The 113517-nt window shown below is 67.5% G+C and carries 111 protein-coding genes, 2 tRNA genes and 5 pseudogenes (2 of these 118 only partly in view); 86 read left to right on the forward strand and 32 right to left on the reverse strand.

Going from position 1 to position 113517, the window contains the following annotated elements; all coding sequences use genetic code 11:
* From RHA1_RS31755 to RHA1_RS31770, 4 genes are all read left to right on the forward strand, one after another.
* Positions 1 to 272: the 3' end of a fumarylacetoacetate hydrolase family protein gene (locus RHA1_RS31755; RefSeq protein WP_009479681.1), read on the forward strand. The gene continues 502 nt to the left of window position 1, outside the view; only the last 272 of its 774 coding nucleotides appear in the window; its start codon lies off the left edge, out of view; it ends in the stop codon at positions 270 to 272.
* 73 nt (positions 273 to 345) lie between these two features.
* Positions 346 to 1821, forward strand: coding sequence for a glutamate--tRNA ligase (gene gltX, locus RHA1_RS31760; protein WP_011598377.1), 1476 nt, complete (start codon positions 346 to 348; stop codon positions 1819 to 1821).
* Positions 1822 to 1963: 142 nt separating this feature from the next.
* Positions 1964 to 2035: transfer RNA gene (locus tag RHA1_RS31765), tRNA-Gln, on the forward strand.
* Between the two features lie 76 nt (positions 2036 to 2111).
* A tRNA-Glu gene (locus RHA1_RS31770) sits at positions 2112 to 2184 on the forward strand.
* Positions 2185 to 2245: 61 nt separating this feature from the next.
* Here RHA1_RS31770 and RHA1_RS50675 read toward each other — a convergent pair.
* From RHA1_RS50675 to RHA1_RS31780, 3 genes are all read right to left on the reverse strand, one after another.
* Complete coding sequence (locus RHA1_RS50675) at positions 2246 to 2413, reverse strand: DUF5302 domain-containing protein (protein WP_005240394.1); 168 nt, start codon at positions 2411 to 2413, stop codon at positions 2246 to 2248.
* A gap of 82 nt (positions 2414 to 2495) precedes the next feature.
* A complete protein-coding gene (locus RHA1_RS31775; protein WP_011598378.1) occupies positions 2496 to 3014 on the reverse strand; it encodes a pyridoxamine 5'-phosphate oxidase family protein in 519 nt (172 codons plus the stop codon).
* Between the two features lie 38 nt (positions 3015 to 3052).
* A complete protein-coding gene (locus RHA1_RS31780) occupies positions 3053 to 3754 on the reverse strand; it encodes an IclR family transcriptional regulator (RefSeq protein ID WP_005240398.1) in 702 nt (233 codons plus the stop codon).
* Between the two features lie 138 nt (positions 3755 to 3892).
* Here RHA1_RS31780 and leuC point away from each other — a divergent pair, with 138 nt between their 5' ends.
* From leuC to RHA1_RS31795, 3 genes are all read left to right on the forward strand, one after another.
* Positions 3893 to 5314 carry a 3-isopropylmalate dehydratase large subunit gene (gene leuC / locus RHA1_RS31785; protein WP_009479685.1) on the forward strand — a complete coding sequence of 474 codons (1422 nt, stop codon included), beginning with the start codon at positions 3893 to 3895 and terminating at the stop codon, positions 5312 to 5314.
* Between the two features lie 27 nt (positions 5315 to 5341).
* Positions 5342 to 5950: a 3-isopropylmalate dehydratase small subunit gene (leuD, locus tag RHA1_RS31790; RefSeq protein ID WP_005240402.1), complete on the forward strand. Its 609-nt coding sequence runs from the start codon at positions 5342 to 5344 to the stop codon at positions 5948 to 5950.
* 158 nt (positions 5951 to 6108) lie between these two features.
* A complete protein-coding gene (locus tag RHA1_RS31795; protein WP_011598380.1) occupies positions 6109 to 6801 on the forward strand; it encodes an HU family DNA-binding protein in 693 nt (230 codons plus the stop codon).
* Positions 6802 to 6904: 103 nt separating this feature from the next.
* Here the strand turns inward: RHA1_RS31795 and RHA1_RS31800 are convergent, their stop codons facing one another.
* The 3 genes from RHA1_RS31800 to cofC form a co-directional block, all read right to left on the reverse strand.
* Positions 6905 to 7840, reverse strand: a complete 936-nt coding sequence (locus RHA1_RS31800) for an NUDIX hydrolase (protein WP_009479688.1) — start codon at positions 7838 to 7840, stop codon at positions 6905 to 6907.
* A gap of 34 nt (positions 7841 to 7874) precedes the next feature.
* Positions 7875 to 10079: an RNA degradosome polyphosphate kinase gene (locus tag RHA1_RS31805; RefSeq protein ID WP_009479689.1), complete on the reverse strand. Its 2205-nt coding sequence runs from the start codon at positions 10077 to 10079 to the stop codon at positions 7875 to 7877.
* A gap of 68 nt (positions 10080 to 10147) precedes the next feature.
* Complete coding sequence (gene cofC / locus RHA1_RS31810; RefSeq protein ID WP_011598381.1) at positions 10148 to 10849, reverse strand: 2-phospho-L-lactate guanylyltransferase; 702 nt, start codon at positions 10847 to 10849, stop codon at positions 10148 to 10150.
* Between the two features lie 170 nt (positions 10850 to 11019).
* Here cofC and RHA1_RS31815 point away from each other — a divergent pair, with 170 nt between their 5' ends.
* From RHA1_RS31815 to RHA1_RS31825, 3 genes are all read left to right on the forward strand, one after another.
* The gene (locus RHA1_RS31815; RefSeq protein WP_009479691.1) at positions 11020 to 12018 is read left to right on the forward strand and encodes an NAD(P)H-dependent glycerol-3-phosphate dehydrogenase; all 999 of its coding nucleotides are present in this window, start codon (positions 11020 to 11022) and stop codon (positions 12016 to 12018) included.
* Positions 12019 to 12022: 4 nt separating this feature from the next.
* Positions 12023 to 13147: a cystathionine gamma-lyase gene (locus RHA1_RS31820; protein ID WP_011598382.1), complete on the forward strand. Its 1125-nt coding sequence runs from the start codon at positions 12023 to 12025 to the stop codon at positions 13145 to 13147.
* Between the two features lie 92 nt (positions 13148 to 13239).
* Positions 13240 to 14346 carry a D-alanine--D-alanine ligase family protein gene (locus tag RHA1_RS31825; RefSeq protein ID WP_009479693.1) on the forward strand — a complete coding sequence of 369 codons (1107 nt, stop codon included), beginning with the start codon at positions 13240 to 13242 and terminating at the stop codon, positions 14344 to 14346.
* Positions 14347 to 14365: 19 nt separating this feature from the next.
* Here the strand turns inward: RHA1_RS31825 and RHA1_RS31830 are convergent, their stop codons facing one another.
* Positions 14366 to 14962, reverse strand: a complete 597-nt coding sequence (locus tag RHA1_RS31830; RefSeq protein ID WP_009479694.1) for a DUF3515 domain-containing protein — start codon at positions 14960 to 14962, stop codon at positions 14366 to 14368.
* A 2-nt stretch (positions 14963 to 14964) separates the two neighbouring features.
* Positions 14965 to 15198, reverse strand: coding sequence for an Lrp/AsnC ligand binding domain-containing protein (locus RHA1_RS31835; protein WP_009479695.1), 234 nt, complete (start codon positions 15196 to 15198; stop codon positions 14965 to 14967).
* Positions 15199 to 15445: 247 nt separating this feature from the next.
* Between RHA1_RS31835 and RHA1_RS31840 the strand changes: the two genes are divergently transcribed.
* The 3 genes from RHA1_RS31840 to RHA1_RS31850 are packed head-to-tail and all read left to right on the forward strand — an operon-like array spanning position 15446 to position 17562.
* The gene (locus tag RHA1_RS31840; protein WP_016883098.1) at positions 15446 to 16357 is read left to right on the forward strand and encodes a thiamine-phosphate kinase; all 912 of its coding nucleotides are present in this window, start codon (positions 15446 to 15448) and stop codon (positions 16355 to 16357) included.
* Between the two features lie 9 nt (positions 16358 to 16366).
* On the forward strand, positions 16367 to 16888 hold the full coding sequence (locus tag RHA1_RS31845) for a gamma carbonic anhydrase family protein (RefSeq protein WP_011598384.1): 522 nt from the start codon (positions 16367 to 16369) through the stop codon (positions 16886 to 16888).
* Positions 16888 to 17562 (forward strand): uracil-DNA glycosylase, encoded by a 675-nt coding sequence (locus RHA1_RS31850; protein WP_011598385.1) that lies wholly within the window; start codon positions 16888 to 16890, stop codon positions 17560 to 17562. Before RHA1_RS31845 ends, RHA1_RS31850 begins: the two co-directional genes overlap by 1 nt.
* A gap of 45 nt (positions 17563 to 17607) precedes the next feature.
* On the opposite strand, the gene RHA1_RS31855 is transcribed toward RHA1_RS31850, so the two are convergent.
* Together RHA1_RS31855 and rpmB are read right to left on the reverse strand one after the other, a co-directional pair.
* Positions 17608 to 18396 carry an enoyl-CoA hydratase/isomerase family protein gene (locus RHA1_RS31855; RefSeq protein ID WP_009479699.1) on the reverse strand — a complete coding sequence of 263 codons (789 nt, stop codon included), beginning with the start codon at positions 18394 to 18396 and terminating at the stop codon, positions 17608 to 17610.
* Between the two features lie 148 nt (positions 18397 to 18544).
* The gene (gene rpmB, locus RHA1_RS46505) at positions 18545 to 18736 is read right to left on the reverse strand and encodes a 50S ribosomal protein L28 (protein ID WP_005240429.1); all 192 of its coding nucleotides are present in this window, start codon (positions 18734 to 18736) and stop codon (positions 18545 to 18547) included.
* 235 nt (positions 18737 to 18971) lie between these two features.
* On the opposite strand from rpmB, the gene fakA reads away from it, so the two are divergent.
* From fakA to mutM, 10 genes are all read left to right on the forward strand, one after another.
* The gene (gene fakA, locus RHA1_RS31860) at positions 18972 to 20660 is read left to right on the forward strand and encodes a fatty acid kinase ATP-binding subunit FakA (RefSeq protein ID WP_081437492.1); all 1689 of its coding nucleotides are present in this window, start codon (positions 18972 to 18974) and stop codon (positions 20658 to 20660) included.
* An 8-nt stretch (positions 20661 to 20668) separates the two neighbouring features.
* Positions 20669 to 22927 (forward strand): ATP-dependent DNA helicase RecG, encoded by a 2259-nt coding sequence (recG, locus tag RHA1_RS31865; protein ID WP_011598386.1) that lies wholly within the window; start codon positions 20669 to 20671, stop codon positions 22925 to 22927.
* A 155-nt stretch (positions 22928 to 23082) separates the two neighbouring features.
* The gene (locus tag RHA1_RS31870; RefSeq protein ID WP_009479702.1) at positions 23083 to 26487 is read left to right on the forward strand and encodes a pyruvate carboxylase; all 3405 of its coding nucleotides are present in this window, start codon (positions 23083 to 23085) and stop codon (positions 26485 to 26487) included.
* Complete coding sequence (gene rsmD / locus RHA1_RS31875) at positions 26484 to 27050, forward strand: 16S rRNA (guanine(966)-N(2))-methyltransferase RsmD (protein ID WP_009479703.1); 567 nt, start codon at positions 26484 to 26486, stop codon at positions 27048 to 27050. Before RHA1_RS31870 ends, rsmD begins: the two co-directional genes overlap by 4 nt.
* Positions 27047 to 27541, forward strand: a complete 495-nt coding sequence (gene coaD / locus RHA1_RS31880) for a pantetheine-phosphate adenylyltransferase (RefSeq protein ID WP_005240440.1) — start codon at positions 27047 to 27049, stop codon at positions 27539 to 27541. The genes rsmD and coaD overlap by 4 nt, the downstream gene beginning before the upstream one ends.
* 108 nt (positions 27542 to 27649) lie before the next feature.
* Entirely contained in the window at positions 27650 to 28423 is a 774-nt protein-coding gene (locus tag RHA1_RS31885; protein ID WP_009479705.1) for a DivIVA domain-containing protein, read from the forward strand.
* A 158-nt stretch (positions 28424 to 28581) separates the two neighbouring features.
* Positions 28582 to 29142, forward strand: a complete 561-nt coding sequence (locus RHA1_RS31890; protein ID WP_009479706.1) for a YceD family protein — start codon at positions 28582 to 28584, stop codon at positions 29140 to 29142.
* 2 nt (positions 29143 to 29144) lie between these two features.
* On the forward strand, positions 29145 to 29327 hold the full coding sequence (gene rpmF / locus RHA1_RS46510; protein ID WP_005240446.1) for a 50S ribosomal protein L32: 183 nt from the start codon (positions 29145 to 29147) through the stop codon (positions 29325 to 29327).
* Positions 29328 to 29346: 19 nt separating this feature from the next.
* On the forward strand, positions 29347 to 30105 hold the full coding sequence (rnc, locus tag RHA1_RS31895; RefSeq protein ID WP_009479707.1) for a ribonuclease III: 759 nt from the start codon (positions 29347 to 29349) through the stop codon (positions 30103 to 30105).
* Positions 30098 to 30976 carry a bifunctional DNA-formamidopyrimidine glycosylase/DNA-(apurinic or apyrimidinic site) lyase gene (gene mutM / locus RHA1_RS31900; RefSeq protein ID WP_011598388.1) on the forward strand — a complete coding sequence of 293 codons (879 nt, stop codon included), beginning with the start codon at positions 30098 to 30100 and terminating at the stop codon, positions 30974 to 30976. Before rnc ends, mutM begins: the two co-directional genes overlap by 8 nt.
* Here the strand turns inward: mutM and RHA1_RS31905 are convergent.
* Entirely contained in the window at positions 30918 to 31622 is a 705-nt protein-coding gene (locus tag RHA1_RS31905) for a pyridoxamine 5'-phosphate oxidase family protein (RefSeq protein WP_043782273.1), read from the reverse strand. The two genes, mutM and RHA1_RS31905, sit on opposite strands and share 59 nt — an antisense overlap.
* A 147-nt stretch (positions 31623 to 31769) precedes the next feature.
* Here RHA1_RS31905 and RHA1_RS31910 point away from each other — a divergent pair, with 147 nt between their 5' ends.
* From RHA1_RS31910 to trmD, 14 genes are all read left to right on the forward strand, one after another.
* A complete protein-coding gene (locus RHA1_RS31910; protein WP_009479711.1) occupies positions 31770 to 32210 on the forward strand; it encodes an OsmC family protein in 441 nt (146 codons plus the stop codon).
* Positions 32210 to 33139, forward strand: a complete 930-nt coding sequence (locus tag RHA1_RS31915) for an NHL repeat-containing protein (RefSeq protein WP_011598390.1) — start codon at positions 32210 to 32212, stop codon at positions 33137 to 33139. Before RHA1_RS31910 ends, RHA1_RS31915 begins: the two co-directional genes overlap by 1 nt.
* A 5-nt stretch (positions 33140 to 33144) precedes the next feature.
* Positions 33145 to 33414: an acylphosphatase gene (locus RHA1_RS31920; RefSeq protein ID WP_011598391.1), complete on the forward strand. Its 270-nt coding sequence runs from the start codon at positions 33145 to 33147 to the stop codon at positions 33412 to 33414.
* Positions 33415 to 33436: 22 nt separating this feature from the next.
* On the forward strand, positions 33437 to 37042 hold the full coding sequence (smc, locus tag RHA1_RS31925) for a chromosome segregation protein SMC (protein WP_011598392.1): 3606 nt from the start codon (positions 33437 to 33439) through the stop codon (positions 37040 to 37042).
* Between the two features lie 66 nt (positions 37043 to 37108).
* Positions 37109 to 38512 (forward strand): signal recognition particle-docking protein FtsY, encoded by a 1404-nt coding sequence (ftsY, locus tag RHA1_RS31930; protein WP_011598393.1) that lies wholly within the window; start codon positions 37109 to 37111, stop codon positions 38510 to 38512.
* 259 nt (positions 38513 to 38771) lie between these two features.
* Complete coding sequence (locus tag RHA1_RS31935) at positions 38772 to 40091, forward strand: ammonium transporter (RefSeq protein ID WP_371113085.1); 1320 nt, start codon at positions 38772 to 38774, stop codon at positions 40089 to 40091.
* Between the two features lie 4 nt (positions 40092 to 40095).
* Positions 40096 to 40434, forward strand: coding sequence for a P-II family nitrogen regulator (locus tag RHA1_RS31940; protein WP_005240467.1), 339 nt, complete (start codon positions 40096 to 40098; stop codon positions 40432 to 40434).
* Positions 40424 to 42976 (forward strand): [protein-PII] uridylyltransferase, encoded by a 2553-nt coding sequence (locus RHA1_RS31945; RefSeq protein ID WP_009479716.1) that lies wholly within the window; start codon positions 40424 to 40426, stop codon positions 42974 to 42976. The genes RHA1_RS31940 and RHA1_RS31945 overlap by 11 nt, the downstream gene beginning before the upstream one ends.
* 76 nt (positions 42977 to 43052) lie before the next feature.
* Positions 43053 to 44639, forward strand: coding sequence for a signal recognition particle protein (ffh, locus tag RHA1_RS31950; RefSeq protein WP_009479717.1), 1587 nt, complete (start codon positions 43053 to 43055; stop codon positions 44637 to 44639).
* A gap of 3 nt (positions 44640 to 44642) precedes the next feature.
* Positions 44643 to 45728 (forward strand): amidohydrolase family protein, encoded by a 1086-nt coding sequence (locus RHA1_RS31955; protein WP_011598394.1) that lies wholly within the window; start codon positions 44643 to 44645, stop codon positions 45726 to 45728.
* 179 nt (positions 45729 to 45907) lie between these two features.
* Positions 45908 to 46369, forward strand: a complete 462-nt coding sequence (gene rpsP, locus RHA1_RS31960) for a 30S ribosomal protein S16 (protein WP_005240477.1) — start codon at positions 45908 to 45910, stop codon at positions 46367 to 46369.
* Positions 46366 to 46608, forward strand: a complete 243-nt coding sequence (locus RHA1_RS31965) for an RNA-binding protein (RefSeq protein WP_005240479.1) — start codon at positions 46366 to 46368, stop codon at positions 46606 to 46608. The genes rpsP and RHA1_RS31965 overlap by 4 nt, the downstream gene beginning before the upstream one ends.
* Before the next feature lie 13 nt (positions 46609 to 46621).
* Complete coding sequence (gene rimM, locus RHA1_RS31970; protein ID WP_011598395.1) at positions 46622 to 47173, forward strand: ribosome maturation factor RimM; 552 nt, start codon at positions 46622 to 46624, stop codon at positions 47171 to 47173.
* 10 nt (positions 47174 to 47183) lie between these two features.
* Complete coding sequence (gene trmD / locus RHA1_RS31975; protein ID WP_009479720.1) at positions 47184 to 47876, forward strand: tRNA (guanosine(37)-N1)-methyltransferase TrmD; 693 nt, start codon at positions 47184 to 47186, stop codon at positions 47874 to 47876.
* A gap of 25 nt (positions 47877 to 47901) precedes the next feature.
* Here trmD and RHA1_RS31980 read toward each other — a convergent pair whose 3' ends face one another.
* Entirely contained in the window at positions 47902 to 48936 is a 1035-nt protein-coding gene (locus tag RHA1_RS31980; RefSeq protein ID WP_237726977.1) for a serine hydrolase, read from the reverse strand.
* Positions 48937 to 49011: 75 nt separating this feature from the next.
* Here RHA1_RS31980 and RHA1_RS31985 point away from each other — a divergent pair, with 75 nt between their 5' ends.
* From RHA1_RS31985 to RHA1_RS32015, 7 genes are all read left to right on the forward strand, one after another.
* Positions 49012 to 51348 (forward strand): Tex family protein, encoded by a 2337-nt coding sequence (locus RHA1_RS31985; RefSeq protein ID WP_011598397.1) that lies wholly within the window; start codon positions 49012 to 49014, stop codon positions 51346 to 51348.
* A gap of 74 nt (positions 51349 to 51422) precedes the next feature.
* Positions 51423 to 52328, forward strand: a complete 906-nt coding sequence (locus RHA1_RS31990) for a hypothetical protein (protein WP_009479723.1) — start codon at positions 51423 to 51425, stop codon at positions 52326 to 52328.
* Between the two features lie 94 nt (positions 52329 to 52422).
* Entirely contained in the window at positions 52423 to 52764 is a 342-nt protein-coding gene (gene rplS, locus RHA1_RS31995; RefSeq protein WP_005240490.1) for a 50S ribosomal protein L19, read from the forward strand.
* Positions 52765 to 52845: 81 nt separating this feature from the next.
* Complete coding sequence (lepB, locus tag RHA1_RS32000) at positions 52846 to 53628, forward strand: signal peptidase I (RefSeq protein WP_009479724.1); 783 nt, start codon at positions 52846 to 52848, stop codon at positions 53626 to 53628.
* Positions 53625 to 54305 (forward strand): ribonuclease HII, encoded by a 681-nt coding sequence (locus RHA1_RS32005; RefSeq protein ID WP_005240494.1) that lies wholly within the window; start codon positions 53625 to 53627, stop codon positions 54303 to 54305. The genes lepB and RHA1_RS32005 overlap by 4 nt, the downstream gene beginning before the upstream one ends.
* A 37-nt stretch (positions 54306 to 54342) precedes the next feature.
* On the forward strand, positions 54343 to 54660 hold the full coding sequence (locus RHA1_RS32010) for a DUF2469 domain-containing protein (RefSeq protein ID WP_005240496.1): 318 nt from the start codon (positions 54343 to 54345) through the stop codon (positions 54658 to 54660).
* A 34-nt stretch (positions 54661 to 54694) separates the two neighbouring features.
* Positions 54695 to 55738, forward strand: coding sequence for a patatin-like phospholipase family protein (locus RHA1_RS32015; RefSeq protein WP_011598399.1), 1044 nt, complete (start codon positions 54695 to 54697; stop codon positions 55736 to 55738).
* A gap of 56 nt (positions 55739 to 55794) precedes the next feature.
* On the opposite strand, the gene RHA1_RS32020 is transcribed toward RHA1_RS32015, so the two are convergent.
* Together RHA1_RS32020 and RHA1_RS32025 are read right to left on the reverse strand one after the other, a co-directional pair.
* Positions 55795 to 57138: an MFS transporter gene (locus RHA1_RS32020; protein ID WP_011598400.1), complete on the reverse strand. Its 1344-nt coding sequence runs from the start codon at positions 57136 to 57138 to the stop codon at positions 55795 to 55797.
* A complete protein-coding gene (locus tag RHA1_RS32025; RefSeq protein ID WP_011598401.1) occupies positions 57135 to 58853 on the reverse strand; it encodes an amidohydrolase in 1719 nt (572 codons plus the stop codon). Before RHA1_RS32025 ends, RHA1_RS32020 begins: the two co-directional genes overlap by 4 nt.
* Positions 58854 to 59075: 222 nt before the next feature.
* Here RHA1_RS32025 and RHA1_RS32030 point away from each other — a divergent pair, with 222 nt between their 5' ends.
* The 18 genes and pseudogenes from RHA1_RS32030 to RHA1_RS32100 all read left to right on the forward strand — a co-directional run bounded on the left by RHA1_RS32030 (position 59076) and on the right by RHA1_RS32100 (position 72533).
* Entirely contained in the window at positions 59076 to 59978 is a 903-nt protein-coding gene (locus RHA1_RS32030) for an Lrp/AsnC family transcriptional regulator (RefSeq protein WP_029539446.1), read from the forward strand.
* A gap of 53 nt (positions 59979 to 60031) precedes the next feature.
* Positions 60032 to 60904 carry an LLM class F420-dependent oxidoreductase gene (locus RHA1_RS32035; RefSeq protein WP_011598403.1) on the forward strand — a complete coding sequence of 291 codons (873 nt, stop codon included), beginning with the start codon at positions 60032 to 60034 and terminating at the stop codon, positions 60902 to 60904.
* Positions 60905 to 61114: 210 nt separating this feature from the next.
* A complete protein-coding gene (locus RHA1_RS32040; RefSeq protein WP_005259362.1) occupies positions 61115 to 61471 on the forward strand; it encodes a YraN family protein in 357 nt (118 codons plus the stop codon).
* Positions 61471 to 62979: a YifB family Mg chelatase-like AAA ATPase gene (locus RHA1_RS32045; RefSeq protein WP_041812219.1), complete on the forward strand. Its 1509-nt coding sequence runs from the start codon at positions 61471 to 61473 to the stop codon at positions 62977 to 62979. Before RHA1_RS32040 ends, RHA1_RS32045 begins: the two co-directional genes overlap by 1 nt.
* Positions 62980 to 63035: 56 nt before the next feature.
* Positions 63036 to 63675 (forward strand): annotated as a pseudogene (locus tag RHA1_RS44725) (DNA-processing protein DprA); the annotation flags it as partial.
* A gap of 19 nt (positions 63676 to 63694) precedes the next feature.
* Complete coding sequence (locus RHA1_RS32055) at positions 63695 to 65437, forward strand: recombinase family protein (protein ID WP_011598406.1); 1743 nt, start codon at positions 63695 to 63697, stop codon at positions 65435 to 65437.
* Between the two features lie 1396 nt (positions 65438 to 66833).
* Entirely contained in the window at positions 66834 to 66974 is a 141-nt protein-coding gene (locus tag RHA1_RS50680) for a hypothetical protein (protein ID WP_167540958.1), read from the forward strand.
* A 70-nt stretch (positions 66975 to 67044) separates the two neighbouring features.
* The gene (locus RHA1_RS46515; protein ID WP_167540959.1) at positions 67045 to 67824 is read left to right on the forward strand and encodes a helix-turn-helix domain-containing protein; all 780 of its coding nucleotides are present in this window, start codon (positions 67045 to 67047) and stop codon (positions 67822 to 67824) included.
* Positions 67825 to 67917: 93 nt separating this feature from the next.
* Complete coding sequence (locus RHA1_RS50685; RefSeq protein WP_167540960.1) at positions 67918 to 68070, forward strand: hypothetical protein; 153 nt, start codon at positions 67918 to 67920, stop codon at positions 68068 to 68070.
* Between the two features lie 79 nt (positions 68071 to 68149).
* Complete coding sequence (locus tag RHA1_RS32060) at positions 68150 to 68365, forward strand: hypothetical protein (RefSeq protein WP_011598409.1); 216 nt, start codon at positions 68150 to 68152, stop codon at positions 68363 to 68365.
* Positions 68362 to 68859 (forward strand): hypothetical protein, encoded by a 498-nt coding sequence (locus RHA1_RS32065; RefSeq protein ID WP_011598410.1) that lies wholly within the window; start codon positions 68362 to 68364, stop codon positions 68857 to 68859. The genes RHA1_RS32060 and RHA1_RS32065 overlap by 4 nt, the downstream gene beginning before the upstream one ends.
* A gap of 149 nt (positions 68860 to 69008) precedes the next feature.
* Positions 69009 to 69836 (forward strand): phage major capsid protein, encoded by an 828-nt coding sequence (locus RHA1_RS32070; protein ID WP_011598411.1) that lies wholly within the window; start codon positions 69009 to 69011, stop codon positions 69834 to 69836.
* Positions 69837 to 70022: 186 nt separating this feature from the next.
* The gene (locus RHA1_RS32075; protein ID WP_011598412.1) at positions 70023 to 70277 is read left to right on the forward strand and encodes a hypothetical protein; all 255 of its coding nucleotides are present in this window, start codon (positions 70023 to 70025) and stop codon (positions 70275 to 70277) included.
* Positions 70278 to 70313: 36 nt separating this feature from the next.
* A complete protein-coding gene (locus RHA1_RS32080; RefSeq protein WP_237726978.1) occupies positions 70314 to 70622 on the forward strand; it encodes a hypothetical protein in 309 nt (102 codons plus the stop codon).
* Positions 70623 to 71088: 466 nt separating this feature from the next.
* Complete coding sequence (locus RHA1_RS32085) at positions 71089 to 71373, forward strand: hypothetical protein (RefSeq protein WP_041812220.1); 285 nt, start codon at positions 71089 to 71091, stop codon at positions 71371 to 71373.
* Entirely contained in the window at positions 71373 to 71783 is a 411-nt protein-coding gene (locus tag RHA1_RS32090; protein ID WP_148228420.1) for a hypothetical protein, read from the forward strand. Before RHA1_RS32085 ends, RHA1_RS32090 begins: the two co-directional genes overlap by 1 nt.
* A gap of 70 nt (positions 71784 to 71853) precedes the next feature.
* Entirely contained in the window at positions 71854 to 72258 is a 405-nt protein-coding gene (locus tag RHA1_RS32095) for a Gp19/Gp15/Gp42 family protein (protein ID WP_011598416.1), read from the forward strand.
* Complete coding sequence (locus RHA1_RS32100; protein WP_011598417.1) at positions 72258 to 72533, forward strand: hypothetical protein; 276 nt, start codon at positions 72258 to 72260, stop codon at positions 72531 to 72533. The genes RHA1_RS32095 and RHA1_RS32100 overlap by 1 nt, the downstream gene beginning before the upstream one ends.
* A 1080-nt stretch (positions 72534 to 73613) precedes the next feature.
* Here the strand turns inward: RHA1_RS32100 and RHA1_RS50690 are convergent.
* Positions 73614 to 73775 (reverse strand): hypothetical protein, encoded by a 162-nt coding sequence (locus tag RHA1_RS50690; protein WP_167540961.1) that lies wholly within the window; start codon positions 73773 to 73775, stop codon positions 73614 to 73616.
* 152 nt (positions 73776 to 73927) lie between these two features.
* On the opposite strand from RHA1_RS50690, the pseudogene RHA1_RS32110 reads away from it, so the two are divergent.
* From RHA1_RS32110 to RHA1_RS32120, 3 genes and pseudogenes are all read left to right on the forward strand, one after another.
* Positions 73928 to 74428 (forward strand): annotated as a pseudogene (locus tag RHA1_RS32110) (DNA-processing protein DprA); the annotation flags it as partial.
* Between the two features lie 492 nt (positions 74429 to 74920).
* The gene (locus tag RHA1_RS32115; protein ID WP_011598422.1) at positions 74921 to 76468 is read left to right on the forward strand and encodes an acyl-CoA carboxylase subunit beta; all 1548 of its coding nucleotides are present in this window, start codon (positions 74921 to 74923) and stop codon (positions 76466 to 76468) included.
* 72 nt (positions 76469 to 76540) lie between these two features.
* A complete protein-coding gene (locus tag RHA1_RS32120; RefSeq protein ID WP_009479735.1) occupies positions 76541 to 77320 on the forward strand; it encodes a siderophore-interacting protein in 780 nt (259 codons plus the stop codon).
* An 18-nt stretch (positions 77321 to 77338) separates the two neighbouring features.
* Here the strand turns inward: RHA1_RS32120 and RHA1_RS32125 are convergent, their stop codons facing one another.
* Positions 77339 to 78508, reverse strand: coding sequence for a multidrug effflux MFS transporter (locus RHA1_RS32125; RefSeq protein ID WP_009479736.1), 1170 nt, complete (start codon positions 78506 to 78508; stop codon positions 77339 to 77341).
* A gap of 332 nt (positions 78509 to 78840) precedes the next feature.
* A complete protein-coding gene (locus RHA1_RS32130; RefSeq protein ID WP_237726979.1) occupies positions 78841 to 80721 on the reverse strand; it encodes a zinc ribbon domain-containing protein in 1881 nt (626 codons plus the stop codon).
* A 311-nt stretch (positions 80722 to 81032) separates the two neighbouring features.
* Between RHA1_RS32130 and RHA1_RS52105 the strand changes: the two are divergent.
* Positions 81033 to 81963 (forward strand): annotated as a pseudogene (locus RHA1_RS52105) (MinD/ParA family ATP-binding protein); the annotation flags it as partial.
* Between the two features lie 34 nt (positions 81964 to 81997).
* Here the strand turns inward: RHA1_RS52105 and RHA1_RS52110 are convergent.
* Positions 81998 to 82507: pseudogene (locus tag RHA1_RS52110) on the reverse strand (M23 family metallopeptidase); the annotation flags it as partial.
* A 317-nt stretch (positions 82508 to 82824) separates the two neighbouring features.
* On the opposite strand from RHA1_RS52110, the gene rpsB reads away from it, so the two are divergent.
* The 6 genes from rpsB to RHA1_RS32170 all read left to right on the forward strand — a co-directional run bounded on the left by rpsB (position 82825) and on the right by RHA1_RS32170 (position 87870).
* Positions 82825 to 83727: a 30S ribosomal protein S2 gene (rpsB, locus tag RHA1_RS32145; protein ID WP_011598428.1), complete on the forward strand. Its 903-nt coding sequence runs from the start codon at positions 82825 to 82827 to the stop codon at positions 83725 to 83727.
* Positions 83728 to 83839: 112 nt separating this feature from the next.
* A complete protein-coding gene (tsf, locus tag RHA1_RS32150) occupies positions 83840 to 84667 on the forward strand; it encodes a translation elongation factor Ts (RefSeq protein WP_005240533.1) in 828 nt (275 codons plus the stop codon).
* A gap of 174 nt (positions 84668 to 84841) precedes the next feature.
* Positions 84842 to 85570, forward strand: a complete 729-nt coding sequence (pyrH, locus tag RHA1_RS32155; protein ID WP_009479740.1) for a UMP kinase — start codon at positions 84842 to 84844, stop codon at positions 85568 to 85570.
* Between the two features lie 81 nt (positions 85571 to 85651).
* Positions 85652 to 86209, forward strand: a complete 558-nt coding sequence (frr, locus tag RHA1_RS32160; RefSeq protein WP_005240537.1) for a ribosome recycling factor — start codon at positions 85652 to 85654, stop codon at positions 86207 to 86209.
* 28 nt (positions 86210 to 86237) lie between these two features.
* The gene (locus tag RHA1_RS32165; protein WP_081437493.1) at positions 86238 to 87158 is read left to right on the forward strand and encodes a phosphatidate cytidylyltransferase; all 921 of its coding nucleotides are present in this window, start codon (positions 86238 to 86240) and stop codon (positions 87156 to 87158) included.
* 10 nt (positions 87159 to 87168) lie between these two features.
* Complete coding sequence (locus RHA1_RS32170; protein WP_011598430.1) at positions 87169 to 87870, forward strand: class I SAM-dependent methyltransferase; 702 nt, start codon at positions 87169 to 87171, stop codon at positions 87868 to 87870.
* 10 nt (positions 87871 to 87880) lie between these two features.
* On the opposite strand, the gene RHA1_RS32175 is transcribed toward RHA1_RS32170, so the two are convergent.
* A complete protein-coding gene (locus RHA1_RS32175; protein ID WP_016880162.1) occupies positions 87881 to 88732 on the reverse strand; it encodes an HpcH/HpaI aldolase/citrate lyase family protein in 852 nt (283 codons plus the stop codon).
* A gap of 83 nt (positions 88733 to 88815) precedes the next feature.
* Positions 88816 to 89229: a LapA family protein gene (locus tag RHA1_RS32180; RefSeq protein ID WP_009479744.1), complete on the reverse strand. Its 414-nt coding sequence runs from the start codon at positions 89227 to 89229 to the stop codon at positions 88816 to 88818.
* Between the two features lie 114 nt (positions 89230 to 89343).
* Here RHA1_RS32180 and rlmN point away from each other — a divergent pair, with 114 nt between their 5' ends.
* Positions 89344 to 90453: a dual-specificity RNA methyltransferase RlmN gene (gene rlmN, locus RHA1_RS32185; protein ID WP_005240549.1), complete on the forward strand. Its 1110-nt coding sequence runs from the start codon at positions 89344 to 89346 to the stop codon at positions 90451 to 90453.
* A gap of 79 nt (positions 90454 to 90532) precedes the next feature.
* On the opposite strand, the gene RHA1_RS32190 is transcribed toward rlmN, so the two are convergent.
* Positions 90533 to 90802 (reverse strand): DUF2631 domain-containing protein, encoded by a 270-nt coding sequence (locus RHA1_RS32190; RefSeq protein ID WP_009479745.1) that lies wholly within the window; start codon positions 90800 to 90802, stop codon positions 90533 to 90535.
* Between the two features lie 81 nt (positions 90803 to 90883).
* Here RHA1_RS32190 and dxr point away from each other — a divergent pair, with 81 nt between their 5' ends.
* From dxr to RHA1_RS32230, 8 genes are all read left to right on the forward strand, one after another.
* Positions 90884 to 92080: a 1-deoxy-D-xylulose-5-phosphate reductoisomerase gene (dxr, locus tag RHA1_RS32195; RefSeq protein ID WP_011598434.1), complete on the forward strand. Its 1197-nt coding sequence runs from the start codon at positions 90884 to 90886 to the stop codon at positions 92078 to 92080.
* A 6-nt stretch (positions 92081 to 92086) separates the two neighbouring features.
* Positions 92087 to 93307 (forward strand): M50 family metallopeptidase, encoded by a 1221-nt coding sequence (locus RHA1_RS32200; protein WP_011598435.1) that lies wholly within the window; start codon positions 92087 to 92089, stop codon positions 93305 to 93307.
* 41 nt (positions 93308 to 93348) lie between these two features.
* Entirely contained in the window at positions 93349 to 94506 is a 1158-nt protein-coding gene (gene ispG, locus RHA1_RS32205) for a flavodoxin-dependent (E)-4-hydroxy-3-methylbut-2-enyl-diphosphate synthase (RefSeq protein WP_005259330.1), read from the forward strand.
* Positions 94507 to 94600: 94 nt separating this feature from the next.
* Positions 94601 to 95437 carry a GNAT family N-acetyltransferase gene (locus tag RHA1_RS32210; protein ID WP_009479750.1) on the forward strand — a complete coding sequence of 279 codons (837 nt, stop codon included), beginning with the start codon at positions 94601 to 94603 and terminating at the stop codon, positions 95435 to 95437.
* 53 nt (positions 95438 to 95490) lie between these two features.
* Positions 95491 to 97305 (forward strand): penicillin-binding transpeptidase domain-containing protein, encoded by a 1815-nt coding sequence (locus tag RHA1_RS32215; protein ID WP_011598436.1) that lies wholly within the window; start codon positions 95491 to 95493, stop codon positions 97303 to 97305.
* A gap of 157 nt (positions 97306 to 97462) precedes the next feature.
* Positions 97463 to 97768, forward strand: a complete 306-nt coding sequence (locus tag RHA1_RS32220) for a hypothetical protein (protein WP_009479752.1) — start codon at positions 97463 to 97465, stop codon at positions 97766 to 97768.
* Between the two features lies 1 nt (position 97769).
* Positions 97770 to 98267: a GyrI-like domain-containing protein gene (locus tag RHA1_RS32225; RefSeq protein WP_011598438.1), complete on the forward strand. Its 498-nt coding sequence runs from the start codon at positions 97770 to 97772 to the stop codon at positions 98265 to 98267.
* Positions 98264 to 98692 (forward strand): hypothetical protein, encoded by a 429-nt coding sequence (locus tag RHA1_RS32230; protein ID WP_011598439.1) that lies wholly within the window; start codon positions 98264 to 98266, stop codon positions 98690 to 98692. Before RHA1_RS32225 ends, RHA1_RS32230 begins: the two co-directional genes overlap by 4 nt.
* Before the next feature lie 16 nt (positions 98693 to 98708).
* Here RHA1_RS32230 and RHA1_RS32235 read toward each other — a convergent pair whose 3' ends face one another.
* Both RHA1_RS32235 and RHA1_RS32240 read right to left on the reverse strand, forming a co-directional pair.
* Complete coding sequence (locus RHA1_RS32235; RefSeq protein ID WP_009479755.1) at positions 98709 to 100130, reverse strand: APC family permease; 1422 nt, start codon at positions 100128 to 100130, stop codon at positions 98709 to 98711.
* A gap of 54 nt (positions 100131 to 100184) precedes the next feature.
* Positions 100185 to 101060, reverse strand: coding sequence for a LuxR C-terminal-related transcriptional regulator (locus tag RHA1_RS32240; protein ID WP_009479756.1), 876 nt, complete (start codon positions 101058 to 101060; stop codon positions 100185 to 100187).
* 109 nt (positions 101061 to 101169) lie between these two features.
* On the opposite strand from RHA1_RS32240, the gene RHA1_RS32245 reads away from it, so the two are divergent.
* Positions 101170 to 102792 (forward strand): AMP-binding protein, encoded by a 1623-nt coding sequence (locus tag RHA1_RS32245; protein ID WP_011598441.1) that lies wholly within the window; start codon positions 101170 to 101172, stop codon positions 102790 to 102792.
* A 62-nt stretch (positions 102793 to 102854) separates the two neighbouring features.
* Here RHA1_RS32245 and RHA1_RS32250 read toward each other — a convergent pair whose 3' ends face one another.
* From RHA1_RS32250 to RHA1_RS32265, 4 genes are read right to left on the reverse strand one after another with little or no spacing between them, the layout of a single operon-like run.
* The gene (locus RHA1_RS32250; RefSeq protein ID WP_041812222.1) at positions 102855 to 103640 is read right to left on the reverse strand and encodes an ABC transporter permease; all 786 of its coding nucleotides are present in this window, start codon (positions 103638 to 103640) and stop codon (positions 102855 to 102857) included.
* Complete coding sequence (locus RHA1_RS32255; RefSeq protein WP_009479759.1) at positions 103615 to 104520, reverse strand: 2-aminoethylphosphonate ABC transporter permease subunit; 906 nt, start codon at positions 104518 to 104520, stop codon at positions 103615 to 103617. Before RHA1_RS32255 ends, RHA1_RS32250 begins: the two co-directional genes overlap by 26 nt.
* Entirely contained in the window at positions 104517 to 105686 is a 1170-nt protein-coding gene (locus RHA1_RS32260) for an ABC transporter ATP-binding protein (RefSeq protein WP_011598443.1), read from the reverse strand. The genes RHA1_RS32255 and RHA1_RS32260 overlap by 4 nt, the downstream gene beginning before the upstream one ends.
* A gap of 2 nt (positions 105687 to 105688) precedes the next feature.
* Positions 105689 to 106726: a 2-aminoethylphosphonate ABC transporter substrate-binding protein gene (locus tag RHA1_RS32265; protein WP_011598444.1), complete on the reverse strand. Its 1038-nt coding sequence runs from the start codon at positions 106724 to 106726 to the stop codon at positions 105689 to 105691.
* A gap of 184 nt (positions 106727 to 106910) precedes the next feature.
* Between RHA1_RS32265 and RHA1_RS32270 the strand changes: the two genes are divergently transcribed.
* The 3 genes from RHA1_RS32270 to RHA1_RS32280 all read left to right on the forward strand — a co-directional run bounded on the left by RHA1_RS32270 (position 106911) and on the right by RHA1_RS32280 (position 110072).
* Positions 106911 to 107618, forward strand: a complete 708-nt coding sequence (locus RHA1_RS32270; protein ID WP_041812223.1) for a GntR family transcriptional regulator — start codon at positions 106911 to 106913, stop codon at positions 107616 to 107618.
* Between the two features lie 61 nt (positions 107619 to 107679).
* Complete coding sequence (gene map / locus RHA1_RS32275) at positions 107680 to 108537, forward strand: type I methionyl aminopeptidase (RefSeq protein ID WP_016880170.1); 858 nt, start codon at positions 107680 to 107682, stop codon at positions 108535 to 108537.
* Positions 108534 to 110072 (forward strand): cobyric acid synthase, encoded by a 1539-nt coding sequence (locus RHA1_RS32280; protein ID WP_009479764.1) that lies wholly within the window; start codon positions 108534 to 108536, stop codon positions 110070 to 110072. The genes map and RHA1_RS32280 overlap by 4 nt, the downstream gene beginning before the upstream one ends.
* On the opposite strand, the gene RHA1_RS32285 is transcribed toward RHA1_RS32280, so the two are convergent.
* The 3 genes and pseudogenes from RHA1_RS32285 to RHA1_RS52115 all read right to left on the reverse strand — a co-directional run bounded on the left by RHA1_RS32285 (position 110069) and on the right by RHA1_RS52115 (position 112027).
* Positions 110069 to 110767, reverse strand: coding sequence for a hypothetical protein (locus RHA1_RS32285; RefSeq protein ID WP_011598447.1), 699 nt, complete (start codon positions 110765 to 110767; stop codon positions 110069 to 110071). The two genes, RHA1_RS32280 and RHA1_RS32285, sit on opposite strands and share 4 nt — an antisense overlap.
* Complete coding sequence (locus tag RHA1_RS32290) at positions 110764 to 111669, reverse strand: ABC transporter ATP-binding protein (RefSeq protein WP_011598448.1); 906 nt, start codon at positions 111667 to 111669, stop codon at positions 110764 to 110766. The genes RHA1_RS32285 and RHA1_RS32290 overlap by 4 nt, the downstream gene beginning before the upstream one ends.
* Positions 111666 to 112027: pseudogene (locus tag RHA1_RS52115) on the reverse strand (GntR family transcriptional regulator). Before RHA1_RS52115 ends, RHA1_RS32290 begins: the two are co-directional and overlap by 4 nt.
* 103 nt (positions 112028 to 112130) lie before the next feature.
* On the opposite strand from RHA1_RS52115, the gene RHA1_RS32300 reads away from it, so the two are divergent.
* Positions 112131 to 112697 (forward strand): alpha/beta fold hydrolase, encoded by a 567-nt coding sequence (locus RHA1_RS32300; RefSeq protein ID WP_011598449.1) that lies wholly within the window; start codon positions 112131 to 112133, stop codon positions 112695 to 112697.
* 30 nt (positions 112698 to 112727) lie between these two features.
* Here RHA1_RS32300 and RHA1_RS32305 read toward each other — a convergent pair whose 3' ends face one another.
* Positions 112728 to 113057 carry a YnfA family protein gene (locus tag RHA1_RS32305; protein ID WP_009479771.1) on the reverse strand — a complete coding sequence of 110 codons (330 nt, stop codon included), beginning with the start codon at positions 113055 to 113057 and terminating at the stop codon, positions 112728 to 112730.
* Positions 113054 to 113517 carry the 3' end of a mycothione reductase gene (gene mtr, locus RHA1_RS32310; RefSeq protein ID WP_011598450.1) on the reverse strand. 922 nt of this gene lie beyond the right edge of the window, so the window shows 464 of its 1386 coding nt (coding positions 923-1386); its start codon lies beyond the right edge, outside the window; its stop codon occupies positions 113054 to 113056. Before mtr ends, RHA1_RS32305 begins: the two co-directional genes overlap by 4 nt.

A 113517-nucleotide genomic window follows, 5' to 3' on the forward strand; every position in this document is an offset into this window, starting at 1 on the left:
GACCGTGGATCGAGACCCAGCTCGACGCGTCCGACGTCGACATCACCACCGAGGTGGACGGAGTGGTGAAGCAGCGGAGCAACACTTCGCTTCTGCTGCACGACATTCCGAAGATCATCGAATGGGTGTCGGCCGTCATGACGCTGCTCCCGGGCGACGTCATTCTCACGGGTACCCCGGAAGGCGTCGGTCCGATCGTGGACGGCCAGAGCGTGAGCGTGACCATCGGTGGCATCGGCACCCTCACCAATCCGGTGACCGCCAAGCGCTGACGGCTCTCGTGTCGACATCGGGAGCGGACTAGCCTGTAGGAGTCCGTTTTCCCAGCGTCGACCCAAGTGAGCCATGACCACAAGCGAAGTTCGCGTCCGTTTCTGCCCGTCGCCCACCGGAACCCCGCATGTGGGGCTCGTCCGAACCGCCCTGTTCAACTGGGCGTTCGCCCGTCACAACGGTGGGTCGTTCGTGTTCCGCATCGAGGACACCGATGCTGCCCGTGACAGCGAGGAGTCGTACCAGGCGATCCTGGACGCGCTGCGCTGGCTCGGATTGAACTGGGACGAGGGCCCCGAGGTCGGGGGACCGTACGAGCCCTACCGTCAGTCCCAGCGACGGGACCTGCATCTGGACGTCGTCGCGAAACTGCTCGCGGCGGGCGAGGCGTACGAGTCGTTCTCGACGCCCGAGGAGGTCGAGGAGCGGCACAAGGCGGCCGGCCGCGATCCCAAGCTCGGCTACGACAACTTCGATCGTGATCTGACGCCGGATCAGCGACAGGCGTTCCTCGACGAGGGCCGCAAGCCCGTGGTCCGGCTGCGGATGCCGGACCACGACCTGACGTGGGACGACCTCGTGCGCGGCGAGACGACGTTCAAGGCCGGAACCGTTCCCGACTTCGCCCTCACCCGCGGCAACGGGATTCCGCTGTACACGTTGGTCAACCCGGTCGACGACGCGTTGATGAAGATCACACACGTGCTGCGCGGCGAGGACCTGCTGTCGTCGACGCCGCGGCAGCTCGCCCTCTACGAGGCGATGCAGCGGATCGGCGTGGCCGATTTCACTCCGAGGTTCGGGCATCTGCCGTTCGTCATGGGGCAGGGCAACAAGAAACTGTCCAAGCGCGATCCCGAGTCGAACCTCTTCATCCATCGAGACCGCGGTTTCGTTCCGGAGGGATTGTTGAATTACCTGGCGCTGCTGGGCTGGGGCATTTCCGACGACCACGACGTGTTCTCGCTGGACGAGATGGTCGCCGCCTTCGATATCTCCAAGGTCAATTCCAATCCGGCCCGGTTCGACCAGAAAAAGGCCGACGCGATCAACGCCGAGCACATCCGGCTGCTCGAGCCCGCTGATTTCGCCGCGCGCCTGCGCGCGTTCCTGACGCTCCACGGTCATCTCGGGGAGACCGTGGACGAGTCCGTCTTCGCGACCGCCGCCGAACTGGTCCAGACGCGCATCGTGGTCCTGTCCGACGCCTGGGATCTGCTGAAGTTCCTGTTCGTCGACGAGGCCGACTTCGCGATCGACCCGGCCGCCGCTGCCAAGAACCTGGGCGCCGACTCCGCACCGGTTCTCGACGCCGCCCTCGCGTCGCTGGACGCAGTCGAGGCATGGGATGCGGCCTCACTGGAAGAGGCCCTCAAGACCGCTCTCGTGGACGAACTGGGCCTCAAGCCACGTAAGGCGTTCGCGCCGGTTCGTGTGGCCGTGACGGGCTCGCACATCAGCCCGCCGCTCTACGAATCGATGGAACTGCTCGGACGCGACGTGTCGCTGTCCCGGCTGCGCTCTGCGCGGGCCGGCGTCGCCGGCTAGGACGCCGCTCTCGGGCCGAAAAGGGTGTAAAAACAGCCTCTGACCAGACGATTTGGTAAATCCCGGCAGTAGGCTGGTAATCTCTTCTTCGGCCCGAGGCGGGCCGCAGAGCCCAGAAGCTCAGCGGTTCGAGAACGGCCATTGGGGTATGGTGTAATTGGCAACACAGCGGTTTCTGGTACCGCCATTCTAGGTTCGAGTCCTGGTACCCCAGCGGAAGTTCGGCCGATTTTGACTCCGAACTTCTGGAAGCTATGCTTGCTGAGCTTCCAAAGCAAGACAAAGTTCCTGGCCCCGTCGTCTAGCGGCCTAGGACGCCGCCCTCTCAAGGCGGTAGCGCGGGTTCGAATCCCGTCGGGGCTACAAAAAGAAACACCCTCCAAGAAATTGGAGGGTGTTTCTTTTTATCCGGACGATATGTCGTTTATCCCGTCTTGCGGCGGAATTCGCGTTTGTGGTCGGCAGGCCCATGCGCCTCGTGCGCCTTGGAATGTCCGTCCTTGTGATCGGTGGACAGTCCGGCCTGATGATTCTTCCGCTCGAGTGCTTCGCGGAATTTCTTTTTCGTGTCCTCGTTACTGGCGTCGGTCATGGTGAACTCCCTCGGGTAGCCGGTTCACTCTGTGAAGCTACGCCGAGGGCACCGAGAATGCTCCCGTTTTTTCTGCGCGGTGTCAGGCGCGGCGGTCGGCCGTCTCCAGGTACGCGGCCGTGGTCCCGCCCACCGGCATCGCGGGCAGGCCGAGCTTGGCGTGATCCCAGCTTCTGATGCGCTCGGGAACGATCCGCACGACAACCCGCTTGTGCAGCAGCTGATCGATGGCGGGACGCAGATCGTCGGTGTAGGGCCCGGTGTACCGTTCCCACACGCTGACGCCGACCGCGAACATCGCGTCCGGGTCCTCCACGATCTCCGCCCGGCCCTCGACGGAGATTCCGCGCAGGGTGTCGTACGTCTGGCCGTCCTCGATCAGGACGGTGACGCGGTCGTCACGGCGCAGGTTGACCGCCTTCTGCGATTTCGACTTCGTCTCGAACCAGATCTCGCCGTCGATCACGGCGTACCACATGGCGACCAGATGGGACCGGCCGTCCGCTGCCACCGTTGCGAGCGTGGCGATCCGGCTCCGATCCACGAATTCGGCGATCTCCGAATCCGTCATCGTGATCTGCGATCGTTGGTTCTTCCCCATCGGCTTCTCCTGTCGCGGTGAACGTCGGTCGTGGTCGATCAGAGCCTCTTGTGCAACGCCTCGGCGGCGGCGAGAAGGTCGGCCGCCCACCGGGCGCCGGGTCGCCTGCCCATTCTGTCGATGGGACCGGACACCGAAATTGCTGCGATGACAGCGCCGCCGGCATCCCGCACGGGTGCGGCGACACTGGCGACACCGGGTTCCCGCTCGGCGGCGCTCTGTGCCCAGCCGCGCCTGCGGACCTCGAGCAGCACGCGTTCGCCGAACGCCGCGTCGGGAAGGATCGCGCGCTGGGTCTGTGGGTCGGCCCAGGCGAGAAGGACCTTGGCGCCCGAGCCGGCGCTCATCGGCAGTCGTGCCCCGACGAGAACGGTGTCGCGGAGACCCGTGGGCGGCTCCATCGCCGCCACACAGATGCGCTGGGTGCCTTCCCGGCGGTACAACTGCACGCTCTCACCGGTGATCTCGCGCAGCCGCGGAAGGACGAGCGCCGCCGCCGAGACGAGCGGATCGTTAGCCGTTGCAGCGAGTTCGGCGAGGCCGGGACCGGGGCACCACAGCCCGTCGGAGTCGCGGGTCAAGAGGCGGTGGACCTCGAGCCCGACGGCCAGCCGGTGGGCGGTGGCGCGGGGGAGTCCGGTGCGCGAGCACAGTTCGGTGAGGCTGCAGGGCTTCTCGGCCACGGCATGCAGCACGCCCACCGCTTTGTCAAGGACTCCGATGCCGCTATGCTGTCTCATAGGTCGATACCACTTTCTCGCATACTGGGATCATAGCGCACCTTCGTCTCACGTCGAGTGCGTGTCCGGGAAGAGGGTAACGACATCAAGCGCACGGCGGACCGGCCCGAAGCCCGCGGTGCGAGAGGACACACAGAGGTGGAGAAGATGGCGGAGAAAGCACGCACCCTGGCAGAGAAGGTGTGGGACGACCACGTCGTGGTCCGGGGTGAGGGAGACAACCCCGACCTCATCTACATCGATCTGCATCTCGTTCACGAAGTGACGAGTCCGCAGGCATTCGACGGACTTCGGCTGGCGGGGCGCCCGCTGCGCCGGCCCGACCTGACGATTGCCACGGAGGACCACAACGTCCCCACCGTCGACATCGACAAGCCGATCGCCGACCCCGTCTCCAAGACTCAGGTGGACACGCTGCGGCGCAACTGTGAGGAATTCGGTGTCCGGCTGCACCCGATGGGAAACATCGACCAGGGCATCGTCCACGTCGTCGGACCCCAGCTGGGTCTCACCCAGCCCGGCATGACCGTGGTGTGCGGTGACAGCCACACGTCCACCCACGGCGCCTTCGGCGCGCTCGCGATGGGCATCGGCACCAGTGAGGTCGAACACGTCATGGCGACGCAGACGTTGTCGTTGCGTCCTTTCCGGACGATGGCGATCACCGTGGACGGCGAATTGCCCGACGGCGTGACGAGTAAAGATCTCATTTTGGCCGTCATCGCGAAGATCGGAACGGGCGGAGGCCAGGGCTACGTCCTGGAGTACCGCGGCGAAGCGATCCGGAAGATGTCGATGGAAGCGCGGATGACCGTCTGCAACATGTCCATCGAGGCGGGTGCGCGGGCAGGCATGATCGCCCCCGACGAGATCACCTACGAATTCATCAAGGGACGTCCCCACGCGCCGAAGGGCGCCGACTGGGACGCCGCGGTGGAGGCCTGGGAGCAGTTGAAGACCGACGAGGGTGCGGTTTTCGACAACGAGGTCCACATCGACGCGAGTTCCCTGACGCCGTTCGTGACCTGGGGCACCAACCCGGGGCAGGGGCTGCCGCTCGGCGAGGCCGTGCCGAATCCGGCCGAGATCGTGGACGAGAGCGAGCGTCACGCCGCGGAGAAGGCGTTGACCTACATGGGTCTCGAAGCCGGAACTCCGTTGCGTGAGGTGGCGATCGACACAGTTTTCGTGGGTTCGTGCACCAACGGTCGGATCGAGGATCTGCGGGCCGTGGCCGACGTGTTGCGTGGCCGCCACGTCGCCGACGGGGTCCGGATGCTGATCGTGCCGGGCTCGATGCGCGTTCGTGCGCAGGCCGAAAAGGAGGGTCTCGGCGAGATCTTCACCGCCGCGGGCGCCGAATGGCGGCAGGCGGGGTGCTCGATGTGCCTCGGGATGAACCCGGATCAGCTCGCGCCCGGCGAGCGTTCGGCCTCCACGTCCAACCGCAATTTCGAAGGCCGTCAAGGCAAGGGCGGCCGGACTCACCTGGTTTCGCCGCTGGTCGCCGCCGCGACCGCAGTCCGGGGAACACTGTCCGCGCCGACAGATCTGGCCTAGGACCCAAGGAATTTAGGAGATTTTTCGATGGAATCCTTTAGCACACACAAAGGTATCGGCGTTCCGCTGCGGCGATCCAACGTGGACACGGACCAGATCATTCCGGCGGTCTACCTGAAACGAGTGACCCGCACCGGTTTCGAGGACGGTCTGTTCGCCGCGTGGCGGAACGATCCGAACTTCGTTCTGAACGTCGCCCCGTACGACAAGGGCAGCGTTCTGGTGGCCGGGCCCGATTTCGGCACGGGCTCCTCCCGCGAGCACGCCGTGTGGGCGCTATCCGACTTCGGATTTCGGGTCGTGATCGCGTCTCGCTTCGCCGACATCTTCCGGGGGAACGCCGGCAAGGCCGGTCTGCTGGCCGCTCAGGTGGCCCAGTCGGACGTCGAACTGCTCTGGAAGTTGCTCGACGAGCAACCCGGTCTCGAATTGATTGTCGACCTCGAGAACAAGACTGTGACGGCCGGAACCACCGTGGTGCCCTTTGCGATTGATGACTACACGCGGTGGCGTCTGATCGAGGGTCTGGACGACATCGGATTGACATTACGGCAGGTAGAAGCCATTTCCGAGTTCGAAAAGTCAAGGCCTTCTTGGAAACCTGCGACTCTTCCGGAGCCCACTCCTGCCGACTGAAAGTTGGAATAGGAGCCCTGTCTGCCAGATAATAAGTTCCTGAGAATGGTGCCGCGTTGTATGAGAATTGGCGTGGCACATAGACTCCTGCGGTATTCAGGTTTACCGTAGTTCGTAGTCGGTCCGATGATGGACCATTAGTTCGCGGAGGAATTTCAATGAATAAGGCAGAGCTCATCGATGTTCTGACCGAGAAACTGGGCACGGACAGGCGCACGGCAACGGAAGCTGTCGAGCATGTCGTGGACACGATCGTCCGGGCAGTGCACCGCGGCGACAGCGTGACCATCACCGGTTTCGGCGTCTTCGAGCAGCGTCGTCGCGCAGCACGTGTCGCACGCAACCCGCGCACGGGTGAGACCGTCAAGGTCAAGCCGACGTCGGTGCCGGCGTTCCGTCCGGGCGCTCAGTTCAAGGCGGTTATCGCTGGCGGCCAGAAGCTTCCGGCCACCGGTCCGGCAGTCAAGCGCGGCGCAGCGGCGCCCGCCACCAAGGCTGCCGCCAAGAAGGCTGCTGCAAAGAAGACGGCTGCCAAGAAGACCGCAGCCAAGAAGGCGGCCCCGGCCAAGACCACGGCCGCGAAGAAGACCGCAGCCAAGAAGGCCCCGGCCAAGACCACGGCTGCGAAGAAGACCGTGGCGAAGAAGGTGGCTCCGGCCAAGACTGCAGCCAAGAAGACTGCAGCCAAGAAGGCCCCGGCCAAGACCACGGCTGCGAAGAAGACCGTGGCGAAGAAGGTGGCTCCGGCCAAGACTGCAGCCAAGAAGACTGCAGCCAAGAAGGCTCCGGCCAAGACCACGGCTGCCAAGAAGACCGCAGCAAAGAAGGCTCCCGCGAAGCGCGCCAAGTAATACAGCGCACACGGGACTGCCCGAACACTGACAGGCGCCGACCCTGGGGGTTGGCGCCTGTCAGTGTTCTCCTGGCCTCCCGGTGAACTCCGGCCGGTAGGGCTCAGTCCTTCCGAGTGGGAGGCAGCGGACTGTCGATGTGATCGGCGGCGATGAGTTTGCCGCCGGACAGCGAAAGCACCCAGGTGCTCGCCTTCCTGTTCCGCGCCGGGGGAAGTGTGATGCCGTCGTTCTCCGCCCACCAGTCGAGCAGATCGGGAATGACGCCTCCCTGACTGCAGATCACCTGAACTCCGCCGAGAGCGGCGATCTTACGGACCCTCGTGCGGGTGGCCACCGGGTCGGCGGTGTAACTCTCCTCGGACAGCAGCGGATCCAACCGGACGGTCGTGTCCAGCGCGCGCGCCAGCGGCTCGACCGTCTGTGTGCACCGCGTCCGGTCGGCGGACGTGATGACGGTGGCCCCGAACGCTTCGAGCTGCGGGACGAGCGCCTCGGCCTGGTGTAGGCCGTTCGTATCCAGGGGCCGGGTGGTGTCGTCGCCCTTGTACCGCTTCCGGCTTCCAGCCTTGGCGTGCCGGACCAGGAGCACGGTCGCGGTGTCGGGTGGCTGGGCCGTGAATCGGCGGAGCATCTTGCGATCCATGGGATACGACAGTTGATCGGCCACCTCGGATACGGGAAGCCACCGCATCTCGTCCACTTCGCTGTTGGAGACGAATTCACCGGCGCGGGCTTCTGCCGCCCAGTACTCGACTCGTTTCAATCGGCGGTGGCCCGGAATCGGATATGTCAACGCGCCCAGATGCCGGCCGAGGCGCCCGCGAATACCCGTCTCTTCTTCCACCTCACGCAGTGCGGCCACCACGGCGGTCTCTCCGGGGTCGAGCTTTCCCTTCGGAAATGACCAGTCCTCGTATTTGGGCCGGTGAATGAGCGCGATCTCGATCTCGTCGGGATTGCCGGGAGACTTTCGCCACAGCACTGCCCCAGCAGCGAAGATATTGGCTTTGACCGGTTTGCCGGGTGAACTGCTCACCGAGTTCCTTCCTTCTGCCGCGGACTCGCCGCGATCAGGATCCGGTGCCCATTCGTTTGCGCATCATGGCCTCCTGGTGGTCGCGAACCTCCTCGCCGCGGGCAGGCGACGGAACCCACCGGCCGTCGGACCCGAGCACCCAGCACCGCGTGACGGGATCGAGCGCGGAGTCGACGATCTCGCCTATCTGAGCAGTGAGTCGAGGATCTTTCACCTGCGCCATGACCTCGACGCGTCGGTCGAGGTTGCGGTGCATCATGTCTGCGCTGCCGATCCAGTATTCGTCGGCGCCGCGGAAATGGAACACCCGGGAATGCTCGAGGAATCGTCCGAGAATCGACCGGACGTGGATGTTCTCACTCAGGCCGGGAACTCCGGGTTTGAGGGCGCAGATGCCACGCACGACGATTTCGACGGGCACACCGGCCCGGGACGCGCGGTAGAGCGAGTCGATCACCTGCTCGTCGACCAAGGCGTTGGCCTTCAGCAGGATTCCGGCGTCCTCGCCCCGCAGTTTGTGCGCGATCTCACCGTCGATCCGCTCGATGATTCCCCGGCGCACACCGTACGGCGCGACGAGCAGGTTGCGATACTGCGTCTTCCGCGAGTAGCCGGTGAGGGAATTGAACAGGTCGGTGAGGTCCGCGCCGATCTCGGGTGCGGCGGTGAGGAGGCCGATGTCTTCGTACAGGCGGGCAGTCTTCGGGTTGTAGTTGCCGGTACCGATGTGGCAGTAACGCCGGATGGTGGACCCTTCGCGACGGACCACGAGACACGTCTTGCAGTGGGTCTTGAGCCCGACGAGTCCGTACACCACGTGCACACCCGCGTGTTCGAGTTTGCGGGCCCACTTGATGTTCGCCTGCTCGTCGAATCGCGCTTTGATCTCGACCAGTGCCACAACCTGTTTGCCCTCCTCGGCGGCGGTGATCAATGCATCGACGATGGGGGAGTCGCCCGAAGTGCGGTAGAGCGTCTGCTTGATCGCCAGAACCTGGGGGTCGGCCGCGGCCTGTTCGATGAAGCGCTGGACGCTCGTGGAGAACGAGTCGTACGGGTGGTGGACCAGGACGTCGCCGTCGCGGAGTGTGGAGAAGACGCTCTTGGGTGTTTCTCTCTCGCCGAACGCCGGATGCGTTGCCGGGACGAACGGTGCGTCCTTGAGGGCGGGCCGATCGACCGCGTACACCTGCCACAGGCACGACAGATCCAGCAATCCGGGTACCTGGATGACGTCGCCGGGATCGACGTCGAGTTCGCGCAGGAGAAGTTCGAGCATGTGCTCGGTCATGTCGTCCGCGACCTCGAGCCGCACCGGTGAACCGAAGCGGCGGCGGGCCAACTCACGCTCGAGGGCCTGCAGAAGATCCTCGTCGCGGTCTTCCTCGACCTCGAAATCGGCGTTGCGCGTGATCCGGAACGCGTGGTGCTCCACGATCTCCATGCCCGGGAACAGCATGTCGAGGTGAGCGGAGATCAGATCTTCCAGGGGCAGGAACGCGTCGATGGAGGAGGGCGTTTCGTCGCGGCGGACGCGGACGAACCGGCCCACGTTGTCCGGAACCTTGACCCTCGCAAAGTGTTCGCCACCGGTCACCGCATCCTTCACCGTCACCGCGAGGTTGAGACTCAGCCCGCTGATGTACGGGAACGGGTGGGCATGGTCGACGGCGAGCGGAGTGAGCACGGGGAAGATCTGGTCCTGGAAATGCACCGACAAGCGCTCGCGGTCGTCGTCGGTGAGATCGTCCCATCCGATGATGGAGATCCCTTCGGCGGCAAGCGCGGGACGAACGGAGTCGAGGAAGACCCGTGCGGCCTTCTCCGAGATCTCCTGGGTCCGGGTCGCGATCAGCGAGAGCTGCTCGCGCGGGGAGAGACCGTCGGCGGACCGCACGGACAGCCCGGTCTCGTCGCGACGCTTGAGTCCGGCCACGCGGACCATGAAGAACTCGTCGAGATTGGACGCGAAGATGGCGAGGAACTTGGCGCGCTCGAGCAACGGCAGCGACGTGTCCTCGGCGAGGGCGAGGACACGGGCATTGAAATCGAGCCAACTGAGTTCGCGGTTCAGGTAACGATCTTCGGGGAGTCCGTCGGTCAGCGCGCTGGTGAGGGCACTCGTCGCAGCGGGTGGCGCCATCGGAACGTTCGTGGGATTGGCCGTGACGATGCTGTCGCGGGTTCCGTTCTTTCCGTCGACGTCGGTCTGCTGGTCGAGTGCTTCTCGGTTACTCACTCCACGATCATCCCTCGAGAATTCGGCCGCCGACAATCGATGGGGCAAATTCACACGGCGCGCGCGGCCTACTCGTTTCCGCAGCGCGAGGGGTCGGTGTGTTCGAGAGCGTCGAGGGCGGCACGCGTCGCAGGTCCGACGCCGAGAGCCTGCGCGGCATCGAGATCGTCGGCGGTGTCGACGTCGGTTCGCAGACCGGGCCAGTGCCCGTCGAGGGGCCGCGCCCCGGACTCGAGATGCCGCTTCGCCGATCCCGGTCCGAACCGGGGATCGAGCGGAATCTCCGGGTCGCAGGAGAACAGTGCGGCGGTTCCGGTGCCGTGATGATCGACGACGACCGACCTGCCACCGGTTCTCGCCGCGGCGAGTGCTTCACCGAATTCGCCTCCGCGCAGAGACGGAAGGTCGGCCTGCAGTGCGACGACGTCGACTCCGCGCTCGTTGCGGCGGACGTGCTCGGCCGCCGCCGACAGCGCCGCATTGAGGCTGTGCTCGGTGCCGCCCTCGTCCGGCCGATCCTCGGCGGAAACGGGTGCGGGGTCGGCGTAGACGTGCGCGCCGACACTGCGCGCGAGCCGCGCCACCGCGGGATCCGGCGTGACCACGGTGACACCGACGACTGTCGCGACGTCGCTGACGACGGCCAGGGTGTCGCGCAGCATCGACAGGACCAGTCCGGTGCGGTCGGCCGTGTCGAAGACACTCGACAGCCGCGTCTTGGCCGCGTGGAGTTCCTTCACCGCGACGAGAACGTGCGCGCGCGGCGCCACGGATCGGGTCGCTGTGCTCATGCGGATATCTTGCCAGCCCGCGCGGGGCGGTGCTCCGGACGCCCGGTCGCGGCTGAGCAGCGAACGAGTTCGGTAGCGGGGCGGCGCCCGACCTCGGCATCGGCAATACTGTGGGCGACGCATCGGGTAACGAACGACGAGGGGGCTGTGTGAGCAAGGCTGCGGTACTGGGAGCGGGTTCATGGGGGACTGCATTTGCGAAGGTCCTGGCCGATGCCGGGACCGATGTCACCATGTGGGCGCGACGCGCTGAGGTCGCCGAATCGATCGTGTCGCGGCACGAGAACGCGGACTACCTGCCGGGCATCGCCCTGCCTCCGTCGTTGACCGCCACCGACGACGCGCGGGCCGCACTCGACGGCGCCGACATCGTCGTCCTCGCGGTGCCGTCGCAGTCCCTGCGCGACAATCTGCAGGTCTGGAGTCCGATGATCCCCGAGGACGCCACCCTGCTGAGCCTCGCCAAGGGCATCGAAACCGGCACCCTCATGCGGATGAGTCAGGTGATCATCCAGGTCACCGGCGCAGACCCGGGGCGTGTCGCCGTGCTGTCCGGGCCCAATCTGGCCCGGGAGATCGCGATCGGTCAACCGGCGGCGACGGTCGTCGCGTGCACGGATTCGACGCGGGCACTGGAACTGCAGAAGGCCTCGGCCACCGGATACTTCCGTCCGTACACGAATTCGGACGTCATCGGGTGTGAGATCGGTGGCGCCTGCAAGAACGTCATCGCCCTCGCCTGCGGTATGGCATCGGGAATCGGTCTGGGAGAGAACACGATTGCGAGCATCATCACTCGTGGTCTCGCCGAGATCATCCGGCTGGGAGTGGCCCTCGGTGCGAAACCTGCCACCCTCGCGGGTCTCGCGGGAGTGGGCGATCTGGTTGCGACGTGCACGTCGCCCCTGTCGCGCAATCGGTCGTTCGGTGAACGCCTCGGTCAGGGTGGTTCGATCGAGAGTGCCCAGGCGGCTACTCACGGTCAGGTCGCCGAGGGTGTGAAATCGTGCTCGTCCGTGCGGGCTCTCGCGGCCAGTTACGACGTCGAGATGCCGCTGACCGATGCCGTGCACCGGGTGTGCCACGAGGGCGTCGTGGTGCAGGACGCGATCGGTCAGCTGCTCGGCCGTCGCACGAAGCCGGAGTGAGCTCGTGAGTGGTGATTCCACCCGCTGCGTCAAAGCCGTTGCCGCAGAAAATGTTCCCGGCTCGCCGATGCAGAGGGGGCCGGTTTTCGCGGCGCCGTATCAGCTGAGCGCGGACGAGGGAACCGAGTCCGACACCTACGCGCGTGCCTCCAATCCGGGCTGGCGCGACCTCGAATCGGCGCTGGCGACACTCGAAGGCGCCGCGGGCGCGCTCGTCGTCGGCTCCGGGATGTCGGCGGTCACCGTCGTGCTGAGGAGTCTGCTCACCGCCGGCGACACCGTGGTCGTTCCGTCCGACGGCTACTACCAGGTGCGCGCGTACGCGCGGGAGCGCCTGGAGCCGATGGGCATCACCGTGCACGAACTGAGGACCGCCGACATGGCCGGCGAGGCGGCCGCCGCACTGCTGGCGTCCGCCGAGGGGACGACGGTGGTGGTGGCCGAGACTCCGGCCAACCCCTCCCTCGACGTGGTGGATCTACGCGCCGTGTCCGAGCAGTGCGCGAACGCGGGCGCCGTTCTCGTGGTGGACAACACGACCGCCACCCCGCTCGGCCAGCAACCGCTCGAACTCGGTGCCGACGTGGTAGTCGCTAGTGGCACAAAGGCTTTGAGCGGTCACAGTGATCTCCTCATGGGATACATCGCCGCGTCGGACGCCGACTTCCTGGCCGGGATGGAACGCGAGAGGGCCCTGTCGGGCACGGTGCTGGGGCCGTTCGAGACGTGGCTCGCCCACCGGAGTCTCGGGACGGCCGGTCTGCGTTTCGAGCGTCAGTGCGCCAACGCCCTTGCCGTGGCGGTCTTGCTCGAGTCACACCCGGCGGCCCACCGCGTCCGGTATCCGGGTCTGCCCGGAGATCCTGCGCACGCCGTCGCCGCCGGTCAGATGCGTCGATTCGGCGGGCTGGTGAGCTTCGAGGTGGACTCCGCCGAACAGTTCCACCGACTCGTGGCCGGAAGTGAACTCCTCGTGCCCGCGACGAGCTTCGGTGGCATCCACACCAGCGCCGACCGCCGGGCCCGGTGGGGAGACCCGGTACCCGACGGGTTCGTGCGGATCTCGTGCGGAATCGAGGACACCGAAGACCTCGTCGCCGATCTCGAGCAGGCCCTGTCCGCATTGTGAGTGCAGGGCTCGACGTGTCGTGAGGTCGGCGAAGGAAATATGAGGAGAGGTGGGTGCGGTGAGCGTGTCGCGGCGACGGTACGGTTTGTGTCGTGAGTAAACCGCGTACCCGGGTAGCCGTCATCTTCGGTGGCCGCAGCAACGAGCATTCCGTGTCCTGTGTGTCGGCCGGAAGCGTCCTGAGGAACCTCGACCCGGAACGGTACGAGGTGGTGCCGATCGGCATCACCACCGAGGGCTCGTGGGTCCTCGGCTCCACCGACCCCGAAACGCTGTCCATCCGCGGCCGGGCACTGCCCAGCGTCGATGCCGACGGGTCCGCACTGGCCCTCACCGCCGACCCGACACGGTCCGGCGACCTCGTCGCCCTCGACGACGGCGAAGCGGGCAAGATCCTGGCCTCGGTCGACGTCGTCTTTCCCGTCCTGCACGGCGCCTATGGCGAGGACGGCACGATCCAAGGCCTGCTCGAACTCGCAGGTGTCCCGTACGTCGGTCCCGGCGTACTCGCCAGCGCTGCCGGTATGGACAAGGAATTCACGAAGAAGCTGCTCGCCGCGGAAGGCCTGCCCATCGGGTTCCAGGTCGTCCTGCGACCGGGCACCGCCACACTGACCGACGAACAGAAGTCCCGCCTCCACCTCCCGGTGTTCGTGAAGCCGGCCCGTGGCGGATCGTCGATTGGTATCACCCGGGTGGCCGAGTGGGCCGCGCTCGACGACGCCATCGCCCACGCCCGCCTGCACGACCCCAAGGTGATCGTCGAATCGGGGATCATCGGCCGCGAGGTCGAGTGTGGAGTCCTCGAGTTCCCGGACGGCGACGTGCGGGCCAGCGTCATCGCCGAGATCCGGATGCCGGAAGGCGCTGGCGACGACGAGGCGTTCTACGACTTCGACAGCAAATACCTCGATGACGTGTGCGAGTTCGACGTGCCCGCGAAACTCGACGAATCGGTCAGCGACGAGATCCGCGAACTCGCGGTGCGCGCGTTCTCCGCGCTCGACTGCCAGGGTCTCGCGCGGGTCGACTTCTTCGTGACCGAGGACGGCCCGGTGATCAACGAGATCAACACGATGCCGGGATTCACGTCGATCTCGATGTACCCGCGCATGTGGGGCGCGGTGGGCGTCGACTACGGCACCCTCGTCTCGACCCTGGTCGACACCGCCCTCGCGCGCGGCATCGGTCTGCGCTAGAGAAACCGCGGTCCGGCGCTCAGGGATTCGCCACGGGCGCCGGATCGAGGGGCTTCTGCGGCAACGCCTGCGACACCGCGCCGGAAATGTCCTGAAGCGGCGTCGGTCCCACCCCGGTGGGAACCGTGAGTCCGATGTACACGCCGCGGTCGACGGCGAAATAGCTGCTCGCGTCGATTCCGGCGCTCGCACCCGAGATCTCGAACCACTGAACTCCGTCGATCACCTGCAGCGCCGAAGCCTGATCGAACTCCGCGGGACGGTCCAGACCGCAACGCAGGACGAGTGGTTCACCCTCGGCCGGCTGCCACGCCGCCGTCGCCTCGGGTGCGGGTTCGGTGAGCTCGGCGCGCGTGTAATCGCCCAGCGCGTCGGGGAGGCCCGCCATCAGGGTGGCGCACTCCGCGGAGCCGGATGCGGGTGCGGGCACGGGGCCCAGCGACACGGGTTCCTTCACCGGGTTCCGCCCGGCGAACACCGCCGCGACGACGATGCCGATGACCAGGGCCACGGGAAGCGCCACGGCCGTCGCGATGAGTGCGGGATTCCGCCGCTCCGCGGGGACCGGGTCGGAGTTGCCGGCGGGTGTGTTCTGTTCGGGTTCGAGGTCGGACATGCTCAGTTCTTGTTCGCAGACTTTTCGGGGACGTCGCAGGTGAGGGTGCGGGTGATGCCGGAGACCTGACGGATCTCCTTGACGACGGGAGCGACCTCGTCAGCGGACACCCGCACGATGACGTCGTACGGCCCGACCACGTCCTCGGCGGTCCGGACTCCGGTGATCTTCGCGATCTCGGTCGCGATCGCCGCAGCCTTGCCGACTTCGGTCTGGATCAGGATGAACGCTTGCACTCTCGCTACGGCCCTTCCCTGCTCCGCGCCGCATCGATCTCGGTAGAGTCGCGGGTGCTTCGGCGCGCTGATCGGTCACGTGCCGAGAAGTCCCGGCAACAGCTAAAAGGTACCGCAGTCGCACATTCCGTCGACCGGACCCACAGCCGCTGCACGGGCCACCCGACACTGGAGGCACACCATCACACCGACGGATTCCCCGGACCCGACCCCGCCCCTCACCGTCGCCGACGTCGGCGAGTTCGCCGTGATCGGCCGAGCGGTGCAGGGCCGGGTGCAGCCCCCGTCCACTCTGATCGGCCCCGGCGACGACGCCGCCCTGGTCCGAGCGGACGACGGCCGGGTGGCGGTGTCCGCCGACATGCTGGTGCAGGACAGGCACTTTCGGCTCGACTGGTCGTCCCCACGCGATGTGGGCCGCAAGGCGGTGGCACAGAATGCGGCCGACGTCGCGGCGATGGGGGCGCGGCCCACGGCCTTCCTGGTCTCCCTCGGTCTCCCGCCGGACACGTCGATCGACGTGGCGGACGGCATCTCGGCGGCAATCGGGGAAAGCGCCGAGGAACTCGGGGCCGGCGTCGTGGGCGGTGATCTCGTGCAGGCCGGACAGGTCGTGATTTCCGTCACCGTCCTCGGTGATCTCGGTGGCAGAAGCCCGATCCGGCGGTCGGGCGCGCGGCCCGGCGACGTCGTCGCGGTGGCCGGCGAACTCGGCCGGTCGGCGGCCGGTCTCGCGCTGCTGCTCGGCGGGTCCTCGGATTTCCCGGACCTGCTCGCCGCGCATCGAGTCCCCACTCCGCCGTACTCCGCCGCCTGGGCCGCCGCGGACGGGGGCGCCCACGCGATGACCGACATCTCCGACGGGCTCCTCGCCGACCTCGGTCACATCTGTGACGCCTCCGGCGTCGGAATGTCCCTCACCCGATCCGACCTGGCCGTCTCACCCGAACTGGTGTCGGCAGCGAAGGTTCTCGGCGTCGACCACTGGGAATGGGTGCTCACCGGGGGAGAGGACCACGGTTTCGCCGCCACCTTCCCCGCCGCCGTCCCGCTCCCGGCGGGGTGGACCGCGATCGGCGCGGTGCACGACGGGTCCGGCATCTCGGTCGACGGCGAGACCTGGCCGGGGGCCGGCGGCTGGCAGAGTTTCTCGGTATAGGTTGCACGCATGGCTATCTACGCGCTCGGGGACCGCGAACCCGACATCCATCCGGACGCCTACGTCCATCCCGACGCCGTGGTGATCGGGAACGTGACCCTGGCGGCAGGCACCTCGGTGTGGCCGCAGGCCGTGCTCCGCGCCGACTACGGCACCATCACCGTCGGCGCCGACACGAACATCCAGGACGGCACCGTGATCCATTGCACGATGATCGATCCCACCGTCATCGGCACGGGGTGCGTCGTCGGTCACGCGGCGCACATCGAGGGATCCACGATCGGCGACCACTGCCTGATCGCCTCCGGTTCGGTCGTTCTCAACGGTTCGGTCATCGGCGCCGGTTCGGTCGTCGGTGCCGGCGCCGTCGTTCCGTTCAAATTCGAGGTTCCGCCGCGGAGCATGGCGCTCGGCGTCCCCGCGAAGATCCGGCAGGGCTACGAGGTTCCCGAGGGGCACCTCGAGATGAACGTAAAGATGTACGCCGCGAACGCGGCCTACTACCGCGACTCGCTGCGCAGGCTCGACTGATGGCGGCGCCGCTGGCGGACCTCGTCGAGGCCGGATGGGCAGACGCACTCGAACCGGTGTCCGGACGGATCGCGGAGATGGGCGAGTTCCTGCGCGCGGAAATCGCCGACGGGCGTGAGTACCTTCCCGCCGGAGAGAACGTCCTGAGGGCGTTCACCCACCCGTTCTCCGAGGTCAAGGTCCTGATCGTGGGTCAGGACCCGTACCCCACACCCGGTCACGCGGTCGGTCTCAGCTTCTCGGTGGCTCCGGACGTGCGCCCCGTCCCGCGCAGCCTCGGCAACATCTTCACCGAATACAGCAAGGACCTCGGCCACGAGACGCCCACCACCGGGGACCTCACCCCGTGGTCGCGTCAGGGAGTGCTTCTGCTGAACAGGGTTCTCACCGTGCAGCCCGGACTCCCGGCCTCACACCGGAAGAAGGGCTGGGAGGCGGTGACCGAGCAGGCCATTCGCGCTCTCGTGGCGCGCCCCGAACCCCTCGTCGCAATTCTGTGGGGCCGGGACGCATCCACGTTGAAACCGATGCTCGGCGACGTGCCGACGATCGAGTCGGCGCATCCCTCACCGCTGTCCGCGTCGCGCGGATTCTTCGGTTCGCGGCCGTTCAGCCGCGCGAACGAACTCCTCGACGGCCTGGGCGCCGAACCGGTGAACTGGCAGCTGCCGTAAACGGCGAATTTCCTTACTGCACAGACGAGAAGTCGGCACGCCGTTTCACTGCACAGACGAGAAGTCGGCACGCCGTTTCTCGACGAAGGCGTCGACGCCCTCGCGTCCCACCGGGCTGTCGGCCGCGGTGGCGATCGACGCGGCCTCCGCGTCGAGTTGCTCGGCGAGCGTGCGATATCGGGAGGCGCGCACGAGCGTCTTGATCCCCGAGTAGGACGGCGTCGGGCCGGCCGCGAGGGTGCGGGCCAGCCGAAGCGCCTCGTCCTGGACGACGTCGTCGCCGACGAGGCGGCTGAGGATGCCCAGGCGGACGGCCTCGTCACCGCTGAGAACGGCATCGGTGATCAGAATCTCGCGCGCCCGGGCGTCGCCGACGATGCGCGGGAGGGTCCACGACATGCCGCCGTCCGGGGTGAAGCCGATGGAAGGGTAGGCCGGGCGCAGCTTGGTGCCCGGGCCGCCGATGGCGACATCCGTCAGGCACACGAGGCTCATGCCGGCGCCCGCTGCCCACCCGTGAACACCGGCGATCACCGGAACGGTCACGGCGTCGAGCGCACGAACGAATTCGTGGAACACGCGCGCCACCTCGGCGACGTATTCGCTTCGCACCGGTGCGGACGCGAAGGCGTGGACGTTGCCGCCCGCGCAGAAGTTCGGGCCCTCCCCGACGAGAAGGACGCTGCCGATTCGGTCACCGACTGCTTCGAGTGCCCGGGCACCCTGCACCATGCCCTCGCCGTCCAGCGAGGTGCCGTTCTCCGCCGTCGCGATCGTGATGCGCAGGACGCCGTCTTCGAGCTGTACTTTGCTGAGTCCATCGAGAGAAGTCACCGTTGCACCTTACGTGGGCCCCCGCCGGGGCCCGACGTGCCCCGATGCGCTGCGACGACGCCGAATCGGACAGGTGTGGCGACATAAAAAAACTGCGCCCCCGACACCTAAGTGTCGGGGGCGCAGTGACATCGCACGCAGCGTCGGGTCAGCCCCGAGCAACCTTTCCAGCCTTCAGGCAGGAGGTGCAGACGTTGACCTTCCGGGTGTTTCCGGGGGCAACCTCGGCACGAACAGTCTGAATGTTCGGGTTCCAGCGACGGTTGGTACGCCGGTGCGAGTGCGAGACCGACTTACCGAAGCCGGGCCCCTTGGCGCATACGTCGCAGACGGCAGCCATAGTCGCGAACTCCTTCAAGATAGTGAACTGTGAAATTTGCTGGCCTCGTGGAGACAGGACACAGCAAGCGCGCCCTGTACGAGGCAACCGTGCAAGAGTAGCCGCTCGAGTGCGGATTGGCCAAACCCGGTCCCGAAGCGCTCGGACCGCGGGCCCGATCATCGTCCCCCGACTAGTCTGACGGCACCTTCCCATTCCCTGGCCGGAGAGGATGACAGTGGCCCCTGAGCTCCCGATGGACGGGCGAGTCCTCGAATCGTGGGCGCGGACCGCCGTCGCGGGTCTGGAAAAGCGGTGCGAGGAGATCAACAGCCTCAACGTCTTTCCGATCCCGGACTCCGACACGGGCACCAATCTGCTGTTCACGATGCGTGCGGCGCTGGGTGCGATCGACGAGTTCGCGGGCAGCGGCACCAAGGACGTCCGGCAGGTGGCCATCGCCCTGGCTCGGGGCGCGGTCGCCGGCGCGCGCGGGAACTCCGGGGTGATCCTGTCCCAGGTGCTGCGAGGGATTGCGGAAGCAGCCGTTACCCCCGCCGTCGACACCAGGACCGTCCGGACCGGGCTGCTGATGGCCACCAACCTGGTGACGGACGCGGTGAGCTACCTGGTGGAGGGGACCATCGTCACCGTGCTGCGCTGCGCCGCCGACGCCGCGGCGGAGTATCCGGACGAGGCGCCGATCGCGGTCACGGCCCGCGCAGCCGCGGATGCGGCGGCGTCCGCGCTCACCAGGACGCCGTCGCAACTCGAGGTGCTCGGCACCGCAGGCGTCGTCGATGCGGGAGGACTCGGCCTCGTCGTGATCCTCGACGCTCTCGTCACAGCGGTGACGGGGGCACCGCCCGATCGCGCACCGATCGCGCTCCACGTTCCGCGCCGCACCCCGTCCAGGCATCGCGCAGAGCTCGTCCCCGTTTCCGCGCCGCCCGCGTCGCAGGGCCCGCACGCGCATCCGGGACCCGGACCCGACTGCGACGAGGGTTCGGATCAGGATTTCGAGGTGATGTACCTGGTCGCGGAGTCCGACGAGGACCGCATGGCGGAGTTGCGCACCACGCTGAACGCCCTCGGGGACTCGATCGTGATCGTCGGCGACGGCGGCGGAGGCTGGTCGGTGCACGTGCACTGCACGGACGCGGGCGCAGCCGTGGAGGCCGGCCTCTCGGCGGGACGCATCCACGGAATCCGGGTCAGCAGCTTCCTCGTGGATGCGCGGGACCAGGGGTTGCTCGTTCCACCGGTCCGGACCCGGCCGGATCAGGGGGAGCGGGGAATCGTCGCCGTCGTGGCCGGTGACGGTGCCGCCGAACTATTCGCTAGCGAGGGCGCGACAGTCCTCCGATGCGACGACGCCCCCGTCACCCGGGCCCAGCTCCTCGGCATCATCAGGCAGATGGGACGCACCGAGGTGCTCGTCCTCCCCAACGGCGCGCTGACGGCGCAGGAACTCGTCGCGGTCAGTGCCGCGGCGAGGGACGCCCGGCACGAGGTCCTGCTGCTCGCGACGTCCGCGATGGTGCAGGGACTCGCGTCCCTGGCGGTGCACGACCCCGAGCGTGAGGCGGTGGACGACGCCTTCGCGATGTCGGAGGCCGCCGCCGCCACCCGCTGGGGATCGCTGCGCATCGCCAGGGAACGGGCCCTCACCTATGTGGGCACGTGCGAACCGGGCGACGGCATCGGACTGATGGGTCACGAGGTGATCGTCATCGAACCGGACGCGGTCGCGGCCGGACGGCGACTCGTCGACCTCGTCCTCGGCGCGGGTGGCGAACTGGTGACGCTCCTGATGGGGTCGGAGGCGCCGGACGGGCTGGACACGGAACTGGCCGATCACATCTCGCAGCGGCACCCCGGCGTCGAGGTGATGATCTACCACGGTGGACAGCCTGGAGATCTGTTGCAACTCGGGGTGGAATGAGGAATTCGATGGCCACATTGTCCGACCGGCTCGATCATCTGCTGGGGAAGAAGACCGCCGACGCGCTCGAGGAGGCGTTCGACATCCGTACGGTCGAGGACCTGCTGCGGCACTACCCGCACCGGTACGCCTCGCAGGGTCGCGAGCTCGCGGAGAAGGACCCGCCGGAGGGCGAGCACATCACGATCATCGCCCGGGTCACGTCCGCGGCCGTCGTGAAGATGAAGAACCGGCCGGGCAGCATGCTCAAGGTGGTCCTGTCCACCGATACCCAGAACGTGGACGTCACCTTCTTCAGCCCGCAGAAGGTCAAGCACGTGATCAAGCCGGGTGTGCGCGCGATGTTCTCGGGAACGGTCAAGTACTTCCGCCAGAAGTGGAGCCTCACCCACCCGAGCTACCTCATCCTTCCCGAGCCGCGGGCCGGCAGCGAGGACCCCGTCGTGAACGTCGGCCGGATCCGCGGCGCCGGGGATCTCGCAGGAATCGCCCGGGCGTCGCAGGAAGCCGGTGCCGGGGTCGACATGTCCGTGTTCGACCGGGCGCTGATCCCGCTCTATCCGGCCACGCGGGACGTCGAGAGCTGGACGATCATGAAATGCGTCCGCCAGATCCTGGACCAGCTCGATCGCGTCGACGACCCCCTGCCGGAGAACATCCGGGCCGAACGCGACCTGATCGGCCTCGACGAAGCGCTCCGGTCGGTCCACCTGCCCGACACCCGCGAGGACGTGGAGAACGCCCACGACCGTCTGCGGTTCGACGAGGCGACGGCGCTGCAACTGGTTCTCGCCCGTCGCCGCCACGACAACGCCGAGCGAGTCGCGCCCGAGTGCCCGCCCGTGCCCGGCGGGATCGCCGACGTGTTCGAGAAGATGCTTCCATTCCAGCTCACCGACGGTCAGCACGCGGTCGCCGACGAGATCTCGGCCGACCTGGCGCAGCCGCACCCGATGAGCAGGCTCCTGCAGGGTGAGGTGGGTTCGGGTAAGACGATCGTGGCCCTGCGCGCCATGCTCCAGGTGGTCGACGCCGGCTACCAATGCGCCCTGCTCGCCCCGACCGAGGTGCTCGCGACGCAGCACGCCCGGTCGCTGCGGGCGATGCTCGGCTCCCTCGCGACCGCCGGGGAACTCGGGGCGCACGAGAAGGCCACACGGGTGGCGCTGCTGACGGGGTCGATGCCGGTCGCCGCCAAACGCACGGCTCTGAACGAGGCGATCACCGGCGACGCCGGGATCGTCATCGGCACGCACGCCCTCATCCAGGACAACGTCGAGTTCTTCAACCTCGGGATGGTGGTGGTCGACGAGCAGCACCGGTTCGGTGTCGAGCAGCGCGACCGGCTGCGGTCGAGGGCGCGGGAGGGGCTGAGCCCGCACCTGCTGGTGATGACGGCGACGCCGATTCCCCGCACCATCGCGATGACGGTGCTCGGCGATCTCGAGGTGTCGACGCTGCGGCAGCTGCCGAAGGGCAGGTCGCCGATCAAGAGCAGTGTGGTACCCGCGTCCCAGAAGCCGCAGTGGGTCGCGCGCGCGTGGGAACGGATCCGCGAGGACGTGGCCGAGGGGAGGCAGGCCTACGTCGTGTGCTCGCGCATCGGCGACGGCGAGAAGGGTGACGGCGAGGACGCGTTCGACGAGAAGGCGCCCGAGACGAAGTCCGCCGTCGAGGTGTTCGAGGAGTTGAGTGGCAGCATCATGCCCGACCTGCGGGTGGGTCTGCTGCACGGCCGTCTTCCCGCGGACGAGAAGGACGCGGTGATGCGCGACTTCACGGCCGGCGACATCGACGTCCTGGTGTGCACCACGGTCGTCGAGGTCGGCGTCGACGTCCCGAACGCGACGATCATGGTGATCGTCGACGCGGACCGTTTCGGTGTGAGTCAGCTGCACCAGCTGCGCGGACGCGTCGGCCGTGGCAGACACCAGGGCCTGTGCATTCTCGTCACGGAGATGAATCCGGGCGGTCCCGCCTACGAGCGTCTGTCGAACGTGGCGTCGACCAACGACGGTTTCGAGCTCGCGCAACTCGACCTCGCCACCCGCCGCGAGGGCGACATTCTCGGTGCGGCGCAGTCGGGCACGACGTCCACGTTGCGGCTGTTGTCGTTGCTCGGCCACGAGGACGTCATCGCTGCGGCGTCCGAGTTCGCGCGTTCGGTGATCGCGGACGATCCGCGCCTCGACAACCATCCCGGGCTGTCGGCGATGGTGACCTCGGCGCTCGACGCGGACCGCATCGAGTATCTGGAGAAAACGTGAGAACTTACTTCGCTTCACGTAAATCTTCGCTCGTCTGTTTCGGGTCTGTTGCAGAATTCGCACACGTCAGGGGGGTCTTTGTGAAGTTTGTGGAGGATCCTGAAATGTGGGATGCCACTTCTCCGCGGCCGTCCGCGGCGGGGTAGTTTGCTCCAATGTTCTCCAAAGTCCTGGTCGCCAACCGTGGCGAAATTGCGATCCGCGCTTTCCGTGCCGCCTACGAACTAGGTGCTGGAACGGTCGCGGTGTTCCCGTACGAGGATCGGAACTCGATCCACCGTCTGAAAGCTGATGAGAGTTATCAGATCGGCGAGGAGGGACACCCGGTTCGGGCGTACCTCTCCGTCGACGAGATCGTCTCCGCGGCCAAGCAGGCAGGCGCCGACGCCATCTACCCCGGCTACGGCTTCCTTTCCGAGAACCCGGATCTCGCCGCCGCGTGCGCCGAGGCGGGCATCACGTTCGTGGGTCCCTCCGCCGAGGTGCTCGAGCTCACCGGCAACAAGGCGCGTGCGATCGCCGCGGCGAAGGCCGCCGGTCTGCCGGTGCTGGCGTCGTCGGAGCCGTCCGCCGATGTGGACGAGTTGCTGGCCGCGGCCGAGACCATGCAGTTCCCGCTGTTCGTGAAGGCCGTCGCCGGCGGCGGTGGCCGCGGCATGCGCCGCGTCGCCGAGCGGGCTCAGCTCAAGGAGTCCATCGAGGCCGCCGCGCGTGAGGCCGAGTCGGCCTTCGGCGACCCGACGGTATTCCTCGAACAGGCCGTCGTCGACCCGCGTCACATCGAGGTCCAGATCCTGGCCGACGGTCAGGGCAACGTCATCCACCTGTTCGAGCGGGACTGCTCGCTGCAGCGCCGCCACCAGAAGGTGATCGAGCTCGCGCCGGCCCCGAACCTTTCGGAAGAGCTGCGGGCGAAGATTTGCGCGGACGCAGTGGCGTTCGCGAAGGAGATCAACTACTCCTGCGCGGGCACCGTCGAATTCCTCCTCGACACCCGCGGCAACCACGTCTTCATCGAGATGAACCCCCGCATCCAGGTCGAGCACACCGTCACCGAAGAGGTCACGGACGTCGACCTCGTGCAGTCGCAGCTGCGGATCGCGTCGGGGGAGACCCTCGCGGACCTGGGCCTGAGCCAGGACAAGATCACGCTGCGCGGTGCGGCTCTGCAGTGCCGCATCACCACCGAGGACCCCGCCAACGGGTTCCGCCCGGACACCGGCCGGATCACCGGGTACCGCACCCCGGGTGGTGCCGGCATCCGCCTCGACGGCGGGACGTCGGTCGGCGCGGAGGTTTCCGCGTACTTCGATTCGATGCTCGTCAAGCTGACGTGCCGCGGCCGCGACTTCGAGACCGCCGTCGCCCGGGCCCGCCGCGCGGTCACCGAGTTCCGCATTCGCGGTGTGTCGACGAACATCCCGTTCCTGCAGGCGGTGCTCGACGACCCCGATTTCAAGGCCGGCCGGGTCACCACGTCATTCATCGAGGAGCGCCCCCAGCTGCTCACGCTGCGCAGCTCCGCCGACCGTGGCACCAAGATCCTCACCTACCTCGCCGACGTGACGGTCAACAAGCCGCACGGCGAGCGGCCGTCGGCGGTGTACCCGCGCGACAAGCTGCCCCAGATCGACCTGTCCACCCCGCCGCCGGACGGCAGCCGTCAGAAGCTGCTCGCCCTCGGGCCGGAGGGATTCGCCAAGGCACTGCGGGAGCAGAAGGCCCTCGCCGTCACCGAGACCACGTTCCGTGACGCACACCAGTCGCTGCTCGCGACCCGCGTGCGGACCAGCGGTCTGCTCGACGTCGCCGGGCACGTCGCCCGGCTGACCCCCGAGCTGCTGTCCATCGAGGCGTGGGGTGGTGCGACCTACGACGTGGCGCTGCGGTTCCTGCACGAGGACCCCTGGTACCGGCTGGCCGCTCTGCGCGAGGCCGTGCCGAACATCTGTTTGCAGATGCTGCTGCGCGGACGGAACACCGTCGGCTACACCCCGTACCCGGAGAAGGTGACGCGGGCGTTCGTCGAGGAGGCCACCAACAGCGGCATCGACATCTTCCGCATCTTCGACGCCCTCAACAACGTCGACCAGATGCGACCGGCCATCGACGCCGTCCGCGAGACCGGCACCGCTCTCGCCGAGGTCGCCCTGTCCTACACCGGCGACCTGTCGAACCCGGACGAGAAGCTGTACACCCTCGACTACTACCTGCGCCTGGCGGAGGAGATCGTCGAGGCCGGTGCGCACATCATCGCGATCAAGGACATGGCCGGACTGCTCCGCGCCCCCGCCGCCACGACCCTGGTGACGGCGCTGCGCGAGAACTTCGACCTGCCCGTGCACGTGCACACCCACGACACCCCGGGTGGTCAGCTCGCGACGTACCTGGCCGCATGGCAGGCAGGCGCGGATGCGGTCGACGGTGCCTCGGCCGCGATGGCGGGCACCACCAGCCAGCCGGCGTTGTCGGCGATCGTGGCCGCGGCCGCGCACTCCGAGTACGACACCGGCCTGGACCTGCAGGCCGTGTGCGACCTCGAGCCGTACTGGGAAGCGCTGCGCAAGGTGTACAAGCCGTTCGAGTCCGGGCTGCCGGCCCCGACCGGACGCGTCTACACGCACGAGATCCCCGGCGGCCAGCTGTCGAACCTGCGCACCCAGGCCGTTGCGCTCGGTCTCGGTGACAAGTTCGAGGAGGTCGAGGCCAAGTACGCGGCCGCCGACCGGATGCTCGGGCGCCTCGTCAAGGTCACCCCGTCGTCGAAGGTGGTCGGCGACCTCGCCCTGCACCTCGTCGGATCCGGAGCGTCCACCGAGGAATTCAAGGAGAACCCGGCGAAGTTCGACATCCCCGATTCGGTGGTCGGGTTCCTGCGCGGCGAACTGGGCACCCCGCCCGGCGGCTGGCCCGAACCGTTCCGTACCCGGGCCCTCGAAGGTCGCGGAGCCGCCAAGCCCGAGGTGGCTCTGTCCGCGGACGACGAGAAGGCACTCGCGGGCACGTCCGCGGAACGTCGGGCGACGCTCAACCGGTTGCTGTTCCCCGGCCCGACGAAGGAATTCCTCGAGCACCGGGACAAGTACGGCGACACGTCGCAGCTCTCGGCGAACCAGTTCTTCTACGGCCTGCGCCGCGGCGACGAGCACCGGGTCCGCCTCGCACCGGGTGTCGAGCTGATCATCGGGCTCGAGGCCATTTCCGAACCCGACGAGCGGGGATACCGCACCGTCATGTGCATCCTCAACGGTCAGCTGCGTCCGGTGTCGGTGCGCGACCGGTCCATTTCCAGTGAGCTCCCGGCCGCCGAGAAGGCCGACAAGAACAACCCCGGCCATGTGCCGGCGCCGTTCGCCGGTGTGGTGACCCTCGCCGTGACCGAGGGCCAGCACATCGCCGCCGGCGACACGATCGCGACCATCGAGGCCATGAAGATGGAAGCGGCCATCACCGCCCCGCGAAGTGGCACGGTCTCCCGGCTGGCCATCGGATCGGTCCAGCAGGTGGAGGGCGGCGACCTCCTCGCCGTCGTGTCGACGGGGGAGTCCGCGAGCGAGTGACTCGGATCATCGCGGGACTCGCGGGCGGTCGACGCCTGCGAGTCCCGCCGAGCGGGACCCGGCCCACCTCGGACCGGGTCCGCGAGGCATTGTTCAGCGCCCTGCACAGCCGGATGGATCTCGAAGGCGCGTCCGTCCTCGACCTCTACGCGGGGTCGGGGGCGCTCGGCCTGGAGGCGCTCTCCCGGGGTGCGGACCGCGTCGTCCTCGTCGAGTCCGACTCGAAAGCGGCGGGCATCATCAAGCACAACGTGACGACGGTCGGTCTGCCGGGAGCGGAAGTGCGCGGCGCTCCGGTGGCGGCGGTGCTCGCGGGCACCGCCGACCGGCCGTACGACCTGGTGATGGCGGATCCGCCGTACGCCGTCGACGACGAGGCGGTACAGACGGTGCTCGGCCACCTCCGGGTCAACGGCTGGGTCGGCGACGGCTCGATCGTGGTGCTCGAGCGGTCGTCGAGGTCACCCGAGACAGCCTGGCCCGAGGGCTTCGCGCCCGTCAAGGCGAAGAAGTACGGCGAGGCGAGAATCGAATTGGCGACCTGCTACGGTCTGGACTCATGACTGGCGCTGTCTGCCCCGGATCCTTCGACCCCGTGACCAATGGCCACCTTGACGTGATCGGCAGAGCTGCCGCGCAGTTCGACGAGGTCATCGTGACGGTCATGGTCAACAAGAGCAAGCGTGGCCTGTTCACCGTCGAAGAGCGCATCGAGATGCTCGAAGACTCGACCAGTGAGCTGCCCAACGTGCGAGTGTCCTCGTGGCACGGCCTGCTGGTGGATTACGCCAAGCAGCAAGGGATCACAGCGATCGTCAAGGGCCTGCGCGGCGCCAACGACTTCGACTACGAGCTGCAGATGGCGCAGATGAACCAGAAGCTCAGTGGCGTCGACACCCTCTTCATCCCGACCAACCCCACCTACAGCTACCTGTCGAGTTCGCTCGTGAAGGAAGTGGCCACGTTCGGCGGCGACGTCTCCGACATGCTGCCCGAGAAGGTGCACGCCCGCCTTCTCGCGAGGATCGCCGAGCGCGCCGCCGAGAGCAGCTGATACCCGACACACCGGCTGCCACGACACACCCGCGGCGTCCGGTCGGGCAGACTTGCACGAAGAAGGCTGCGCCGACCTGCTGAGGGTCATAGATGATTGGGGTTGCTTGTGTACCGGGTATTCGAGGCGCTCGACGAACTTGTCGCGATTGTCGAAGAGGCACGCGGCGTACCGATGACCGCCGGCTGCGTGGTTCCGCGCGGCGACGTCCTCGAACTGCTCGACGACGTGCGCGATGCCATTCCCGGTGAACTCGACGACGCCCAGGACGTCCTGGACCACAAGGACAAACTGGTGGGGGACGCCCGGTCCAACGCGGAGAAGACCATCTCCAGCGCCAACGCCGAGGCGAACTCCACCATCGAAAACGCGCGAGACGACGCCGACCGCATTCTGGCGGACGCGAAGGCGCAGGCCGACCGGATGGTCGCCGAGGCCCGCGCGCACGCCGAGCAGTTGGTCACCGACGCGCGCGCCGAGGCCGAGTCGTCCGTCGCGGAAGGCCAGCGCGAGTACGACGCACTGACGGGTCGTGCGCGCTCCGAAGCCGATCGCATGATCGAGTCGGGCAAGGCGTCGTACGAGAGGTCCGTTGCGGAGGGTAAAGCCGAGCAGGCACGCCTCGTCTCGCAGACGGAAGTCGTCCAGGCGGCGCACACCGAGTCGGCCCGGGTGATCGACTCCGCGCACGCCGAATCGGATCGTCTCCGCTCGGACTGCGATCTGTACGTCGACACGAAGCTCGCGGAGTTCGAGGACTTCCTGAACGGCACCGTCCGGTCCGTGGGCCGGGGACGTCAGCAGTTGCGGACCGGTTCGGGTGTCCCCGACTACGCCTCGGACTACGACGTCGACGACCGACGGGCGGAGCGTCGCCGCTGAGCGACCGTCAGGCCGGCGCTCTCGACCGAATTTGGCTCCACCGCGCAGATTGCGTATCGTGGAGTGGTTGCCCTTTGTCGTTTCCCTTTTCTCGAAAGTGAAGTTTGTTGTCATCCCATCGCCACAGCTCATCGCGTTCCCGACGGGACGCGGACTTCGTGCTGGACACGGTCAAACTCGGCCGTCGTCCCGGTTCGATGCGCACCGTGGAACGGGTGGTGACGGCGCCACAGCGCATCGGTCTCGACCTGATCGCCATCGAGGAAGGATCGGAGATCGATCTCGATCTCCGGTTGGAGGCCGTATCCGAGGGTGTTCTGGTCACCGGTTCGTTGCGAGCCGACACCGTGGGGGAGTGTTCGAGATGCCTCGAGCCGTTCTCGGACACGGTGGACCTGACTCTCACGGAGCTGTTCGCTTACCCGGACAGCGCCACGGAAGAGACCACGGAGGAGGGGGAGGTCTATCACGTCGTCGACGACGAGATCGACCTCGAACCCGTCGTGATCGACGCCGTCGGCCTCGCACTGCCGTTGCAGCCGCTCTGCAGTGACGACTGCCAAGGATTGTGCCCAGAATGTGGCGTTCGCCTGGCGATTGCCGAATCTGGCCATGGGCATGACATACTTGATCCTCGCTGGGCTGGTCTTGCAGCCAAATTTGGCGTGGAATCAGAACCCAGCAAGAATCTTGTGAACACCGAAGCCGAGGAGAAGTAGAAGTGGCTGTCCCCAAGCGCAGAATGTCGCGATCCAACACGAGGTCGCGTCGCAGCCAGTGGAAGACCACTGTGCCTACCCTCGTCACCTGCCCCAACCGTGGCTGCGGCGAGAAGACGCTGCCTCACGTCGCGTGCCCGTCGTGTGGCACATACAAGGGCCGCCAGGTCACTGCCGCCGTCTAGTTCTCCGCGGAGAGGCGTTGTGACGAGCGACATCAGTAATACACCCGCCGGCGGCGAGGAGGATCATGCTTCCCTCCTCGCCGCCCTCGGCGTAGAAATCGAGCCTTCGCTGCTCACCCTGGCGTTGACGCACCGCTCGTATGCGTACGAGAACGGTGGTCTGCCCACCAACGAGCGTCTCGAATTTCTCGGTGACTCCGTACTCGGAGTCACCGTCACCGAGAAGCTGTATCTTGCGCATCCGGACAAGTCCGAGGGTGACCTCGCGAAAATCCGGGCGAGCATCGTCAACATGCACGCGCTCGCGGAGGTGGCCCGCACTCTCGGTGAGGGCGGCCTCGGTGCCCATCTTCTGCTCGGCAAGGGCGAGGAGATGACCGGTGGCCGTGACAAGCCGAGCATCCTGGCCGACGGCATGGAGTCGATTCTCGGCGCCATCCACCTCGAGCACGGCATCGACACGGCGCGGCGCGTCGTACTCGACCTCTTCAGCGACCTCCTCCAGCGAGCCCCCCGCCTCGGCGCGGGTCTGGACTGGAAGACGAGTCTGCAGGAGTTGACGGCGGAGCGTGGCGTCGGTGTCCCGGCGTACGAGATCACCGCGACCGGCCCGGACCACGACAAGGAATTCACCGCCACCGTGATCGTCGGCGGCAAGCCCCTCGGCGTCGGTATCGGCCGCTCCAAGAAAGAGGCCGAGCAGAAGGCTGCGAGCACGGCGTGGAATGCGTTGTCCGACGCAGGCCCCGACGTAGCGGCCGACGACGTCAGTGCCTGAACTACCCGAAGTCGAGGTGGTCCGGCGCGGACTCGAACGCCACATCGTTGGGGCGTCGATCGATTCCGTCGACATCCTGCACCCACGGGCGATCAGGCGTCATCTGCCCGGCGCCGCCGACCTCGCCGGACAGCTCACCGGCGAACGCATCGCGAGCGCCGACCGTCGTGGAAAGTATCTGTGGCTGGTCCTCGAACCCAGCACGGTCGCTCTCGTGGTGCATCTCGGCATGAGTGGTCAAATGCTCGTGCAGCCACCGGAATTGCCGACCGAGAAGCATCTGCGGATCCGGGCCCGGCTCGATTCCGGTCTCGACCTCCGGTTCGTCGACCAGCGGACGTTCGGGGGCTGGGCGCTGGCGCCGCTCGTCGACGTCGACGGCTCGCTCGTCCCGGACTCGGTGGCGCACATCGCCCGCGACCCACTGGATCCGCGTTTCGACCTCGCGGCCACCGTGAAGGTCGTGCGCGGCAAGCACACCGAGGTCAAACGTGCGCTTCTGGACCAGACCGTCGTCTCCGGCATCGGCAACATCTATGCGGACGAGGCGCTGTGGCGCGCACGGATCCACGGAAATCGGCTCACCGACAGGCTGAGTGGTCCCAAGGTCCGGGAAGTGCTCACGGCCGCCCAGGAGGTCATGCGTGAGGCACTCACCCAGGGCGGCACGTCCTTCGACGCGCTCTACGTGAACGTCAACGGCGAGTCGGGCTATTTCGACCGTTCGCTGTCCGCCTACGGTCAGGAGGATCGCCCGTGCCCGCGGTGCGGCACCGCGATCAGGCGAGAGAAATTCATGAACCGCTCGTCGTTCAGTTGCCCGAAGTGCCAGCCGGCACCACGGAGAAGCCTGGCGAAATCGTCTGTGTGAGTTCGGCGGTCGCGGGCTCCTCGGAGAGCTGCCCGTCGGTGTCGTGGCGCGGTGTCGCCTTGGCGTCGAAGTAGTCGCCGCCCTTGCGTTTCACGTCGTCGGTGCCCCACTCGCGGTGGCGGGGAACCGGTGCCATTCTCGGAATGTGCTTGCGGCAGTGGATGTATGCTTCCTCCACGTCCACGACCACCCAGCGTTCCGGGATCCGGCCGTTCGTGTGGTCCGCAGGCAGATCCGCGATCTCGGAGCGCAGGACGGGGTCTTCGACGATCCGGGCCGAGCCGTTCACGTGCAGTCCGATGAGGTCCTGCACGAAGTCCACGAGAATGATTCCGACGTGTGGGTTTTCCCGGATGTTGCCGAGGCTCGCCATGACTCCGTTGCCGCGGTACTCGGGGTACGCGAGGGTCTTCGAGTCGATGACGTGCATGAATCCCGGTGTCCCGGCGCGCAGACTGTTGTCGCATTCGCCGGACGCGTCGGCGGTAGCGATGAAGGCGATCTCCTGGCGGCCGACGAAGTCGATCATCGTCGGATTGAGATGGTCCAGCATCTGATCCGAGTAGAACTTGGCGGCACGATCCTCGGTTCCGTACTCGGACTGAAGCCCGCGCTCTCCCACACTACCGATCTGGCCCATCTGCATTCCCCGCTACGTCTCGGCGTCATTGGTCGGTTCACCCTACGGCCCGCCGGTTCCCTCTGCTGAGAATCGTCGTTCACAATTGCGTGGAAACCACTGCCGCCCACCCACCTACCTGGCGTTGCGCCGATCGGTGGCAGGATTGAGCGCATGGCAGAACAGACTTCCGACACGACGGCGCCCACCTCACTGTGGGTCGAGCGAACGGGCACCCGGCGATACACCGGCCGCAGCTCGCGCGGCGCCGAGGTCCTGATCGGCTCCGAGGGCGTGGAGGGCGTGTTCACTCCCGGGGAACTCCTGAAGATCGCACTCGCCGCGTGCAGTGGGATGAGCTCGGACTTCCCGCTGTCGCGGCGACTGGGTGACAACTACGACGCCACCATCCGGGTGTCCGGTGCCGCCGACCGGGAGAACGAGGTGTACCCGCAGCTGGACGAGGTGCTGGAACTGGATCTCAGCGAGCTCGACGCCGACGCGCAGGAGCGTCTGGTGGCGCTCGTGGAACGATCCGTCGACAAGGTCTGCACGGTCGGGCGGACGCTGAAGGCCGGGACGACGGTGACGTTGACCGTCCAGAGGGAAGCATGATGCGTCGTGAGCTGGCCGCGCTCGCGGGCGGGACGGCGCTCTGCGCGGGTCTGCTCGTGGTCGCGCCCGCGGCCGCCGGGCCCGCGTTCGCGCCCCCCGGCGGTGCGTGCACCCCGTGGTCGGTGTCGGAGGTGACGTCCGGGGCGGGTGTTCTCGAGAACCTGGCGTTCGACGGCGCGGGCACCATGCTGGTGTCGCGGACAGGCCTGGTCGGCGGCGGAGCCCTCGACGGGGTCGCCCCCGACGGCACCGTCACCCCGATCGTGCCCGACGTCGAGTCTCCCGGTGGAATCGCCGTGGACGGCACCGACGCGTACTTCGCCACGGGGAATTCCTTCGCCGCCGGGGTCACCGGCTCGGCGAGCGGCACGATCGACGTCGTGAACCTCGACACCGGTGACACACGCACCGTGGCCGAGGGGCTGGTCATGCCGAACGGGCTGGTCCGGCTGAGCAACGGAGACATCCTCACCGCCCGGAATCTGGGCTCCGGGGCGGGACTGACCCGCGTCCCGGCGGCGGATCCCCACACCCCGGAGATCGTCCGCACCGATCTCGGAACCGTGGACGGTCTCGCCGCGCACGACGGCAACGTCTATACGGTGACGACATTCGACACGACCACTACGCTGCGCATCCTCCGCGAAGACGACCTGGATGGCCCCGTCGTCTCGGTCGAGCTGCCCGGCTCCGGGCCCCTCAACGCGGCCGACGACCTCACCGTCGGACCGGACGGCATCGTCTACGTCGCCTACAACGGCGGCGGCAAGGTGGTGCGGGTCGATCCCGCGACAGGGGAGAGCTGCGCCCTGGCGTCCGGGCTGCCGCTCGTGTCCTCGGTGCGGTTCGGCGCAGGACCGGGCTGGGATCCGGACGCGCTCTACGCCACCAGTTTCACCGGGAAGATCTACAAGCTCGAACGGTCGTGACGGACATGGAGAGAATGACCGCGTGGGTGCACGGATTCGTGCAGGGTGTGGGATTCCGGTGGTGGACCCGCGCCCGCGCGCTGGAACTCGGCCTCGTCGGATACGCGGCCAACCAGAAGGACGGCCGCGTGCTCGTCATCGCCGAGGGACCTCGGGACAAGCTGGAAACCCTGCTGACGCTGCTGCGGTCGGGAGACACACCGGGCGCGGTGGATCTCGTCGTGGAGCAATGGGATTCCGCCCGCGGCGACCTCACCGGGTTCGTGGAACGGTGAACCGCAGGTAAAGTTCTCCGTCATGCATCTGAAGAGTCTGACGCTGAAGGGATTCAAATCCTTTGCGTCCGCAACGACTCTGCGATTCGAGCCGGGAATCACCTGTGTCGTAGGACCCAACGGGTCGGGTAAATCCAACGTCGTCGACGCTCTCACCTGGGTGATGGGGGAGCAGGGAGCGAAGGCCCTGCGCGGCGGCAAGATGGAAGACGTCATCTTCGCAGGCACCGCCGGGCGGGCGCCCCTCGGACGCGCCGAGGTCACGCTGACCATCGACAACTCCGACGGCGCCCTGCCGATCGACTACTCCGAGGTGTCGATCACCCGGCGCATGTTCCGCGACGGCGCCGGAGAATACGAGATCAACGGCAGCTCCTGCCGGCTGATGGACGTGCAGGAACTGCTCAGCGACTCCGGCATCGGCCGGGAGATGCACGTGATCGTCGGTCAGGGCCGCCTCGCCGCCATCCTCGAATCCCGTCCGGAGGATCGGCGCGCATTCATCGAGGAAGCGGCCGGCGTTCTCAAGCACCGCAAGCGCAAGGAAAAGGCGGTTCGCAAACTCGACGCCATGCAGGCCAATCTGGCGCGCCTGAACGACCTGACGGCGGAACTGCGGCGCCAGCTCAAACCGCTCGGCCGGCAGGCCGAGGTGGCGCGCCGCGCCCAGACGGTGCAGGCCGACCTCCGCGACGCGAAGCTGCGGCTCGCCGCGGACGACCTGGTCACGCGCCGTGAGGAGCTGGCCGACCAGGCTCAGGACGAGAAGGTGGCGCGCGAGCAGCACGATCAGGTCACCGAGGCGCTCGACGAGGCCAATCTGGAGCTGGGACGGCACGAACAGGAACTGTCGAGACTCACACCGGGTGCGGAAGCGGCCGCGCAGACGTGGTTCCAGCTGTCGGCACTCGCGGAGCGCGTCAATGCGACCATCCGCATCGCCCGCGAACGGGCGCGCCACCTCGACTCCGAGCCCTCCGCGAACCGCGGTCAGGATCCGGACGAGATGGAGGCCCGCGCCGACCGGATCGCCGCGGAGGAGATGGAGCTCGTCGAAGCCGTCGAGATGGCGCGCGGGGCGCTGGACGCGGCCAAGGAGCAGCTGGCACTGGGGGAGGAGACCGCCGCCGAGGCGGAACGCGCTCACATGGCGGCGGTCCGGGCGATCGCCGACCGCCGAGAAGGCCTGGCCCGGTTGTCCGGGCAGGTCGACACGCTGCGCACCCGCGCCGACTCCGTCGACGCCGAAGTGTCCCGGCTGACCGTCGCAATCGAAGAGGCCCGGCAGCGCGGCGACGCGGCACAGTCCGAATTCGAGGTCGTCCAGGACGAGATCGGTGACCTCGACGCCGGCGAGCTGGGGCTGGATTCCCACCACGAGCGTGCCGTCGAGGCACTGCGCCTGATCACCGAACGCGTCACGGAACTCCAGGCCGAGGAGCGCGCCGCCGGACAGGAAGTGGCATCCCTGCGTGCCCGGATCGACGCGCTGTCGATGGGCCTCGAACGCAAGGACGGCGCCGGCTGGCTCGTCGAGAATCGGGCGCAGCACGGCATCCGGGGACCGATCGGTGGACTCATCACAGTCGAGAAGGGGTACGAGGGTGCCGTCGCCGCGGCGATGGGCCCCGCCGCGGACGCCGTCGTCGCCGAATCCCTCGATGCCGCCCGCAGCGCAGTCGGTGCGCTGAAGGAAACGGACAGCGGACGGGCGTCCCTGTTCATCGGCTCCGATCACGTCGCACGTGACGGCGGGCACCTGGACTCCGGCGCCCGGTGGGCCGTCGACGTCATCGACTGCCCCGCCGAACTGCGGACCGGGCTCGCAGCGCTCCTGGGCGGGGTGGTCGTGGTCGATTCCCTCGACGACGCCGTCGAGACCGTCCGGCGCAGGCCCGACGTGCGCGCCGTCACCCGAGACGGAGATCTCCTCGGAGCGGGCTGGATGAGCGGCGGCTCGGACCGTCAGCCGAGCACCCTCGAGGTCCAGGCCGCCATCGACAACTCGGTGCAGGATCTGGCCCGCGCCGAACGTCGCGCCGAGGAACTGTCCGCGGCACTGTCCGGCGCGGTCGCGGAACAGGCCGACCGTCAGGAGAACGCCGAGCAGGCACTGGCCGCGCTGAACGAGTCCGACGCCGCGATGTCCGCCATCTACGAGCGCCTCGGCCGCCTCGGCCAGGCCGCGCGGGCCGCGCGCGCCGAATCCGATCGGCTCATGGCGCAGCGGGACAAGGCCGAGAGCGGTCGGGAGGACACGCTGACCGCGCTCGCCGAACTCGAGGAACGGCTGCGCCTGGCGGAACAGGACGGGTCGTCCTCCGGTGCCGACACGGGTGGATCCGACACGACGAGCATCGATCGTGAGATGGCGGCCGCGGCGCTGGCCGAAGTGCGGGCCGTGGAGGTGGAAGCCCGACTGTCGGTGCGGACGGCCGAGGAGCGCGCCGAATCGGTGCGCGGCAAGGCGGATTCCCTGCGCCGCGCCGCACAGGTGGAACGCGACGCGCGCGCCCGGGCCGAACGTGCGATGAAGGCGCGCCAGAACGCGGCCGCGGTCGCGGCGGCGGTCGCCGAGTCCGGGCAGCGGGTGGCCGAGCACCTCGGTGACGTCGTCGACGCCGCGATGGCTCACCGCGACGAACTCGCGCGGGCCCGCACCGAGCGGACCACCCAACTCGAACAGGTGAAGGAAAGGGTGCGTCAGCTGAGCGGACAGCTGGCGTCGCTCACCGACGCCGTGCACCGCGACGAGGTGGCTCGCGCCCAGGCCGCGCTGCGCATCGAGCAGCTCGAGGAGGCGATCCTCGAACAGCACGGCATCGGTCTGGACGACCTGATCGCCGAATACGGCCCCGACGTCGCGCTGCCGCCGTCCGCACTCGAGATGGAGGAGTACGAGCAGGCGAAGGAGCGCGGCGAGCAGGTCACGATGCCCGCACCGATTCCGTACGACCGCGCCACGCAGGAGCGTCGCGCGAAACGTGCCGAGAAGGACCTGGCGACGCTCGGCAAGGTCAACCCGCTGGCACTCGAGGAGTTCGCCGCGCTCGAGGAGCGCTACAACTTCCTCTCGACACAGCTCGAGGACGTGAAGACCGCCCGCAAGGATCTCCTCGGGGTGGTGGCCGACGTCGATGCCCGCATCCTGCAGGTGTTCACCGAGGCCTACTCGGACGTCGAACGCGAATTCGTGCAGGTGTTCGCGAAACTGTTCCCCGGCGGTGAAGGCAGGTTGGTGCTCACCGACCCGTCGGACATGCTGACCACCGGCATCGAGGTGGAGGCCCGGCCGCCCGGCAAGAAGGTCAAACGGCTGTCGCTGCTGTCCGGTGGCGAGAAGTCGCTGACGGCGGTGGCGATGCTCGTGGCGATCTTCCGAGCCAGGCCGTCCCCCTTCTACGTGATGGACGAGGTGGAGGCCGCGCTGGACGACACGAACCTGCGTCGTCTGATCGGGTTGTTCGAGCAGTTGCGGGAGAAGTCGCAGCTGATCGTCATCACCCACCAGAAGCCGACGATGGAGGTCGCCGACGCGCTCTACGGCGTCAGCATGCGCGGCGACGGCATCACCACCGTCATCTCCCAGCGGCTCCGTGGCCAGGACATGGCGGCCGCGGACGCCTGATTCCGGTCCGAGCCGGGACTGTGCGCGTGGGAAGGCAGTGCGCAACGAAATCCGGAGCCTGAAACAATGGGCGGCGTGACTACCGGAGCTTGGATTGCCATCGCGGCCGCACTGGCCGTACTTCTCGTCGTTCTCGTCGTCGGGTCCCTGCTGTATCGGCGTCGCCGAATCTCCCTGAAGGCGCCGGACACCCCGCAGGTCACCACGGCGGAAAAGGACCGTTCGGGCAGTTACCGCGCGGACGGCGGGTTCAACTTCAGCCAGGGGTCGACGGCGACGGCGCCGCCACGTCCGCCTGCGCCCGAGCCGGTTCTGCCGAAGCCGGTGCCCGAACCCGAGGTCGTCGCACCCGAACCCGAGGTCGTCGCACCCCCGGCACCGGAGAAGGCCCCCGAGCCGGAGAAGGCCCCGGAGAAGCCGACGGTCCCGCCGGAGCCGGTCACGTACGAACCGGTCGTCGCGCCCGAGGTCGAACCGGAACCCGAGGTCGCGCCCGCGCCCGAACCCGAAGCCGCACCGGCCCCCGCCGCGCCGGTGCTCGACGTCATCGCTCCCACGGAGGGGCGGCTCGACCGTCTGCGTGGGCGGTTATCCCGTTCCCAGTCCGCGGTGGGCAAGAGCCTGCTCGGACTGCTCGGCGGCGGCGATCTCGACGAGGACTCCTGGGAAGAGGTGGAGGACACACTCCTCATCGCCGACCTGGGCTCGGCGACCACCACGAAGATCGTCACGTCGCTGCGTGAGCAGATGGCGTCGCGCAGCGTCCGCACCGAGGCCGATGCCCGTGCGCTGCTCCGCGAAGTCCTGGTCGCCGAACTCCGGCCGGAACTCGATCGCTCGATCCGTGCCCTGCCGCACGACGACCACCCGGCGGTCCTGCTGGTCGTCGGTGTGAACGGCACCGGCAAGACCACGACCACCGGCAAGCTCGCGCGTGTTCTCGTGGCCGACGGCAGGCGCGTCCTGCTCGGTGCCGCCGACACGTTCCGTGCTGCCGCCGCGGACCAGCTGCAGACGTGGGCCGAGCGGGTGGGCGCCGAGGTGGTGCGCGGGAAGGAAGCCGCAGATCCGGCGGCCGTCGCGTTCGATGCCGTGGCCAAGGGAATCGACAACGGCGTCGACGTCGTGCTGATCGACACGGCTGGCCGGCTCCACACGAAGACCGGACTGATGGACGAGCTGGGCAAGGTGAAGCGGGTCATCGAGAAGAAGGCGTCGGTGGACGACGTCCTCCTCGTCCTCGACGCGACCATCGGCCAGAACGGCCTCGCGCAGGCGCGGGTGTTCGCCGAGGTCGTCGATATCACCGGTGTGGTGCTCACCAAGCTCGACGGCACCGCCAAGGGCGGCATCGTGTTCCAGGTTCAGCACGAACTCGGGGTTCCCGTGAAGCTCGTCGGACTCGGTGAGGGCGCCGACGATCTGGCGCCGTTCGAGCCGGGCGCCTTCGTCGACGCGTTGCTCGGCTGACGCAGCGATTCAGGGTCGTCTCGGGCTCCCGGACCGCTCAGGCGGGCTGAAACCGACCGCAAATCGCCTGGCGAAACCTGCACGCAACAAAATAGGCCGATGCGTTCACGCGCGCGAAACAGTGCAGTGGCACAGCCGAAACACCAACTGAGCACCCTTCTTCTCAGGTCGTCAGCCGCTACCGGCTGGGCAGAGAAGGAGGAGGCTCAAGGTGGATTTCCCCACTATCGGTGCACCGGACACCGGGGACACAGCGTGGATGCTGACCAGCGCCGCGCTCGTGTTGCTCATGACTCCGGGTCTTGCGTTCTTCTACGGCGGCATGGTGCGGGCCAAGAGCGTGCTGAACATGCTCATGATGAGCATCAGCGCGATGGGTGTCGTCGGCATCCTGTGGGTTCTCTACGGCTACTCCATGGCCTTCGGTGAGGACAAGGGAAACCTTGTCGGTGATCCGTTCCAGTACTTCGGGCTCAAAGGACTGATCGGCGGGTCGTACCTCGCCGAGACCGACGATGCCGGTTCGGTGATCGCCGATTCCGCGATCCCGCTCGTCGGCACCATCCCCGCGACGGTCTTCGTCGCGTTCCAGGCCATGTTCGCGATCATCACCGTGGCCCTCATCTCGGGTGCCGTGGCGGATCGCCTGCGCTTCGGTTCCTGGCTGCTGTTCGCCGGCCTCTGGGCGACGGTCGTGTACTTCCCCGTGGCGCACTGGGTCTTCGCCTTCGACGGCGTCACCGCAGAGACCGGTGGCTGGATCGCCAACAAGCTCGCCGCGGTCGACTTCGCGGGTGGTACCGCCGTCCACATCAACGCCGGCGCCGCCGGCCTCGTCCTCGCGATCATCCTCGGCAAGCGCAAGGGATGGCCGGGCACCCCGTTCCGTCCGCACAACCTGCCCTTCGTGATGCTCGGCGCCGGCCTCCTCTGGTTCGGCTGGTTCGGTTTCAACGCCGGTTCGGCCGTCGGTTCCAACGGCATCGCCGGAGCAACCTTCATCACCACCGTCATCGGAACGTGCGCGGCCATGCTCGCCTGGCTCCTGGTCGAGCGGATTCGCGACGGCCACGCCACCACACTCGGTGCGGCGTCCGGAATCGTGGCCGGCCTGGTTGCCATCACGCCTTCCTGCTCGTCGGTGAACGTCCTCGGCGCGCTCGCCATCGGCGTCGTCGCAGGCGCACTCTGCGCGCTCGCGGTCGGACTCAAGTTCCGCTTCGGGTTCGACGACTCGCTCGACGTCGTCGGTGTCCACCTCGTCGGCGGCATCGTCGGAACGCTGATGGTCGGCCTGGTCGCAACGGCTGAGGCGCCCGCGGGTGTTGTCGGACTGTTCTATGGTGGAGGCCTCGACCAACTCTGGCGTCAGGCAGTGGGCGCCGGAGCAGTACTGCTTTACTCGCTCGTCGGTACGGCCGTCGTCGCGTTGATCGTGAAGTTCACGATCGGTCTGCGGCTCAGCGACGAGGGTGAATCACTTGGAGTGGACGAGTCGGAACACGCAGAAACTGGCTACGATTTCGCCGCTCTCGGCGGAAACTCGGCGACTGCTCGTGTATCCGGCAAGGAGGGATGAGGAAATGAAGCTGATCACAGCAATTGTCAAGCCGTTCACTCTGGAGGACGTGAAGACGGGACTCGAGCAGGCGGGCGTCCTGGGGATGACCGTCAGCGAGGTCCAGGGGTACGGCCGGCAGAAGGGCCACACCGAGGTCTACCGAGGTGCCGAGTACTCGGTCGATTTCGTTCCGAAGGTCCGGGTCGAGGTCGTCGTGGACGACGCTGCTGTGGACAAGGTCGTCGAGGTGATCGTCGAGGCGGCACGCACGGGCAAGATCGGTGACGGCAAGGTCTGGGTCTCACCGGTCGAGTCGGTCATCCGGGTGCGTACCGGGGAACGCGGCGCGGATGCACTCTGACCCCAACGGGTCCGGTAAGACCGGCCCTGGTCCCGTCGCCAAGGCGACGGAACCAGGGCCGGTTGCGTCAGGCGGATCGGACGAAGCAGCGGACCTGGCCCGCGCACGTAGGCAACTGCTCACCGGTGGCTCCGAGACCGGCCCCGGCGCAAGGAATCCCGCAGGTCACGGGCGCCGGCTCGACGCCGCCGCGCTCCGTCACGCGCTCGTCGACCTGCACGAGTTCTGGTTGACCACAAAGGGAGCCGAGCTGGGCATCAAGCCCGACAGCGGTTTTGCGCTCGTCGCGGTCGGTGGGCTCGGACGGCGGGAACTCCTGCCGTACTCGGATCTCGACCTCCTCCTCCTTCACGACGACATGGATCCGGCGGTCGTCGCGCAGGTGGCCGACCAACTCTGGTATCCGTTGTGGGACGCGCACATCAAGCTCGACCACAGCGTCCGCACCATCCCTCAGGCACTGCAGGTGGCGGACACGGACATCACCGCGGCTCTGGGAATGCTCGAGGCGCGTCACATCGTCGGCGACGTCGAGCTGACCAATCTGCTCATCAGCGGGGTCCGCAGGCAGTGGCGCACCGACATCCGCAACCGTTTCGACGGACTCATCGAGCAGACGCGGTCGCGCTGGGAACGCAGCGGCGAGATCGCCCACCGCGCAGAGCCCGACCTGAAGAGCGGTCGCGGTGGACTGCGGGACGTACAGTTGCTCAACGCGCTGTCCATCGCGCAGCTCACCGACGGCATGCCCGGGCTCGGTCCCGAGTCGCCCGGCGGAGGACTGGCACTCGCACATCGGCGGCTCCTCGACGTCCGCACCGAACTGCACCGGGTCGCGGGCCGCTCCCGCGATCAGTTGCGGGCGCAGGATGCCGACGAGATCGGCGCCGCACTGCGGATCGGCGATCGATTCGACCTCGCGCGCATGCTCAGTGATGCCGCGCGCACCATCAGCTATTCCGTCGACGTCGGTGTGCGGACGGCCGGACACGCCCTGCCGCGGCGCGGCCTGGCGCGGTTGCGCCGACCACCGGTGCGACGGCCCCTCGACGAGGGTGTCGTCGAGCACGCCGGTGAAGTGGTGCTGGCGCGCGACGCCCGGCCGGCGAAGGACCCGGGCCTCGTGCTGCGGGTCGCGTCGGCGTCGGCGACGACGGGAATGCCGATGTCGGCGTCCACTCTGAATCGCCTGGCCGACAACGCCCCCGAGCTGCGCGAGCCGTGGCCGAAGGAGGCGCTGAACGATCTGCTGGTGATGCTGGGCTCGGGTAGCCGTGCCGTCGCGGCGATCGAGGCTCTCGATCGGACCGGCCTGTGGGGCAGGCTTCTTCCCGAGTGGGGTGCCGTCCGGGACCTGCCGCCGCGGGACGCGGTGCACACGTGGACGGTGGATCGGCATCTCGTCGAGACCGCTGCCTATGCCAGTGGGTTCACCACCCGCGTGGCCCGCCCGGACCTGCTGATGCTCGGTGCGTTGCTGCACGACATCGGCAAGGGCCGCGGCGGCGACCACAGCGTGGTCGGCGCCGAACTGGCCACCCAGATCGGCAGGCGCCTCGGATTGTGGCCGTCGGACGTTGCGCTGCTGACGGCGATCGTGCGCCACCACCTGCTGCTGCCGCACACCGCGACGAGGCGCGACCTCGACGATCCCGAGACGGTCGAGCGGGTCGTGGAAGCGATCGGCGGCGACGGAGTCCTGCTGGAGTTGCTGCATGCGCTGGCGGAGGCCGATTCGCTGGCGACGGGTCCCGGTGTGTGGGGCGACTGGAAGTCGTCGCTGATCGGCGAACTCGTGCGCCGCTGCCGCCTGGTCATGGCGGGAGAGGTGCTTCCCGCACCCGATCCGCTCGATCCGGAACACGTCGCGCTGGCGGCGTCGGGTGGCGTGCACGTCGCGCTGGTCCCCGCCGACAGTCCCCACACGTATGTGGTGACGGTGATCGCGCCCGATCAGCGGGGTCTGCTGTCGAAGGCGGCGGGCGTGCTCGCGCTGCACTCCCTGCGGGTCTACTCCGCGTCCCTGGGCAGCGCCGAGGGGTCGGCGGTCAACTCGTTCGTCGTGTCCCCGAGGTTCGGGGCGCCGCCGCAGGCGGGTCTGCTGCGGCAGGAGCTGATCCGCGCGCTGGCGGGGGAGCTGAACCTGCTGGAGATGCTCACGGCCAAGGAAGAGGAGGCTCGCGAGAGCCAGCGCGTCGCCGCGGTGGAGGAACGGGGCGAAGCCGCGGTTCCGGTGCAGTACGCGCAGGCGCCGCCGCGGGTCATCTGGTTCGACACCGCATCGCCCGGCGAGGTCATCCTGGAACTGAGGGCCGAGGACCGGCTGGGGCTGCTGTCCCGGCTCGCCGACGCGTTCGACACGTGCGGCGCGGACGTCCGCTGGGCGCGGGTGACCACCCTGGGTTCGTCGGTGATCGACTCATTCTGCCTCGATCTCGGCGGCGGGGACACCCGGGCGAGCCGGGAACAGGTCGAGAGCGCGATCCTCGGCGTCGTTCCGCTCACGAAGCCGAAGAAGCAGGAGGGCAGCGGGGGAGAATGAACGACGGGACGTGAGCGGCTAGGCTGGGGCCCGAGAATATCCACCGCACACTCGCATGACTTCAGGAGCGCACTCGGTGTTCGAATCCCTTTCCGACAGGTTGACCGGAGCCCTCAAGGATCTGCGTGGCAAGGGTCGCCTTTCCGGAGCCGACATCGATGCCACCTGCCGTGAGATCCGGTTGGCGCTGCTCGAGGCAGACGTCGCGCTGCCCGTCGTCCGCTCGTTCATCGCCAAGATCAAGGAACGCGCCAAGGGCGTCGAGGTCTCGGCGGCGCTGAACCCGGCGCAGCAGGTCGTCAAGATCGTCAACGAGGAACTCGTCGAGATCCTCGGTGGCGAGACCCGCCGGCTGGCGTTCGCCAAGACGCCGCCGACGGTCATCATGCTCGCCGGTCTCCAAGGTTCCGGTAAGACGACCCTCGCAGGCAAGCTCGCGAAGTGGCTGCGCGACCAGGGGCACACGCCGCTGCTCGTGGCCTGTGACCTGCAGCGTCCCGGCGCCGTCACCCAGCTGCAGATCGTCGGCGAGCGCGCGGGAGCCACGGTGTTCGCACCGCACCCCGGCACATCCATCGGCGGCGGCGACAACGAGCTGGGCGTCACCGCGGCCGACCCGGTCGAGGTGGCCCGGGCAGGTGTGGAGGAAGCCCGCAACAAGCAGTTCGACGTGGTGATCGTCGACACCGCGGGCCGGCTGGGTATCGACGCCGACCTGATGGCGCAGGCGGCGGGTATCCGCGACGCCGTGAACCCGGACGAGACGATCTTCGTCCTCGACGCGATGATCGGTCAGGACGCGGTCAGCACCGCCGAGGCCTTCCGTGAGGGTGTCGGATTCACCGGTGTCGTGCTCACGAAGCTCGACGGTGACGCCCGCGGTGGTGCGGCGCTCAGCGTCCGCGAGGTCACCGGGCAGCCCATCCTGTTCGCGTCCACGGGTGAGAAGCTCGAGGACTTCGACGTCTTCCACCCCGACCGCATGGCCAGCCGCATTCTCGGCATGGGTGACGTCCTCAGCCTGATCGAGGCGGCCGAGCAGCACTTCGACGCCGAGCAGGCCGAAGCCACAGCCCAGAAGATCGGTTCGGGACAGCTCACGCTGGAGGACTTCCTCGAGCAGATGATGGCTGTTCGCAAGATGGGCCCCATCGGCAACCTCCTGGGCATGCTCCCGGGTGCGGGGCAGATGAAGGACGCGCTCGCGAACGTCGACGAGAAGCAGCTCGACCGAGTGCAGGCCATCATCCGCGGCATGACCCCCGCCGAGCGTGATGATCCCAAGATCATCAACGCGTCCCGCAGGCTGCGGATCGCCAACGGTTCGGGTGTCAAGGTCTCCGACGTCAACCAGCTCGTCGACCGTTTCTTCGAGGCCCGCAAGATGATGGCCGCGATGGCCGGGCGTATGGGCATGCCCGGTTCGCGGAAGCCGCAGCGCAGCAAGAAGGGCAAGAAGGGCAAGAAGGGCGGCAAGGGGCCGACGCCGCCGAAGGTGCGCGGCGGATTCCCCGGCGGCCTGCCCGGCGGGTTCCCGGGTATGCCGCCCGGAGGGCTCCCCGCGGGGATGCCCGACCTGTCAAATATGCCGAAGGGCCTCGACGAATTGCCGCCCGGACTCGAGGGCATCGACCTGTCCCAGCTGAAGCTGCCGAAGAAGTAGCCGATGGGCGCGCTGCACTTCCGGGGCACCGGTCTGCCCGACGAACAGCCGGTCGAACTCTGGGTCGACAACGGTGTGATCTCGACGGAACCGGTTCCCGGCGCGGAGACCGTCTGCGAATCCGGGTGGATCGTTCCCGGACTCGTCGATGCCCACTGCCACGTCGGCATCAGGTTCGGCGGCGGCGGTGGCGAGAGCGTCGACGGGTTGATCGCGCAGGCGGAGACCGAGCGCGACTGCGGGGTCCTGCTGATTCGGGACGCCGGTTCGCCGGTCGACACCCGGTTCGTCGACGACCGCCCCGACCTGCCGAGGATCATCCGCGCCGGACAGCACATCGCCGCCCCCAAGCGCTACATCCGCGGACTGCCGGTCGATCTGGAGGACGAGTCCCAGCTGCCGGACGAGGTGGTGCGCCAGGCCCGGGCCGGCGACGGGTGGGTCAAGCTCGTCGGCGACTGGATCGACCGCTCCGCGGGTGACCTCGCGCCGTTGTGGAGCGACGACATCCTCGTCGAGGCGATCGCGGCCGCGCACCGGGAAGGGGCTCGCGTCACCGCGCACGTCTTCGCCGAGGATGCGCTTCCGGGCCTGATCAACGCCGGAATCGACTGCATCGAGCACGGCACCGGGCTCACCGACGAGACGATCGAGCTGATGGTCTCGCACGGAACCGCGCTCGTCCCGACGCTGATCAACATCGCGACGTTCCCCGATATCGCCGAGTCCGCCTCGCGGTTCCCGATCTACGCCGCGCACATGCGTGACCTGCACTCACGGGTGAAGGACACGATCGGTGCCGCTCACGACGCGGGGATCCCGATCTACGCCGGCACCGACGCGGGCGGATCGATCGTCCACGGACGCATCGCCGACGAGGTCGAGGAACTGAAGGCGGTCGGACTGAGCCCGGCGGAGGCCCTCGGCGCCGCGTGCTGGGACGCGCGGACGTGGCTCGGACATCCGGGTGTGGAAGCGGGTGCGCCCGCGGATCTGCTGGTCTTCCGGAACGACCCGCGGGCGAGCAGCGACGCCCTCGCCGCGCCCGATGTCGTGGTGCTGCGGGGCAACGTCGTGAAGACCCGATGACCTGGTTTTCCCCTGACGGTGTTCGTCTGGCAGAATGAACCGCTGTTCGTCGCATCCGGTCACGCACCGCGCGGCGGTCACAGGTTAGAGGCAAAACCGGGCGCGCTATTCCTGCGCGTCGCCGAATTGCACGTGACACGTGGGCACACTCGTGTGCGCACTGAAGGAGAAGTACAGCAGTGGCTGTCAAGATCAAGCTCACCCGGCTCGGCAAGATCCGGAACCCGCAGTACCGCATCGTCGTCGCCGACTCCCGCACCCGCCGCAACGGCCGGGCGATCGAGACCATCGGCAAGTACCACCCCAAGGAAGAGCCCTCGCTGATCGAGGTCGATTCCGAGCGCGCTCAGTACTGGCTCGGCGTCGGCGCCCAGCCCACCGAGCCCGTCGAGGCCATCCTCAAGATCACCGGTGACTGGCAGAAGTTCAAGGGCCTGCCGGGCGCCGAGGGCACCCTCCGCGTCAAGGAAGCCAAGCCCTCCAAGCTGGAGCTGTTCCAGGCTGCGCTCGCGCAGGCCGAGAACGAGCCCGTCGGCGAGGCCATCACGCCCAAGAAGAAGAAGGCGAAGGCCGAGGACGCCGAGGCTGCTGCCGACGCTCCCGCCGAGGCTGCTGCAGAGTCCGAGGCTGCTGACAAGTGAGTGCCGTCGTCGCCGATGCCGTGGAGCACCTCGTTCGTGGCATCGTCGCCAACCCCGACGACGTTCGTGTCGAGCTGATCACCGGGCGTCGGGGGCGCACTGTCGAGGTGCACGTCAACCCTGACGATCTCGGCAAGGTCATCGGCCGCGGTGGTCGTACCGCGACCGCTCTGCGCACGCTGGTCTCCGGTATCGGTGGCCGCGGGATCCGTGTCGACGTCGTCGACACCGATCAGTAGAGGCCTTACAGCAGTGGAGCTCGTCGTCGGCCGTGTCGCCAAGTCGCACGGCATCAAGGGTGAGATCGTGGTCGAGGTTCGCACCGACGAACCCGAGGATCGATTCGCCGTGGGTGCCGTGCTGCGGGGACACAAGCCGCGCGAGCAGACTGTGAGCACATACACGGTGGAAGCCGCCCGGGACCATTCCGGGCGGCTTCTGCTGCGCCTCGAGGGTGTGTCGGATCGCACCGCGGCGGATGCCCTGCGGGGCACGCTGTTCGTCATCGACAGCGCCGAACTCGAGCCGTCCGACGACCCCGACGAGTTCTACGATCACGAACTCGAGGGACTGTCGGTGCGCCTCGCGGACGGCACCGAGGTGGGAACCGTCATCGAGGTATTGCATTCCGCGGCGGGCGAATTGCTCTCGATCCGCCGGGCCGGCGACCAGTCCGGAGAACTTCTCGTCCCGTTCGTGGCCGCGATCGTCACGTCGGTGTCCGTCGCGGACGGTGTCGCCCTGATCGATCCGCCGGAAGGGTTGCTCGATCCCGACTTCGGTGAATCCGCCGACGGGAAGTGAGTCGGTAGCCATGCGTCTCGACGTGGTCACCATCTTCCCTGAGTACCTCGAACCGCTGCGAGCGGCGTTGCTCGGCAAGGCCATCGACAAGGGCCTCATCTCCGTCGAGGTGCACGATCTGCGGGACTGGACGCACGACGTCCACAAGGCCGTCGACGATTCGCCGTACGGCGGCGGGCCGGGGATGGTCATGAAACCCACCGTGTGGGGTCCCGCCCTCGACGACGTCCTCGCCGCGGGCGACGGCGACACGGACACTCTGCTGGTCGTCCCCACCCCGGCCGGTGTTCCTTTCACGCAGGCTACCGCCGAGCGCTGGGCGGGGGAGAAGCGCATCGTCTTCGCCTGCGGACGTTACGAAGGCATCGATCAGCGTGTGTTCGACGACGCCGCCCGCCGGGTGCGCGTCGAAGAAGTGAGCATCGGCGACTACGTCCTCATCGGGGGCGAGGCGGCCGTGCTGGTGATGACCGAGGCGTTCGTGCGCCTGATTCCCGGAGTTCTCGGCAATCAGCAGTCGCACCAAGAGGATTCGTTCTCCGATGGCCTACTCGAAGGACCCAGCTACACGCGACCGGCAACGTGGCGCGGACTCGACGTCCCGCCGGTCCTGCTGTCGGGTGATCACGCGAAGGTGGCTGCCTGGCGGCGGGAGCAGTCGCTGCAACGCACCGCCGAACGCCGCCCGGACCTGTTGCCCTGAACCGGTTTCCGGGCCTGCCCGGGCGCTAACCCTGAGGCTGCGCCCAGTCGTCGACGACACCGTTCGGGAACAGGGACTTCACGAACCCGGTCATCGTGTCCCGCGCATGCCGGGCGCTGGAATCCTCGCTGACATCCGTGACAGCGGTGTCCGGGTACGACTCCTCGTCGTCCTCGTACCGGATGTCCTCCCGCGACGCGACGGCCACGATGTAGCGGTTGTCCTCACCGATCAGGCCGGTCGACACGTGGATCCACCGATCTCCCACACAGCACATCCAACCCTGCTTCACCCCGACGACGTTCTCGCCGGGCAACCCGTCGGGGATGCCGAACCGCTGGTCGTAACCGTCGATCCCCTCGGGTGTCGACGAGCGCAGGTAGCCGACGAATTCGGCGATGCGATCCGCGCCCAGGCCGTCGCGGTCGTCGAGGAGCCCGGCATAGAACGTCACGAGGTCGGCGGCGGTCGTCTCGGTGTTCCACCACAACCCGTCCCAGGGCGGGGTGGTCGCGGCGAGTCCGTACCGCCCGGCGACGTCGACGACGACATCGGAGCCGCCGAGATCGTCCCAGAGAGTGTTGGCCGCGTCGTCGTCGGACGATTCGAGCATCCGCTTCAGGAGGACATTGTCGAAGTCGGACAGCGGCCGCTCACCGAGCGCGTCGAGGTGATACATCTGGGCGGCGACGAACAGCTTGGCCAACGACGCCGTTTCGACGGGTTCGGCGGCGGCGCCCTCCAGATAGCTGCCGGTGGCGCGGTCCAGAACGGCGATCGACATGTCGGCGCCGCGTTCGGCGGACGCCGTCGCGACCGCCGCCGAGATGCGTTCGGCGAGGGGTGCGGAAACGGGAACTCGCGCGGAGGGGAACGGCTCCGGGCTCACGGTCACGCCGTCACCCGCCGGCGGGTCGTCGGCCGGGGGGAGATCGGGGGTCGCGACGGCCGGTGACGTCGCCGGGATGTCGACCACGGAGTTCGTCCCGGTCGGGATGGTGCAGGCCGGCGCAACCAGCACGAAGACCATGACCGTCAGGCATACGATCAGCCTGGACATGAAATTCTCCCGAGATTTCCGTGACGGCCTCACCGCCGACGATATTGTCTCAGAGTAGCGGTAGGGTCCATTTCCGTGACTCTCAAGACCGTGAACCAGCGCATTGCCGAGGAGCTCGACGTCCGGGAGGGACAGGTCGCGGCCGCCGTGGACCTCCTCGACGGTGGAGCCACCGTGCCCTTCATCGCCCGGTACCGCAAGGAAGTCACCGGAACGCTCGACGACGCTCAGCTCCGCCAGCTCGAGGAACGCCTGCGGTACCTGCGGGAACTGGACGATCGCCGGGTCGCCGTGCTCGAGTCGATCGACTCGCAGGGCAAGCTCGACGACCAGCTGCGTGGGCAGATCATGACCGCCGACACGAAGGCGCGCCTCGAGGACATCTACCTGCCGTTCAAGCCGAAGCGGCGCACCAAGGCGCAGATCGCCCGCGAGGCCGGTCACGAACCCGTCGCCGACGCACTGATCACCGATCCCTCCACCGATCCGGCGTCCTACACGGCCGAACAGCTCGAGGGTGCGCGCGCGATCCTCGTCGAGCGTTTCGCCGAAGACGCAGACCTGGTGGGTGAGCTCCGTGAGCTGATGTGGACCCGCGGGCAGCTGGTGTCCGCGGTCCGCAAGGGCAAGGAGACCGAGGGCGCGAAGTTCGCCGACTACTTCGAGTTCTCGGAGCCGTTCGGCAAGCTTCCTTCGCACCGGATCCTGGCGGTGCTGCGCGGCGAGAAGGAAGAGGTACTCACGCTCACGCTGGCACCCGACACGGAGGAGCCCGTCCCCGGCGAGCCCACCGTCTACGAGGGCCGGATCGCAGGCCGGTTCGGCATCGCCGACCGCGGCAGGCCCGCCGACCGGTGGCTGCTCGACACCGTGCGGTGGGCGTGGCGCACCAAGATGATCGTGACGCTGGGCATCGACACCAGGATGCGCCTGCGACAGTCGGCGGAGAAGGACGCCGTCGACGTGTTCGCCAACAACCTGCGGGACCTGCTGCTGGCAGCGCCTGCCGGGACCCGCGCCACGATGGGCCTCGACCCCGGCTTCCGGACCGGGACGAAGGTCGCGGTCGTGGACGCGACCGGCAAGGTGGTGGCCCACGACACGATCTATCCGCATCAGCCCCAGAACAAGTGGGACGCCTCCCTGGCCACTCTCGCCGGTCTCGTCGCCAAGCACGGCGTGGAGCTCATCGCCATCGGGAACGGCACGGCCTCCCGCGAGACGGATGCGCTCGCGACCGAGCTGATCGCCAAGTCGGGTACCACCAACCTGACGAAGATCGTGGTGTCCGAGGCCGGCGCGTCCGTGTACTCGGCGTCCGCGTACGCCTCGGCGGAGCTGCCCGATCTCGACGTGTCGATCCGCGGAGCAGTCTCCATTGCGCGACGTCTGCAGGACCCGCTCGCCGAACTGGTGAAGATCGACCCGAAGTCGATCGGCGTCGGGCAGTACCAGCACGATGTGTCGGAGACGCTGCTCGCGCGGTCGCTCGGTGCCGTCGTCGAGGACGCGGTGAACGCGGTCGGCGTCGACGTGAACACCGCGTCGGTGCCGCTGCTGTCCCGCGTGTCGGGTATCGCCGGTTCGCTCGCGGAGAGCATCGTCGCGCACCGGGACCAGAACGGCCCGTTCCGCAGCCGCAAGGGGCTCAAGGACGTCGCGCGACTCGGTCCGAAGGCGTTCGAGCAGTGCGCCGGCTTCCTGCGCATCCCCAACGGGGACGACCCGCTCGACGCGTCCAGCGTCCACCCCGAGGCCTACCCGGTGGTGCGCAAGATCGTCGGCGCGAGCGGCACCGGCGTGCGCGAGATCATCGGCAACACGTCCGCGCTCCGCAGCCTGAACCCGGCAGACTTCGTCGACGACCGGTTCGGTCTGCCCACGGTCACCGACATCATCGGTGAGCTCGAGAAGCCCGGCCGCGACCCCCGCCCGGAGTTCAAGACGGCCACGTTCGCCGCCGGCATCGAGAAGGTGTCGCACCTGAAGCCGGGGATGACGCTCGAGGGCGTCGTCACGAACGTGGCGGCGTTCGGCGCGTTCGTCGACATCGGCGTTCACCAGGACGGCCTCGTTCACGTGTCCGCGATGTCCCACAACTTCGTCAAGGACCCGCGGGACGTCGTGAAGTCGGGTGACGTCGTGAAGGTGAAGGTCCTCGAGGTGGACGAGGCCCGTCAGCGCATCGGACTGACTTTGCGGCTCGACGACGAGGTCGGGGCCGGCCGCAAGAACGACGGTCCCCGCGGCGGTGGGCAGCGGCAGGACCGGCGGGGCGGCGGTCAGCCACAGGACCGGCGCGGCGGCAAGCCGCAGCAGCAGCAGGGTGGACGCGATCGCGGGCGTGACTCCCGCCCGGCGCCCGGCGGTTCGATGGCCGACGCGCTGCGGAAGGCGGGATTCGGCAAGTAAAGAGGTCACCATCCCGACACGAGCCTCCACTTTTCGATGGAGTGACTAGTTCTTTACTGGGATAGTGGATGCCGATGTACGAATGGCTGGATCGGGAAATCGTCGGGCACGGGCGCCTGCCTCTGCTCTTTTTCCTGCTCGGGTTTCTCGCGGCTTTCCTGTTCATCCGGTTGAGCGTGCGGATGATCCGTGCCGAGGTGTCGTGGTGGCCGGGCAACGTGAAACCCGGCGGGCATCACGTCCACCACGTGGTGTTCGGCGTCGTGACGATGCTCGTCTCGGGGGTCTCCCTCATCGCCGTGTACGAGGACGGCACCCAGACCACCGGCGCCGTCCTCGCCACGTTCTTCGGGGTCGGCGCCGCGCTCGTGCTGGACGAGTTCGCGCTGATCTTCTACCTGCAGGACGTGTATTGGGCGGATGAGGGCCGGACGTCGGTCGATGCCGTGTTCGTGGCGATCGCGGTGACGGGTCTGCTGCTCCTCGGTCTCCGGCCGCTCGAACTGATCAACGTCACCGACTTCCGGGACTCGCCGGATCCCTGGGTGCGGATCGCGATCGCGTTCTCGTCCGTGATCAACCTGCTCATCGCGGCGGTGGTGCTGCTGAAGGGGAAGATCTGGACGGGGTTGCTCGGCCTGTTCATCTTCCCGATCCTGCTGATCGGGGCGCTCCGATTGAGCCGGCCGAGCGCACCGTGGGCCCGGTGGCGCTACACCTCCAAGCCGAAGCGGATGCTCCGGGCCCTCGAGCGGGAGCGGAAGTGGCGTCGGCCGGTCATCCGGGCCAAGATCTTCGTGCAGGATTTCATCGCCGGGACTCCCAGCGCAGTGCACGTGAAGGAAGCCGCGGAACATGCCAGGGTGGCGGCGGAGGTCGAACTCGACCACGTGGTGCATGCGGCGCCGCCGCCGATTTCTCTTCACCCGGTGGCGTCTGGCACAATGGACGGGTTGCCTGGACCAGGCAGCAGTACTTGATCTGGGCACGAACCAGACGAGCACCGGTGTTCTTCGAACGTCCGGGGGCCGCTCGGTTCCTCTGCTCCTGCGAAAACGCAAGGATGGAACACCGATGAACACTCTCGATTTCCTGGACAAGAAGTCCCTCCGCGACGACATTCCCGAGTTCCGTCCCGGCGACACCCTCAACGTGCACGTCAAGGTCATCGAAGGCTCGAAGGAGCGCGTGCAGGTCTTCAAGGGCGTCGTGATCCGCCGTCAGGGCGGCGGCGTCCGCGAGACCTTCACCGTCCGCAAGGTCTCCTTCGGTGTCGGCGTCGAGCGCACCTTCCCGGTCCACAGCCCCAACCTGGCGCAGATCGAGGTCGTCACCCGCGGTGACGTCCGCCGCGCCAAGCTGTACTACCTCCGCGATCTGCGTGGCAAGGCCGCCAAGATCAAGGAAAAGCGCTGACCTTTCCGATGAGCCCGGCACTGCGTAGTCGCAGTGCCGGGCTAATCTGATTTCGTGACAGATTCTTCGAAGGAGCGGGCATTGTCGTCGGAATCCGAGACCACCGGCGATTCGGCCGCCACCTCCGCCGTGAACGGCGGAACGGCGGAGCCCGAGAAGAAGCCCCGCTCCTTCCTCCGTGAGTTGCCGATCCTGATTCTGGTCGCGCTCGTTCTGAGTTTCCTGTTGCAGACGTTCGTCGCCCGGGTGTATCTCATTCCGTCCGAATCGATGGAACCGACGCTGCACGGGTGCGCGGGCTGCACCGGCGACCGCATCGTGGTCGAGAAGATCGGTTACCGCTTCGGTGAACCGCAACCGGGTGACGTCATCGTGTTCCGTGGCCCCGATTCGTGGTCGCAGGATTTCGTCTCCACCCGGTCCTCCAACGTGGTGATCCGCGGTGCGCAGGAACTCGGTTCCCTCGTCGGACTCGTCCCCCCGGACGAGAACGACCTCGTCAAGCGTGTGATCGCCACCGGCGGTCAGACCGTCGAATGCTGCGACGACCAGGGCCGGATCCTGGTCGACGGCAAGCCGCTCGACGAGCCCTACGTCGTCATGGATTTCCCGTTCGTCCCCGGCTCCCAGACCTGCGACACGGCACTGAAGTCGGCGCGCTGCTTCGGCCCGGTCACCGTGCCCGACGGACACCTGTGGGTGATGGGTGACAATCGCAGCAACTCCGCGGACTCGCGGTACCACGTGGGCGACGACATACAAGGCACCATCCCGCTCGACAACGTGATCGGTAAGGCCGTCTTCATCGCGTTGCCGCCGTCGCGGATGGGCACGATCAGTTCACCCGATATCCAGGGCAAGTGACTTCCTGGCCTCCACGCATCGTCATTCGCAGGTCGTCCGGTCTGCGGACGATGGAGTCGGCGCTGGTCCGTAGCGGCCTCGGTCCGGTGGCCGGTGTCGACGAAGCAGGCCGGGGCGCGTGTGCGGGGCCGCTCGTCGTGGCGGCCTGCGTGCTCGCACCGAAGCCGTATCCGGCGCTGGCGCGCCTCGACGATTCGAAGAAGCTCACCGAACGCACGCGCGAAGAGTTGTTCCCGGCCATCACCCGGCTCGCGGTGGCGTGGAGCGTCGTGTCTTTTCCGGCCGAGGAAGTCGACCGGATGGGTGTGCACGTAGCCAACATCGAGGGCATGCGACGTGCCGTTGCCGGGCTCTCGACCACCCCGGGTTACGTTCTCACCGACGGCTTCCGCGTCCCGGGCCTGCCGGCCCCGTCGCTGCCAGTGATCGGCGGCGACGCCGCGGCGGCATGCATCGCGGCGGCGAGTGTGCTGGCCAAGGTCTCTCGCGACCGGGTGATGGTCGCAATGGACGAGACACATCCCGGTTACGGTTTCGCGATCCACAAGGGGTACAACACGCCCGCGCACCTGACGGCTCTCGAGAAGCTGGGCCCGTGCCCGGAGCACCGCCGCTCGTGGTCGAACGTCGCCGCGCTGATACACCGAGTGGATAACAGTTCCGGAAGTGCGAGATGATGACAATTCACACCAGAGCAGGAGGACTCACAGACCGATGAGTGCCGAGGATCTCGAGAAGTACGAAACCGAGATGGAGCTGTCGCTCTACCGCGAGTACCGGGACATCGTCGGTCAGTTCTCCTATGTCGTGGAGACCGAGCGCCGGTTCTATCTGGCGAACTCGGTGGAGTTGCTGCCGCACAACGCGGACGGAGAGATCTACTTCGAGCTGCGGATGTCCGATGCGTGGGTGTGGGACATGTACCGTCCCGCGCGTTTCGTGAAGTATGTCCGCGTCATCACGTTCAAGGACGTGAACATCGAGGAACTCGACAAGCCGGACCTGCGGCTCCCCGACAACGGTCTGTCCTGACGATCCGGAGTTCTCGTCCGCGTACGATCGTCCGATGACCGGACCGAGGCGTGTCGCGCTGGCTCTGGGGAGCGGCGGTGCGCGGGGGTACGCCCACATCGGAGCGATCCAGGTGCTCGAGGAGCGCGGATTCGAGATCGTCGGTGTCGCAGGCTCGTCGATGGGGGCCCTGGTGGGAGGACTCCACGCAGCGGGCACGCTCGACGACTTCACCCGGTGGGCGATCGGCCTGACCCAGCTCGACGTCGTGCGTCTTCTCGACCTGTCGGTGTCCGCCCCCGGAGCCATCCACGCCGAGAAGATCCTGCAACGGGTCAGGGAGATACTCGGCGAGATCCGCATCGAAGACCTTCCGATTCCGTATACGGCCGTGGCCACCGATCTCGCTGCGGGCCGGTCGGTGTGGTTCCAGCGAGGGCCCGTCGACGCGGCGATCCGTGCGTCGATCGCCATCCCCGGCGTCATCACGCCGTATGTGCTCAACGGCCGGGTGCTCGCCGACGGTGGGGTGCTCGACCCTTTGCCGATGGCGCCGCTCGTCTCCGTGAGCGCCGACCTGACCGTCGGGATCAGCCTGAGCGCCGAGGACCGGGACGGGCGCTCGCTGGCCCCGGAGAACGTCAGCGCCGATTCGCGGCCGGTGGACGAATGGGTGGCGCGCTTCCGCCGGAGCGCCGCGCAGCTGCGTGACCTGGACATCGTGCGGTCGGTCGTGGGGCGATTCGGCGCTGCGCACACCGACCCGGATCCGACGGACGAGCAGGACGGCCAGATGATCGGCGATCAGACCGTGGTCGAGGGCGACGCCGTGGCCGTCCCGAAGTTCAGCCGGTTCGCGGTGATGAACCGTTCGCTCGACGTGATGCAGGCAACGTTGGCTCGCTATCAGCTCGCCGCGTACCCACCGGACGTGCACGTTCGGGTGCCCCGGAACGCGTGCCGCAGTCTCGATTACCATCGTGCCGCCGAGATGATCGAACTGGGTCGGGTTCTCACCGGGCGTGCGCTCGACGACGCCGGTCTCGTCTCGCCGGCAGCCGCTGTGTCTCCGGCAGATTCGGACGGCGAGCCCACCTGACAGGTGGCAGGGCCGGTGCTGCGCACGCAGCACCGGCCCTGCCACTCACGGGGATGTCAGCTCGAGGCCCCAGCCCGGGCGGCGCCGAGGTCGCCCACCGATTCGTCGGACTCGCCGTCGACGTGATCGACGTGCTGCGGCGCCACGAGCAGGCAGAGAATGCTGACCGCGCACATTCCGATCAGGAGGCCGATCACCGGCCACACGCTGCCGGTGGCCTGGTACATGAGCGTGGACACCAACGGCGACAGTCCACCGAAGATCGCGCCGGCGCCCTGGTAGGCGAGCGAGATGCTGGTGTACCGGGCCTGCGGCCGGAACATCTGCGACAGCACCGCCGCGATCGGACCGTACGTCGCGGCCAGGACGAGCCGCATGACGGCGAAGGTCAGGAAGATCAGGACCACCGACCCGGACGTCAGGACCAGGAACTGTGGCGCGGCGAGCACCGCGACGGCCAGCAGTCCGTAGATCACCACGCGGATCCGGCCGACCTTGTCGCCGAGCCACGCCACTCCGAGCGTGGCGATCAATTCCACCACCGCGGCAACGCTGAGCGCGTTGAGGACGAGTGTCTCGGACAGCCCGACGTCCGGGTCGGTGGCGTACGCCGTGATGAACGTCGTCACGAGGTAGTAGCCGCCCACCGCGACGGGCAGGATGCCCATGCCGAGCAGGATCGGGCGCCAGTTGGTGACGATGGCGTACTTCAGCGGCAGCGCTTCGGGTTCGGTCGCCGTCTGCACCTCGGACTCGAAGACGGGGGATTCCTCCACCTTCAGTCGCACCAGCAACCCCACGCCGATCAGGAGCGCCGAGCACAGGAACGGCAGCCGCCACGCCCAGTCCCGCAGGGCGTCGTCGCCGAAGGTCGAGAGGACACTGAAGAACCCGGTGGCGAGCAGCGCGCCTGCGGGGTTGCCCAGCTGTGCGAATCCGCCGTAGAACGTCTTCTTGTCCTCGGGCGCGTGTTCGACGGCCATCAGCACGGCGCCACCCCATTCGCCGCCCACCGCGAAACCCTGCACGAAACGCAGCATCACGAGCAGCAGCGGCGCCCAGAACCCGATCTGCGCGTATGTCGGCAGCGCACCGATCAGGAACGTGCCCGCGCCCATCAGGGTGAGTGTCACGACGAGCGCCGTCCGCCGGCCGACCCGGTCGCCGACGTGTCCGAAGACGATGCCGCCGAGCGGGCGGGCGAAGAAGCCCACCGCATAGGTGGCGAACGCGGCGGCGATGCCGGTCAGGCGGTCGGTGTCGGAGGGGAAGAAGATCTCACCGAACACCAGGGCCGCCGCCGTGGCGTACACGTAGAAGTCGTACCACTCGATGGTGGTGCCGACGAAGGCCGCGAAACCCGCCTTGCGGGCCTTGGCGATCTGAGTGTCGTGACTCATGGCTGATCCTCGGTGGTTGCAGTGGTCGAGAGTAGGTCGCTGCGGGTGGAATGCGCCAATTCGCCGTCGATCCACGTTTCACGGACCTCGATGTCGGCAATGGTGTGCGGGTCGACGGTGAGAGGGTCGGCGCCGAGGACCACGAAATCGGCGCGCTTGCCGGGGGAGATGCTGCCGAGTTCGGATTCCCGTCCGAGCGCGCGGGCCCCGTTCAGCGTGTGCGCGGTGAGGGCCTGGGCGGCGGTCAGTCGCAATGCGTTCGAGCCGAGTTGATGTCCCTGCCGGGTGATGCGGGTGACGGCGGCCTGGATCGCCTCGAGTGGTTTGGGCTCGGCGACGGGTGCGTCGGAACTGATCGTGACCGGTACGTCGGCTTCGACGAATTCGCCCAGGGGATTGAAACGCTCACCCGGGGTGCCGATGGCCGCGGTCACGCCCTCGCCCCAGTTGTAGTAGTGCTGCGGCTGGTTGACGGGGTACACACCGAGTGCGTGCATCCGCGTGATCTGCTCGGGGGTCGGCAACCCGCAGTGCTCGATGCGGTGACGGGCATCGGCGTCGGGATGCGCCTTCTGCGCGGCCTCGATCGCGTCGAGGACCATGTCGATCGCGGTCGGCGACTGCGCATGCGTCGCAGTCTGCAGGCCGACGGCGTGTGCCTTCGCGATCAGCGCCGCATAGTCGGCGGGCTCGTGATAGAGCTGCCCGGTCCGGCACGGGTCGCCCACGTACCCATCAGGGAAGTAGGCGGTCCAACCGCCGAGAGTGCCGTCGGCGTAGAACTTGATCCCGCCGAACGCGAGACGTGAGTTGCCGAACGCACCGTGCAGCCCGGTGTCGAGCGCGTGATCGAGCAGGTGGCTGAGCAGGTACATGCTCACCCGGGTCTCGAGCCGGCCCTGCTCCGCCAGTCGCAGGTACATGTCGAACTCGCGCCGCGTCACCTGGCAGTCGCCGATCGTGGTGACGCCGCCCTCGAGGAACTTCTCCTGCGCCACGGAGAGCTGCCGCAGATGCTCCTCGGGTTCGTCCTCGAGGTGGAAGTTCGGGCCGTGATGACCGACCTTGACGCCGTTCACGCCGGTGAGGATGTTGCAGGCGGCATCGGACAGTTCGCCGGTCAGCTCGCCGTCCGCGTCGCGGAAGAACTCGCCGCCGGGCGGATTCGGGGTGTCACGGGTGACGCCGTGGAGCTCGAGGGTGAACGTGTTGACGACGCCGCCGTGGCCGCTGGCGTTCATCAGGTAGACCTCGCGGTCGGTACCGACCTGATCGAGTTCCTCCTTCGTGGGATGACGGCCCTCGACGAGGTTGCGGTGCTCGTAGCCGTACCCACGCACCGGGATCCCGGCAGGCTGGTTCCCCGCCGCCTCCCGGAGCAGTGCGACGATCTCGGGAATGGTGCGTGCCTTCTCGGGGCCGCAGTCCACCCAGCTGAGCATCTGGCCGTACATCAGGGGGTGGGCGTGCGGATCGACGAACCCGGGTACGACGGTCGCCCCGGCGAGATCGATGACGTCCGTCGTCCGGGTGCCGATCCTCCGCGCTTCCTCACGACATTCCGCAGCGGTGCCGACCGCGGCGAAGCGATTGCCGTAGACGAGGAAGGCCTCGGCGCCCTCGGTGTCTGCGTCCACGGTGCGGAGCGTGCCACCGGTGAAGACGGTGGCGGTGGCGTCGAGGGGGGACGCCTCGTGGTGAAACAGCTTGCGCATGGTGATCCTTCGAGATGGTGGTGTGGGTCACGTTCCGGTTGGGAGGGAAATTACGCCCTGACCAGCGGCTACGCAATACATCAAAGTTTCGGAGCGATCGTTCGACGACGAATGTGTTCAGTAGTTGGAGCAGATTTGCACCGATTCGCAGAATATTGGGATCTGTGCGATTCTTCTTGTCTGTCGGGAATGCAGAAAGAAATCGAGAAATCTCGGGGCATCATGACTGTCGAACTGGATTCCAAGCTCATCGCGGCGTTGCAGTCGAACGGTCGCGCAACCTATCGGGAGCTCGCCGCGACCGTGGGCGCACCCCGCGCCGCGGTGTCCACGCGCGTCCAGACGCTGCTCGACACGGGCACGGTGAGTGTCGTTGCCGTCGCACACCCCGAGTTGCTGGGCCTCAAGGCGATGGCACACGTGTCCGTCGCCGTGTCGGGGCCGGTGGGTCCCGTCGCCGAGGCACTCTGCGCGTCGGAGGCGGCCGTCTACATTTCCGCTGTGAGCGGGCAGTACAACATCATCGCCGAACTGCGCGTCCCCAACCAGCGGGACCTCTACGACGCCATCGCCGCGATCCGTGCGGAACCCGGTGTCCGCACCGTCAACACGCTGTTCTACGCCGATGTCATCAAGGGAATCTTCATGCCCAAGAGCGCATTACGGGCCGACGTCCGACTGGACGCAAAAGACGTCGCGCTCATCGAGTTACTGGAACGGAACGGGCGGATGCCGTTTCTGGAACTGGCCGAACGCACCGGGCTCTCACCGAGTGCGGCGCGGAATCGCGTGAACCATCTGATCGACAGCACCGCGTTGCGCGTCGGAGCCGTCGTGAGGCGCCGCGGTGGCGGCAGAACCCTCGCCATGGGCATCGGTGTCAGCCTCGGATCGCGGGACCGGGAGGCGTGCGCGCAGATCGAGGACCTGCCGGGTATCGAGTTCCTGGCGCGGACACTCGGCAGATTCGACCTGATCGGCACGGTCGCCGCCGACTCGTCGGGTGACCTCTACGCCCTTGCCGAACACATCCGGACGATCGACGGTGTGATGGCCCTGGAGACCTGGACGCATCTCGAGGTGTTCAAGGAGCACTACGCCCGTAGCCTCGACGTCCGCGGATAGAAGCGTCCCGGAAGCGAGTCACTTCGGCCGGGTAACTGTGAGACGATCGGCCGATGCGCCTCGGGTTGCACGCACTCGGGATCGGCACCGGCGCTCGTCGCGCGGTGATCGACTCGGTCGCGGTTGCCGCCGAGAACAGCGGATTCGCCACGCTGTGGGCAGGCGAGCACGTCGTGATGGTGGACCGGTCGGAGTCGCGGTATCCGTACGCGGACGACGGCCGGATCGCGGTCCCCGCCGTCGCGGATTGGCTCGACCCGATGATCGGGCTGAGCTTCGCCGCCGCTGCCACCCACACGATCGGCGTTGCCACCGGAGTGTTGCTACTGCCCGAACACAATCCCGTCCTCATGGCCAAGCAGGCCGCGACGTTGGATCTGATGAGTGGGGGCCGGCTGACGCTCGGCGTGGGCATCGGATGGTCCCGGGAAGAATTCGCTGCGCTCGGCATTCCGTTCGAGGGACGTGGCGAGCGCGCCGCCGAATACGTTGCGGCGATGCGCACGCTGTGGCGTGACGACGTCGCGACGTTCGAGGGTGCGTTCGTCCGCGTCGATTCGGTGCGGGTCAATCCGAAACCCGTGCGTGATCGCCGGATTCCGGTCGTGCTCGGCGGCAACAGTGACGCGGCACTCCGCCGGGTCGCGGCGTGGGGTGACGGCTGGTACGGGTTCAGCCTGGACGGCGTCGACGCCGTCACCGAACGAATCCGGACGATCCACGCACTGTGCCGGGACGCAGGGCGCGACGCCGAGGAGTTGCGCCTGGCCGTAGCCTTGCGGGAAGTGGACCCCTCCGACGTCGATGCGCTGGCCGAGGCGGGAGTCGACGAACTCGTCCTCGTCGAGTCGCCACCCGGGGATCCCGGCGCGGCCGCCGACTGGGTGGCATCGCTCGCGCGCCGATGGATGCCCGCGCTCGGCTGACCGTTCGATTACCGGCTTGACAGCCCTGGCCTGGGCCTTTGGGGTGAACACTTGCCGCGCAGTGCCGAGTTGTCCACAACGTGCACTTCATACACAGCCCAATTCGTTCGCCCAGTTCGGGCACCTCTTCCCGGAATGCGGGTCGGGCACGGTGGTGCGAGAGACGCGGTTTGCATCGGTGGGCCGCCGGGGGACGGGGTGGAGGCTGCTGTGGCGCACAATCTCGCGCTTGGTGCACATGGGGAGGATCTGGCCGCCCGGTATCTCACCGAGGCGGGCATGGAGATCGTCGACCGGAACTGGCGATCCCGATACGGGGAAGTCGATCTCATTGCGGCAGAGGGAGACTGGCTCGTGTTCGTGGAGGTGAAGACACGGCGCGGCCTGGGATACGGCAGTCCGGCCGAGGCGGTGACGTTCTCGAAACAGCGCAGGATCCGCCTGTTGGCCGTGGAGTGGCTGCGGGACTCGGGCCGGCACTGGTCGCGGGTGCGGTTCGACGTGGTCGCGATCATGATCGGGCACGGTCCGCAGCCCCAGATCGAACACGTCCGGGATGCGTTCTGATGGCACTGGGGCGAGCACACTCGGTGGCCGTGACCGGGGTCGACGGTCAACTGGTCGAGATCGAGGCCGATATCGGCCGCGGACTCCCCGCGGTGCATCTGGTCGGGCTGCCGGACACCGAGCTGCAGGAGGCTCGGGACCGGATCAGGGCCGCGGTGGCGAACTCGGGCGAGGAGTGGCCGGATTCGAAGGTGATCCTCGCGCTGTCGCCGGCGACGCTGCCGAAGGTCGGCTCGGTCTACGATCTCGCCCTCGTCGCTGCCGTGCTGGACGCGGCAAAGCAGGTGAAGCGGCAGCGGCTGCGCGAGACCGTTCTGCTCGGAGAACTCGCGCTGGACGGGCGGCTCCGGTCGGTGCGCGGGATTCTGCCTGCGGTGCTCGCGGCGAAGAATGCGGGGTGGGCGACGGTGGTCGTCCCGGTGCAGTCGCTGCCCGAGGCAGGGCTGGTCGGTGGTGTCGAGGTGCTCGGCGCGCACGACCTGCGGGCGGCGATCGCGTGGCTGCGGGAGGAGCGGGATCTCGAGTATCCGGAGCCGGCGCAGTGGGTTGCGCAACCGGTGCGCGCCGATCTGAGCGAGGTGGTGGGTCAGGCAGAGGCGCGCTGGGCCATCGAGGTGGCGGCGGCGGGAGCGCACCACCTGATGCTCACCGGCCCACCCGGCGTGGGGAAGACGATGCTGGCGCAACGACTTCCCGGGGTTCTGCCCCCGCTCACCGAGAGTGAATCGCTCGAGGTGACAGCAATCCACTCCGTGGCCGGGCTCCTGCCGCCCGAGCGTCCCCTCATCGACGTGCCGCCGTTCATCGCACCCCACCACACCGCGTCCGTGAGCGCACTCGTCGGCGGGGGAAGCGGGGTCGCGAAGCCCGGCGCGGTCAGTCGCGCCCACCGAGGGGTGCTGTTTCTCGACGAGTGCGCCGAGATCGGAACCAAGGTCCTCGAAGCTCTGCGGACCCCGCTCGAGGACGGGGAGGTGCGAATCGCGCGCCGGGACGGGGTCGCCCGCTATCCGGCGCGCTTCCAGCTGATCCTCGCGGCCAATCCGTGCCCGTGCGCGCCCGCGCGGGAAGCCGACTGCGTGTGCGCACCGACTGCCCGGCGACGCTACCTCGGGAAGCTGTCGGGACCGCTGATGGATCGGGTGGATCTGCGGGTGCGGATGCAGGCCGTCGCGACCGGAGCGTTCAAAGACGAGGTCGGGGAGAGCACCGAGGACGTCCGCCAGCGGGTGGCGGAGGCGCGGGCGGCCGCCGGCGAGCGGTGGAGCGACTACGGCTGGCGCACCAACGCGGAGGTGCCCGGACCGACCCTGCGGCAGAAGTTCCGGTTGGCACGGCCCGCGCTGGCGCCGGTGGAGCGTGCGCTACGGAAGGGACTGATCACGGCCCGGGGCGCCGATCGGGCGTTGCGAGTGGCCTGGACCGTGAGCGATCTGGCGGGACTCGACATGCCGGGCCCGGAGCAGGTGGTCACCGCGTTGGGGTTTCGTGATCGGAGCTTTCAGTGACAGTGGAAAGTCGAAGTGGTGCAAGCGGTCTGAATGTGGTCCAGGATCCGCGGCGGTTGGCGTGGGCGTATCTGTCGAAGGTGGTGCAGGGGCCGAGCCCGGCGCTGTCGCGGCTCGTGGAGGAGGTGGGTCCGGAGGAGGCGGCGCGGGCCGTGCGGGAGCGGGACCTGTCGGAGATGCTGGGGGAGCGGACCGTTGCCCGGGCGCATGTGGATACCGCCGCGCACGATCTCGCACTGGTGGCGGGGATGGGTGGCCGGCTCGTGACGCCGGACGACGACGAGTGGCCGGCTCGTGACGCCGGACGACGACGAGTGGCCGCAGTGGCGGCTCCTCGGCTTCGGGAATCTGTCCCGATCGCGGGACGAGGGCCCGCCGTTGGCGCTGTGGGTGCTCGGTTCGCGGCCGGTGGCCGAACTGACCGATCGGGCGATCTCGATCGTGGGGACGCGGGCGGCGAGTGCCTACGGCGAGCACGTGACTGCCGAGATTTCCGGTGATCTCGCCGTCGACGGGTGGACGATCGTGTCGGGTGCGGCGTTCGGGGTCGATGGTGCCGCGCATCGGGCAGCGCTGGGTGTCGGGGGCCTGACGGTGGCGGTGCTCGCGTGTGGTGTGGATCGTGCGTATCCGGCGGGGCATGCGCGCATGTTGCGGCAGATCGCGCAGAACGGTGCGGTGATCAGTGAGTACTCGCTCCAGGTACATTAACACCATGGATCCGCAGCACAAGCCGACACGCGCACTGATCGTCATCCGATTGTCCCGGCTGACTGATGAGACGACCAGTCCAGAGCGTCAGCTAGAGGCCTGCGAGCGCTTCTGTGCAGCTCGCGGCTGGGAAGTCGTGGGCGTGGCCGAGGATCTCGACGTGAGCGCTGGCACGACGTCGCCGTTCGAGCGACCGTCTCTGTCTCAGTGGATCGGCGACGGCAAGGACAACCCCGGACGCATCGGCGAGTTCGACACGGTCGTGTTCTACCGGGTGGACCGGCTCGTTCGACGAGTCCGGCACCTCCACGATGTCATCGCCTGGTCCGAGCGGTTCGATGTCAACATGGTGTCCGCGACCGAGTCGCATTTCGATCTGTCGACCACGATCGGCGCACTGATCGCCCAGCTCGTTGCCTCGTTCGCCGAGATGGAACTAGAAGGCATCAGCCAGCGCGCGACATCCGCGCATCGGCATAACGTCCAGCTCGGCAAGTTCGTAGGCGGATCTCCTCCGTTCGGGTACATGCCCGAGGAGACCCCGGACGGCTGGCGCCTGGTCCATGATCCCGATGTGGTGCCGATCATCCTCGAGGTTGTCGACCGGGTGCTCGAGGGTGAGCCGCTACGGAGGATCACAGACGATCTCAACGCACGCGGGGCGACCACGGCCCGAGACCTGGTCAAACAACGCAAGGGCAAGGAGACCGAGGGCCACAAATGGCACTCGAACGTGCTCAAGCGTCGACTGATGTCCCCGGCGATGCTGGGGTACGCGCTGCGCCGCGAGCCGCTCACCGACTCGAAGGGAAAGCCCAAGCTCAGCGCCAAGGGTGCGAAGTTGTACGGCCCGGAGGAGATCGTTCGCGGCCCCGACGGGCTGCCGGTACAGCGGGCAGAGCCGATCTTGCCCAAGCCACTGTTCGACCGGGTCGTCGCGGAGCTTGAGGCCCGCGAGCTGCAGAAGGAACCCACAAAGCGGATCAACTCGATGTTGCTGCGGGTGCTGTACTGCGGGGTTTGCGGACAGCCGGTGTATCGGGCAAAGGGCCAAGGCGGACGCTCGGACCGCTACCGGTGCCGGTCGATCCAGGACGGGGCCAACTGTGGCAACCCGTCGGTGTTGACCTACGAACTGGACGACCTCGTGGAGGAGTCGATCCTGGTTCTCATGGGCGACTCCGAGAGGCTCGCTCACGTCTGGAACCCAGGCGAGGACAACGCATCTGAGCTGGCCGAGGTCGAGGCCAGACTCGCTGACCGAACCGGCCTGATCGGTGTCGGTGCGTACAAGGCAGGCACTCCGCAGCGCGCCACACTCGACACGCTGATCGAGGCAGACGCCAAGCTCTACGAGCGGCTGAAAGCCGCCACACCACGGCCCGCCGGATGGACCTGGGAGCCGACCGGCGAGACGTTCGCCGAGTGGTGGGCAGCACTCGACACGGGTGCGAGGAACGTCTACCTCCGCAATATGGGTGTCAGGGTCACCTACGACAAGCGCCCAGTACCTGAGCAGGTAAGCGCTGGCGAGAAGCCGAGAGTTCACCTGGAGCTGGGCGAGGTGCGAAAGATGGCCGAGCAAGTCGCCGTGACAGGAACCATCGGAACCCTGACCAGGAACTACACCCGTCTGGGCGAGATCGGTATCACCCACGTCGACATCGACGCAGGAAGCGGCAAGGCAGTGTTCGTCACGAAGTCCGGTGAACGGTTCGAGCTGCCGCTGAACATCCCCGAGGAGTGACCGGGCACCGGGGCCGGCCAAACCGCACGGCAGGCCCCGACACCCTCGGACCACCTGAATCCTGCAGCCGAGAGCCTCTAGGCGGGACGCCCGTGCTGGCCCTCAGATCCACGCTGAGCGACTTTCTCGCGGTCTGGGTACCCAAGGGCACCCTTGGCGCTACGGCGCAATGAGCTGTTGGTGACCTCGGCCACACTGCCCTAACAAACCCACCGTTGTTAGGGGCATATACAGATTGAGGGCCTCCCGAGAGGCCCGAATGTGTTAGGTGCGTCACGCACCCTGACAAGAACCCCCTTGTCAGGCGCATACACAACGAGAGGGCCGGAAACCGACAGGATCAATTCCTGACGAGTTACAGGCATATATGGTGGGAAGGGTTGAGAGACCCGGTGATCTCGGTCACTCATTGTTACAAACCCGTCGATGTTTCACCCATATATGGTGGGAAGAGAAAAAGCCCGGTGAACTGCATCACAATCTGAGATTGAGGCTGCGAACAGACCCCTATCTACATATGAGGGCCTGAGAGGCCCTCCTGGTGATGAAGTGAACTACGCCACACTTCAGGGTGTGGCTTGACAATTCGCTCGTATATATATTACGAGGGCCTAAGAAGGCCCGACCTAGTTTAGTGAGTTGCCTCACAATCTACGGTTGAGCTTGAAAATTATCGCCTACTTATATATGAGGGCCTTCGAGAGGCCCTCTGAGAGCCCGCGTCTGCGGCTCCTCCTGGAGAGCGCCTGATGGGCGCTCCACCTTATTCAGTCATCGGGCAGCCGCTGAGCTGCCCAGCTTGACATCCCCCAATCTTGCGAGCTTGAGCCCCGGTAGGTCGGTGCTCGCCGCATCCGGGTGTTCCCCAGGCACCCGGAGGTCGGTCGGTGTTGTTCTCTCCTCCGCCGACCGCCTGAACTTCCCGAGGTTGTCTGAACCTCGGTAGGCCGCTGTCCTTACCAGCGGAGAGACGGCTGGTTACCGTCTCGACTCCTTTTGGGGAGGGTTACTTGATCGAGAGCCCCGGTCTGCTGGTCATGGCAGGCCGGGGTTTTTCTCGGCCCTTCACCGATGCACCCATCGACTACGACCAAGGAGGTCGCCATGCCAGAAGCAACCATGTGCCGCAGCGGGCGGCACCTGATCCGATCACCCCGCGACCGCCGCGCCAACGGCGGTTGTGCCCAGTGCGCTCGACTGAACGAGCGCGCGTACCGAGTCCGCTGCCGTGATGCGCTGCGGACGATGCAGGCCCTGTCTGACCAGGCCTGACCACGAACTCCCCGGCACACAGCCGGGTACAGCCCTGCCCAGGTGGCAGGAGCAATCACGCCCAGGAGGCGAACCGACGACGCGTGTCGTCGGCCACACCACATCACCCCGAAGGGATGCCCACATGAAAGACACGTTCGATCGACTGCCTGCTAGCTGGCGACGCGAGATCCGGATCCTACGCACCGACTGCAAGATGTACCGCTTGCGTCTGCGAGCTGCCGAACAGCGCATCGCCGAGCTGGAGGCCAGTCGCAATGTCTAGTCGAAACATCGTCCGACACCACGGCCTGGTCGGGGACAAGCGAGGGGCTCACGCTCCAGGAGGAGGGTTCTTGTACGCAGGCATCCCGATGGCCCTGGCTCGCGACACAAAGCTGTCGGCCCACGCCCGATCTGTGGCCCTACTCGCCTGGTCGCATGACGAGAAGTGGCAGCAGTCGGCTGCTGACATCGCCAAGGAGCTAGGCATGGGACGTAACACCGTGGCCGCTGCTCTGATCGAACTCGAGGAGCGCGGCTGGATGGTTCGGGAGGTCCACTACAAGCCAGGCAAGAAGGTGGCCCAGGTCTGGGACTTCGAGATCTGGCACCTGCAGATGTCGAACATCCCGTTCGCACCGGATGAGGTCGAACGTCTCAGGCAACCTGCTCCGAACGGGAGCAGGTCTACCACCGAACCTGCTCCGAACGGGAGCAGGGGTTGCTCTGAACGGGAGCAGGTACCTGCTCCGAACCGGAGCACCATAGGAATAGATAGAGAGATGCATCCAGAAATGCATCTCAGTAATGCAAGTACTGACCAGGAGACCGGCCATGGGAGCCGGTCTCTTGCGGTTGCGGGTCCAGAACCAACTGCAGAGGATCGGCCGGCCAAAAGCAGGCAGGCCGACCCTGATCCTGAACCTGCATCTGCTGGTGCCTCGGAGGCACCCGAGGAGTACCGGCCTACCGGCCTGCATCCGCTAGCTCAGCCGACGCTGAGCGCCGACCCCTTCGCCAGCGAGCCCGCATGGCGAGTTGAGGCAGTCGCGAGCGAGAAGCGAGCGGCACGGTTGCTCGTGCCTGTAGCTGCATCCGCACCTCACAGGATCCCTGATCCGTTCGCGAGCTGATCGACAACTTGACGTACCCACCCGAGGCCCCGCCAACAACGGGGCCTTTTTGCTGCCCGGACCACGGCAGCCAACACCCAGAGGAGAGAACACATGGACGCACTGACCGAGGCAGTCGTACGGGCTGCCGAGCACCGAGGCCCGGAACGGGTCTGGAACGTCGGCCCCGAGGCCGTCGTCGACCTCAGCCCTGGCAGGGGCCACCCGTTCGACGGTCTGACCGTCACCCACTGGACGGAGGACTGATGAGCATCTATCTCGCCTGGATCTTCACCAACCTCGCCGCTGGCGCGGCCCTGGCGCTGGACGCCCGGAGGTTGGCCCGATGAGCCGATACGAACGGCCCGCGACGTTCGAGGCCTGGTGGGAGCGACACGGCCAGCAGTACGAGGCAGCCGTGATCGAGGGAGGCGGCACGCCGTGGCCGCTGGACCCCGAGAAGCGCGCCGAGACCGCCAAGCGTCTCGGTCTCCCCGATGACACAAACCCGATGACCCTCCGTGAGGCGCTCTGGATGCGCCGGAACAGGAAAGCAGCATGACCACATCCGAAACCACGACATCGATTCCCGGCGCTGAGAGCAACGCTGACGGAGTTTCTACCGATTCAGATACCGATACGCCGGAAGCGCCCAACGAGCCTCAGAAGGGCAACAAAGAAGCCCGGTACCGGGTAGAGCGCAACGAAGCCCGCGAGGAGCTGGTGACCGCCAACGCCCGCATCGAGCGCATGCAGCGTGCCGAGGTTGAGCGACTGGCCACCGAGGCCGGTTTGTCTCACGGATCCGACGTGTTCACCCTCAGCGGCAACGGACCGGCTGACTACCTCGACGACCACGGCAACGTCGACTCCGCCAAGGTGGCGGCTGATGTCGCCGCCGTCCTGGAGGAGCGCCCTGGTCTGCGGAAGAACGCCCCTGCGTTCGACCCGACCCAGGGCACCGGAGGTGGCAAGCCGAAGGCAGCGGCCCCGTCGTGGGAATCGATGTTCTCAGGCTCGGGAGCGACTCCCAACCTCTACTTCGTCGGCTCTTAGAAGCTTCGGACACTGGGAGTCCGTGACTCCCCGTCCACATTAAGGGGCTGTGCCCCAACGAGATTCGGTCTGTGACCGTCTCTCTCGAATCACCCATCAAGGCCTCTGGCAATCGAGCCAGGGGCCTTTCTCATGTCCAGGAGGACACCATGGCAGTACTGAATTCCGGCCTCGAGAATGCTTTCACCCCCGAGGACTACGGCAAGCTGATCGACACCGAGGTCGACGCCAAGTCGGTTGCGTTCCAGGCCGCGACCGTCGTCAACACCGACAAGCACCAGATCCGCGTCCCGATCCTGGTCTCGGACCCGTCGACCGGCTGGTTCGCCGAGAACACCGAGATCACGCTGGTCGATCCTGAGACCGACGAACTGGTCATCGTGCCGACCAAGGTCGCTGGTCGTACCCAGATCTCCAACGAAGCTGCGGACGACACCGACCCGGCTGCCGCGTCGATCATCGGTAAGGCACTGGCCCGCGACATCGCCAACAAGACCGATGCCGCGTTCTTCGGAAACACCGTGACCAACGGCCCCTCGGGTCTGCTCTCGGTCTCTGGCGTCCAGGTGGTCGACACCGGAGCTGGCTGGACCACGCTCGACTACGTCCACGATGCGAAGTCTGAGGCGCTCGCCAACGGTGCCGAGCTGACGCATATCGTCCTGGCCCCGGATGTCGCCCTGGCGCTGGCGAAGGCGAAGACCGCTACCGGCTCGAACCAGGGTCTTCTGGAAACCGTGGACGACGGCGTCAAGCTCGCCGGTCTGATCGCGCTGGTCTCTCCGTACGTCACTGCTGGCAACGCGTGGGCGCTGGACTCCTCGCAGGTGCTCACCGTGCGCCGCAAGGGCACCACGCTTGCGACCTCGAAGGATGCCGCGTTCGGCTCGGACGCCACCCAGATTCGCGCGGTCTCCCGTGTCGGGTTCGGGTTCGCGAACCCCGCTGGCATCGTCCGCCTGCACGATGCCGCCTGATGTCAGCTTGACATCCCCCGGAACGGATCTGAATCCGTTCCCTGACAACTGAATACGCCGCTGGGGGGGTCGTTCTTCGGGACGGCCCCCTGGTGGTTTCCAGACCAACGAGGAGAGAAGCCCGCCATGACCACCGAACAGACCACCGGCAGACCGCATCCATGCCCCCGCGAGGGATGCCCCGGTATGACTTCCGCAGTGGGGCAAAACTGCAGCTATCTCTGCCGAGCTATCGCGCAGGAGCTGGAGAACACCCAGCGGACCTGCGAGTACATCGGGGATACCCCGCTGACCACCGAGCTATGGACCGAGGCAGTCGCCCTCAGCGACGCCTGCAGCCGGTATCTGGAGCTGGGGTACCAGCTACGCATCAAGGCGATGGAGGTAGGCATCAGCCCCAAGCAGTGGCAGGAGATCCGCAAGGGACGAGCTGGCCGATAGAATCGGCTGGTTGAGCGGATGACGAGGGGGCCTGAAGTGAGTAGCTGGGACGACAAGATCGCGAGCCAGGCACAGGCAATCGAGCCTATGGACGACTTCGAGGCAATCCCTCTGGAAGGCCCTGGTCGCTGGGCACACCCGTACGAGGGTGTGACCCTCTACACGAACGACGACAACATCCTGTTCCCCGAGAGTGACGGCACCCCGGCTGCCAACGGGGCACGCAGCCTGTTGCTCCAGGCCCTCGACAAAGCGTTCCAGGCTGGCGAGTCCGCCACCTCGGCGTTCGACCGGCTCCGCAACGGCGCACCCGTCACAACAGGAGATCTGTCCGAGTTGGCATGAGATGAGCCAGCTCCACAAGCTGCTCAGTACGCACCCGGTAGGCCGGGTACTCGAGTAGACACAGCAGACCCTGCCCTATCTGGGTAGTCGTGGTGGTGCGCTTGCACGCACACTGCACAGGTTGAGCTGCCTCGGGTAACGCAGCACACGCTGCAGCACACAGTAAGGGCCGCGTAGTCGCAGGTAGGCCCCTGTATCCGGGGTATCCCTCGGCCCCGCACAGGCGCGTGTGTGCGCCTCAGTCAGTCGACCCCACGAGGGCGATGCTGATCGACCCATCTCTGCAGGTCAGACAAGGTGTCGCACACCCCCAGGGACGGGTTCCCCATACCCCCTTCCAGACCGGTACGTGATACGCCTGCCCCATCACGTGCGGTTTTCAGAACCTGATTTTTTCACCAGATGCCCTGGTCAAGGGCAACTTCCCCCTTCAGATAGAGGAGTTGAAACGCCTATGCGGCCACGAATGCCGAAGGGTTTCGGGTCGGCAGGCCAGAAACTCTGGAGAACCGTCCTAGACGAGTACGAGCTGGACAACGAGCCAGCCAAGCTGGAGATCCTCGCCCACGCCTGCCGCGTCTCCGACACCATCGCCGAGCTGGACCGCGCGACTGCCGACCAGCCGCTCACCGTACGAGGCTCCGCAGGCCAGATGGTGATTCACCCTCTGATCTCCGAGGTCCGATTCCAGCGGGCGCTACTCGCCCAGCTCCTCGCCCGTCTCAACTTCGCACCCGCCGAGGAGGACTGATGCCACGAGGTACTGGGATGTCGCCCACCAGGCGACGCAATCGCAAGCCGTCAGCCACGAGCCCCGAGGCTCTGGCTGCGCTTCTCCCGAACGATCTCCGGTCGCTGGAGGGTCTGTATACCCCCGGCGACTACCAGGCGATGCGCCGCCAGGTCGTCGACTGGCTCAACCACGCCGCCCCAGGTCACGACCACAAGCTGCCACCTGCAGTGATGAACGCAGCCGGTTGTTCGGCTGCTGACTACTACCGGCACGCGCTGTCGATGCCGGTCGGGATCTACGAGTGGGCGGCTCCGCCACCTCCAGTCATCGAGAAACCGTACGAACCCACCCAAGAAGACCTGGACCTCCAGGCCGCCCGCGCCGAGCGGTTGCGCCGCAGTCAAAAGAGAGTCTTTGTGACCCGATGACGAACCAGGCGACCGTGCTCCGCGCCGGCCAAAAGCAGGCAGGCGCTCCACACTACGAAAGAGAGAAGGAATGGCGTACGCCGTAGCGGCTGACGTAACCACGCTGTGGGCGAAAGAGCCTGAGCCTGAGGTGATGGCGCTCATCGAGCGCCGACTCGAACAGGTCGAGCGCATGATCATTCGTCGGATCCCGGATCTTGCCGACCGGATCACTGCCGGATCCATCGACCAGGCCGACGTGGTCGACATCGAGGCGGACGCCGTGCTTCGGGTCGTCCGCAACCCAGAGGGCTACCTCTCGGAGACTGACGGTGGGTACACCTACCAGCTCCAGTCGGATCTCTCCAGCGGCAAGCTGACGATCACCGACGAGGAGTGGGAGATCCTCGGAGTCAACTCCGTCTCCCGAATGGCTGTCATCGTCCCGAATCTGACCACGCCGCAACCGAACGTGGCGTTTGCGATGGGCGGCTGATGAGCCGACGAACCGACCTGGTCACGGTCTACCCCGAGACCGTCGTCATCGACGACGACGGCAACACCCTGACCCGACCCGGCGCGGTCGGAGTCCTGACCCGAGCTGTCGTACAGACCGACGACAGCACCCCGTCGAAGCACCGGCTACGGCTGGTCGGATACCCCGGTCAGCTCGCTGCACAATCCGCGGTGGAGTGGAACGGCCAGCGGTACATGATCGACGGCGGATCTCCTCGTACGGCACAGGCCGAGTACGTCATGATCCGCAAGTGATCCAGGGGTACCCGTACCCCTGCCGGTCGTCTGCTAGGCCGTCTCCGTGGATCTCAGGCGGTCCTACGGTCGTTTCGTCTTCCGAACGTGTTTGGTCACGTACCAGAGTCCCTTGGACTTCCATCTGGGATCTCCCCGGTGTAGCCGGTGGATCTCGTCGTGGCACTCCGCACAGACCGGGACCAGGTCCATCAGCCGTTCCGCACCAAGGTTCTTGTAGGTCCGGTGGTGCAGGTGCATCCCAGGGTGCCGAGGCCGACCGCAGCAGTAGCAATCGGTCGGGAGCTTGGAGGACCAGTATCGCTCTCTGGTCCGTCTCCATTCGGGGCTGTTGATGTACCGGCGGTATTCCGCCGTGGTTACGGTCGCTCTCCCTGGAACACTCACGCGGTGCCTTCCCGACGCCGCCGCGCCTGGGCGGCATCCTGCTTACGCCTGGCCTGTCGTGCGTCGTGGAGTGACGTCCACTCCGCGACCCGGCACAACGCGTGCCCGAACGATGGTCCCGAGCCCCAGTAGGCTACCGACTCGCCCCGTACGGTTCGGACTCCGCACAGGTCACACTTGTTGCCCTGGGGGAACTTCTGCGGGAACCGCTGACGAATCATCCCAGCAGGGTTGACCGGAACCCTGGACTCAGGAGTGCGCTCGGCCCGGTGCCGTTCACGGTTGTACTTCACCTGGGGGAGCACTCCGAGGAGTACACGAGGTGAGGTCTGTTCGAGGTAGAGCCACTGGTGAATATGCATCCAGTCGGGGCAGTCTCGTCTGTCCAGGTGCATCGGTGATCCTCCGGTGATGGTGCGGAGGGGCACGAACGGCAGCCTCCACCCCTTGTAAGTAACCCAGCTCAATCGCGGCATAGAGCCCTCTGCCCGCCGGGCGTGCTAACCGCACACGTCCGTTGTGAATCGGGCCTAGCCGCTGATCAGGTCGGTTTGGCATTCGATTTGGGCTTGCCGTACAGCCCAGCGTTTCCCGGCAGTGGTTGGTTTACGTCGAACACACCTGGTAACGACGGCAGGCCAAAGGCCCGCACCGCGCCCCCAGGGATTGCGCCCTGGGAGACGGAACGGGTCGTTAGCTGACGCGGTAGATGCGGTGGGTGCCGGACTCGAACCGGGCGACGGTCGAGCCGTCCTCGTCGGTCCAGACCTCGGTGACCGGATCACCCGAGATCCGGGCTACGCCGTCGATGCGCTCCTGGATGAACTCGACAGGAGCGGATGTGGTCCCGAGCACGACACGCTCGGGATACGCGCTCTCAACCTCGCAGGTGACGGATACAGCTATGCTGCGGAAACGGTTCATAACGGCGTACTCCGTTGTGTCCTAGACCCCCAGCAGGTGTTGGCGCACCTCGGGGGTCACTCGCTATGTGGTGGTAATAGCGAGTAGGGGACTACGCACCGGGCACGACACCGGCGAAGCATCGGTTCCTGGCGCGGAATCGGTTGGTGGCGAGCCTGTCCGACGGGGTGGTCGTGGTGGAGGCAGGGTGGCGCAGCGGTGCGCGGAAAACGGCGAGTTGGGCGCGCAAGCTGGGGCGTCCCGTGATGGCCGTGCCGGGTCCGGTGACGTCGGCGTCGTCGACGGGGTGCAATCGGATGATTCGGGAGGGGGAGGCGCGGTTGGTCGCGAATGCCGGTGACGTGGTGGAGGAGGCCGGGCCGATCGGGCTGCGGGACGGCCCCGACGTGGTCCGCGATCTGGATGCGCTGTCGGGGGACGCCCTGCTGGTGTACGAGTCGTTGCCCGCGGTCGGGCCGCGTGGGGTCCGGGAGTTGTCCGAACTGTCCGGGGTCGCGGTGGAGCAGGTTCGGGCTGTGCTGCCGCTTCTGGAGATGGAGGGCTTCGTCGGCTCCGACGACACGGGGTGGTCGCGGCAGAGGTGAGGGGTGACGAGCCAGTCGGGAGTCCGCTCGGCGCGCACTTCATCGTGCTCGGTTGCCCCTAATGCGAGTCGAAGCGACTGATCGACGTCACGTTGGGGTAGAAACTTTCATATCGCACCTCACAACCGCACGAAGGAGTGAGATATGGGGTCAGCCGAGGACTTGTGGCGGAACTTCGTCGCGCAGGTGTTGAGCCTGTTGATCGCCTCCGGCTCGTAGCGGAGCTAGCTGCCGGTTGCCTGAGGGCACGCCCCGGGCCGACATCGCGCCCCGGGGCGATCGAGTCTGTGAAGTCCTCGCAGCGCTCCGGTCGACGGTTTCCACTCCACCCAGCGTTGTGCCGGAGGGGTAGTTGCGCCCGTCGTGGGTACTTGGAGTCCAGTCGGCTCACCCACAGCGTCCGGTCGGTGCACATACGGTGTCCGATGAGGCAACTACCGGCGGTCCGGGAGTGCAGTCCGCTCGCGGGTGCGTCTCGAGGAGGAATCTCACATGACCAGGACCACGGCGGAACTGCTCGCCGATCTCGAGGATCGGCTCGAGCAGTCGCTGAATGCGGGGAGCCCGAGGGCGATCGCGCGGCGCAAGCAGAAAGGTCTGCCCGGACCCCGCGAACGGATCCGGATGCTGCTCGATTCCGGCAGCTTCATCGAGGTCGGACAGATGGCGAAGAACCCGGGAGCCCCCGACAACCCCTACGGTGACGGCGTCGTCACCGGCCACGGAACCGTCGACGGACGTCCGGTGGCGGTGTTCTCGCACGACCACACCGTGTTCGGTGGCAGCGTGGGGGAGATGTTCGGTCGCAAGGTCGCATCGATCATCGAATTCGCCGGACGGATCGGCTGCCCCTGCGTGGGCATCAACGACTCCGGCGGCGCACGCGTACAGGACGCCGTCACGTCGCTCGCCTGGTACGCCGAAATGGGCCGCCGCCAGATCCCGCTGTCGGGAGTGTGCCCGCAGGTCTCGATCCTCCTCGGCAAATGCGCGGGCGGCGCGGCGTACGCGCCGATCAACACAGACCTCGTTGTCGCCGTGGACGAGCAGGCGTACATGTTCGTCACCGGTCCCGGAGTCATCAAATCCGTCACCGGCGAGGACGTCACCCTCGACGAACTCGGCGGCGCCCGCGCCCAGGCCGAGAACGGGAACGTCCACCACGTCGCGCCAAGCGAGGAAGCGGCGTTCGCCTGGGTGCGTGATTATCTCGGCTTCCTCCCGTCCAGCAGGCACGAAGAGGCGCCCATCGTGAACCCGGGACTCGAACCCGAGATCACCGACAACGATCTGGCGTTGAACGAGTTCATGCCGGACGCCGACAATGCCGCCTACGACATGCACGACCTGCTGCTGAACATCTTCGACGACGGAGACTTCCACGAACTCGCCGCGCAAACGGCACCGAACGTGATCACCGGATTCTCCCGGGTGGACGGACGATCCGTCGGAGTGGTGGCCAACCAGCCGCAATTCCTCAGTGGAGCACTGGATCAGGTCGGTGCCGACAAGGCAGCCCGCTTCGTGCGGATCTGCGACGCCTACGAGATTCCGCTCGTGTTCGTCGTCGACACGCCGGGCTTCCTACCCGGGCTGGAACAGGAGCGGAACGGCGTGCTCCGCAGCGGCGGCCGCTTCCTGCAGGCGTTCGCGGCGGCCACGGTGCCGAAAGTGACTGTTGTGGTCCGTAAGTCCTACGGCGGCGGATACGCGGTGATGGGGTGCAAGCAACTCGGTGCCGACGTGAACTTCGCCTGGCCGACCGCACGCATCGCGGTCATGGGCGCCGAGGCCGCGATCAGTCTCCTCTACCACCGCGAACTCGAAGCTGCCGGCGAGGAACAGGAGGCGATGCGGCAGCAACTCGTCGACGCCTACAACGAGAACGTCGCGACACCGTATTCGGCCGCCGAGCGCGGCTACATCGACGCGGTGATCGAACCGTCCGCCACCCGGCTCGAGATCCGGCGGGCGTTGACGTTGCTCCGCGACAAGCGCTCCGCCCGCGGCGAGCAGAAGCACCACCTGATTCCGCTCTGACCGCCGTCGCCAGTCACTCCTGTACCGTAGTTAGGTAACACTAACCAACTTGAGTTCATTGGAGAGATGCCTGTGGCAAAGCCGACTGCGACACTGACCGTGCTCCGGACCGAATGGCTGACCCCGCACATGGTGCGGGTATTCCTCGGCGACCCGGGATTCGACAGCTTCGTTCCAAATTCCTACACCGATGCGTACGCGAAACTCGAATTCGGGAGCCCCGACGAGCCCGTCCTGCGCACGTACACGATCCGGTCGGTGGATTCGGTGAAGCGAGAGATCGCCATCGATTTCGTGGTGCACGGCGACGCCGGCGTCGCTGGACCGTGGGCGGCATCCGCGGCGGCCGGTGACGTCCTCCGGTTGCGCGGCCCCAGCGGCGCGTTCGCGCCGGACCCGGCAGCCGACTGGTACCTGCTCGCCGGCGACGAGACCGCAATTCCCGCCATCTCGGCGTCCGTCGAGAAGCTGGACGCGTCGGCTGTCGGACGGGTCATCATCGAGGTCGCCGGCCCGGAGGACGAAATCGTCTTCGACTCGCCCGCCGGCGTCGACGTCACCTGGATTCACCGCGGCGACACGTCGGACCGGATCGGTGAAGAGGCGTCCGGGGACAACGCACCCCTCGTCGCGGCAGTGCGCGATACCGCATGGCTGCCCGGAACGGCGCAGGTCTTCATTCACGGTGAGGCGCAGGCCGTCATGCACAACCTGCGCTCCTACGTGCGTAAGGAACGAGGCGTCCCCGCGTCGGCCGCGTCCATCTCCGGCTACTGGCGTCGCGGTCGCACCGAGGAGGGCTTCCGCGTGTGGAAGTCCGAGCTCGCCGCGAGCGAGGGTGCCTCCCGCTGACCCGGTGCGGTGGACGCGCTACGAGAGGTGCGTCCGCCGCGTCAGCACCACCAGCGACAGCATCGCCACGGCGCCCGCGGTCGGGATCGCGACGGCCATCGGCACTGCGGTGTCGGGGCCGGCGATGCCGACGAGCGGCGAGACCACCGCGGCGAGGCCGAACTGGCCGGCGCCGAGGAGCGCTGACCCGGTGCCGGACGCCTTGGTCACCTCGCCCTGGGCCAGCGCCGTCGCATTGCCCATCACGAACCCGATGCTCGACACCGAGACGAACAACGGAATCAGGATCGCCCACCACGGCGGCGAATCGATCAGCACCGCGGCGAGAAGCAGCACGACGCCCGCTGCCAGGAGCAGCGTGACCCCGAACCCCAGCAGTTGCCGGGCATGGAATGTGCCCACGAGCCGCGTGTTCACGATCGCGGCGCTCACCATGCCCGCCGCGTTCACCGCGAACACCATGGAGAACTGCACCGGGCTGAGCCCGAGGACGTTCTGCACAACGAAAGGGGATGCGGAGATGTACGAGAAGAGCGCGACGAACCCGAACATGAACGTGAACGCGTAACCCAGGTAGACACGGTTGCCGACGACGTAACGCAGATTCCGGACCAGTGCAGTGAGCCCGCCGCCGTGCCGGTTCTCCTCGGGAAGCGTCTCCGGGACGAGGATCAGCACTCCCGCGAACATCACCACACCGGCGACGGTGAGCACCCAGAAGATCCCTCGCCAGCCGACCGGTCCGAGCAGTGCGCCGCCCATCAACGGTGCGACGACCGGCGCAACCCCGCCGATGATCATCATGATGCTGAAGAGCCGGGCGGCGTTGTCTCCACGGGCCCGGTCGGCGATGCAGGCGCGTGCGAGCACGATCGCCGCGCCACCACTCAGCCCCTGGAAAAGTCTTGCAGCGATGAGGGTTTCCACGGTGGGCGCGAGAGCGCACGCCATCGCGGCGAGGGTCGTCACGACGGTGGCGCCGATCAGCAGACGACGGCGTCCGAGGCCGTCCGACAGCGGTCCGACGACGAGCTGCCCGATTCCGAGCCCTGCCATGAACGTGGTCAATGTCAACTGCACGCTCGGCGCCGACGTGTTCAGGCTCTCAGTCATCAGGGGGAGACCGGGGAGATACATGTCGGTAGCCAGCGGCGCGATCGCGGACAGTAACGCCAGGACACACAACATGGGAATGGAGATCGTTCGCTGCACAAAAGAACTCTAGCGGCGCGGCTGCTTGATTTATCTCCCGCCCGAGTCGACTGTTGCCACCATGAGCAGCGACCTACCGGCACCGTTGGAGCTGGTACTCGAGGAGTACGCGCGCATCTCGGGCTCGAACGCGGCCGATCGCAGCACACCGTGAAGGCGTACGTCGCGGACGCGAGTCGCTACTGCGGTACTGGTTGTCGACGTCACCGGAGGCACACCTCGGCGAGCTCGACATCCAGGTGCTGCGGTCGTGGCTCGCGGGCAGGCTGCGGCCAGCATCGCCCCGGAGGTGCGCAACTTCACAGCGTCTACGTAGATCTCGGACTGTCTGCCACTGGTGTGGCGGGCGCCTGAGATGGACGTGTGTCACGGCTACCCGCGTCACCGTGCGGTGGTGTGGGTTGGACCGTGTCCCACACCGACGCTTGTGGTGCAGGAACATGCTGTTTCGGAGTCACCCCCAACCGCGGCGTCACGGTGGGCAGGCTGCGGCGGACCCGGCGATGCCGGGGCCTGCTCGGGGTCGGACCGGTTTTGTCGCGCGATGGCCGGACCGGCGCGTGTTCGGCGACCCGGACCGCGGGCAGCTGCCCCCGCCGGCGGGTGACCTTGCCTTTGCCGAGCAGTGCGCGTTTGGCCAGGTTCACCCCGGCGAGGTGGTCGCGGTTGCCACCGACCCGGCAGCCCGGGCACCACGCGTCGTGATAGCCGCCGGGACGGGCAAGTGGTTCGTCGCAGCCCGGACACCATGCGGACGATCCCCGGGCGGGCACCGAGACCACCGCGATACCAACGGCTGCGGCGGTGTGCGCGAGGGCGGCGACCGCTTGGCGGCGGGCGGACTGCGCGGCCCGGTTGTTGTTGACCCGGCCGTGTCCGCGGGTCTCGAGGGTGCTGAGATCTTCCACCGCGATCACCTGCGCTCCCGCGGTGGTGGCGTAGTCGGTGACCTGGCAGGCGAAGTGGAACGCGAGTTCCCGGTTGATCTTCCCCCGCTTGGCACCCACCGCGGTGCGGTGTTCGTCGAGGACGGCGATCTTCGCCTCCAGCTGGGCGCGGACCTCCGGTGGGGCGGTGGCGGCCAGCCGGGTCAGCCGGGCGGCCTTGGCGTGCAGCAGCTGCCCCTCGGCCTGCAGGCGCGCCAGTTTGATTCCGAGGCCCCGGTCGTCGTAGGTGAAGCCCCGGTAATCCGACACCAGCCCCTCCGGGCTGTCGGTGGTGATGGCGGCGGCACCGAGCGTGGACGGGGACCAATCCACGCCCACCGCGACCGCGGCCGAGTCCAGGTCGCCTGCCGGGACGAGTTCGGTCGCGGCGCACCGCCACAACAGACCCCGGCGGTCGAGGACCAGGATCGGCAGATGCCAATCGATGACAGGCCGGCCGCACAGGTGCGCGGGGATGGCCGCGGTCAGCCGCACCCGCCGCCACTGCGCCCGCCCCACCAGCGCGGGACAGGTCGGCAGCTTCACCGTCAACACCAGCTCATGCTCTGCGACGGTGACGGCAAGCTGCGCGAGCTGCCGATCGGCGGCCGACAGTCGGGCCATGGCCGCGATCTGCGGTGGTCCCTGCAGGTCGGTGATCCGCAACCGGCCGGCCGGTGCCCCGCCACTGGAGCGGGCGCGTGCGGCGAGCTGGCGCCGCACACCCCGAGCGAAACCCGAGGGCACAGAGTCGCCCGGCTCGGTGGGTGCGGTCAGACGACCGGTGGCCGGGTCGAATCGGGTCGACAGTGCCGCGATCGCGGTGTCCCGGTAGGTCAGGCTCCGCAGGGTTGCCAGCACCTGCGCGGTCACCACCCGGCTCACCCGCGACGGCACATAGACCCCGTCCGGATAGAACGGATCCCAGCCGAGCCGCGCCGCGGCGACATGACCCTGTGCGGGCAGCCTGCGGTCCTGGCGGTCACGGCCGGCGGCGAGCACGTCGAACGTCGCCGGCCGCCACAGCCGCGACACCAACTCGGCGCCAGCACCTGCAATCAGATCGAGCAGCCACCCCACCCGGGTGTCGACGTCATCGAGGCCGATCCGCTCACCGGTCGCGTCGTCGACCGCCACGTGGGCGCGGGTGGTGAACGAGAACTGCCGCGGCGTCGTGGAGACCCCGTCGTTGATTCCGTGGCGACCAGAGCGCCCAGAAACCACGCCGGACAACGATGCCGGCACCGCCGTTACGTCATCCATCAACCCTCCCACCAGTACATGTGGCAACCGGGTGCGTAAGACCTCGACTGTAACGCCGGCCTCCGACATTTAGCCTCGGGGGGAGTCCGCAGGCGGGCCGAACGTCCGACCGGGACACCTGGTGATCCCTGGCTTTTTGAGTGGTCGTCTGCGGGCTCGGTGTCTGGTCGAGTGGTGTCCTTGTTCGGGAACTGGGAGCCGGCCGGTAGGCGTGGACTCCTGCTTAGAGAATGTCTGGGCCGTGGCCGCGAGCGACACCGCGGCCGATCAGTGGGGCAGCAATCCTGGGACGGTCCCGCCCTGGAGCCAACCGGCATCAGGTGACCAGTCAGGATCTGGTGGCGGATGCGCTCCTCGAACGGGCACGCAAGGCGCCGAGCCGAGGGTGGCGGCGCGGACTGCACCGGCTCACCAGGGGATCGGTGAATCCGGGAGCGTCGGCAGGTGAGACGGGCGAAGCGGTACTGCTCGACCGCATCCGGCAGCCGATCCAGGGGGACTATCGAATTGCCTTCCTGTCCTTGAAGGGCGGCATCGGCAAGATGACGACCACGATCGGGCTGGGATCGACGTTCGCGTCATTGCGCGGCGACTGCGTGATCGCCGTCGACGCCAACCCCGACTTCGGGACGCTCTCGCAATGTGTGCTCCTGCAGACGCATTCGACCGTCCGTGATCCCATCGCGGCGCAGTCGACCATCCGGCGTTACTCAGATGTGCGGGGCCCACACGTCGTAGGCGCCGAGCCGTCTCGAGGTGCTCGCGAGCGAACAGGACCCGGCGATCTCCGACGACGACTACCGGCGGGTGATCGACACTGCAGGTGCACTACAACATCATCCTCACCGACTGCGGCACCGGCATCATGCATTCGGCGATGAACGGCGTTCTGCAACTCGCCAATTCCCTATGGTGCTGGTGAGCTCGCCGGCCGTCGACGGAGCCCGCAGTGCCGCCGCTCCGCTGGACTGGTTGCAGCACCACGGTTACGGGCACCTGGTCTCGCGGACGGTCGTCAAGATCAGCGCCGCCCGGCCCGGCTCGGGCACGATCGACATGACGGAACTGACCAATCACTTCCTGCTCCGGTGCCGCGCCGTGAAGGTGGTGCCGTTCGACGGGCACCTCGCCGAGGGGTCGGTGGTGGATCTGGACCTGCTGCGTCCGGCGACGCGGAAGGCATTCGTCGAACTCGCGGCGATGGTCGCGGACGACTTCCCGGAGTCGGCAGGCAGGCACGCCGTCGCGGAGTGGCGCGAGCCACCGCGGTCGGGGGCCCCGACGGGTAGCGCCGCACCGGCGCCACGCGGACGAGCCCGAGCGGGTCGAGGTACTCACGGTCGCGGCGAAGACCCCAGTGCAGGCACGCGGCGACCAAGGTGATGCAGCGCGGGTGCCCGGGTTCGAGCGTGCCGAGGACGGTGCCACGGCCCACGCGCTGCCCGGGGGTGACCCGGGCGGTCACCGGCTCGTACGTTGTGCGGAGCCCACCCGGGTGGTCGACGGAGACGACGGGTTTGCCCGCCACCGTGCCGGCGAACACCACCACACCCGTACCTGCGGACAGGACGGCCTCGTCGGGCACGCCGCCCAGATCCACGCCGCGATGGCCGGGAAGCCAGTCGCGCTCGGGGTTGTCGAACGCCCGGACCACCCGGGGTCGTGGGTGCAGCGGCCAGTCGAATTCACCGGTCGGCGCGGCGTCGGCGGGCGGGGCGAAGAGCGCAGCGGCGGTCAGCAGCGTGGACGCCGTGAGTGCCCGCACGATCGCCCCGAATGTCGTCATGGATGGACGATCCCGTACGTCCGGGCCGGTGAACGGGCAGCGGACGAGAATGTGGATCGACTACGTTTTGTCCACAGATCCTGCGAAACCCTTGCACGCGCGGCCGCGGTGTGGCAGGGCGGTTAGGGCGTTCGGCGTGGAGGCCGTACACTGATCGAGCGGTCTGTGCTCCCACAGTCCGACTTCGCGCGCCCGCGCAGGTTATCGGCCATCGGCTGGTCTCGCACCTCGGTGTGAGTCCGATGGTCTGCGGGCGCCAGGGTGGAGCGTCTCGAGATGCTCTGCATCAACCGGCAATGAAAGAGAGATACACAGCCATGGCTGTCGTAACAATGAAGCAGCTGCTCGACAGCGGCACGCACTTCGGTCACCAGACCCGTCGTTGGAACCCGAAGATGAAGCGTTTCATCTTCACCGACCGCAACGGCATCTACATCATCGACTTGCAGCAGACGCTGACGTACATCGACAAGGCGTACGAGTTCGTCAAGGAGACCGTTGCCCACGGCGGCACCGTCCTCTTCGTCGGCACCAAGAAGCAGGCCCAGGAATCCATCGCGGCCGAGGCCACTCGCGTCGGGATGCCCTACGTCAACCAGCGTTGGCTCGGCGGCATGCTCACCAACTTCACCACCGTCCACAAGCGTCTTCTCCGCCTCAAGGAGCTCGAGGCAATGGAGCAGACCGGTGGCTTCGAGGGTCGCACCAAGAAGGAGATCCTCATGCTCACGCGTGAGATGACCAAGCTGGACCGCACTCTCGGTGGTATCCGCGACATGGCCAAGGTCCCCTCCGCGGTGTGGGTCGTCGACACCAACAAGGAGCACCTGGCCGTTGCCGAGGCTCGCAAGCTGAACATCCCGGTCATCGCGATCCTGGACACCAACTGCGACCCCGACCTCGTCGACTACCCGATCCCGGGCAACGACGACGCCATCCGCAGCGCCGCCCTGCTCACCAAGGTCGTCGCATCCGCAGTGGCCGAGGGCGTGCAGGCCCGTGCCGGACTGAGCGCCGACAAGGACGCGAAGCCCGAGGCCGGCGCCGGCGAACCCCTCGCCGAGTGGGAGCAGGAACTGCTCTCGCAGGCCGCGCCCGCCGCTGAGGCCGCGCCCGCCGCTGAGGCAGCGCCCGCCGCAGAGGCCGCTCCCGCAGCTGAGGCACAGGCGGCTCCGGCTGCCGAGGCCCCCGCAGCAGAGGCACCCTCCACCGAGGCCTGATCCGATGCACACGGCCCTGACCAGAGATCTTTTGGTCAGGGCCGTTTCACGGTCTGGTCCGAGTACTACCCTGACTTACGTCCCGACAGACATATGAGGAGGCTCGCTCACCATGGCGAACTACACCGCCGCTGACGTCAAGCGGCTCCGCGAGCTCACCGGCTCCGGAATGATGGCCTGCAAGAACGCTCTCGCTGAGGCCGAGGGTGACTTCGACAAGGCTGTGGAGCAGCTGCGCATCAAGGGCGCCAAGGACGTGGGCAAGCGTGCCGAGCGCACCACGGCCGAGGGCCTGGTCGTTTCCAAGGACGGCGTCCTGCTCGAGCTCGACTGCGAGACGGACTTCGTCGCGAAGAACGAGGACTTCCTGAAGCTCGCCGAGTCGATCGTCACGGTCGCCGCGGCAGCGAAGCCCGCCGACGTCGACGCGCTCAAGGCGCTCGACCTCGACGGCAAGACGGTCGATACCGTCATCCAGGAGCAGTCCGCGAAGATCGGCGAGAAGCTCGTCCTGAGCAAGATCGCCTCGTTCGACGGACCGGTCGCGGTCTACCTGCACAAGCGCAGCGCCGACCTGCCGCCCGCCGTCGGCGTCCTCGTCGAGTACACCGGTGAGGGTGACGCTGCAGCGGAGGCCGCTCGCGGTGCCGCCATGCAGGTCGCGGCGCTCAAGGCCAAGTACGTCACGCGCGACGAGGTCCCCGAGGACATCGTCGCCAACGAGCGTCACATCGCCGAGGAGACCGCTCGCGCCGAGGGCAAGCCGGAACAGGCTCTGCCGAAGATCATCGAAGGCCGCGTCAACGGCTACTTCAAGGACGTCGTGCTGACCGAGCAGTCCTCGGTGCAGGACTCCAAGAAGTCCGTCAAGGCGATCCTCGACGAGGCCGGCGTCACCATCAAGCGCTTCGTTCGCTTCGAGGTCGGTGCTTCGAGCTAGTCGTGTGAGTCGTATGGCCCCGTCGGACGAGTGCGCTCGCCCGGCGGGGCCTACGTATACCGCCACCGTCCTGATGAGGCAGGATGAAGATGGCCGTCTGAATGGGTCGAGTAGGCGCGTGGGTGCGCTCGGCCGCTGTCGAAATCGACGAGTGCTGTGGAACTGAGGAGAGCAATGTCCGAACCAGCCAACGAACGTACGGGATTCCATCGAGTCCTTCTCAAACTCGGCGGAGAAATGTTCGGTGGTGGCAAGGTCGGCCTCGACCCCGACGTCGTGACCAAGGTCGCGGAACAGATCGCCGAGGTCGTACGGTCCGGGGTGCAGGTGGCGGTCGTCATCGGCGGCGGCAACTTCTTCCGTGGTGCGGAACTGCAGCAGCGAGGTTTGGACCGCGCGCGGTCCGACTACATGGGCATGCTCGGCACCGTGATGAATTGCCTTGCTCTGCAGGACTTCCTGGAGAAAGAGGGCATCGACAGCCGCGTGCAGACGGCGATCACGATGGGGCAGGTGGCGGAGCCCTACATTCCGCTGCGCGCCCAGCGGCACCTCGAGAAGGGCCGCGTCGTGATCTTCGGCGCCGGCATGGGCATGCCCTACTTCTCGACCGACACGACCGCCGCGCAGCGCGCACTCGAGATCGGCGCCGAGGTCGTCTTGATGGCCAAGGCCGTCGACGGCGTGTTCACCGCGGACCCGAACCTCGACCCGACCGCGACGATGTACGCGCAGATCACGCACCGTGAGGTCATCGAACAGGGACTCAAGGTCGCCGACGCGACGGCGTTCAGTCTCTGTATGGACAACGAGATGCCGATCATGGTGTTCAATCTGCTGACCGAGGGGAATATCGCTCGGGCAGTGTCCGGTGAGAAGATCGGAACGCTCGTCAAGTCATGACGCGAGTGACACGCTCGACACCGGGTTTTCTCGAAATAGAGGCAGTGACGAATCGATGCAGAACGACATGGAGGAACAGCCGTGATTGATGAAGCTCTCTTCGAAGCCGAGGAGAAGATGGAGAAGGCTGTCACGGTGGCCAAGGACGATCTCGGATCGATCCGCACGGGTCGCGCGAATCCTGGCATGTTCAATCGCATCGGAATCGACTACTACGGCGCGTTCACCCCGATCACGCAGCTCGCCAGCATCAACGTGCCGGAAGCGCGACTGGTCGTCGTCAAGCCGTACGAGGCCTCGCAGCTCGGCGCCATCGAGACGGCGATCCGGAACTCCGACCTGGGCGTGAACCCGTCCAACGACGGAAACCTGATCCGCATCTCCGTTCCCCAGCTCACCGAGGAACGCCGCCGCGAACTGGTCAAGCAGGCCAAGTCCAAGGGCGAGGACGCGAAGGTGTCCGTGCGCAACGTGCGGCGCAAGGCGATGGACGAGCTGTCCCGGATCCAGAAGGACGGCGAGGCCGGCGAGGACGAGGTCGGTCGGGCCGAGAAGGAACTCGACAAGACGACCGCCCGGTACGTCGCGCAGGTCGACGAACTGGTGAAGCACAAGGAAGCCGAGTTACTGGAAGTTTAGTCACGAGACGAGGAGTGGATCGGGGACAGTGACCGTGCCAGCAGAACACGGGACCCCAGGGGGACCCATCTCCGAGGGCGACCCCTCGGAACCGGTCTCCGAGGGTGCGCCGGAGGCGGCCCCGGCCGCGAAGTCGAAGGCCGGGCGTAACCTTCCTGCCGCGATCGGCGTGGGCGTCGGTCTCGGCGTCGCGCTGATCCTGATCCTCGTCTACGTGCCGCTGGTATGGATCGGCGTGGTGGCCGTCGCGATGGCAGTCGCCACGTGGGAGGTCACCAAGCGCCTGCGTGAGACCGGGATCAGCGCCCCCCGGATCCCGCTGCTCGCCGGCGGCCAGGCGATCCTGTGGCTGGGGTGGCCGTTCGGCCCGGTCGGGGTGCTCAGCGCCTTCGCGGGGACGGTGCTGGTCTGCATGGTCTGGCGCCTGTTCGACCACGGGCTGAAGGCGACACCCCAGAATTTCCTCCGGGACACCGCGATCACCGTGTTCGTCGCCTCCTGGATTCCGCTGCTGGCGTCGTTCGCCGTGCTGATGGTGTTGCAGGACGACGGCGCCGGGCGCGTGTTGTGCCTGATGATCGGTGTGGTCTGCTCCGATGTGGGCGGCTACGCGGCGGGTGTGCTGCTCGGCAAGCATCCGATGGTGCCGGCGATCAGCCCCAAGAAGTCGTGGGAAGGGTTCTTCGGTTCGCTGCTGTTCTGCGTCATCGGCAGCCTGCTCACGGTCACCCTGATCCTCGACGAGAACTCGATGATCGGCGTGCTCCTCGGTGTGGTCCTTGTGGTCACCGCCACGCTCGGCGATCTGATCGAATCCCAGGTCAAGCGAGAGCTTCGCATCAAGGACATGGGCACCCTGCTCCCCGGGCACGGTGGGATCATGGACCGTCTCGATTCCCTGCTGCCGTCGGCGTTCGTGACGTGGCTGGTGCTCACGGTCCTCGTCTGACCGCCCTGCCGTGACCATCCCCAGCCCGAACATCTGGCACTGGCCGGAGTGGTACGAGGTCGAGAATCGCGCCCAGGACGTGGACGGTGCGATCTTCCGTCACCTGCGTGGGGCCGTGGACTGGGCGGGCGGCACCGTCGCCGACGTGGGCTGCGGGTCCGGCTTCCATCTCCCGGTCTTCGCCGAATCCGCGTCCGCGGTCTACGGAATCGAACCGCATCCGCCGCTGCTGGAGCGTGCCCGCACCCGCGTGGGGCACCTGCCGAACGTCCGCGTGATCGAGGGCTCGGCCGAGGGCATACCCCTGGGCGACGCGAGCGTGGACGTCGTGCACGCGCGGACCGCCTATTTCTTCGGTCCCGGCTGCGGCCGCGGAATCTGTGAGGCGATGCGGGTGCTGCGCCCGGGCGGCGCGCTCGTGGTGGTCGATCTCGACGCCACGGCCCATCCCTACGGCGAATGGATGCGGGCAGACCTGCCGCAGTACAACCCGGCGACCGTCGAGGCCTTCTTCGCGGCGCAGGGGTTCGACATGGTGCGCGTGGAGACGCAATGGCGATTCCCGGATCGGGAATCGCTGCGCGGAGTCCTCGGTATCGAGTTCACCGAGAAGACGGCGTCGAAGGCGTTCGCGCAGACACCCGGCGTGGCTCTCGACGTGCGTTACCGCGTGCACGTCCGCCGAAAGCCCGCCGGGCTGCAGATTCTCTGACCGGCGTTGTCTACCGCGGCGCGATGTGGAACAGCTTCGCGAGCGCGTTGATCTTCTTGGCTTTCGCCAGCTTGGGGAGGTCGCTGCCGTCCCGGACACGGGAGCCGTCCTCGCCGAGGTCCGCGATCACGTCGAGCGCCCATTCGGCGTCGGCCGGGGACGGGCTCAGTGCGTCGTTGACCGGCGCCGTCTGCGCGATGGTCATGCACAGCTTCCCGGTCATGCCCATCGACAAGGTCAGCGCCGACGCCCGGACCAGGGCGTCGACGTCGGTGCCGAGGGTGGGGCCGTCGATCGGCGGTGCGATCCGGGCCGCCCGGCTGGCGACCGTCAGCCGGGAGCGGGGGTAGGCCATCGCCAGCGGCGAGTCGTCCATCCCGGTGTCGCGGCGGAAGTCGCCGCTGCCGAACGCGAGCCGGAACGTGGCCTCCGTCCGGGCGATCTCGGGCGCGGCCTCGAGTCCCATCGCGGATTCGACGAGGGCGAGCACCTTCGTGCCCTCGGGGAGCCGCTCGGCGGTGGCGTCGACCTGCATTCCACTCTCGGTCTTGGCGAGCATGACGCCCTCGAGCCCGGGAACACCGTTCAGGGCTGCCAGGTCGTCCGCCCAGTAGGGGGTGGTCGCGTCGTTGATCCGCACCCACGCGCGCCGGTGCTCGCCGAGCCAGGCGACGACGTCGGCGCGGGCCCGGGGTTTGAGGTCGGGGGTGACGGCGTCCTCGAGGTCGAGAATCACGGCGTCGGCGGCGCTGGCACGGGCCGCCTCGAAACCCTCGGGTTTGCCGGCGGGAACCAGCAGCCAGGATCGTGCTTGTTCAGCCGTGATACGCGGTGCCACAGTCGTCTCCATGTCGGCCTTCACAGTCGTGCCGTTCCGGTGATATCCACGACAGTAATTCTGCTCGCTCAGCGTCTGCGCAATCCACTTGCGTAACTATTGTTCAGTTAGAAATTACTGTTCAGGCGCCGCTGCCGGTTCGCGGCCCGGCGGATCTGGATGATGCGGACACCGCCCGCGAGGGCCATGATCACCGCGCCGGCGATCGCCGCGAACAACAGTGTGACCCCCAGTGGGAGGGTGAATTCCCAGACGAACATTTCGAGGGTCACGCTGTCGAGGTTCTGCAGGATGAACACGAGAAGCAGTACCAGAACGACGATTCCGATCACCAGGCCGGTCCACGTGGCGCCCACCCGCGTGTGCTTGATGCCCTTGCGGCGTGCGACGTCGGGATGCTCGGTGCCCTCCGGTGCGGTGTCGGGGTGCGGCGGGTCGGTGGGCGCCGGACCGGTGCCGGGGCCGCGGCCGACGGGGACGTCCGGAGGGAAGTTCGTGGGGTCGTCCGGTGTTGTCGACATAAGTTGATCTTCACCCACCTGGGCGGGATCTGCATGCGCATCGGGCGGCGAAACGACGTCGATCAGGCATCCGCACGACAACGACCCTCGAATCAATGGGACAATGGAGAAACTATGGCTGTCTCGCTTCCCCTCGTTTTCACCGCGCCCCGGCGTGGGATGCCGCCCAAGCATCTCGCGGACCTCGACTCCGCCGAGCGGCGGGAGGCCGTCAAGGAGCTGGGTCTGCCCGGGTTCCGGGCCGACCAGCTGGCCCGGCAGTACTACGCGCGGCTCGAGGCGGATCCGGAGAAGATGACCGATCTTCCCGCCGCCGTGCGCGAGCAGGTGGGCGCGGCCCTGTTCCCGACGCTGCTGACCCCGGTCAAGCACCTGGCTTGCGACGGCGGCGACACCCGCAAGACGCTCTGGAAGGCGAACGACGGGACGCTGCTCGAAAGCGTCCTCATGCGCTACCCCGACCGCGCGACGCTATGCATCTCCAGCCAGGCGGGGTGCGGAATGGCGTGCCCGTTCTGCGCGACCGGTCAGGGCGGTTTGCAACGCAACCTGTCGACTGCCGAGATCGTCGACCAGGTGCGTGCCGCCGCGGCCGCTCTGCGCGACGGCGACGTCCACGGCGGTCCGGGCAGGTTGTCGAACGTCGTCTTCATGGGGATGGGGGAGCCGCTCGCCAACTACAAGCGAGTGGTCGCCGCCGTCCGTCGCATCACCTCACCCGCCCCCGACGGCCTCGGGTTGTCGCAGCGCTCCGTGACGGTGTCGACGGTGGGTCTGGCGCCCGCGATCCGCAAGCTCGCCGACGAGGACCTCAGCGTCACGCTGGCCGTGTCTCTGCACACCCCCGACGACGAACTGCGCGACACCCTGGTCCCCGTGAACAACCGCTGGTCGGTCGCGGAGGTCCTCGACGCCGCCCGCTACTACGCGGACAAGTCCGGCCGCCGCGTCTCGATCGAGTACGCGCTGATCCGGGACGTGAACGATCAGCCGTGGCGCGCCGACCTGCTGGGCAAGAAGCTGCGCAAGGCGCTCGGGCCGCTGGTGCACGTGAATCTGATCCCGCTGAACCCCACGCCGGGCAGTGAATGGGATGCGAGCCCGAAGCCGGTGGAGAAGGAATTCGTCCGGCGCGTGCTGGCGCAGGGTGTGTCCTGCACCGTCCGGGACACCCGCGGCCAGGAGATCGCCGCCGCCTGCGGGCAGCTCGCCGCCGAGAACTGAGCTCCCCCCGAACAGGCCGAAACGACGAAACCCCTCGTTCCCGAGTGATCGGGGCGAGGGGTTCGTTCGTGGTTCGGTGTTACCGGGGCTTACGCCGCAGGACGATGTCGCGAACGAGGATCGCGACCATCAGGGCCGCGCAGCCGATCAGCCACAGGTCTTCGACCAGGCCGGTGTGGTTGCCGATGATCATGAGCAGCAGGAACACGGCGAAGAACCATCCGAAGAACCGGAACGTCTTCGGCGCCTCACCGCTCCAGCCCCATGCTGCCGACGGGACCTCCGCGGTGTCGACGTGTGCGGCCACGATGGGGTCGCTGGACGAGGGCTCCAACTGGGTACCGGCCACGATCGATCCTCCTGCAGATTCGGTTGCGCTACTCGACATATCGTGACATACGACCGCCCGTCGTATGTAGCGGGGCCATCCATGGCGGGCGGTCCGCATTTCATCAGGAAGAATGGGTGGGTGGATGAAAACAGGCCCACTCGCGTCCTGCTGCTCGGCAGCACAGGTTCGATCGGTACCCAGGCGTTGGAGGTGGTGGCCGCCAACCCGGACAAGTTCACGGTGGTGGGACTCGCGGCCGGTGGCGCAAACGTCGAACTGCTGGACCGGCAGATTCGTGAGACGGGTGTGTCCTCCGTCGCAGTCGCGGATCCGTCGGCGGCCGCATCGCTGGCTCGGCCCGGCGTGCTGAGCGGACCGGACGCCGTCACCGAACTGGTGCGGACCACCGAAGCGGACGTCGTGCTCAACGCTCTCGTCGGTTCGCTGGGACTGGAGCCGACCCTGGCCGCGCTCGAGTCCGGTGCGCGGCTCGCCCTCGCCAACAAGGAGTCGCTCGTCGCCGGCGGGCCCCTCGTGACAGCGGCGGCGGCTCCGGGGCAGATCGTGCCGGTGGACTCCGAGCACTCCGCGCTGGCCCAGTGTCTGCGGGGCGGCAGCGCGGACGAGGTGGACCGGCTGGTTCTCACCGCCTCGGGTGGACCGTTCCGCGGCTGGACGGCCGATCGGCTCGAATCGGTGACACCCGAGCAGGCCGGTGCCCACCCGACGTGGTCGATGGGGCCGATGAACACGCTGAACTCCGCGACACTCGTCAACAAGGGGCTCGAACTGATCGAGACCCACCTGCTGTTCGGCGTCGACTACGACCGGATCGACGTCACCGTTCACCCGCAGTCCATCGTGCACTCGATGGTCACGTTCACCGACGGGTCGACGCTGGCGCAGGCCAGCCCACCCGACATGAAACTTCCGATCGCCCTGGCGCTGGGCTGGCCGCACCGCATCGCAGGCGCCGCCGCGGCCTGCGACTTCAGCACGGCGTCCACCTGGGACTTCGAGCCTCTCGACTCGCAGGTTTTCCCCGCCGTCGACCTCGCCCGCGAGGCAGGCAAGGGTGGGGGATGCCTCACCGCGGTCTACAACGCTGCGAACGAAGTCGCGGCTCAGGCATTCTTGGACGGGATCATCCGGTTCCCGCGCATCGTCCGCACCGTCGCCTCCGTGCTGTCCGAGGCGGACGAGTGGTCGGCGCCACCGGCTACCGTGGAAGACGTACTGGCCGCCGACGGCTGGGCACGTGAGCGAGCACGTCAGCTCGTGAAGCAGGAAGGCTAGAACTGCATGGTGTTCGCAGTGGGCGTTGTTCTCTTCGCCCTCGGGATCGCGCTGTCGATCGCACTTCACGAAGCGGGGCACATGTGGGTGGCGCAGGCCACCGGCATGAAGGTCCGCCGATACTTCATCGGTTTCGGACCCAAGGTCTTCTCCTTCCGGCGCGGTGAGACCGAGTACGGGCTCAAGGCGCTCCCGCTCGGCGGGTTCTGCGACATCGCCGGGATGACGGCGCTGGACGAACTCGAACCGGACGAAGAAGACCGGGCCATGTACAAGAAGCCGACGTGGAAGCGCCTCGCGGTGATGTCCGGCGGCATCGGCATGAACTTCGTCCTCGGGCTCGTGCTGGTCTACGTCCTCGCCGTCGGGTGGGGGCTGCCCGACCTCAACCGGTCCACCGACGCGGTCGTCGGCTCGGTCGGGTGCGCGGCGCCCACCCAGGGGCCCGGCCCCGACTACGCCCTGTCCGAGTGCACCGGTCCGGGCCCCGCCGAGCAGGCGGGCATCCGGACCGGCGACGTCATCACCGCGGTCGACGGCAAGGACACGCCCACGTTCGCCGACGTGGCCGCCGCCACGCGCTCGCTGTCCGGTCCGGTGGACTTCACGATCGAGCGGGACGGCGAAGAGCAGACGATCGTCGTCCCGGTCCAGCAGGTGCAGCGCTGGGTCCAGGAGGAGGGGGAGACCGAACCTCACGAGGCGACCGTCGGCGCGATCGGCGTCGGCGCGACACCGAGCGTCGTCGAGCACTCGGCCCTCTCGGCGGTGCCCGCTTCGCTCGAGTTCACCGGTGACATGTTCGTGATGACCGCCGAGCGGCTGGTGCAGATGCCGAGCAAGGCCGTCGACCTGTGGCACGCGGTGACGGGCGGAGAACGCGACCCGGAGACCCCGATCTCCGTGTACGGCGCCAGCGTCATCGGCGGCCAGATCGCCGAACAAGGCATCTGGGAAGCGTTCGTGCTGCTGCTCGCGAGCCTGAACTTCTTCCTCGGGATGTTCAACCTCCTGCCCCTGCTGCCGCTCGACGGCGGGCACATGGCGGTCACCGTGTACGAGCGGGTCCGGGACTGGTTCCGCAGCAGGCGCGGACTGCCCAGCGGGGGACCCGTCGACTACATGAAACTTCTGCCCGTCACCTATGTGGTGATCATCATAGGCGGCGCATACATGCTCCTCACCCTGACCGCCGACATCGTCAACCCGATCAAGCTCTTCCAGTGATCGCTAAACTCGGACTTGAAGCTACGAAAGAAGGCACCCACGTGACCAGCCCTGTCGGATTGGGTATGCCCGAAGGCCCGGCCGCCGTTCTCGCACCCCGCCGCAAGACTCGCCAGCTCCAGGTCGGAACTGTCGGTGTCGGCAGCGACTTCCCGGTATCCGTGCAGTCGATGTGCACCACCAAGACCCACGACGTCAACGCCACCCTGCAGCAGATCGCCGAACTCACGGCGTCCGGTTGCGACATCGTCCGCGTCGCCTGCCCGCGGCAGGAGGACGCCGACGCGCTCGCGACCATCGCGAAGAAGAGCCAGATCCCGGTCATCGCCGACATCCACTTCCAGCCCCGGTACATCTTCGCCGCCATCGAGGCGGGTTGCGCCGCCGTGCGCGTGAACCCCGGCAACATCAAGGAGTTCGACGGACGCGTCAAGGAGGTCGCGAAGGCCGCGGGCGACGCCGGTATCCCGATCCGCATCGGCGTCAACGCCGGTTCCCTCGACCCGCGGCTGATGCAGAAGTACGGCAAGGCCACGCCGGAGGCGCTCGTCGAGTCCGCCCTGTGGGAGGCGGGACTGTTCGAGGAACACGGGTTCGGCGACATCAAGATTTCGGTGAAGCACAACGACCCGGTGATCATGGTCGAGGCCTATCGGCAGCTGGCGGCGCAGTGCAACTACCCGCTGCACCTCGGGGTGACCGAGGCCGGTCCGGCGTTCCAGGGCACGATCAAGTCGGCGGTGGCGTTCGGCGCGCTGCTGGCCGACGGCATCGGCGACACCATCCGGGTGTCGCTGTCCGCCCCGCCCGCCGAGGAGATCAAGGTCGGCACGCAGATCCTGCAGTCGCTGAACCTGCGGCCCCGGAAGCTCGAGATCGTGTCCTGCCCGTCGTGCGGGCGCGCGCAGGTCGACGTGTACACGCTCGCCGACGAGGTCACCGCCGGTCTCGAGGGCATGGAGATCCCGCTGCGCGTGGCCGTCATGGGGTGCGTCGTCAACGGTCCCGGTGAGGCCCGCGAGGCCGACCTGGGTGTCGCGTCCGGCAACGGCAAGGGGCAGATCTTCGTCAAGGGCAAGGTCATCAAGACCGTGCCGGAGGCGCAGATCGTCGAAACCCTCATCGAGGAAGCGATGCGGATCGCCGAGGAGATGGAGGGTGATGCGACGTCCGGATCACCCGTCGTGACGGTCAGCTGAGTCGGCGCAGGCAGCGGGCAACGAAACGTCTCCCGTTTCCGGCGAGTTCATGGCAATCTGGTGGGCAGGTCCACTAGCTGACAAGGTTGGGTAGATGCTCAAGCTCCTCGGTGCCAAACAGTTGAGCAGTCGGGACGCAGCACACGTGCTCCGCGTTCTCGACGCCGATCCTGTCGCCGCCTGCATGGTTGCCGCTCGCGTAGAAGAGGGCGGCGTCGATCCCCGGATGATCCACGGAGAGTTGTGGAGTCGGGGCGGGCCGCTCGAATCGTTGTGCTTCTCGGGCGCGAATTTCGTGCCGCTGCGCGGCAGCATCGACGACATGCGGGCGTTCGCCGACCGAGCCTGTCGCACCCCGCGCATGTGTTCGTCGCTGGTCGGCCGGGCCGAACTGACGTTGCCGCTGTGGGAGATGCTCGAGATGGATTGGGGGCCTGCCCGCGAGGTCCGGCCCGACCAGCCGCTGCTGGCGCTGGCGAGTACCCCGCAGTGCCGCCCGGATCCGTTGGTCCGGCAGGTGCGGATGCACGAACTCGAGCAGTACCTGCCTGCCGCGGTCGCGATGTTCATCGAAGAGGTCGGCATCGACCCCCGCGCCAACGACGGCGGACGAGGGTACCGGCGCCGCGTCGCCAATCTCATCGCCGCCGGCCGGGCGTGGGCCAGATTCGACGACGGTCAGGTGGTGTTCAAGGCCGAGGTCGGATCGGTGTCCTCGCGGGTGGGGCAGATCCAGGGCGTCTGGGTGCATCCGATGTATCGCGGGCACGGGTTCGGGGCGGCGGGTACCGCGACGGTCGCGGAGGCCGTCATCGCCGAGGGCCGCATCGCCAGCCTCTACGTCAACAGCTTCAACACGGTGGCCCGCAGCGCGTACGCGCGCATCGGCTTCAGCCAGGTCGCGACGTTCGCCACAATTCTCCTGGACTGACTCGCTGTCCGCCTACCGTGTCGGCGGTGTCCGCCGACATACCATGGGCGGCGATGAACCTGCGGCCATATTCTCGCTTACGCGTCGTCCAGTCGATCGCCCTGTGCGGCGCCGCGGTGCTGACGGTGGGTCTCACGGCGTGTACGCCGAGACCGGACGGTCCGGAACCGGCCGCGCAGGCGTTTCTGACGGCCTTCGCCGAGCAGGACTCGGAGCAGGCCGCCGATCTGTCGGACCGCCCCGACGTCGCCCGCCAGGCCCTCGAGTCCGCGTGGACGTCGCTGCAGGCCGAGTCTCTCGACGCCCGGACGACGGACGTCCACGTCAGCGGTGACACGGCCACCGTCGGGTACACGTACGAATGGCATCTGCCGAAGGACCGGGTATGGACGTATTCGGGTGAACTCCAGATGGGGCGGCGCGGCGGCGACTGGGCCGTGCGGTGGAGTTCCACCAACGTCCATCCCCGGCTGGGTGATCGGCAGACGATGTCGCTGCGGTCCACTGCCGCGCCGCGGGCGCGGGTCAACGAGCATTCCGGGTCGGACGTCCTGGTGCCCGGAGTGGTGTACCGCGTGAAGCTCGATGCGGCGCAGTCGGGCAACGTGATCGGCAGTGCCCAGTCCCTGGCGTCGGCGCTCGCCACGTTCGACAACACGCTCACTGCGCAGTCGATCGCCGAATCGGCGACGGCGGTGAAGGGCGACTACCTCGTCACGAGGCTGCGGTCGGACGACTACGAACAGGTCGCCGGCGTGCTCGGCGCCATTCCCGGGGTGAGCGTGTCCGACGAGGCGGATCTCGTGGCCACCGACCGGAACTTCGCACCCGATCTGGTCGGTCAGGTGAAGAAGACCGTGATCGACGAGGTCGACGGCAAGGCCGGCTGGAGTGTGGTGACGGTCAACCAGAACGGGGTGGACACGGACGTGCTCACCGAGACGGCGCCGCAGACCTCCCCGTCGTTCTCGATCAGCCTCGACCGTCCCATTCAGATCGCGGCGCAGAACGCCGTCAATGCTCGCACCGATCAGACGATGATGGTCGTCATCCAGCCGTCGACCGGCGACGTCCTGGCCGTAGCGCAGAACAAGGCCGCGGACAGGGACGGACCGGTCGCGCTCACCGGCCTGTATCCGCCCGGTTCGACGTTCAAGATCATCACCGCAGGCGCCGCGATCTCCTCGGGCATCGCGACCCCCGACACGATGGTGCCGTGTCCGGGACGCATCGAGATCGGTGAGCGCAGCGTCCCGAACTACAACGAATTCGCGCTCGGCACCGTGCCGATGGCGACGGCGTTCGCCCGATCGTGCAACACGTCGTTCGCGAAACTCGCCAGCGAGATGCGGCCCGACGCACTGACGGTCGCGGCGTCGCAGTACGGAATCGGGCCCGACTACGAAGTGGTGGGCCTGCCGACCGACTCGGGTTCGGTGCCGCCGGCGGAGGACCTGGTGCAGCGAACCGAGGACGGGTTCGGGCAGGGCAAGGTGGTGGTCAGCCCGTTCGGGATGGCGTTGGCCGCCGCGACCATCGCACACGGTTCGACGCCCGTGCCGCGGTTGATCGCCGGACGGGAAACCACGATCGACGGCGAGCATCCCCAGATCAGCCCGGAGATGGTCGACGGGCTGCGCGGCATGATGCGTCTCGTGGTGACGAGCGGTACGGCGGAGCGGATCGAAGACCAGGGCGAGGTGTACGGCAAGACGGGTGAGGCGGAGGTCGAGGGCGGTTCGCACGCCTGGTTCGTCGGTTACCGCGGCGACCTCGCGTTCGCGACGCTGGTGGTGCGCGGTGGCAGTTCCGACAACGCCGTCGCCGTCACCCGCGACATGTTCGCCGCGCTGCCCGAGGGGTACTGACACCGACGCTGTCCACCGATCGGGGGACGCGGAATTCATCCTGTTCAGGGGCTGATCGGTGGACAGACGCTGCCGCCGGGGCGGTCCATAGTTGGTTGCAGACGAAAGAACCCGCACAGCCGGGATCGAAAAGCCAACGTGGACAGGAAGTCGGACCATGACCATCAGTGCGGAAATGAACCGCGTGGAGACAGCGAACGGCGCCCGGAGGGTGTTGTTCGTCGGGCGCCCGGGCGCCGGCACCGAGCTGACGCGGTGGGTTGCATTGCGGCAGTGGGCTTCCGACCGCGGAATGGAATCGATCAGCGAATGTGAGGGCGACGTCGTCTGCGCGATCGCGACCGAGGACGTCCTGGACGGACTCTGTTCGCCATCCGATGCGATGGCGATGCAGCTGGCGCGGGCTCGAGGGGTGCCCTGCGTCGGCGTTCGCGACGCACACGTTCTCGAGGATGCGATCTGACATGGGGTTCGAGATCATCGAACGCGGCGAGACCCTGGTGGCCGGTCTGCCCGTGCGAAGCCCCCAGCGGGCGTTGGGGAAATTGAGCGACCCTCGCCTGGACCGCGCATGGACGCGGGTGCTCCACCACGAGATCCGGGGACCGCTCGCGTCCACCTACATCGACTTCGCTCCCGACGTCGAGTCCTATTACACCCAGATCGTCGGCTACGAGTGCGCGACGGTGGACGACGCCACACGGGGTCACGTCATTTCGCGGATACCGCCCGGCACGTACGCCAAGTTCTCTTCGCGGGGAATGTTTCCCGACGTGATGCTGCGGCTGTGGGCGCAGGTCAGCGAGGCGGAGACGAACGGCGACATCGAGCGGACGTACACCGGCGACCTCGAAGCGTATCCCCACGCCTATGCCGTGGATCTGTACATTCCGATCCACGTGTACGAGTCCGGGGCGCCGTCGAGCGTAATGGGGTCGAGTGCGATGGGTGAGAAGCGATGATCGAGATCGTCAAGAGGCAGGCCGAATCGTTTGTGGGCCTGACCATTCCCGAAGGCAAACCCGGACGTCCCGGGCCGGGCCGGGAACTCGTCGACTACACGCTGGAGCGGATCAGGGATCGGGGGAGCTCCGAGATCTTCGTCGTCTACGCGGCGTCCCCGCCGCCGCGCACGTTCACGGTCGTCGTCGGATACCCGTGCGATTCGACCGACAAGATGGAGCCCGGCGACGTCCTGGTCGGCGTGCGTTCCGGCTATTTCGCCCGATTCTGTTGCGAGGACGAATCGGAACCGGACGCGCTCGCCGAGACGTGGAGCGTCGCCGACTACGCGGCGGCGCGCGGCCGGATCGAACGCGCCTTCGCGGAAGACCTCGAGGTGCATCATCCGGACGGGTCCGTCGAACTGTTCCTCTCGCTGTGCTGAGCGGCGACCGGGCGGGTCACTCGTGCTCGGCGAGTTTCTCGGGGTCGATCTGGGGCCCGCCCTTGCCGAGCCTCTTGTTCACGAGGACGGTCCCGGCCCACAGCACGACACCGATTCCGAGGAGTACGCCCGCGATCTGGTATTGCACCGCGGGGCGGTCGGCGAAAGGAGTGACGAGGAAGCCGCACGTGAGTGCGCCGATGATCGGCAGGATGGTCGGTACCCGGAAATGCTTGTGCTCCACCGGTTGCTTGCGCAGGACGAGCACGGTGATGTTGACGATGGTGAACACGCCCAGCAGGAGCAGCGCGGTGGTACCGCCGAGTTCGGGGACTTCGCCGACGAACGTGATGAGGCCGAAGGCGAGGATCGTGGTGAAGACGATGGCAACGTACGGTGTGCGCCGCGTGGCGTGAACCTTGCCGAGCGGGGGAGGCAGGACGCCCTCGCGGCTCATGCCGTACAGCAACCGGCTCGCCATCAGCATGTTGATCAGCGCCGTGTTGGCGACAGCGAACATGGTGATGAATGCGAAGATCCCGATCGGGAATCCGGGCGCCCCGGCCTCAACGACCTTCAGCAGCGGGGTGTCACCCTCGCCGAGTTCGCTCACGGGCACGAGAGCGATCGCGGTGATCGACACGAACACGTAGATGCAGCCGGTGATGATCAGTCCGGTCAGCAGGACCTTGGGGAAGATACGGCTCGGTTCCTTGCATTCCTCGGCCATGTTGACCGAGTCCTCGAACCCGACCATCGCGAAGAAGGCGAGGGCGGTGCCCGCGACGACCGCGCCGAGAGCGGATCGGTCGCCGGTGTCGAACGTGGCCACCCGGGAGAAGTCGCCGTCTCCGACGCCGAGGGCCCACAGCCCGATCATGATGATGATCAGGAGACCGGACAGCTCGACGCAGGTGAGCACGACGTTGGTCTTGACGCTCTCGCTGACGCCGCGGAAATTGACGAGACCCACCAGCGTCATGAAGCCGAGACCGAGCAGGGTGATGCCGATCCCGGTGGAGAAGTCGAGGTCGAACGCCTCGACGAAATTGGCGGCGAACGCCCGCGACGCCGTCGATGCGGACGTGATTCCCGAGCACATCACCGCGAACGCGACCATGTAGGTGAGAAAGTGCACCCCGAACGCCTTGTGCGTGTACAGCGCGGCGCCTGCGGCCTTCGGGAACTTGGTGACCAGCTCCAGATAACTGAATGCGGTGATGATCGCGACGACGAACGCCACCAGGAACGGCAGCCACACCGCGCCCCCGACCTGATTGGCCACCTTTCCGGTGAGCGCGTAGATGCCGGTGCCGAGGATGTCTCCGACGATGAACAGCAGGAGCAGCCCCGGGCCCATCACCCGCTTGAGGCTCGGCTGTTCGGGCGAATTCGAATCCGGTGCGTTCGAACTCGTGGCGTCCGCTGTCGATCCCATGATCCACCGCCTTTCGCTACCGCCTGCGTCCCTCGTTCGAGAGGACTGTGTTCGCTAGGGGAGCAGCCCGAGCCTGCGCGCGGTGACCACCGCCTCGTGCCGCGACCGTGCGTCGAGCTTGCTCATGGCACTGCGCAGGTAACTCTTCACCGTCTCGGGTCCCACCGAGAGGCGCTGTGCTGCTTCACTGTTGGTGCATCCCAGGGCCACGTGGGACAGGACGTCGATCTCGCGTGGGGTGAGGTGGACGCCGGGGTCCTCGTCGGCACTGTCGGCGTCCGGCCGCAGAATGCCCGCCAGTCGCTGCGACAGCCCGCGGAGGCGGGCCTGCAACGACGTGTCGGTGACGGTCTGCGCGACACTCCGCAGCTCCGCGTGGATGTCGCGGAGTTCCTCGGTGGTCGCGCCGCCGGCACCGCTCACGTCGAGCGTCTTCATCATCTCGAGGCGGCGATCGACCTCGTCCCGGATGGCGATCTCGGTGCCGAGGCGCCGGGACGCTGCGACGACGATGTCGGCGGTGCGGTCGCCGATCGGTGCGCAGTCGCGGATGGCGGCGTAGAGCACGGCGCGCGAGCTGCCGCGCACCATGACCGGCACCGCGAGGATGGACCGGAGCCCCTCACTGAGGACGGGCCGGTCGTAGTGGTGCGTGATGGTCGAGGAGCGGCCGTAGTCGTTGACCGCCACGGGCGTGCGCTGGGCGACGACGCGGCCGCCGAGACCGGAACGCGGCGGGATCGCGAGGCCCTTGAGGTTGTTGGTTCGGGTGCCGACGAACTCGCTCAGGTGCAGTGTGCCGTCCTGGACCTCGCCGCCGAACAGGACCGGCGCAACGCCGTGAGCTGCGATGGAGCGCAGCTCACCGCGAAGCGCGTCCCCGTCCCGAGGGCGCAGCAGCGACGGTGCACGAGCAACCAAGTCGGTCACCCCTTTCCGGGGGTAGTCACAGCGGTCTGTGAGCTAGATCATAACCGTAGTGAGTTCGGGCGACGGCCCGACTATCTGTCACGGGCCATGAGAGCACAAGGAGTACCGCATGACCACCGATCCCACCGCACGCGTGCGTGAGCTGCTGGACCAGTACGACACGCCGACGGCGTCCGCCGCGGAACTGCTGTGTGATCGACACCCCGCAGACGACGTGGCGTTCACCGTCGTCGAATCGGACCTGTCGTCGACCGACCTGACCTACGGCTACCTGCGCGAGCAGTCGACCCGATTCGCCGCCGCACTCGCCGACCTCGGCGTCGAGCCGGGCGATCACGTCGCGACGCTGATGGGCAAGTCGGCCGAACTGGTCGTCGCGCTGCTCGGCATCTGGCGCCGGGGCGCCGTCCACGTTCCCCTGTTCACCGCGTTCGCGCCGCCGGCGATCGCGTTCCGGCTGGGTGCCAGCGGAGCCAAGGTCGTCGTCTCCGACGCCAGCCAGCTCGACAAGCTGACCCCCGGCGAGGACATCCCCGCGGACGCGTCCTGGCAGGTCGTCGTCGTGGGCGGGGCCGACTCCGGTGCTCTCGACTTCGGGGCGCTCGTGGAGTCGCACGACGCCGCGGATGTGAAGGGCGCGGCCGTCACGGTCGGCGGCGACGGCCCCCTCGTCCAGTTGTTCACCAGCGGCACGACCGGAACACCGAAGGGGGTGCCGGTGCCGCTGCGGGCGCTCGCGTCGTTCCACGCCTACCAGGAGTTCGGCCTCGACGTCCGCAGGGACGACGTGTTCTGGAACGCCGCCGACCCCGGCTGGGCGTACGGCCTGTACTACGCGCTGCTCGGGCCCCTCGCCGCGGGCACTCGCAGCATCCTGCTGCACGCCGGGTTCTCCGCGCCCCTCACCTGGCAGGTGATGGAGCGTTTCGGCGTCACCAACTTCGCCGCCGCGCCCACGGTCTACCGCAGCCTGCGGGCCGACCCCACGCCGATCCCCGAGACGGTGAAACTGCGGCGCGCGTCGTCTGCGGGTGAACCGCTCACCCCCGACGTGATCTCGTGGGCCGAGGCCAACCTGGACGTGTTCGTCCGCGACCACTACGGCCAGACCGAGCACGGCATGTTCATCGCCAACTCCTGGGCCGACGGACTGCGGAACGAGGTGCGCGACGGGTCCATGGGCAAACCGCTGCCGGGGTGGGCGTGCGCCGTTCTCGAGGACGACTCCGACGCGATCGCGCCGCCGCGCACCCCGGGTCGCGTCGCGATCGACACGCACAGCAGCCCGCTGATGTGGTTCACCGGCTACGTCGACGCTCCGGAGAAGACCGCGCAGCGGTTCACCGCCGACGGTCGCTGGTACGTCACCGGCGACGCGGGGCAGACCGACGAGGACGGTTTCTTCTTCTTCTCCGCCCGCGACGACGACGTGATCATCATGGCCGGCTACCGGATCGGGCCCTTCGACGTCGAGAGTGTGCTCGTCATGCACGACGAGGTCGTCGAGGCTGCGGTCGTCGGGATGCCCGACGAGTTGCGCGGTGAGGTGCTCGAGGCGTTCGTCGTCCTGCGCGACGGCGTCGACGGGACCGACGAACTGGAGGTCGAACTGCAGACGCTGGTGAAGAAGAAGTTCGCGGCGCACGCCTACCCGCGCACCGTGCACTTCGTCCCCAACCTGCCGAAGACCCCCAGCGGCAAGGTACAGCGGTACCTGCTCCGCCAGAAGTAGGCGGCTCCGCCGCCCGTGCGTGGTTGAGGAGTGTCAGGACTCGTCAACCACGCACGGGTGCGTCAGCGCCGGCGGATGCGGCCGACGACCAGCAGGGCGAGGAGGGTGACCGCCAGCAGGAGGGTGGTGTCGGCCGCGGCTAGGAAGACCCGACCGCGGTCGGTGAGCCCGAAGATGCTCACCGGCAACGTCTTCCAGGTCGCTGGATACACCATCACGGTGGCGCCCAGTTCGCCCATCGACAGCGCGATCGACAGGCCCGCGGCGGCGCCGAGTGCAGGCAGCAGGAGCGGCAGCGTGATCCGAAGCAGGACCCGGGTGGGACCGGCGCCGAGGGATTCGGCGGCCTGCCGGTAGGCCGGATCGAGCCGGTCCAGCGCCGCCGAGACGGTACTGAACGTGAACGCCAGGACGAGGATCGTGTGCGCCAGGAGGACGATCCACTTGGTTCCGCCGAGTAGGAGCGGCCGCGAGTTGAACGCGATCAGCAGACCCAGACCGATCGCCACGGACGGGATCGCGATCGGCAGGTGAAAGGCCGCGTCGGTGATGCGGTGCAACCACGCCGGCGCCTCACGCGCTGCCAGTGCCGCCCACGTCCCGACCACCAGTGCCAGTGCACCCGCGACGAACGCCGTCTGCAGGCTGACAGTGAGACTGGCGAAATTCTCGTCGGACAGTGCCGTCGTGAAGTTCCGGCCGCCGAGGTCCGACGGCAGCGGGCCCGTCCAGGACCCGGCCAGCGCGGCCGCGACCACGGTGGCGATCGGTGCCACGAACACGACGGTCACGACGACCGCGAACACGCCCACGATCAGGGCTCTAGACCTTCTCGTCCACAGCAGCACGGCTGCCTCCCGTCAGCGTGGCGAACACGAATCGGTATGTGCAGTACAGGGTCAGCGACAGCGCCACCTGGACGGTGGCGATCACGGCGGCGCCCGGCAGGTCGAAGGTGACGATGCCGCGCGTGTAGATCAGGACGGGCAACGTCACCACGTCCTTGGCACCCGTGAACAGGACGATGCCGAACTCGTTGAGGGTGAGCAGCAGCACCAGCGATCCACCCGCCAGCAGTGCGGGCCACGCCTCGGGCATCACCACGGTCCGGAGCACCCGCAGCGGCGACGCCCCGAGACTGGCGGCGACGTCGAGTTGTTCGCGGGGGATCTGGGTGAACGCGGCGAGCAGGGGGCGTACGACGAACGGGGTGAAGAACGTGACCTCCGCGGCGATCACCCCGAGTGGGGTGCCGAGGAAGTTCAGCGGTCCGTCGGCGGCGCCGGTGATCCGTGCGATCAGCGCGTTCACTGCCCCGGCGGTGCCGTAAAGGAACGTGAACGCCAGCGTGATCAGGAACGACGGAAGCGACAGCACCGCGTCGATCAGCCGTCCCACGACCTTCGATCCCGTGAACGGGACGAACGCCAGGACGAGCGCGAGGAACGTGCCGAGGATCAGGCAGCCGAGGGTGGAGAGGGCGGCGATCTGTACCGTCCGCCACAGGGCTGTGCGGAACAGTTCCGAGCCGAGCACCGCGGACCAGTTGTCCAGACCGGACCCGGTCTCGGAGGCGAGGGATTCGGTGAGTACCCGGGCCATCGGGTAGACGGCGAATCCGAGTACGAGCAGCAGGGGTGGGAGCGTCCACGCGATGCCTCGCCACCGGAACGGTTCGCGGGAGAGCGGTGCCGTCGCGGCGGGCGGACGCTCGAGGGTCGCGGTCACGTCGCCGGCACCAGGACGCTGCCGTCGGACGGGAACTGCACGCCGACGACGGTGCCCGGACCACGCTGGTCGTGACCGGACACGTCCGCGTGCACCTGCACTCCCTCGAAGTCGTCGACGGCGAGCGTGATCCGCGTGGTCGATCCCCGCCACTCCGTCGAGACGATCCGCGCCGAGAACGAACCCCGCGTGCCGGGCGCCGTCAGTGTCACCGCGTGCGGGCGGACACACAGGAACGCGGGCAGGTCCGACTCCCACTCCACGTGTCCGATGTCGGGTTGCGGGGCGGTGGCGGTGACGGGCACGCCGCCCATCGACACGAGCGCCGACGTCCCGATCACCCGGGTGACGGTGCACGGCAGCAGGTTCGCGCCGCCGAGGAATTCCGCGGTGAAACTGCTCGGCGGCCGCTTCCAGAGGTTCTCGGCGGTGTCGATGTCGGCGAGCCGGGAGTTCCGCATGACGGCGATCCGGTCGGCCAGCGCCAGCGCTTCGCTCTGATCGTGCGTGACGTAGAGCATCGCGGTGTCGGGCAGCGCCGCCCGCAGCCGCGAGAGCTCACCGAGCATGCTCTCGCGCAGTTGCGCGTCGAGTGCGGCGAGTGGTTCGTCGAGCAGCAGAACCGAAGGCCGGATCGCCAGGGCTCGCGCGATCGCGATCCGCTGCTGCTGTCCGCCCGACAACTCGCGGGGCAGGCGGTTGCCATAGGCGGCCATGCCGACCATGTCGAGGGCCTCGGCCACCCGCGCGCCGATCTCCGCGCGCGGCACCCGATGGGAGCGGAGGCCGAACGCGACGTTGTCGGCCACCCGCATGTGCGGGAACAGCGCGTACGACTGCACCACGACGCCGATTCCCCGTTTCGCGGGCGGTAGGTCGGTGACGTCGCGGGATCCGAGCCGCACGGAACCCGAAGTGGGGCGGACGAATCCCGCGAGCGCCTTGAGCGCGGTCGACTTCCCGGACCCGCTGGGGCCGAGGAGGGCCACCGTCTCACCGCGGCCGACGCGCAGGTTGAAGTCGATCAGGGCGTGGGTGACGCCCTTGCCGCGGCCGTAGCCGACGGTGACGCGGTCGAACGTGATGGCCGGCGCGGAGAAATCGGTGGCTCCGCGAACCGCGGTGGTGTACGACGGGTCTGCCCGCCTGGCTGGAAGTCCCGACACGATCAGCTCCCGGTGGCCTTCTGGTACGCGGCGACGTCCGAATCGAGTTCGGTGAGTACGTCGTTCCAGTTCGGCGACCACACCTGCACCCCCTGCAGTGCCCGCGCCGGGGCGCTCTCGCCCGCGGCGGCGCGCACGTCCTCGCGGACCGACATGCCGAGCGCATCGTCGGCGACGGTCTTCTGCGACTCCTCGGAGAGCAGGAACTCCATCAATTGCTTGCCCTGCTCGCTGCGCGGCGCCCCCTTGGCCAGACCCATCACGTACGGCAGGGCAACGGTGGTTCGGGTGCCGTCGGCGGCAGCGGGAAAGAAGAGGTCGAATGTCGAGCCGTCCTCGGCGATGGACGTGAGGTTCATCTGGACGTCACCGTTGGCCGCGAGCAGTTCGCCGTTGCTGACCTTCGGCTGTAGCTTGCCGGTCGAGGACGACGGTCCCACGTTGTTGACCTGCAGCTTGGTGAGATAGTCGAGTGCGCCGTCCCTGCCCATCAGGTGCTGCAGGAGCAGCAGCACCGCGGTGCCGTCGCCGGCCTGGCCGGGGGTCGAGTACTGGATCTTGCCCTTGAACTGGTCGGACAGCAGGTCGTCCCAGGTGCGGGGAGCAGGCGAGGCCGCCGGGTTGGCGATGAAGGACAGGTAGTTCTCGACGACGGGAACGTGGTGACCGGCCGCGTCCTTCTCCGCCGCGGGAACCGCGGAGGTGTCGACGCCGCTCGGAACGAGCAGCCCCTGGGAGTCGGCCTTCTGGATGAACGGCGGCAGCGTGACGACGACGTCGGCCTGCGGGTTCGACTGTTCCTTCTCGAGACGAGAGACGACTTCGCCGGATCCGGCCTCGACGAGGTTCACCGCGATCCCGGTCCGTGCGGTGAAGGCGTCGAAACGCGATTGGTACCAACCGGAGAGCCCGTCGGCGCTGTAGACGGTGACGGTGTCGGTGCCTGAATCGGCGGCGGTACCGGTTCCGCCGCAGGCGGTTCCGAGGGTGAGGACGGTCGCGGCCAGGGCGGCCGCGGCGATCCGGGGGCGAAGACGCATGACGGGTTCCTAACGATGAGGGAGACTGTGAAACGGAGCTTGCCGTTTGGTCTAGACCAGTGGCCCACTGCGAAGGGAACGGCAGGTGAACAATTGGTATAGACCATTTTTCGGGTACGCTCGGCCGCATGAACGACGACGGCAGCGCGTCCGGAGAGTCCGTGCTGATCGGCACCGTCACGCGATGACGGCAACGCCGAACGTCCCCAAGTACTACCGGGTCCGCACCGAACTCGAGTCGATCCTCACCGAGCTCGAGGTGGGGGACGCGGTGCCTGCGGAGCGGGAACTGGCCCTGCGGTTCACGGTGTCCCGCGAGACGGTGCGGCAGGCCATCCACGAACTGCTGGTCGAGGGTCGCGTCGAACGTCGCGGCCGCGGCACCGTCGTCGCCAGCCCGAAGCTCGTGCAGCCGCTGTCGTTGCGTTCCTACACCGAGGGTGCGGTCAGTCAGGGCCGGGTGCCCGGGCGCGAACTGGTGACCTTCGAGGAACTCGGTGCCGACGCGGACCTCGCCGAGGCGCTCGGTCTGGCGTTCGGCGCGCCGGTGATCCACCTCGAACGCGTCCTGCTCGCGGACGACGAGAAGATCGGGCTCGAAAGCACCCATCTGCCGGCAGACCGGTTCGGGGAGATGGCGCGCACGTTCGACCCGGGTACCTCGCTGTACGCGGCGATCCGCGAGACCGGCGTGGTGTTCGCGTCGGCGACCGAGCGGATCGAGACGGTGCTGGCCTCCCCGCGGGAGGCCGCGCTGCTCGACTCGACCACCGCGATGCCGATGCTGCGGCTCCATCGTGTCTCGCTCGACACCGACGGCGTCCCGATCGAACGGGTGCGTTCCCTCTACCGCGGCGACCGGATCGCCTTCCTCACCACACTGCGGGAGTGATGTCGACGCGCACGACGGGTCCGGGGGCGTCCGGGTCGTGCTCGGGGCTAACCTGGTACCCATGTCTGTCCGCACAGCACTGAGCCCCGGAACCGTGTCGCCCGTCCTCGCCGTACCGGCGGGGATCGAGCGTCCCGAGTACGCGTGGAAGCCCACGGCGAAGGAAGGCAACGAGCCGTGGGTGCAGACCCCGGAGACCATCGAGGCCATGCGGGTGGCGAGCAAGATCGCGGCGCAGGCCCTGCAGGAGGCCGGTAAGGCGGTGGCGCCGGGTGTCACCACCGACGAGCTCGACCGCATCGCGCACGAGTACATGATCGATCACGGCGCCTACCCGTCGACGCTCGGCTACAAGGGTTTCCCCAAGTCGTGCTGCACGTCGCTGAACGAGGTGATCTGCCACGGCATCCCCGACTCGACGGTGATCCAGGACGGCGACATCGTCAACATCGACGTCACCGCGTACATCGGCGGCGTGCACGGGGACACCAACGCCACGTTCCTCGCCGGGGACGTCGCCGAGGAGAACCGGTTGCTGGTGGAGCGGACCCACGAGGCGACGATGCGCGCCATCAAAGCGGTCAAGCCGGGCCGCGCGCTCAACGTCATCGGCCGCGTCATCGAGTCGTACGCGCACCGCTTCGGCTACGGCGTGGTCCGCGACTTCACCGGACACGGCATCGGCACCACTTTCCACAACGGCCTCGTCATCCTCCACTACGACGAGCCCTCCGTGGACACGGTCATCGAACCCGGCATGGTGTTCACGATCGAACCGATGATCAACCTCGGCGACATCGGCTGGGAGATCTGGGACGACGACTGGACCGTCGTCACCAAGGATCGCAAGTGGACGGCTCAGTTCGAGCACACCATCGTGGTCACCGAGACCGGCAACGAGATCCTCACCCTGCCTTGAGCGAGAGCAGGTGGAAGGGCGCCCTGCTCGTCGCCGGCACCACGTCCGACGCGGGCAAGAGTGTGCTCGTCGCGGGACTGTGCCGGATGCTCGCGCGGCGAGGTGTCCGGGTGGCGCCGTTCAAGGCGCAGAACATGTCGAACAATTCCGTCGTCACGCTGGACGGCGGCGAGATCGGCCGGGCGCAGGCTCTGCAGGCCGCGGCCTGCGGACTCGAGCCGAGTGTCCGCTTCAACCCCGTCCTGCTGAAACCGGGGAGCGACCGCACGTCGCAACTGGTGGTGCGCGGCCGCGCGGTCACGTCCGTCGGCGCCCGCGACTACATCGAGCATCGGCAGCACCTGCGTGCGGTGGTGGCCGAGGAACTGGCGTCGCTGCGCGCCGACTACGACGTCGTGATCTGTGAGGGCGCGGGGTCACCCGCCGAGATCAACCTGCGAGCCACCGACCTCGCCAACATGGGGCTCGCCCGGGCCGCCGGCCTGCCGGTGATCGTCGTCGGCGACATCGACCGCGGTGGAGTGCTCGCCCACCTGTTCGGCACCGTGGCGGTCCTCGGACCGGACGACCAGGCGTTGATCGCGGGATTCGTGATCAACAAGTTCCGCGGCGACGTGTCGTTGCTGGGGCCGGGCCTCGAGCAGCTGACGGCCGTGACGGGACGCCCGACGCTCGGGGTGATTCCCTTCGCCGAGGACCTGTGGCTCGACGCGGAGGATTCGCTCGGTGTCGTGGGGGACGCCCCGGTCGGACGTCCGGCGCCACCGATCGGCGACGACTGGCTGCGGGTGGCCGCGATCCGCCTGCCCCGCATCTCCAATTCGACGGACGTCGAGGCGCTCGCGTGCGAACCCGGGGTGTCGGTGCGCTGGATCACCGATCCGTCGCGGCTGCAGGACACCGACCTGATCGTCCTGCCCGGGAGCAAGTCGACCGTGTCGGATCTGGAGTGGTTGCGCCGCAACGGCATCGCGGATGCGATCGCAGCGCATGCGAAACGCGGCGGTCCGGTGCTCGGCGTGTGTGGCGGCTACCAGATGCTCGGGTCCGTGATCGTCGACGACGTCGAATCCGGCCGGGGTGCGGTGCCCGGTCTCGGACTGCTCGACCTCGAGGTGGAGTTCGCCCCGGACAAGGTGCTCGCGCAGGTGCGCGGCAACGCCCACGGAGTTCCGGTGTCCGGGTACGAGATCCATCACGGCCGGGTGCGGCGCAACGGCGACCAGCCCCTGCTCCACGCGAGCAGCGGCGCCGCGGAAGGCAGTATCCGCGGCGCCGTCTACGGCACGCACTGGCACGGACTGCTCGAGACCGACCGTTTCCGCCGCCTCCTGCTGGACGATGTGGCCGAACACGCGGGGAGAACCGGTTTCGTCACCGCACCCGACACGGATGTCGCCGCGATCCGGACCGCTCAACTCGATCTGTTGGCGGATCTGGTGGAGCAGAACCTCGATCTCCGCGCCCTGGAGGACCTCCTCGGCGCAGGCGCCCCGGAAGGCCTCCCGGCCATCGCGTCGACCCTGGTGAGTTAGGCCGTCGCGCGGCGGACGAGCGCCCACGCCGCGACCATCCCCGCCGCCGCGACCAGTGCCGGCAGCCACACCATCGGCACCGACCGGGGCGCGTCGGCGAACCAGTGGCCGATGTCCGGCCACCACTTCTGCCAGGTGATCACGAACGCGGCGACGCCTGCGGCGAGGAGGGTGCCGACGCCGAGCGTGAAGAGCCCCACCACCCGCCACCGGTGATGCAGTGCGCCCAGGAACATTCCCGCCGCCGCGGTCAGTGACAGGAAGGCGAAGTAGGCGGCCAGCTGGATGGCCGGGTCGGACGTGAAGTAGTTGGGTATCGCGAACATCCGCATCCCCACACCCCAGCCGCCGGTGGCCTCCTCGATCAGCGACAGTCCGTAGAGCGTCACCCCGAACACGAACACCTGGACGGCGGCGACGATCAGGGTGGCCGCGAAATAGTCGCGACGGGTGACGCTCATCCCCAGAGCGAACGGGAACGTCTGTGTCATGGCCTGCAGGTAGAACGCGAGGGCGATCCCGAACAGGGAGAAGGCGCCGCCGGAGAAGTTGGTGTCGCTGCCGGTGTCGCCGACCATCGCGAAGATGGCTGCACCGATCGTGAACGACGCGACCAGCACGCCCAGTGGCCACGCGACGAGCAGGGGCCAGGCGACGGTGTGGATGCGGGAGACGGTCAGGACCCGGTTCGTCATCGTGCGTCCTCCTTGGTGGCCGTGGTGCTGCGGACCACGAGTTGTTGAAGGCTGAACGGCTCGAAATGCAGGCCGTCGTCCACCGCCCGGTCCCGTTCGGAGTCCGACAGGGTGATCTGCACGGTTGCCCGTTCGTGATTACCCAGCGATTCACGGTGCAGGACAGTCTTGTTCGAGGTGAAGTCGGCGACGAGCGAAGCCAGGCCGGAGACGACGACGGCGCCTTCGCGTGGCGCGTCGGTGTCCTCGTCGAGGACGATCCGTCCCTTGTCGATCAGGATCACGTGTTCGATCAGGTCGCTGACCTCGTCGATGAGGTGTGTGGAGAGCACGACCGTGCGCGGGTGTTCGGCGTAGTCGACGAGAAGCCGGTCGTAGAAGAGGTGCCGTGCCACCGCGTCGAGGCCGAGATACGGCTCGTCGAACAGGGTGAGCGGTGCGCGGGAGGCCAGACCGACCGTCACACCCAGCGCGGACGTCATCCCCCGCGACAGCTTCTTCACCTTGCGGCACAACGGAAGATCGCAATCCTCCAGCAGTGTCTGTGCGAACTCCTCGTTCCAGTGGGGGAGTAGGTGCCGTGCGGTCGCGAGGACGTGCCCGACCTTGAAGTCGTCCGGGTACTTCTGGCTCTCCTTGACGAAGCACACGTCGGTGAGTGCCCGGGAATTCTCGTGCGGAGCGTGACCGAAGATCTCGACCGCGCCCGAAGTCTGGAACTCCTGGCCGGTGAAGATCTGCATGAGCGTGGTCTTGCCGGCGCCGTTGCGGCCGAGGAGGCCGTAGATCTTGTTCTCCTGCAAGGAGAAGTCGATCCCGTCGAGTGCGACGAAGGCGCCGAATCGCTTGCCGAGGCCCCGCGCCGAGGCGACCGTCTTCGTGTCGAATGCTGTGCCGATCATCGTGCTCCCTCCCGTTGGTCGAGCATGGCCTCGAGTTCGGCGATGCTGACGCCGAGTTTGTCCGCTTCGGTGACGAGCGGGTCGATGAACTGGCGCGCGAACCGCTAGCGTCGCCGGAAGCGCAGCGCGTTCCGGGCACCGGAGGTGACGAACATTCCGATTCCCCTCTTCTTGTAGAGGATCCCGTCGGCGACGAGCTGTTCAGTCCCTTGGCTGCGGTCGCCGGGTTGATCCGGTGGAATGCGGCGAGCTCGTTCGTGGACGGTACCTGGCCTTCCTCGGGAAGGGTTCCGTCGCTGATCGAGTTCTCGATGAGTTCTGCGATCTGCTGGAACAGCGGTCTGCCGTTGTCGATCATCGACGCCCGCCTCGTCGGTTGATCGGTTCATTACTCATGTAATGAACCATGGAACCATGGAGGTCCGAGCGCAGGACGTCCCCGATCGCGTAGTTTTTAGCCCATGGAACTGACGCACGTGGCGGTGGGAAATGGAACCTGCACGGTCCGCATCGACGGACCGGAGAGCAAACACACCGTTCTCCTACTGCCGGGGGCCGGCGACGGACCGGATGTCTACGACGGCGTCTGCGAGCGCCTGCACAATTCCGATCTGCGCACGATCGTGCCCGAGGACATCACCGGTCTCGACGAGACGACGATCATGGCTCTCCTCGACGAACTGAAGGTCGGGTGGGTCAACCTCGTCGGCAGCCGGGAAGGAGCCGAACTGGCGTGGTCGCTGGCGGCTCGCCAGTTCGGACGCTTCGCCAGCCTCGTGGTGGCCGACCGGGGGCATCCGGCGGCACCCGACTCCGCCGGTGCGGTGCGCGGATCCGACTGCCCGCCGGTCGAACTCCCCACGACCGTGATGGTCGGCAGCCCCGACCGGCGTGCCGAGGCGGACGCGAGCGGCCGCTTCGTCTACTCCGACTTCCGCGTCGTACAACTCGACGACGTCACCAACGTCCCAGCCGCGGCGGCGGCGGAGCTGGCCACCGAGATCGTTCTCCGTACCAGCCCCTGGTAGATGCCGGCCCCACGCCGAGCGCGACCGTGCTCAGCGTGGGGCGTACATGATGACGGCCATGCCCAGGAGACAGATAAGGGCGCCCGAGACGTCCCAGCGGTCCGGGCGGAAACCGTCCGCCACCATGCCCCAGATCAGCGAGCCCGCGACGAACACCCCGCCGTACGCGGCGAGGATGCGGCCGAAGTGGGCGTCCGGCTGCAGCGTCGCGACGAACCCGTACGCACCGAGCGCCGCCACACCGGCGCCGATCCAGATCCAGCCCCGGTGCTCGCGGACGCCCTGCCACACCAGCCACGCACCGCCGATCTCGAACAGCGCCGCGACGGCGAACAGCGCGACGGACTTGGCGACCGTCACTCGGCCGGTAGGTCGAGGCCGAGGAGAGCGTTCTCGACGACCTCGGGCAGCGCCGGGTGGATCCAGTACTGCCCCCGCGCCATCTGCTGCGCCGTCAGCCCGAAGCTCATTGCCTGGATCAGCGGCTGGATCACCGTGGGCGCCTGCGCGCCGATCACGTGCGCACCGAGCAGACGACCGGTGCCGCGTTCGGCGATGACCTTGCACAACCCCTCGTCGTCCTCCATCGCCCACCCGTAGGCGACGTCGCCGTACGCCTGCACCTTCACCGTGATGTCCCAGCCTGCCTCCCGGGCCTCGGCCTCGGTCAGCCCGACGTGCGCGATCTGCGGGTCGGTGAACACGGCGGCGGGTACGAACCGATGGTCCGAGACGCGCAGACCCGACGTGTCCGTCCACGCGTCCTGCAGGAGATTGTGCTGAACCACTCGCGCCTCGTGGTTGGCGACGTGCTTGAGCT

Origin of the sequence: Rhodococcus jostii RHA1 (genome assembly GCF_000014565.1) — a bacterium.
Taxonomy (GTDB): Bacteria; Actinomycetota; Actinomycetes; order Mycobacteriales; family Mycobacteriaceae; genus Rhodococcus_F; species Rhodococcus_F jostii_A.

What these genes read in the sequence shown, in the direction of transcription:
- rpsB (WP_011598428.1), top strand. Translation starts at nt 82,825, where the DNA reads ATGGCTGTCGTAACAATGAAGCAGCTGCTCGACAGCGGCACGCACTTC.
- RHA1_RS32055 (WP_011598406.1), top strand. Translation starts at nt 63,695, where the DNA reads ATGGATCCGCAGCACAAGCCGACACGCGCACTGATCGTCATCCGATTG.
- RHA1_RS32125 (WP_009479736.1), bottom strand. Translation starts at nt 78,508, where the DNA reads ATGTTGTGTGTCCTGGCGTTACTGTCCGCGATCGCGCCGCTGGCTACC.
- RHA1_RS32180 (WP_009479744.1), bottom strand. Translation starts at nt 89,229, where the DNA reads ATGTCGACAACACCGGACGACCCCACGAACTTCCCTCCGGACGTCCCC.
- RHA1_RS32270 (WP_041812223.1), top strand. Translation starts at nt 106,911, where the DNA reads ATGACGGCAACGCCGAACGTCCCCAAGTACTACCGGGTCCGCACCGAA.
- RHA1_RS32215 (WP_011598436.1), top strand. Translation starts at nt 95,491, where the DNA reads ATGAACCTGCGGCCATATTCTCGCTTACGCGTCGTCCAGTCGATCGCC.
- RHA1_RS31940 (WP_005240467.1), top strand. Translation starts at nt 40,096, where the DNA reads ATGAAGCTGATCACAGCAATTGTCAAGCCGTTCACTCTGGAGGACGTG.
- recG (WP_011598386.1), top strand. Translation starts at nt 20,669, where the DNA reads ATGGCCACATTGTCCGACCGGCTCGATCATCTGCTGGGGAAGAAGACC.
- RHA1_RS32030 (WP_029539446.1), top strand. Translation starts at nt 59,076, where the DNA reads ATGACTGTCGAACTGGATTCCAAGCTCATCGCGGCGTTGCAGTCGAAC.
- RHA1_RS31850 (WP_011598385.1), top strand. Translation starts at nt 16,888, where the DNA reads ATGGCGGCGCCGCTGGCGGACCTCGTCGAGGCCGGATGGGCAGACGCA.
- RHA1_RS32245 (WP_011598441.1), top strand. Translation starts at nt 101,170, where the DNA reads ATGACCACCGATCCCACCGCACGCGTGCGTGAGCTGCTGGACCAGTAC.
- RHA1_RS32235 (WP_009479755.1), bottom strand. Translation starts at nt 100,130, where the DNA reads ATGGGATCGACAGCGGACGCCACGAGTTCGAACGCACCGGATTCGAAT.
- rplS (WP_005240490.1), top strand. Translation starts at nt 52,423, where the DNA reads ATGAACACTCTCGATTTCCTGGACAAGAAGTCCCTCCGCGACGACATT.
- RHA1_RS31955 (WP_011598394.1), top strand. Translation starts at nt 44,643, where the DNA reads ATGGGCGCGCTGCACTTCCGGGGCACCGGTCTGCCCGACGAACAGCCG.
- RHA1_RS32100 (WP_011598417.1), top strand. Translation starts at nt 72,258, where the DNA reads ATGAGCCGACGAACCGACCTGGTCACGGTCTACCCCGAGACCGTCGTC.
- RHA1_RS31795 (WP_011598380.1), top strand. Translation starts at nt 6,109, where the DNA reads ATGAATAAGGCAGAGCTCATCGATGTTCTGACCGAGAAACTGGGCACG.
- RHA1_RS32035 (WP_011598403.1), top strand. Translation starts at nt 60,032, where the DNA reads ATGCGCCTCGGGTTGCACGCACTCGGGATCGGCACCGGCGCTCGTCGC.
- RHA1_RS31915 (WP_011598390.1), top strand. Translation starts at nt 32,210, where the DNA reads ATGCGTCGTGAGCTGGCCGCGCTCGCGGGCGGGACGGCGCTCTGCGCG.
- RHA1_RS32025 (WP_011598401.1), bottom strand. Translation starts at nt 58,853, where the DNA reads ATGCGCAAGCTGTTTCACCACGAGGCGTCCCCCCTCGACGCCACCGCC.
- RHA1_RS32220 (WP_009479752.1), top strand. Translation starts at nt 97,463, where the DNA reads ATGACCATCAGTGCGGAAATGAACCGCGTGGAGACAGCGAACGGCGCC.
- RHA1_RS32285 (WP_011598447.1), bottom strand. Translation starts at nt 110,767, where the DNA reads ATGACGAACCGGGTCCTGACCGTCTCCCGCATCCACACCGTCGCCTGG.
- rpmB (WP_005240429.1), bottom strand. Translation starts at nt 18,736, where the DNA reads ATGGCTGCCGTCTGCGACGTATGCGCCAAGGGGCCCGGCTTCGGTAAG.
- RHA1_RS31990 (WP_009479723.1), top strand. Translation starts at nt 51,423, where the DNA reads ATGTACGAATGGCTGGATCGGGAAATCGTCGGGCACGGGCGCCTGCCT.
- tsf (WP_005240533.1), top strand. Translation starts at nt 83,840, where the DNA reads ATGGCGAACTACACCGCCGCTGACGTCAAGCGGCTCCGCGAGCTCACC.
- RHA1_RS31905 (WP_043782273.1), bottom strand. Translation starts at nt 31,622, where the DNA reads ATGCAGATGGGCCAGATCGGTAGTGTGGGAGAGCGCGGGCTTCAGTCC.
- RHA1_RS32015 (WP_011598399.1), top strand. Translation starts at nt 54,695, where the DNA reads ATGACCGGACCGAGGCGTGTCGCGCTGGCTCTGGGGAGCGGCGGTGCG.
- RHA1_RS32290 (WP_011598448.1), bottom strand. Translation starts at nt 111,669, where the DNA reads ATGATCGGCACAGCATTCGACACGAAGACGGTCGCCTCGGCGCGGGGC.
- RHA1_RS31775 (WP_011598378.1), bottom strand. Translation starts at nt 3,014, where the DNA reads ATGGGGAAGAACCAACGATCGCAGATCACGATGACGGATTCGGAGATC.
- smc (WP_011598392.1), top strand. Translation starts at nt 33,437, where the DNA reads ATGCATCTGAAGAGTCTGACGCTGAAGGGATTCAAATCCTTTGCGTCC.
- RHA1_RS32060 (WP_011598409.1), top strand. Translation starts at nt 68,150, where the DNA reads ATGAGCCGATACGAACGGCCCGCGACGTTCGAGGCCTGGTGGGAGCGA.
- RHA1_RS31845 (WP_011598384.1), top strand. Translation starts at nt 16,367, where the DNA reads ATGGCTATCTACGCGCTCGGGGACCGCGAACCCGACATCCATCCGGAC.
- RHA1_RS32045 (WP_041812219.1), top strand. Translation starts at nt 61,471, where the DNA reads ATGGCACTGGGGCGAGCACACTCGGTGGCCGTGACCGGGGTCGACGGT.
- RHA1_RS31945 (WP_009479716.1), top strand. Translation starts at nt 40,424, where the DNA reads ATGCACTCTGACCCCAACGGGTCCGGTAAGACCGGCCCTGGTCCCGTC.
- RHA1_RS31910 (WP_009479711.1), top strand. Translation starts at nt 31,770, where the DNA reads ATGGCAGAACAGACTTCCGACACGACGGCGCCCACCTCACTGTGGGTC.
- fakA (WP_081437492.1), top strand. Translation starts at nt 18,972, where the DNA reads ATGGACGGGCGAGTCCTCGAATCGTGGGCGCGGACCGCCGTCGCGGGT.
- RHA1_RS32300 (WP_011598449.1), top strand. Translation starts at nt 112,131, where the DNA reads ATGGAACTGACGCACGTGGCGGTGGGAAATGGAACCTGCACGGTCCGC.
- RHA1_RS50675 (WP_005240394.1), bottom strand. Translation starts at nt 2,413, where the DNA reads ATGACCGACGCCAGTAACGAGGACACGAAAAAGAAATTCCGCGAAGCA.
- coaD (WP_005240440.1), top strand. Translation starts at nt 27,047, where the DNA reads ATGACTGGCGCTGTCTGCCCCGGATCCTTCGACCCCGTGACCAATGGC.
- ftsY (WP_011598393.1), top strand. Translation starts at nt 37,109, where the DNA reads ATGGGCGGCGTGACTACCGGAGCTTGGATTGCCATCGCGGCCGCACTG.
- RHA1_RS50680 (WP_167540958.1), top strand. Translation starts at nt 66,834, where the DNA reads ATGAAAGACACGTTCGATCGACTGCCTGCTAGCTGGCGACGCGAGATC.
- RHA1_RS31870 (WP_009479702.1), top strand. Translation starts at nt 23,083, where the DNA reads ATGTTCTCCAAAGTCCTGGTCGCCAACCGTGGCGAAATTGCGATCCGC.
- RHA1_RS32095 (WP_011598416.1), top strand. Translation starts at nt 71,854, where the DNA reads ATGGCGTACGCCGTAGCGGCTGACGTAACCACGCTGTGGGCGAAAGAG.
- gltX (WP_011598377.1), top strand. Translation starts at nt 346, where the DNA reads ATGACCACAAGCGAAGTTCGCGTCCGTTTCTGCCCGTCGCCCACCGGA.
- map (WP_016880170.1), top strand. Translation starts at nt 107,680, where the DNA reads ATGTCTGTCCGCACAGCACTGAGCCCCGGAACCGTGTCGCCCGTCCTC.
- leuD (WP_005240402.1), top strand. Translation starts at nt 5,342, where the DNA reads ATGGAATCCTTTAGCACACACAAAGGTATCGGCGTTCCGCTGCGGCGA.
- RHA1_RS32010 (WP_005240496.1), top strand. Translation starts at nt 54,343, where the DNA reads ATGAGTGCCGAGGATCTCGAGAAGTACGAAACCGAGATGGAGCTGTCG.
- RHA1_RS32020 (WP_011598400.1), bottom strand. Translation starts at nt 57,138, where the DNA reads ATGAGTCACGACACTCAGATCGCCAAGGCCCGCAAGGCGGGTTTCGCG.
- RHA1_RS31980 (WP_237726977.1), bottom strand. Translation starts at nt 48,936, where the DNA reads ATGTCCAGGCTGATCGTATGCCTGACGGTCATGGTCTTCGTGCTGGTT.
- trmD (WP_009479720.1), top strand. Translation starts at nt 47,184, where the DNA reads ATGCGTCTCGACGTGGTCACCATCTTCCCTGAGTACCTCGAACCGCTG.
- RHA1_RS32090 (WP_148228420.1), top strand. Translation starts at nt 71,373, where the DNA reads ATGCCACGAGGTACTGGGATGTCGCCCACCAGGCGACGCAATCGCAAG.
- RHA1_RS32130 (WP_237726979.1), bottom strand. Translation starts at nt 80,721, where the DNA reads ATGGATGACGTAACGGCGGTGCCGGCATCGTTGTCCGGCGTGGTTTCT.
- RHA1_RS32065 (WP_011598410.1), top strand. Translation starts at nt 68,362, where the DNA reads ATGACCACATCCGAAACCACGACATCGATTCCCGGCGCTGAGAGCAAC.
- RHA1_RS32210 (WP_009479750.1), top strand. Translation starts at nt 94,601, where the DNA reads ATGCTCAAGCTCCTCGGTGCCAAACAGTTGAGCAGTCGGGACGCAGCA.
- RHA1_RS32225 (WP_011598438.1), top strand. Translation starts at nt 97,770, where the DNA reads ATGGGGTTCGAGATCATCGAACGCGGCGAGACCCTGGTGGCCGGTCTG.
- RHA1_RS32200 (WP_011598435.1), top strand. Translation starts at nt 92,087, where the DNA reads ATGGTGTTCGCAGTGGGCGTTGTTCTCTTCGCCCTCGGGATCGCGCTG.
- RHA1_RS32115 (WP_011598422.1), top strand. Translation starts at nt 74,921, where the DNA reads ATGACCAGGACCACGGCGGAACTGCTCGCCGATCTCGAGGATCGGCTC.
- RHA1_RS50685 (WP_167540960.1), top strand. Translation starts at nt 67,918, where the DNA reads ATGGACGCACTGACCGAGGCAGTCGTACGGGCTGCCGAGCACCGAGGC.
- RHA1_RS31935 (WP_371113085.1), top strand. Translation starts at nt 38,772, where the DNA reads ATGCTGACCAGCGCCGCGCTCGTGTTGCTCATGACTCCGGGTCTTGCG.
- RHA1_RS32070 (WP_011598411.1), top strand. Translation starts at nt 69,009, where the DNA reads ATGGCAGTACTGAATTCCGGCCTCGAGAATGCTTTCACCCCCGAGGAC.
- RHA1_RS32230 (WP_011598439.1), top strand. Translation starts at nt 98,264, where the DNA reads ATGATCGAGATCGTCAAGAGGCAGGCCGAATCGTTTGTGGGCCTGACC.
- RHA1_RS32075 (WP_011598412.1), top strand. Translation starts at nt 70,023, where the DNA reads ATGACTTCCGCAGTGGGGCAAAACTGCAGCTATCTCTGCCGAGCTATC.
- RHA1_RS31920 (WP_011598391.1), top strand. Translation starts at nt 33,145, where the DNA reads ATGGAGAGAATGACCGCGTGGGTGCACGGATTCGTGCAGGGTGTGGGA.
- RHA1_RS32265 (WP_011598444.1), bottom strand. Translation starts at nt 106,726, where the DNA reads ATGCGTCTTCGCCCCCGGATCGCCGCGGCCGCCCTGGCCGCGACCGTC.
- RHA1_RS31830 (WP_009479694.1), bottom strand. Translation starts at nt 14,962, where the DNA reads ATGTCCGACCTCGAACCCGAACAGAACACACCCGCCGGCAACTCCGAC.
- RHA1_RS32085 (WP_041812220.1), top strand. Translation starts at nt 71,089, where the DNA reads ATGCCGAAGGGTTTCGGGTCGGCAGGCCAGAAACTCTGGAGAACCGTC.
- dxr (WP_011598434.1), top strand. Translation starts at nt 90,884, where the DNA reads ATGGCGGGCGGTCCGCATTTCATCAGGAAGAATGGGTGGGTGGATGAA.
- pyrH (WP_009479740.1), top strand. Translation starts at nt 84,842, where the DNA reads ATGTCCGAACCAGCCAACGAACGTACGGGATTCCATCGAGTCCTTCTC.
- rlmN (WP_005240549.1), top strand. Translation starts at nt 89,344, where the DNA reads ATGGCTGTCTCGCTTCCCCTCGTTTTCACCGCGCCCCGGCGTGGGATG.
- RHA1_RS31780 (WP_005240398.1), bottom strand. Translation starts at nt 3,754, where the DNA reads ATGAGACAGCATAGCGGCATCGGAGTCCTTGACAAAGCGGTGGGCGTG.